Consider the following 95,422-nt stretch of genomic DNA (forward strand, 5'->3'; position numbering starts at 1 on the left):
AGAGAACTGGCCGGTTCTTTCTGACGGAGTAATCATACAAGCCCGGACAGATGCGTAGCATCGCCTCCGGGAAATGTGCCGGGCCTGATGCCTTTGCGTGGCTTCGTCCCGGGGGCGGCGCTTGACGCGCCTTGCCCGGGCTACAGATTCGTGCGTTTTGCAGGTTTAGCAGCCCGGACAGATGCGTAGCATCGCCTCCGGGAAATGTGCCGGGCCTGATGCCTTTGCGTGGCTTCGTCCCGGGGGCGGCGCTTGACGCGCCTTGCCCGGGCTACAGATTCGTGCGTTCTGCAGGTTTGGCAGCCTGGACAGATGCGCAGCATCGCCTCCGGGAAATGCTCCCTGTGGGAAAAATTCCTCACGACATTTTCTGCACAATCGGCTATCTTGTTTAGCATATAAAACACCACGACCGGTTAATACCTTTCTTCAGGCATTATTACGGTCTGAAAGTTAAGCCAGTGAAACGAGACTGCAAGATGAGCGTAATGTTTGACCCGGAAGCGGCGATTTATCCTTTTCCTCCGAAGCCCATGCCGTTAAACCGCGATGAGAAGCACTTTTATCGCGAAAAAATTAAACGCCTGCTGCGCGAGCGCGATGCGGTGATGGTGGCCCATTACTATACCGACCCTGAAATTCAGCAGCTGGCCGAAGAGACCGGCGGCTGTATCTCCGATTCTCTGGAGATGGCGCGCTTCGGCGCCCGACATTCTGCCTCGACGCTGTTGGTTGCCGGCGTGCGCTTTATGGGAGAAACGGCGAAAATCCTCAGCCCGGAAAAAACCATCCTGATGCCCACGCTCCACGCGGAGTGCTCGCTCGATCTGGGCTGCCCGATCGAGGAGTTTAGCGCTTTCTGCGATGCGCATCCGGATCGTACGGTCGTGGTCTACGCCAACACTTCAGCGGCGGTAAAGGCGCGCGCCGACTGGGTTGTGACGTCGAGCATCGCCGTGGAACTCATTGAGCATCTTGATAGCATGGGTGAAAAAATCATCTGGGCGCCGGACCGCCATTTAGGTAGCTATGTGCAGAAACAGACCGGCGCCGACGTACTGTGCTGGCAGGGCGCCTGCATCGTTCATGATGAATTCAAAACTCAAGCGCTGGCGAGAATGCGGGCGCTTTATCCGCAGGCCGCGGTGCTGGTTCACCCGGAATCACCGCAGGCGATTGTCGATATGGCTGACGCGGTGGGGTCAACCAGCCAGTTGATCAATGCCGCTAAAACGCTGCCGCACAAGCAGCTCATCGTCGCCACCGACCGCGGCATTTTCTACAAAATGCAGCAGGCGGTACCGGAAAAAGAGCTGCTGGAAGCGCCTACGGCAGGCGAAGGGGCAACCTGTCGCAGCTGCGCCCACTGTCCGTGGATGGCGATGAACGGCCTGCAGGCGATTGCGGAAGGGCTGGAAAAGGGAGGCGTTGAACATGAAATTCACGTTGATGAACAGCTGCGAACCGGGGCGCTGGTTCCGCTAAACAGAATGCTCGATTTTGCGGCTACACTTCGGGGATAGCTCATTACTGCGTCACAGAACGCTCTGGGGATAAGATGGATTTTTTTAGTACGCAGAACATATTAGTGCATATACCCATTGGCGCCGGAGGATATGACCTGTCGTGGATTGAAGCGGTAGGCACCGTCGCAGGATTGCTGTGCATCTGGCTGGCGAGCCTGGAGAAGATTGCCAACTATGTCTTTGGGCTGATCAACGTCACGCTGTTTGCCATTATCTTCTTTCAGATCCAGCTCTACGCCAGCCTTCTGCTGCAGATCTTTTTCTTCGCGGCCAACGTCTACGGCTGGTACGCCTGGTCACGACAAACCAGCGATAACCAGGCGGAACTGCAAATCCGCTGGCTGCCGCTGCCGAAAGCGTTAGGCTGGCTGGCGGCCTGCGTGGTGGCGATTGGCCTGATGACGGTATTTATCGATCCGGTTTTTGCGTTTCTGACCAGGATTGCCGTCGCGCTGATGCACACCCTGGGCCTGCAGGTTGCTATGCCGGCGCTGCAGCCAGACGCGTTCCCGTTCTGGGACTCCTGCATGATGGTTCTCTCGGTTGCGGCGATGATCCTGATGACGCGCAAATACGTCGAAAACTGGCTGCTGTGGGTGATTATCAACGTCATCAGCGTGGTTATTTTCGCCCTGCAGGGCGTTTATGCGATGTCGCTCGAATATCTGCTGCTGACCTTCATCGCCCTCAACGGCAGCCGTATGTGGATTAACAGCGCGCGTGAGCGCGGCTCTCACGCGTTTTCCCGCTAATGGTGATGATGATGTCCATGCCCGGCGTGCGTCATGTTCAGACGGCACTCCGGGCCGCTGCAGGGCTGATACTCCATCTGAACCGTAATGTGTTCAATTTCATACTTATGCTGTAAGAAGCCCTGGATTCGTTCAAGCAGGCCGTCGTGATCGTGCGGCGGTACCACCTGCACGTGCAGCGTCATCACCGTTTTTTCTCCAACCAGCCACGCATGAACGTGGTGTACGTCGCGAACTTCAGGTATCGAGCGGCGCAAATCGCGCTTTAAGGCGTCGACGTCAAGCGAACGCGGCGCGCCCTCCAGCAGCTCATTAACGCTCTCCTGCAGCAAACGCCATGCGCTGCGCAGAACCAGGCACGATACCAGCACGGACAGAATAGGATCGATAGGCGTCCAGCCGGTGGTGATGATCACGATTGCGGCAATAATGGCCCCAACCGAACCGAGTAGATCCCCCAGCACATGCAGAGCGGCGGCCCGCACGTTGAGGTTACGCTCTTCACTGCCGCGATGGAGGATCCAGAAGGCCAGAATATTGGCCAGCAGGCCGGCAACGGCGATGATCATCATGGTTTTACCGGCTACCGGTTGCGGATGATGAAAACGCTGAATGGCCTCCCAGACGATTAATATCGTAATGACCACTAAGGCGATAGCATTGAGAAAGGCCGCCAGCGTGGTCAGCCGCAGCCAGCCAAAGGTGTGTTGAGCATTAGGCGGGCGACTGGCGAAACGCACGGCCAGAAAGGCGAACAGCAGCGCTGCGGCGTCCGTCAGCATATGCCCGGCATCGGCCAGCAGCGCCAGCGAACCTGAAATGAGTCCGCCTGCAACCTCAACCAACATGAATCCGGCCGTGACGCAGAACGCCAGCAGCAGCCGACGGGCATTATTATCTTCGGTGGATTGCGGAGAATTATGCGAGTGTGATTGCCCCATGGTGCCATCCCTACATTATTATTTTGATGATTACTTTATGACATGATTCACCTCTTGGGGTGAAAAAATGAAAAAAGGAGAGCCTTAGCTCTCCTTCCGGGCGGATACCGCGCAGATTATTGGGTGGTACCGTCGGTTTTCGTCGCCTCGTCCTGGCCGACCTTTTTATCGGTATCCGGGCAGCGGCCATCTTTGCACATTGAGTTCTTGTGGACTTCATCGCTCGACATCCCGTCGTGGTTCATGGTGGAGCCGTTGGGGTGGAGCATGGTGCCGCCGGTATCGGTGGAACCGGCGTTAATTTTACCGTTGTCCACGTTGTTTGGCGCCACGTTTTCACGCGCGTCGGGGGCAACCTGACCCGCGTCGGCTGCCGAATTGGCCTGCCCGTTGTTCGACTGCGCGCCGGTATCGGCGGCCAGCGCCGCGCCGCTGGCCAGGCCCAGGGTTGCTGCGAGGAGAAGACTGGTTAGCTTGTTCATTTTCATTGGATGCTCCTGTTATATCGATTTACCGAATTACCTCTTCCAACAGTGCATTGCCGGAGGTTCTACTCGTTGTGGTTAAAGCTTCGCTGTTAGCGAGCGGCATTAATATATAATGCTGAATGCTAAAGAAAATTAAGTTCTAACAGTTAAAAATTATAGCTTGTGGCCACTATTCCGCGACTTTATGGCGTTTTTTAGCCTATTTCCAGGAATATTCTGCCGCTACTGTAAAATCACGTTTACACTTTTTGAGTGAAGAGATAGATTGGAGGGATTGCATTTAACTAGATAAGTATGGCAACGCTGGAAATAAGATGAATTATCAGAACGACGATTTACGCATTAAAGAGATCAACGAATTATTACCTCCCGTTGCGCTCCTGGAAAAATTCCCCGCTACCGAAAACGCCGCCAACACCGTTGTGCATGCGCGCAAAGCGATCCACCAGATCCTGAAAGGTCATGACGATCGGCTGCTGGTTGTGATCGGTCCATGCTCCATTCACGATCCGGCGGCGGCAAAAGAGTATGCCGAGCGTCTGCTCGCGCTTCGCGAAGAACTTAAAGGCGAGCTGGAAATCGTGATGCGCGTGTATTTTGAAAAACCGCGCACCACCGTGGGCTGGAAAGGGCTGATCAACGATCCGCATATGGATAACAGCTTCCGCATCAACGATGGTCTGCGGATTGCACGCAAGCTGCTGCTTGATATTAACGACAGCGGACTGCCAGCGGCCGGGGAGTTCCTCGATATGATCACCCCGCAGTATCTTGCCGACCTGATGAGCTGGGGCGCGATTGGCGCGCGTACCACCGAGTCACAGGTGCACCGCGAACTCTCTTCCGGCCTCTCCTGCCCGGTAGGCTTTAAAAACGGCACAGATGGCACCATTAAAGTCGCTATCGACGCCATCAATGCCGCCGGCGCGCCGCACTGTTTCCTGTCGGTGACCAAATGGGGACATTCGGCGATTGTGAACACCAGCGGCAATAGCGATTGCCATATTATCCTGCGCGGCGGTAAAGAGCCGAACTACAGCGCGCAGCACGTGGCAGAAGTGAAGGTGGGTCTGGCGAAAGCAGGCCTGCCCGCTCAGATCATGATCGATTTCAGCCATGCCAACTCCAGCAAACAGTTTAAAAAGCAGATGGATGTCGGCACAGACGTATGCCAGCAGGTTGCCGGCGGCGAGCGGGCGATTATGGGAGTGATGATCGAAAGCCATCTGGTGGAAGGCAATCAGAGCCTCGACAGCGGTGAGCCGCTGGCCTACGGTAAAAGCATTACTGATGCCTGTATCGGGTGGGAAGATACCGATACGCTGCTTCGCCAGCTGGCGAATGCGGTAAAAGCGCGCCGCGGTTAGGTTTTACGGCGAGTCTCAAAATAAAAAAGCGTGGAGGGTTCCACGCTTTTTTTACATCCCGCGAAAATTACTTCGCTTTACCCTGGTTCGCTACGGCAGCGGCTTTCGCGGCGATCTCGTCGGCGTTACCCAGATAGTAATGTTTAATAGGCTTGAAGTTCTCGTCGAACTCATACACCAGCGGTACGCCGGTGGGGATGTTCAGTTCGAGGATCTCTGCTTCGCCCATGTTGTCGAGGTATTTCACCAGCGCGCGCAGGGAGTTACCGTGAGCGGCGATAATCACGCGCTCACCGCTTTTCAGACGCGGCAGAATGGTTTCATTCCAGTACGGTACGACGCGGTCGATGGTCAGCGCCAGGCTCTCGGTGGTAGGCAGCTCAGCGTCGGTCAGTTTTGCATAGCGCGGATCGTGACCCGGGTAGCGCTCGTCGTCTTTGGTCAGCTCTGGCGGCGTTACCGCAAAGCCGCGACGCCACTGTTTAACCTGCTCGTCACCGTATTTTTCAGCGGTTTCCGCTTTGTTGAGGCCCTGCAGCGCACCGTAGTGACGCTCGTTCAGTTTCCAGGACTTTTCTACCGGCAGCCAGGCCTGATCCAGTTCGTCCAGCACGTTCCACAGGGTGTGGATGGCACGTTTCAGCACAGAGGTATAAGCAAAGTCGAAGCTGAAGCCTTCTTCTTTCAGCAGCTTACCGGCCGCTTTTGCTTCACCCACGCCTTTTTCAGACAGGTCAACGTCATACCAACCGGTGAAACGGTTTTCGTTGTTCCATTGGCTTTCGCCGTGACGAACGAGTACCAGCTTAGTTACAGCCATACACTTACTCCTCAATACACGTCATCTTTCGCGCCGCCTTGATGCGACCCGAAATCTGTAGTGTGTATATTTATTGATTGATAACTATTCTCATTATATTGCCGCGACTTACCTCACGGCAATGCTTATCCCTAACCATAGCGAAAATAGTCGCTCAGTGTAAGGTGCTTGTAAAACAGAGGTTATATTTTTGTCTGTAAGTGGCGTATTTTTCAGCGAAAGGATAAAAAAGCCCTCCATCAGGAGGGCTGGGTATTATTTCGCAATAAATTGATATTCCGTCAGGCTGACGTACTCTTCGCCGGGGCGCAGTACGCAGTCCGGCTGCGGCCATTCCGGATGGTTCGGTGAATCCGGCAGGAACTCGCTCTCCAGAGCCAGACCTTGCCAGTCAGCGTAAGGCTGCGCCGTGCGCGACGGCGTGCCGGCCAAATAGTTGCCGGAGTAGAACTGCAGCGCCGGAGCGGAGGTATAGACCGTCATCTGCAGCTTTTCGTCCTGCGACCAGACGTGAGCCGCCGGGCTTTTGGCATCGCCCAGCGCCTGGAGCAGAAAGGCGTGGTCGTAACCTTTAACCTTTTGCTGGTCTTCATCGCGCAGGAAATCGTCCGCCAGCATCTTCGGCGTGCGGAAATCGAAGCTGGTCAGGGTGACGTTTTGCAAATCGCCTCCCGGAATACCGTCGCTCTCAACGGGCAGATACGCATCGGCAAAGATTTGCAGCTTATGGCTACGCACGTCGCTCTGCACGCCATCAAGATTGAAATAGACGTGGTTGGTCAGGTTTACCGGGCAGGGCTGATCAACGGTGGCGCGATACTCGATGGCGATACGATTATCGTCGGTCAGGCGGTAGTGCGCCGTAGCCGTCAGATTGCCGGGGAACCCCTGATCGCCATCGTGGGAGGAGAGTGAAAACAGCGCGTGACGATCGTCGGCGCTGACAATCTGCCAGCGGCGCTTATCAAAACCTTCAGGACCGCCGTGCAGCTGATGGCCGGCCTCGTTGGAGGGCGTCAGATTAACGCTACGGCCATCAAGGGAAAAGCGGCTGTTGGCGATACGGTTCGCGTAACGGCCTACGGAAGCGCCGAGATAGGCGGCCTGGCGCGTATAGTCGCCAGGGGTCGCGCAGCCGAGCAGCGCTTCGCGTACGCTGCCGTCGGCCAGCGTCACGCGCGCGGAGAGCAGCGTCGCGCCCCAGTCCATTACGGTGACCGTCATGCCTGCGTCGTTACGCAGGGTGTGGAGATTCCACGGCTGGCCGTCCGGCGCCAGCTCCGTTGTTGGGTTTAGCATTGTCCAGCTCCCTGCGACGGTTTGCAGACGTAAAAGGTCTCTTTGATACCGGTTTTCGCTTCATACTCTTTGGCAACGGCATGCTGTACGGTCTCGACCAGATCTTCCGGCACCAGGGCGACGATACAGCCGCCGAAACCGCCGCCGGTCATGCGAACGCCGCCTTTATCGCCGATGGTCGCCTTGACGATGTCCACCAGGGTATCAATCTGCGGGACGGTGATTTCAAAATCATCGCGCATGGAGGCGTGGGATTCCGCCATCAGCTCGCCCATCCGCAGCAGGTCGCCTTTTTCCAGCGCCGCAGCGGCTTCTACGGTACGGGCGTTTTCAGTCAGCACGTGGCGAACGCGTTTGGCGACCACCGGGTCAAGCTCGTGGGCGACGGCGTTGAACTCTTGCAACGTGACGTCGCGCAGGGCCGGCTGCTGGAAGAAACGCGCGCCGGTTTCACACTGTTCGCGGCGAGTGTTGTATTCGCTGCCGACCAGAGTGCGTTTAAAGTTACTGTTAATAATCACCACCGCGACGCCTTTCGGCATCGAGACCGCTTTGGTCCCCAAGGAGCGGCAGTCGATCAGCAGCGCGTGATCTTTTTTACCGAGCGCGGAGATCAGCTGGTCCATAATGCCGCAGTTGCAGCCGACGAACTGGTTTTCCGCTTCCTGGCCGTTCAGCGCGATTTGCGCGCCGTCGAGCGGCAGATGGTACAGCTGCTGGAACACGGTGCCGACGGCGACTTCCAGCGAAGCCGAAGAGCTTAACCCCGCGCCCTGCGGCACGTTGCCGCTGATGACCAGATCCGCGCCGCCGAAAGCGTTATTCCGCTGCTGGAGATGCTTCACCACGCCGCGGACATAGTTTGACCACTGCTGGGCATCGTGGCTGATAATCGGCGAGTCGAGAGAGAATTCATCGGTCTGATTGTCGTAATCGGCGGCAATCACCCGCACGGTACGATCGTCGCGCGGCGCACAGGCGATGACCGTCTGGTAATCAATGGCGCAGGGCAGCACGAACCCATCGTTATAGTCGGTATGCTCGCCGATCAGGTTAACGCGGCCAGGGGCCTGGATAACATGGCTGGCCGGATAGCCAAATTTCTCAGCAAACAGGGCTTGGGTTTTCTCTTTCAGACTCATGGTTATACTCCGGATTCGCGAAAATGGACGTCGCTCACAGCGCGCAGACGTTCGGCGGCCTGCTCGGCCGTCAGGTCACGCTGGGTTTCAGCCAGCATTTCATAGCCGACCATAAATTTACGCACCGTCGCGGAGCGCAGCAGCGGCGGATAAAAATGCGCGTGCAGCTGCCAGTGATTATTCTCTTCATCGTTAAATGGCGCGCCGTGCCAGCCCATAGAGTAGGGGAATGAGCACTGGAACAGGTTGTCGTAACGGCTGGTCAGCTTTTTCAGCGCCAGCGCGAGGTCGCTGCGCTGGTCATCGGTTAAATCAGTCAGGCGCTGTACGTGCGCTTTCGGCAACAGCAGCGTCTCGAAGGGCCACGCTGCCCAGTAAGGGACCACCGCGAGCCAGTGTTCGGTCTCGACGACGGTGCGGCTACCGTCGGCTAATTCTCGCTGCGCGTAATCCACCAGCATCGGCGCGCCGTGCCCGGTGAAGTACGCTTTTTGCAGACGATCTTCGCGTTCCGCCTCGTTAGGCAGAAAGCTGTTTGCCCACACCTGGCCATGCGGATGTGGGTTGGAGCAGCCCATTGCCGCGCCTTTATTTTCAAAGACCTGCACCCACGGGTAGGTTTTTCCGAGGTCGGCGGTCTGCTCCTGCCACGTTTTAACCACGCCTTCCAGCGCCTCCACGCTCAGTTCCGGCAGCGTTTTGCTGTGGTCTGGCGAGAAGCAGATGACCCGGCTGGTACCGCGGGCGCTCTGACAGCGCATAAGCGGGTCGTCGCTTTCCGGGGCGTCAGGGGTATCGGTCATCAAAGCCGCAAAGTCATTGGTAAAAACAAACGTACCGGTGTAGTTCGGGTTTTTGTCGCCGGTGACGCGGGTATTACCCGGGCACAGGAAACAGTCCGGGTCGTGCGCGGGCAAGGTCTGTTTTGCCGGCGTTTCCTGCGCCCCCTGCCAGGGGCGCTTGGCGCGATGCGGAGAAACCAGAATCCACTGCCCGGTTAACGGGTTATAACGACGATGTGGATGGTCGACGGGGTTAAATACGCTCATGAAGGTTCCTTAGTCGGGATAACCCTGCGGATGACGGGACTGCCAGTGCCAGGTGTCCTGCGCCATTTCGTCAAGGTTGCGCGTCACGCGCCAGTTCAGCTCGCGATCGGCCTTTTCAGCGTCCGCCCAGTAGGCCGGGAGGTCGCCTTCGCGGCGCGGTGCGAAGTGGTAGTTAATCGGTTTGCCGCAGGCTTTGCTAAATGCGTTGACCACGTCGAGCACGCTGCTGCCGACGCCTGCGCCAAGGTTGTAGATATGCACGCCGGCTTTATCGGCCAGTTTTTCCATCGCCGCGACGTGGCCGTCTGCCAGGTCCATCACGTGAATGTAGTCGCGTACGCCGGTGCCATCTTCGGTTGGGTAGTCGTTGCCGAATACCGCCAGCGATTCACGGCGGCCAACCGCGACCTGCGCGATATACGGCATCAGGTTGTTCGGAATACCCTGCGGATCTTCCCCCATATCGCCCGACGGATGCGCGCCGACCGGGTTGAAGTAGCGCAGCAGCGCGATGCTCCAGTCCGGCTGTGCTTTTTGCAGGTCGGTCAGGATCTGCTCAACCATCAGCTTGCTTTTACCGTAAGGGCTCTGAGGTGTACCGGTCGGGAAGCTTTCGACGTAAGGGATTTTGGGCTGGTCGCCGTAGACGGTCGCGGAGGAGCTGAAAATAAAGTTTTTCACGCCCGCGGCGCGCATGGCGGAAACGAGTTTCAGTGTGCCGGTTACGTTGTTGTCGTAGTACTCCAGCGGCTTAGCGACGGATTCTCCGACGGCTTTCAGGCCGGCGAAATGGATCACCGCTTCAATGGCGTGATCGTGGAGAATTTCCGTCATCAGCGCTTCGTTACGAATGTCGCCTTCGACAAAGGTGGCGCTTTTCCCGCCGAGACGTTCAATGATTGGCAATACGCTGCGCTTACTGTTGCAGAGATTGTCGAGAATAATCACTTCGTGTCCCTGCAGTAGCAGTTGAACGCAGGTGTGACTTCCAATGTAACCGCTACCACCTGTAACCAGTACTTTCATGATTCGCTCCAATAGGCTTATCGTGTGAGAAGAAGATAGCATACCAAAGAAGCCAAAAGTGTGACACAGGCCAAATTGGTGGAATCGTTTACACTAAAATTTTTAAACAGCCCATTTGAGTTTTTTTGTTTTAAAAACAGGGTGATGTTATGTCTGGTAGCTATTATTCTGAAAAAAACAGGGATCAGCAGACCCCTGTACAGGCTTAATTTTACAGCGGATCCAGCTGGCAAGTGTAACCGTCTCCACTACTCACAAAGGCCAGTCGGTGGGTGATACAGTCCGGGGCGTCTTCGGCGTGATGAGAGACAAACAGCAGCTGCGTCGCCCCTTCGCCAATCAGCACATCAACGAAGCGGCGCACCAGCTGGCGGTTGAGCGGGTCCAGCCCCTGCAGCGGTTCGTCAAGGATCAGCAGAGTGGGATGTTTGACCAGGGCGCGGACGATCAGCGCCAGCCGCTGCTGCCCCCAGGAGAGGCTATGGAACGGCGCATCGGCGGTGCGTTTGTCGATACCCAGAATATCCAGCCAGTTCTGCACCAGCTTATGCTGCTTGTCAGATACGGCCTGATAGATGCCGATTGAGTCGAAGTAGCCGGAGAGAATCACGTTACGCACGTTGGTGCTGACGCGGTATTCAAGGTGCAGGCTGCTGCTGACGTAGCCAATATGCTTTTTGATATCCCAGATGGTTTCACCGCTGCCGCGGCGGCGGCCAAACAGGGTCAGGTCGTTGCTGTATCCCTGAGGATGGTCGCCGGCGATCAGGCTGAGCAGCGTGGATTTACCGGCGCCGTTGGGGCCGACTATCTGCCAGTGTTCGCCAGGGTTCACCGTCCAGCTCAGGCGGTTAATGATCGGACGATCGTTGTACGAAACCACGCCGTCGTTCAGCACGATGAGCGGCGCTTCGGCGTCCAGCGCAAGACGCGCTGCCGGTGCGTCCGGCTCCGGCAGCGTCATGCCGTCAAGCTTTTCGCTGTGCGCGAGCTGGGCAATAAGCGCCTGCTGCAGCAGGGCCTGCTTTTCGCCGGTTTCGCTCAGCACGCAGTCCGCCAGTACCCCGGCATACTGAACGAACGCCGGGATCTCGTCAAAACGATTGAGGACCAGCACCAGGGTGATACCTTCGCCGTTCAGCGCGGCCAACATCCCGGCGAGCTGCTGGCGCGAGGCGACATCAAGACCGTCGAACGGCTCATCAAGAATAAGCAGGTCGGGATCGCCCATCAGCGCCTGGCACAGCAGGGTCTTGCGCGTTTCGCCGGTAGAGAGATATTTAAAACGGCGTTCGAGCAGGTGGCTAATTGCAAACTGTTCAGCAAGGCGAGCGCAGCGGGAGGGGTCTTTAAACTCATCCTGGATAATTTCCGCCGTCGTGCGGCCGGTGTCTTCTTCTCCCGGGCTGAGCAAATCGGTGTTATTGCGCTGCCACTCATCGCTGACCAGCTTTTGCAGCTGCTCAAAAGAGAGACGGGTGATGCGCGAGAAGGTGCACTCACGCTGCCCGCTTAGCAGGGTCAGCTCGCCGGAGAGCGCCCGCGCAAGCGCCGATTTCCCGCTGCCGTTGCTGCCGACGAAAGCCCAGCTCTCGCCAGCCTGCACGCGGAGGTGTTCAATATTTAACGTTTTTGTATCGCTAAGACGAAACGTGCCTTGCGAAATTTGCAACAATGACATTGTGTATCCCACTTTTTGCAGCGATTTGTTTCAGGGATACGTCTTCGCGAGCGCAATGTCAATGCCGTTAGCACAACGTGGCAAGAATGATGCGATCGGCATTAAAATATGCTATCACCTCCGCCCCTTCCGCCAGATCGCGCGTCTGTTCCACCGGCAGGGTGGCGCAAAGGCTCTGCCCATCCGGGAGCGCCATCAGCACTTCACACTGTTCCGGCCCGCGTTCGATGTGGTTGATACGTCCGGCCAGCTGGTTGTCGGCCCGTTCCGCCTGTGCGGCATCCTGAGTAATGCCAACCCACGGCGCTTTCAGCAGCACCAGTACCTCCTGGCCTTCCTCAAGGCCCAGACGATCGGCGCTTTGGGCGGTAATCGCGACCTTAAAGCGGGTTTGGCCGTCGGCCAGCAGAACGTCAACGTGCTGCTGGACCTGCTGATGGTCGCGGCCGGTAATGGTGCCAAACCACTGGTTGCGCGCGCTGGTCTGCAGAGAGAATCGCGAAATGGCAGCCAGCAGGCTGTCGAGGGGAAGGGCGTCATCATCGCTCAGGACATCGAATGCTTTCTGCTGAATCTGCGCCAGCAGGTCGTAGAGCTGAATCAGCCGCTGCCCGTAGCGGGTGAGGACCGCGCCGCCGCCGCCTTTGCCACCGGTCGCCCGGTCAACCAGGGTCTGCTCGCTGAGCTGATTCATTTCATTAATCGCATCCCAGGCGCTTTTATAGCTAATGCCCGCGTTTTTTGCCCCCTGGCTAATCGAGCCGGTCTGTTCAATCTGTTTCAGCAGGGCGATACGGCGAGGATCGGCGAACAGGCGCTGCTGTAATTTGAGGGTAAGAAGAATTTCAGCCTGCATAATCATATCCTGATGAAAAAGGATATTGTGACCGATAGCGGTCATCTTGCAAGATGCATCTCTCACGGTGGCCTGCGGGGCACCGCACAAATGGGGCGTGTTTTTCCGGCTGAATTGGTTACAATAAACTATTCGTACTTTCTGGAGCCAACCATGTTAGAGCTATTGAAAAGTCTGGTTTTTGCCGTAGTCATGGTCCCTGTGGTGATGGCGGTCATTCTGGGCCTGATTTACGGGCTGGGCGAAGTGTTTAACCTCTTCTCCGGAGCCGGTCATAAAGACAGCAGACCGCAAAATCACTGATTTCCCCCGCGCCCGGTTCTGCCGGGCGTCCTTATTTCTTCCCCCCCTCCATTTTTCGAACGCTGATTACCCCTAATTTTCGCTGGGAAAAACCTGGCGCTATCGTTATATTGTCTATTACATAACGAACCGACGGGAGATTCAGATGACAGGTCAATGGTTACGCTTTTTTGCCGGAGCAACATTAACGCTCTCCGTTGCGGGCCACGCGCTGGCGGAAGAGGGCAAAGTGACGGTTTTTGCCGCGGCATCGCTCACCAACGCCATGCAGGATATCGCCAAAGAGTATAAAAAAGAGAAGGGCGTGGAGGTGGTTTCTTCATTTGCCTCTTCATCGACCCTGGCACGGCAGATTGAAGCGGGGGCGCCGGCGGATCTGTTTATCTCCGCCGATCAAAAATGGATGGATTACGCGGTCGAGAAAAAGAGCATTGATACCGCCTCGCGCGCGACCCTTCTCGGTAACAGCCTGGTTGTCGTGGCGCCAAAAGCCAGCGCGCAGGGCGAGATAAACATCAGTGATAAAACCGACTGGACCAGCCTGCTGAAAGGCGGCCGCCTGGCCGTAGGTGACCCGGAACACGTGCCTGCTGGCATCTATGCGAAAGAGGCGCTGCAAAAGCTGGGAGCCTGGGAAACCCTGTCGCCGAAGCTGGCGCCGGCAGAAGACGTGCGCGGCGCGCTGGCCCTGGTTGAACGCAGCGAAGCGCCGCTGGGGATCGTTTACGGCTCCGATGCGGTCGCCAGCAAGGGGGTAAAAGTTGTCGGTACCTTCCCGGAAGATTCGCATAAGAAAGTGGAATATCCGCTGGCAATCGTCGACGGCCATAAAAATGCCACGGTCAGCGCGTTTTATGACTATTTAAAAGGGCCGGAAGCGTCCGCCATCTTTACACGTTACGGATTTACTACCCACTAATGTTCTTAAGCGATCCTGAATGGCAGGCGGTACTGCTGAGCCTGAAAGTCTCCTCCCTGGCGGTGGTACTGAGCTTGCCTTTTGGCATCTTTTTCTCCTGGCTGCTGGTGCGACGAGATTTTCCCGGTAAAGCGCTGCTCGATAGCATTCTCCACCTGCCGCTGGTATTGCCACCGGTGGTGGTAGGGTATCTCTTGCTGATCGCGATGGGGCGACGCGGTTTTATCGGCAGCTGGCTGTATGACTGGTTTGGTCTGAGCTTTGCGTTTAGCTGGCGCGGCGCGGTACTGGCGGCGGCGGTGATGTCCTTTCCGCTGATGGTGCGGGCTATTCGCCTCGCGCTGGAAGGGGTGGACATCAAGCTCGAGCAGGCGGCGCGTACCCTCGGCGCTGGCCGCTGGCGGGTGTTTTTCACTATTACGTTACCGTTGACGCTACCCGGCATTATCGTTGGCACCGTGCTGGCTTTCGCCCGCTCGCTGGGCGAGTTCGGCGCCACCATCACGTTTGTTTCCAATATTCCCGGCGAAACGCGCACCATCCCTTCGGCCATGTATACCCTGATCCAGACCCCCGGGGGAGAAGGCGCGGCCGCGCGTTTATGCTTGATTTCGATTGCGCTGGCGCTGGTATCGCTGCTGATTTCCGAATGGCTGGCCCGCCTCAGCCGTCAGCGGATGGGGAAATAAACATGCTTGAGCTCGATTTTACCCAGACGCTGGGTACCCACTGTCTGCAAATTTGCGAGACGCTTCCCGCCAGCGGCATTACGGCGGTGTTCGGCGTCTCCGGCGCGGGTAAAACCTCGCTGATTAACGCCATTAGCGGCCTGACGCGCCCGCAGCAGGGGCGCATCGTCCTCAACGGCAGAGTGCTGAACGACGTTGATAAAGGTATCTGCCTGGCGCCGGAAAAGCGCCGCATTGGCTACGTTTTTCAGGACGCGCGCCTGTTTCCGCACTATAAAGTGCGCGGCAATCTGCAATATGGCATGGCGAAGTCTATGGCGGCGCAGTTTGACAAGCTGGTGGCGCTGCTCGGCATTGCGCCGCTGCTTGACCGCCTGCCGGGCGGCCTCTCCGGTGGGGAGAAACAGCGGGTGGCGATTGGCCGGGCGCTGCTTACCGCGCCGGAGCTGCTGCTGCTGGATGAGCCGCTGGCATCGCTGGATATTCCGCGCAAGCGCGAGCTGTTGCCCTATCTGCAGCGTCTGGCGCGCGAAATCAAGATCCCGATGCTGTACGTCAGCCACTCTCTGGATGAAATCCAGCATCTGGCGGATAACGTGCTGGTGCTGGAAGAGGGGAAAGTGAAAGCCTTTGGCTGTCTGGAAGAGGTGTGGAGCAGCAGCGTGATGCACCCCTGGCTTCCCCAGGAGCAGCAAAGCACGATCCTGAACGTGACCGTTGCCGCTCAGCATCCGCAGTATGCCATGACCGCGCTGGCGCTGGGGGATCGGCAGATATGGGTTAACCGTCTTGACAGGCCGCAGGGCGAAAGCGCGCGGATCCGCATTCAGGCCTCGGACGTTTCTCTGGTACTGCAGCCCGCTCAGCAAACCAGCATCCGCAATATTTTACCCGCGCAGGTCATGCAGTGTATTGAAAGTCATGGGCAGGTTGAGGTCAGGCTGGAGATAAGCGGCCGTACCCTGTGGGCGCGCATCAGCCCCTGGGCTCGCGATGAGCTGGGGGTGACCCCGGGCCAGCGGCTGTATGCGCAGATAAAAAGCGTGTCGATAGCCGCCTGATTACAGCAGGTGGCGATAGATGTAGTCGGCGATGCTGGTGGTTTCGTTTTCACCGATCACCACGTTGGCGCGCGCTTTGACCTCTTCCACCGCGTTGCCCATCGCCACGCCGGTACCGGCGGCTTCCAGCATGCTGAGGTCGTTATAGTTGTCGCCGAAGGCGATAACATCCTGCATCGACAGGCCCTGCGACGCGACCCACTGCGCCAGGCGTTTACCTTTGCTGTTGCCTTCCCGGGCAATATCCACCTGATCGTGCCACGACCATTCGCACTCCAGACCCAGCGTCTGGCCAACGTGTTGGGCAAAGCGCTGCAGTTTGGCGGTATCTTCATCGGTCAGGGCGAATTTCCACACGGCGTTAACTTTGCGGGCCGCCTGCGCCAGAGAATCGACCTGAGTGAATACCGGACGCTGCTCGACGGGGAGCGATTGCGCCCAGCTGGCGGTGCGGATAACGTGCCCGGTCGGCTGCTCGTACAGCATGGCGTCATCGACGTACATCAGGCCGTGAATATCATGCTCGTTCAGCATTTCCGTCAGGCTCAGGGCTTTATCTACCGGCATCGGGTCGGATTCAAGCACCTTTTTTGCATGATAATCATACAAATAAGTGCCATTGCAGCAAATTGCAGGTGTATCCAGCGCCAGCGCCTGATAAAAAGGATGGATAGCGACGTGATGTCGGCCGGTGACGACGATGATCTGATATCCCGCGTCTTTGGCGCGAGCCAGCGCATCGAGCGAGGCGGGGAGGATGGTCTTTTTGCCGGTTAAGAGCGTGCCGTCTAAATCGAGGGCAATCACGCGTGAGGTCATGGGTTGTTTCCGGTTAATGATGAAAAGTTAGCAGGCTATGATGGTACACCGCTGTGCCATTCCGGCAAACTTTTCAGCATCTACCGCTAAAGAGCCGATACACTTGATCTTTCAGGCTGCCAGGAGGCAACCTGAAGAGCGTTGTGTATGCATATTGTGTTTTTCAGGGTGTCGTTAGTCTGAAAAATGAAATTTCCACGTGCAGTGAGGAAGGAGTATTCATGAAACAAACCGTTTATACCGCCAGCCCGGAAAGCCAGCAGATTCACGTCTGGGATCTGGATCTTGAGGGGAAACTGACCCTGGTGCAGGTTGTTGATGCCCCGGGCCAGGTGCAGCCGATGGTGGTGAGCCCGAACAAAGAGTTTCTCTACGTCGGCGTGCGTCCGGAGTTTCGCGTACTGGCCTACCGCATTGCGCCCGATAATGGCGCCCTGACTTTCGCCGGCGAAGCCGCGCTGCCGGGTAGCCCAACGCATATTTCTACCGATCGTCAGGGGCGCTTTGTGTTCAGCGCTTCCTATAACGCGGGCTGCGTGAGCGTTACGCCGCTGGTGGACGGCCTGCCGCGAGAAGCGGTGGCGGTGGTTGAAGGTCTGGAAGGCTGCCACTCGGCAAATATCTCTCCCGATAATCGCACCCTGTGGGTACCGGCGCTGAAGCAGGATCGTATCTGCCTGTTTACCCTGAGCGACGACGGTTTCCTCGCAGAGCAGGAGCCGGCTGAAGTGACCACCGTTGAAGGCGCGGGCCCGCGTCACATGGTGTTCCATCCGAATCAGCAATACGGCTACTGCGTCAACGAACTGAACAGCTCCGTTGACGTCTGGGAGCTGAAAGATCCGTACGGAAAAATTGAATGCGTGCAGACGCTGGACATGATGCCGCCTGATTTTGCCGGCGTGCGCTGGGCGGCGGATATCCATCTGACCCCGGATGGCCGTCATCTCTACGCCTGCGATCGTACCGCCAGCATTATCACTATCTTCAGCGTCTCGGAAGACGGCAGCGTGCTGTCCATCGAAGGCTATCAGAATACCGAGACCCAGCCGCGCGGCTTTAACCTCGATCATAGCGGCAAATATCTGATCGCCGCCGGTCAGAAATCGCATCATATCGCGGTGTATGAAATCAAAGGCGAGCAGGGGCTGCTCCAGGAAAAAGGGCGCTATGCCGTAGGCCAGGGCCCGATGTGGGTCGTGGTCAACGCTCGCTAAGTTCTCTGTCAGTGACGAAACCTCGCCGCGGCGAGGTTTTTTTACGCCTGCGCAGGGGCTACTTCACCCGCATACGATACTCAATCATGCCGCTTTTCTCCGCGACCCAGTTATACAGACGCTGGCCCCGAAGGTTGGTCTCATGCGTGTGCCAGTACAGGCTGGCTGCGTGACGTTTGCGCGCCTGCAGCTGAACATACTCAATCAGCTGCTTGCCGATATGCTGACCGCGAACGGCCGGGTCAACGAAGAGGTCCTCCAGATAGCAGTAGTCGCTTTCGGCCCAGGTGGAGCGGTGGAAGAGATAATGTACGAAACCCACTATCCTGCCTTCCTGTTTTGCCACTGCGCAGAACATCGGCTCGGTGGGATGAAAAAAGCGCTTCCAGGTGAGCTGCGTGATGCTTTCCGGGATGTCGACGCGATAAAACGTCTGGTAGCTTTTCCACAGCGGCAGCCACTGGGCAAAGTCGCTTTCAGCCGCGGGGTGGAGGGTTACCTGCGCGAGGTTAACGTCGGTTTTGTTGCTATTCATGGCTGTTCCTTATTTTTATCAACCGGGTGATTTGACCTGGCGCTATGGTAGGTGCTGTTCTGGTTCCTAAAAAGTGACACTTTCTGTATATTTATAGGATCCACTTTTATGCCGTCGATGCCCGCTGCCGCTCATGCCAAAACCCATTGCCCCTCTGTTTCAGGAACTGTTATTAGCCCGCGGCGTGATTAAAGATCAGGTCTACCACGCCCTGCGTCAGGCGATTCTGGATGGCCGATTGTCGGCGGGTTCAAAAATCCCCTCCAGCCGGGCGCTGGCTGAGATGATGGCGATCTCGCGAAACTCGGTTATTGCCGGTTTTGACCGCCTGATGGATGAGGGGTACCTGGTCACGCGCAAGGGGGCTGGCACCTTTGTCTGCGAGCATATCCCGGATAACCTCATAAGCGAGTATGACGCGTCGACGCCGCCCGAAACGGCAATAGCCGCCGCAGGGCCGCTTAATCCTGATGTCGCCGCTCTGGTGTCATCATGGTCAGAAAGAGAGGACAGCGGCGAAATGCGTCAGGTTTTTGCCGTCGGTATCGGCTGTACCGATCTCTTCCCTCATGCTTTATGGGGGCGGCTGCTGGGGCGCGTCTGGCGGCAATCGCGTCGTGAGCTGGGAGCGCACGCCACGCCCTATGGATATCAACCTCTACGCCAGGCGATTAGTCGCTATATTCAGGCGACGCGCGGCGTCAATTGCCACGAAGATCGGGTGATCATTGTCAACGGTATTCAGCAAGCGCTTTCCATCACCGCTCAGGCTTTACTGGAAAAGGGCGATGAAGTCTGGCTCGACGATCCCGGATACAACGGCGCCCGCGGCGCATTCGCCGCCAGGGGAGCGGTGGTCCGGCCCGTTCGGGTTGACGAGGAGGGCATGGATATTCAGGATGGCATTCGCCATTACCCGCAAGCTAAGCTGGTCTATACCGCGCCGTCGCACCAGTTCCCGCTCAGTGGAACGCTTAGCCTGCCCAGAAGGCTCGCCTTACTGGAATGGGCGGAAGCCCATCGGGCGTGGATATTTGAAGACGATTACAATAGCGAATTCCGCTATGCCGCCCGCTCTCTGCAGGCGTTGCAGGGGTTAGATAATCATCAGCGGGTCATCTACGCGGGCACATTTTCTAAGATGATGTATCCGGAGTTCCGGCTGGGCTTTTTAGTGGTCCCCGAGCATTTGCGTGAACAGTTTGCCATGACGAAATATTACACCGATCTCTGTAGTGGGTATCTCGAACAGGCCGTCCTGGCCCGTTTCATCAGCGAGGGGCACTATGCCAGCCACGTCCGTCGTATTCGCAAAGCCTGTTTTGAGCGAAAAAGCGCGCTGGAGGCGGCTATTGCACGCTACTTTGCCGGGCGCATGGTCGTACATCCAACGGATTCGGGTATTCACATAGTCTGCTGGCTATCAGCGGGTTTAAAGGCAGAAGAGGTCGTCGCTAAGGCGCGCCAGCAAGGTTTCGGCGTGCAGACGTTTGAGCGCTATTGTCAGCGGCCGATGTCGCGCGAGGGCGTTTTATTCGGTTTTGCAAACCATACCCCAGCGGTGTTGACCGAGGGAATTCGCCGCCTGGCTGCGATGTTTTAGCTCAGCAATACGGGAAATATTTTGCAGGGGATTAATGGCATTCATTGCCGGATTATATTGCAGACAATGATTATCTTTTTGGAAAACCTGCCCCGTCCTGATTATTCATCTGACAACAGGGGCAGAGTTTTAAAAAGAGAGATACCGCGCCTGGATTTAACGTATATCCACGGCTTCTGTAATAATATAACCATTCGCTTAGCGATATGTGACTTCCCTGTTTAATTACAGCCGGTTAATAAATCAGATATCATCCATGGTGTAGCTGACGACGATTTCCAGGGTTTTGCGGATAACGTCTGCAGTTACGACATCTCTGGTGGTTTCCAGCGCCGTAATTAACCACAAAATAATCGCCTTGTTGCTGAGGTGACCCTCAGACTCAAGGATGCTGCTGATAGCCAGCGACATCACCGCTGATTCATCGATCAGTCTGTCGCCTGCGTTGCGGAAATATTCAGAGAGTGCGGTATCGTTCAGGCCTGCGTAAATATCCGGTTGCTGATGCATAGTCTGTCTCATCATATTCTCTACTTTGTAAGTTAAACATTAGACCAGTAGTGGTCAGTGTATTTTATTCGTACCTGGCTGCTGAGGAGAGCCTAATAACGAATTCGGCTCATCCCAATTATGCTTAGCGCCTGAAGTACCCACGGTATTGTTTTTTCCACGGCGAGCTACCATATTACTGATTTCATCGATAATACGCCCAAGTGCATTCCGCCGTTTTTTATCCTGTTCCCCAGCCTGCATGGCCTGGAGTTTCCCGATCAGTGCTTGTTTACTAATAGGCCCCTTATTTTTGAGTAGAGAGAGGACAGCCTCTCCAATCAATAAATCGGTTAGTGGATCATAATCATTGCGATTCATAACGGTATCTCTGATCATTGTCATCTCCTTGACTGGGAATTTAGTAGCAAGCCGGTAATCCGTGTCAGATACTGGCCCATCCCTTATATTTCCTCATTCAGTAACGACTTAAATCACCAGATAGCTGAAGCCACTTTTATCACTGATGCTCAAACAAGAGACCAATCAACGTTTGATAATGGTTTTCTTCTTCAGGTTCTGAAGCCACTTCAAGGCGACCCAGCAGTTTCGTACACAGGGATTTGCGATTCAGGTTGCGTCCTTCATTCAGGATATCCATTACAATCTGCCCTAACGTCTCCTGCTGCGAAGGTAACGACGCTTTATTGAAGTAGTGGGCAATAGCGTTAGCCGTGTCAGGAATGTAACCGTTCTGCTGCATATGTGCTCCTGTAAGTTCAATTATCAGTGAAGTTGCGATTAAAGTTATACAATGTTTATCAACTTGTACATAGGAAATGGAAAAAATATGTTAATTTTCTTAATGTTTTTTATAACGTATTGATTTATATGGTTTTAAAATTGTACAAATCTTAAGGTAAACATCGAGTGGAGATGTACGAATTGTACAGGTATACAGGAAGGCAAGAACGCCAGCGAAAAGAGGGTGTTAATGTGATTTATTTGTTAATGACTCGGGCGCTTTTACAGGACTTATGCGGGTAGACCTGCTACTGTAATATCTTATTAGCTTTCATCTCTTCTGTCGGAAACTTCATGCTCACTACCATTATTTATCGCAGCCATATCTGCGACAACGTGTCAATTAAATCGCTCGAAAGCATGGTTGCTGAAGCAAATGTCAAAAATAGTCAGGAAAACGTGTCGGGTATTCTGCTTTTTAACGGCACCCACTTTTTTCAGCTATTAGAAGGACCTGAAGAGAAGGTCGAGGAAATTTACCGTCTTATCTGCGCAGACCCGCGGCACCATAACCTCGTGGAGCTGCTCAGGGATCATGGACCGATGCGGCGCTTTGGTAAAATTGGCATGGAACTCTTTGATTTACGAGAGTTTGACCGCGATGAAGTGCTGCAGGCTGTGCTGGATAAAGGGACCACAAAATATCAGCTCACCTATGACGACAGAGCGCTCCATTTTTTCCGTACCTTCGTCGAAGCCACGGAAAAGGAAAACTATTACGAAATTCCTGCGGCTGAAAGCTGGGAGTTTGTGATAGAAGACGCTGCCTGCTACCCTGAAACTCCGCTGCAAGAGGCCGAATGCAGCTTTGCTTTTCAGCCGGTCATCGATCCGTTTGCCAAAGAGGTCGTCTCCTACGAAGCGCTGCTGCGCACGACTTCCGGTGATTCGCCAGCGGTCTATTTTAACGGACTTTCGCGAGAGGAAATCTACTGGACGGATCTCCACAGCAAGCGCATTGCCTTCGCCATGGCGGGACTTTTGCACCTCCGTGGACGCACGTTGTCGATTAATCTGCTGCCCATGACGCTGGTGAATGTTCCCAACGCTGTCGAATTTCTGTTAGCGGAAATTGAAGCCAGCGGTTTGATCCCTGAGCAAATTATTGTGGAATTTACCGAAAGCGAAGCCATTTCCCGTCTTGATGAATTCACCGATTCCGTGCGTAAGCTCAAGTCTGCGGGAATTCGCGTGGCTATCGATCATTTTGGCGCCGGGTTTGCCGGGCTATTGCTGCTGGCTCAGTTTCAGCCGGACCGCATCAAGATTAATCGCCAGCTGGTCAAAGATATTCATAAGCACGGCCCAAAACAGGCAATCGTTCAGGCGATTATTAAATGCTGTCATTCCCTGGAAATCGCCATTTCAGCGGTGGGTATTGAGCAGGCGGAGGAGTGGATGTGGCTGGAGTCAGCGGGGATTACGCATTTCCAGGGAAATTTATTTGCCAGTCCGTGTCTGGGAGGCATTCCGCCGGTAGCATGGCCAGAGAAAAAAGTAGCGTGTGAGCTTCTTTAAATTTTGACCCCGGCTCAGCGCAGCGTGTAGGTTAAAAAGCGGTGTATAACGGTAAAATAAGCCCTGTTTTTTTGCCCAGTATATCGGCGCCCGACCTGTTTATTTTAGCTGTACAAGAAAAGTTAATTGTACAACCAGGCTAAATTCGTTAATTTAGTCGGTAAAGTATTATCAGGTTAGAGGGCGCTAATGGCATATTACAGCATCGGTGAAGTTGCCGAACGTTGCGGAATCAACCCCGTGACTTTGCGTGCATGGCAGCGAAGATATGGTTTGCTAAAGCCGCAGAGAAGCGAGGGAGGACACCGCCAGTTTGACGAGGAGGACGTTCAGCGCATTGAGGAAATCAAACGCTGGATCGATCGCGGGGTCTCCGTTGGCAAGGTTAAGGCGCTTCTGGAAGGCCATCAGCCTGAAACGCAAGACGCTGCCGTCCTGCTCCAGGAAGAGATGATGACGCTTCTGCGAGGTGTCCAGCCCTCAAAATTACGCACCCGCATCATGTCCCTCAGCCATGAATATCCCGTAGATAAACTGATTGACCGGCTCTTTGTCCCCGTCCGCAGTAAGCTCAATCTCGATCCGAACACCTCCATGGCGATTATCAGTATGCTGGACGGTATCCTGATTGATTGCGTAGCGTCCATTCTTGCGGAATCGCGCAAAAAGGTGGGGAAAGAGACGCTGTTGGTGGGGTGGGGTAATGAAGACCGTACCCGTCTGTGGCTGGAAGCGTGGCGTTTATCGCAGCGCGCCTGGCACGTCAACGTGCTGGCGGAGCCGCTGGATTCTCCTCGCCCGGAACTGTTTCCTGGTCAGCACATTTTTGTCTGGACCGGCCGCGCGCTGACCCCCTTGCAGGCAGAATTACTTAGCCACTGGCAAAGCCAGGGCTTCACCATTGAGTTTCACGGAGAGTAAGCGTCTTAGAGGGTTAGCAGCGGAACATTTTTAGAGATGTTATTCCGCCGCTTGTCTTCCTGAAGCATGGCAACATGCGCTGGCAGGTAAATTATCAGAAATTGAGCTGGGTCCAGGCTTTAAACGTTTCGCTGCGGCTAATATTAAAAAAATCTGTCCGACCCGAGCAGCCGAGCTTTTTGATTAAGGTCAGGCGAATTTGATAAATTGTTTTAATATGTAAATTCAGCGACTTCCCTATATTTGCCATCGCTTCACCATCGTTCATCAGGCGAATCACTTCTTTTTCGCGATTGGTAAAAACGATACTTTCAGATTCCCGGTCAGGCTTCTTACCGAACAAGGTGGGGCGGAGAATAAACGATTTTATCTCAGCGGGCGTTGAGCGCGCTGGGATTCTGTACATTGGTATTTCGCTCAGGAAGTTCAAATCATTACCGTCGGTGAGCAGGACAAAACGAACTCTTTTGCGATCGTAATGATGATTAAGCACCGCATAATAGTTATCGCTGGTGAAAAAGACATATTTTCCATGAAAACAGCCTGGTGATAATGAATCGAGTACAAGCTGTAATCCTTGACGAAGAAGGTTATTGTTAATCCAAAGATCGTAATGATTAAAAAAGTGACCTTGCTTGTCGTTATTCATTTGTCCTCCGAGGTAGAAGTGTTAATAATGGCTTAATTTAACAAATCACATATCATGCTTAGTGATGGTTTTTACCACGTAGCACATGCAGCGTTTGGATATATAAATCGGCGAGTATTTCATTTTTCTCGAGATTCAGGCGCCGCTGAACCTCAACGATTAAACGCTCATGGCTAACGGCTTCGCTCTCCGTCTGGGTCTGCACCATGTGTTCGATATTTTTCAGCAAAGCAGAGTTAGAAATAAACTCTGCAGGAATAGTATTTTTAATCTGCATGGTATATCTCGGGTTATGTTAGACAATAAATCAACAAACAAAGATGCGGCATAAAAATCATCTTTGCTCTACGGTTCTTCACCATTTCAAAGGAAATGGTGAGCATTTTTTTAAATCATAAGAATGCTGTAATGCAGAATTTAAAACTTACGTAATAACTATAGTCACGATCTTCAGGATGTACAATTTTTCCGAATTAATTTTGTACATTTAGTTGGTTTTTTTAACATTGACTTATAACATATTGTTTTGTATAGTTATTTTTTGTAAAGATAATGTGAAAAAGTTGTACAGAACGGCGTCTGTACAGGGATAACCTACAGGATGAGGGGATAGCGGTGAAGAAGCGGGAAGGGCACAGCGGGAAGAGAAAGAGACAAAGGGGGAATAGCTTCCCCCTTTTGGCGTAAGCGTTACTGCTTCGGTTCAGCGACGACAAAGCTTCCCACGCCGCGGTTGTTGTATTCCCACATGCGGTTGAAGTTAGCGTCATTCAGGTTACGCTGCGGGTTGCCTTTGGCATCCGCAGTACCGGTGTTGCCGCTAAACGGACGGTTTGAACCGACGGCATCAGCCCACGGTTTGGCAATATTAAAGCCTTCATTAATGACGCTATCGCGAATAACGACCTGGCCATTGGTGTTGCCGTCAACGTCCAGAGAGCGGCCCAGCTGCGCGACGTTATCGCCGGAAGCGGTAAAGCGGCTGTTGATCGCCAGGAAGCCGTAGGTCACGCTCTTCAGGGTCGCTGGCGCAAAGACGTAGCCCTCTTTCTGGGTGCGCGAATTGACCACGCGGAAGTCGGTATTGTCGAACACGACCGCCCCACGACCGGAAACGATATCGACGTCGCCTTCAATATAGCTGTTGCTGACCAGGGTTCGGGTCTGACGGTTATCCTGCAGGCGGTTTTGTACGCCGCTGTTGGTCACGAAAAAGGTGTTCTGGCGACCGAGGATATTCACCTTGTTAATCTGTACCCGATCGCCATCGCTACGCAGCGCCACGGCCTGATGGGTGCCCGCGTCTACGCTGTCGCCGAGGTTGTTGGCGATAGTCAGGTTCTGTAGCTGGAGATCGTTATTCTGCGACCAGAATACCGCTGAGCACATCACGCCAACGGTGGCGGCACGTCTGCTCTGGCAGCTGTCGTACATATACCAGGCCGGTTTGCCCGGCATATATTTGCCGCCCGGATTAACCTGGTGACGCCAGGAGACCGGATCCATTTCTGAATCAATCGCTGCGCTGATTTTTACATCAATCGGCTTCTCACCGGTGCCGTACAGGGTCAGCGCGCCAGGCGCCGCCGGAACGTATACGGTGCCCGCATATTCACCCGGCATGATGGCGATAAACTGACGACGATTGGAGTGGCGGGTAATCGCTGCATCCACCGCGGCCTGAATCGTGGTGTGGGTTACCCCCTGGGTACCCGCAGGACCCACAACAAAATCCGGCTGCGCCGGGAGGCTGATGGCGGACGGGCTCCACGCCGCGGCGTTAGGATCGAGAGACTGGAAATAGCTCGCCGGTAAGAAGTTTTTCGCCTCATCGGCGGTTAAAACTGGACGAGAGGCCGTGCCCGGCGCTGTTTGCGTTGAGGGCTGTTGATCGGCAGGCGTCGAACTACAGGCGGACAACGTCACGCCAAAGGCCAGCGCCAGCGCCAGGCGGGAAACGGAATATGTGTTCATGTTGCTCCGGGCAAGAATAAATTAAGGGTATAGGTCCTTTAAAGCCTGCTGTTTTATACCAACTTAAGCGAAACGGGAAGACGTAGCGCAAAAAAGTTGCTTCTTTACATAATAAGAGCCGGAAACGAGCCGCTTTTGATCACAAATAAGTAACATTTGCCGGGGGCTGAGTTGACATTTCTCGCGGAATCAAAATAAATGTCTATACAACCCATGACAAGTTGACCGCTATGACACACACACCTTCCGAACGCCTAATCTGGCGCAACGTCCGTCTGGCCACGCTCGATCCGCATTTCTCTCAGCCGTATGGACTCGTGGAGCATCATGCGCTGCTGGTGCGCGATGGACGCATTGAAGCCATTGTGCCCGAAAGCGAGGCGCCCGCAGGGCAGAGTATTGACCTCGGCGGTAGGCTGCTCACGCCGGGGCTGATTGATTGCCACACGCACCTGGTCTTCGGCGGCAGCCGGGCGCAGGAGTGGGAGCAGCGCCTCAACGGCGTCTCCTACCAGACCATTAGCGCCAACGGCGGCGGCATTAACGCGACCGTGCGCGCCACCCGGGAAAGCAGCGAGACGGAGCTGCTGGCGCTGGCCCGGCAGCGGCTGGCTCGTCTGCTGCGCGAAGGGGTCACCACCCTGGAGATCAAGTCCGGCTACGGGCTGGATCTCGCAAACGAACGTAAAATGCTGCGGGTTGTACAACAGCTTGCCGCAACGCATAGCGTTGAGATTTCCCCCACGCTACTCTCCGCCCACGCCACGCCGCCGGAATATAAAGGCGACCCGGACGGCTATATCAATCTGGTATGCGAAATCATTCTGCCCACGCTGTGGGAAGAGGGGCTATTTGAAAGCGTCGATGCCTTCTGCGAAAACGTCGGCTTTACCCCCGCGCAGACTGAACGGGTTTACAGTACGGCCCAGGCATTAGGTATCCCGGTAAAAGGTCACGTTGAGCAGCTCTCTTCGCTGGGCGGCGCCGAATTAGTGAGCCGCTATAAAGGCCTGTCCGCCGACCATATTGAATACCTGACCCCAGCGGGCGTGGCGGCGATGAGCCGCAGCGGCACCGTGGCGGTGCTCCTGCCCGGCGCGTTCTATTTCCTTAACGAAACCCGCAGGCCGCCGGTTGAACTGCTGCGCGAATATCAGGTTCCGATGGCGGTGGCGACGGACTACAACCCCGGCACCAGCCCCTTCGCCAGCCTGCATCTGGCGATGAATATGGCCTGCGTGAAATTTGGCTTAACGCCGGAGGAGGCGTGGGCAGGCGTAACCCGTCATGCGGCGCAGGCGCTGGGCCGCCAGGCGAGCCACGGCCGGCTGGCGCCGGGCTTCGTTGCTGATTTTGCTATCTGGGACGCGGAGCATCCGGTTGAGATGGTTTACGAGCCGGGGCGCAGCCCGCTCTGGCAGCGCGTGGTGCGAGGAGAAATCGCGTGAAGCTATGACAACCGACGACCGCCGGGATTTGTCAGGGGCGCGACCACAGCGCGGAGGCGCGGCAAATCGCCCATTGGTGGCAGTAGCGATTCAGTATATTCTGGACGTTTCGCCGCCCATTCGCACAAGGAAGCCCGGCCATGTTCTCATCGCAACCTCGTTCCGCGCCTGCGCCTTTCTATGAAAAGGTGAAACAGGCTATTAGCGAAAAGATCCACAGCGGCGTCTGGCGTCCGCACGATCGCATTCCTTCGGAGGCGGAGCTGGTGGCGCAGTTTGGCTTTAGCCGGATGACCATCAATCGGGCGCTGCGCGAGCTGACCGATGAAGGCCGGCTGGTGCGATTACAGGGGGTGGGGACGTTTGTCGCGGAGCCGAAAGGGCAGTCGGCGCTGTTTGAAGTGCGCAGCATCGCGGAGGAAATTACCTCTCGTCATCATCAGCACCGCTGCGAGGTGGTGCTGCTGGAGGAAACGCAGGCGGATCTGATTCAGGCCGCGGCGCTCAACGTGGCCGCCGGTACGCGGATTTTCCATTCGCTGATGGTGCATTTTGAAAATGAGGTCCCGGTACAGATTGAGGACCGCTGCGTCAACGCCTCCGTGGTGCCGGACTATCTGCGTCAGGACTATACCGCGACCACGCCCCACGACTATCTGTCGCTGATCGCCCCTCTGACCGAAGGGGAGCACATTGTTGAGGCGGTGCAGGCAACGGCGGAGGAGTGCGCGCTGCTGCATATTCACGCGCACGACCCGTGTCTGCTGATCCGCCGCCGCACCTGGTCCACCACCCATATCGTTTCCCACGCGCGCCTGATTTTCCCCGGCAGCCGCTACCGTCTGCAGGGCCATTTTGGTTGCTGATCTTACTGCGCGTCGGCAAAACGTGATTGCTGACGCAATATAACAAAAATGTATCTTTTGTGTTAAATCCTGGCTTGCGCATGCTTGTATAGACAAGTATATGTATCTACGTACACAACGTTAATTGTCAGGAGAAACCCCCGATGTCGCAAAGCAAATACCGCCAGCAGGACGTACGTGCACCGCGTGGCACAACGTTAAATGCGAAGAGCTGGCTGACCGAAGCTCCGCTGCGTATGCTCATGAATAACCTCGACCCGGATGTCGCCGAAAACCCGCATGAGCTGGTGGTGTATGGCGGCATCGGACGCGCGGCGCGCAACTGGGAATGCTATGACGCTATCGTGAAGGCGCTGAAAAACCTGGAGAGCGACGAAACGCTGCTGGTGCAGTCCGGTAAGCCGGTGGGCGTATTCAAAACCCATGAAAACTCGCCGCGGGTGCTGATCGCCAACTCCAACCTGGTACCGCACTGGGCAACCTGGGAACACTTTAACGAGCTGGATGCCAAAGGGCTGGCGATGTACGGCCAGATGACCGCCGGCAGCTGGATCTACATTGGCAGCCAGGGCATCGTGCAGGGCACCTATGAAACCTTCGTTGAGGCAGGCCGCCAGCACTACCAGGGCAGCCTGAAGGGGCGCTGGGTGTTGACCGCCGGTCTGGGCGGCATGGGCGGCGCGCAGCCGCTGGCCGCGACCTTAGCGGGCGCCTGCTCGTTGAATATCGAATGCCAGCAGAGCCGCATCGATTTCCGCCTGCGTACCCGCTACGTTGACGAACAGGCGACGTCGCTGGATGACGCGCTGGCGCGCATCAAAAAATACACCGCCGAGGGCCGGGCGATCTCTATCGCACTGTGCGGCAACGCGGCAGAGATCGTGCCGGAAATGGTCAAACGCGGCGTGCGCCCGGATATGGTGACCGATCAGACCAGCGCCCACGACCCGCTGCACGGCTATCTGCCGAAAGGCTGGAACTGGGAAGAGTACCAGGCTAAGGCCGAGTCGGACCCGCAGGGCACTATCCTGGCGGCGAAACGCGCAATGGCCGACCACGTGCAGGCGATGCTGGCATTCCACGAAATGGGCGTGCCGACGTTTGACTACGGCAACAACATTCGCCAGATGGCCCAGGAGATGGGCGTTGGCAACGCGTTTGCTTTCCCAGGCTTCGTTCCCGCCTATATCCGCCCGCTATTCTGCCGCGGCATCGGCCCGTTCCGCTGGGTTGCCCTGTCCGGCGACCCGCAGGACATCTATAAAACCGACGCGAAAGTGAAAGAGATCGTTAAAGACGATAAGCACCTGCATCACTGGCTGGATATGGCCCGCGAGCATATCAGTTTCCAGGGGCTACCGGCGCGTATCTGCTGGGTAGGCCTCGAATGGCGGCAGAAGCTGGGGCTGGCGTTTAACGAAATGGTCCGCAGCGGCGAAGTCTCCGCGCCGATCGTCATTGGCCGCGACCATCTGGACTCCGGCTCCGTCGCCAGCCCGAACCGCGAGACGGAAGCGATGCGCGATGGTTCCGACGCCGTCTCCGACTGGCCGCTGCTCAACGCCTTACTGAATACCGCCAGCGGGGCGACCTGGGTGTCGCTGCATCACGGCGGCGGCGTCGGGATGGGCTTTTCGCAGCACTCCGGCATGGTTATCGTCTGCGACGGTACCGATGAAGCGGCGGCGCGCATTGCCCGCGTCCTGCACAACGACCCGGCGACCGGCGTGATGCGTCATGCCGACGCGGGCTACGATATCGCGATTGAGTGCGCGACAGAACAAGGTTTGAATCTTCCGATGGTGGCAGCAACGCAGGGGCACGCTAAATGAACGCTTTAACACTGATTCCGGGTCAACTCAGCCTGTCGCAGCTGCGCGACGTCTACAGCCAGCCGCTGAACATTACGCTAGACGAAAGCGCGTTCGCGGCGATTGATGACAGCGTTGCCTGCGTCAACGCGATTCTGGCGGAAGGCCGCACCGCCTACGGTATCAACACCGGTTTTGGCCTGCTGGCGCAGACGCGCATCTCAACCGAAGATCTGGAAAACCTTCAGCGATCGCTGGTGCTGTCGCACGCGGCGGGGATTGGCGAACCGCTGGATGATGACCTCGCGCGTCTGATTATGGTGCTGAAAATTAACAGCCTGTCGCGCGGCTTTTCCGGCATTCGCCTGAGCGTGATTCAGGCGCTGATTGGCCTGGTCAACGCGGGCGTGACGCCGTGGATCCCGGCGAAGGGATCGGTCGGCGCCTCCGGCGACCTCGCGCCGCTGGCGCATATGTCTTTAACCCTGCTTGGCGAAGGGAAAGCGCGCGTGCGCGGCGGGGAGTGGCTGCCGGCGACGGAAGCGCTGCGTCAGGCGGGGCTTGAGCCGATTACTCTGGCGGCGAAAGAGGGGCTGGCGCTGCTCAACGGCACGCAGGCGTCGACGGCGTTTGCCCTGCGCGGCCTGTTCGAAGCCGAAGACCTGTTCGCTTCCGCGGTGGTTTGCGGGTCGTTAACCACCGAAGCGGCGCTCGGTTCGCGTCGTCCGTTTGATCCGCGCATTCACGAAGCGCGCGGTCAGCGCGGGCAGATTGACGCCGCGGCGCTCTATCGCCATCTGCTGACCGACGACAGCGCGATTTCCCAGTCGCACCATAACTGCACCAAGGTGCAGGACCCGTACTCTCTGCGCTGCCAGCCGCAGGTGATGGGTGCCTGCCTGACCCAGCTTCGCCAGGCGGCGGAAGTGCTGCTGGTTGAAGCCAACGCGGTATCCGATAACCCGCTGGTGTTCGCCAGCGAGAACGACGTGATTTCCGGCGGTAACTTCCACGCCGAACCGGTGGCGATGGCGGCGGATAATATCGCGCTGGCGATTGCCGAAATCGGTTCGCTGTCGGAGCGCCGTATCGCGCTGATGATGGACAGCCATATGTCGCAGCTGCCCCCTTTCCTGGTCAAAAACGGCGGCGTTAACTCCGGCTTTATGATTGCCCAGGTGACGGCGGCGGCGCTGGCTAGCGAGAACAAAGCGCTATCGCACCCGCACAGCGTGGACAGTCTGCCGACCTCCGCTAACCAGGAAGACCACGTCTCGATGGCCCCGGCCGCTGGCCGCCGCCTGTGGGCGATGGCGGAAAATACCCGCGGCGTACTGGCCGTGGAGTGGCTGGCCGCCGTGCAGGGTCTGGATATGCGCGAAGGCCTGAGCAGCAGCCCGCTGCTGGAAGAGGCGCGCCACCTGCTGCGCGAACGGGTGACCCATTACACCGAGGACCGCTTCTTCGCTCCGGACATCGAAAACGCCATTGCGCTCCTGGCGGCGCGTCATCTGACGCGGCTGCTGCCTGCCGTGCTCTGAGACCAACGCTAAACCATCGCTGTTCGCTGTACCTGCGCCGGGAGGATCTCTTCCTCCCGGCCACCCTACACGCATATTTGTCGTCGTATAAAAACTATCAGGACACTTGCATATGCAACAACAAAACAAGCCACACCTGCTGCGCGGGCTGAATGCCCGGCACATTCGTTTTATCGCCCTCGGCTCCGCCATCGGTACCGGGCTGTTCTACGGCTCGGCATCGGCGATCAAGGCCGCGGGCCCGGCGGTACTGCTGGCCTATCTGATCGGCGGCGCGGCGGTGTTTATCGTGATGCGGGCGCTGGGGGAAATGGCGGTACGCAACCCCGTTTCCGGCTCCTTCAGCAGCTACGCGCGCCAGTATCTTGGCCCGCTGGCGGGTTTTATTACCGGGTGGACCTACACCTTTGAGATGGTGATCGTCGCCCTCGCGGACGTTACCGCGTTCGGCATCTATATGGGGCTGTGGTACCCCGATGTTCCCCGCTGGATCTGGGTGTTGAGCATTATCTTTTTTATCGGCGCCATGAACCTGTGCAGCGTGCGCGTTTTCGGCGAGATGGAGTTCTGGCTGTCGCTGATCAAAGTGGTGGCGATTATTGCCATGATTGTGGCGGGCGGCAGCATCATTTTCTTTGGATTCGGTAACGCCTTTCCGGCAACCGGGCTGGAGAATTTGTGGAGCCACGGCGGCTTTGCCCCTAACGGCTGGGAGGGGATTATAGCCTCGCTCGGTATCGTGATGTTTGCCTTTGGCGGCGTCGAGATTATCGGCGTGACCGCGGCGGAAGCGAAGAATCCGCAGAAGGTGATCCCGCAGGCGATCAATACTATCCCGCTGCGAATCGTGCTGTTCTATGTCTGCACCCTGGCGATTCTGATGGCGATTTTCCCGTGGAACAGCTTCGGCGAGCGGGGCAGTCCGTTCGTGCTGATTTTTGATGGTCTGGGGATTCCGGCGGCGGCCACCATCCTGAATATCATCGTGATCAGCGCCAGTATTTCGGCGATTAACAGCGATATTTTTGGCGCGGGGCGCATGATGTACGGCATGGCGAAAGAGGGGCTGGCGCCGAAGAGCTTCCAGCGCATCGCCAGCAACGGGGTACCGTGGATGACGGTGGTGGTGATGGGCGTAGCGCTGCTGGCGGCGGTGGTGCTGAACTACCTGATGCCGGAGCAGGTGTTTGTGCTGATTGCCTCGCTGGCGGCCTTCGCGACGGTGTGGGTCTGGCTGATGATCCTGCTGGCCCACTTTGCGATGCGTCGCGGCCTGTCCGCTGAAGAGCGCGGCAATATCACGTTCCCGGTACCGTTCTGGCCGGTGGCGCCGCTGCTGACGCTGCTGTTTATGGGACTGGTCATCGCGGTGCTGGGGATGGTGGAGGAGACGCGGATTGCGCTTATCGCCGGTCTGGTATGGCTCGGGCTGCTGACGGCGGTGTGGTTTGCGCGGGTGCGCAAAAACGCCGTGCAGGCGGTGACGGAGTCGTGATTGTTTTGGTTTACCCGGGTTGCGGCTGACGCCTTACCCGGGCTACCCAATCGCACTCACCTGTAGCCCGGATAAGGCGTTTACGCCGCCATCCGGGGATTAGCTAAACAGGGCGGTAATCGACGCGCTGCCGAGGCTGTGGAAATGGACGTTAAAGCCGACCATCGCGCCGCTTGCGCCCTCATCGACCGCAATTTTTTCGACGTCCAGCGCGTGGACGGTAAAGATATAGCGATGGGTCTCGCCTTTTGGCGGCGCCGCGCCGCCGTATCCGGCCTGGCCAAAATCGGTACGGGTCTGAATCGCCTCTTCGGGCAGTTCCGCCTGTCCGGAGCCGGCTCCCTGCGGTAACACGCGGGTATCGGCCGGAAGATTGGCCACCAGCCAGTGCCACCAGCCGGAGCCGGTTGGCGCATCGGGATCGAAGCAGGTCACCACAAAGCTTTTGGTTCCGGCCGGCACATCGTCCCACGCCAGATGCGGCGAGATATTATCGCCATCGTAGCCCATGCCGTTAAAGACATGACGATTGGGCAGCTTCTCACCATCCTGTAAATCATGACTGATTAATTTCATCGTCTCTCCTCGTAGTCATCCGCTGATTAGCCAGAAAGTGTAGCGCGAGAGAGGCGCCATTACCGTCGCTTATTCGCTAAAAAATGTTTCTTCCTGAACCGCAGCGTTTACCGCCCGCGTCAGGCGGCTCAGCTGATCCGGCGTAATGATGTACGGCGGCATCAGGTAAATCAGGCGACCGAACGGGCGGATCCACACGCCTTGTTCGACGAAAAAGCGCTGCAGGGCGGCCATATTCACCGGCCGATGCGTCTCGATAACGCCAATCGCTCCCAGCACCCGCACATCGGCAACCTGCGCGGATTCGCGCGCCGGCGCCAGCTCGGCGCTGAGCTGCGCTTCAATGGCTGCCACCTGCTGCTGCCATTCGCCGCTTTCCAGCAGGCGCAGGCTCTCGGTCGCCGCCGCGCAGGCCAGCGGGTTGCCCATAAAGGTCGGGCCGTGCATAAAGCAGCCGGCTTCCCCGTCGCTGATAGTTTCTGCCACCTGACGGGTGGTGAGGGTGGCGGAGAGGGTCATGGTGCCGCCGGTCAGCGCTTTGCCGAGACACAGAATATCCGCCGCAATCCCTGCGTGCTCGCAGGCGAACAGCTTACCGGTTCGACCAAAGCCGGTGGCGATCTCATCGGCGATCAGCAGGATGCCCTCGCGATCGCACATCCTGCGGATCCGCCTGAGCCACTCGGGGTGGTACATCCGCATTCCGCCCGCGCCCTGAACAATCGGCTCGAGGATCACCGCGGCGATTTCATGGCGGTGGGCGGCCATCAGACGGGCGAACGGTACCATATCCCGCTCATCCCAGTCGCCGTCGAAGCGGCTCTGCGGCGCCGGGGCGAAGAGGTTATCCGGCAGATAGCCCTGCCACAGGCTGTGCATTGAGTTCGTCGGATCGCAGACCGACATCGCGCCGAAGGTATCGCCGTGATAGCCGTTGCGGAAGGTGAGAAAGCGCTGGCGCGGGTCGCCTTTCGCCTGCCAGTACTGCAGCGCCATTTTCATCGCCACTTCGACGGCGACGGAGCCGGAATCGGCGAGGAACACGCATTCGAGGCTTTCCGGGGTCATCGCCACCAGTTGGCGGCACAGGGCGACCGCGGAAGGGTGGGTAATCCCACCGAACATGACGTGCGACATCTGGTCAATTTGCGCTTTCATCGCCGCGTTCAGGCGCGGGTGATTGTAGCCATGAATGGCCGCCCACCAGGACGACATGCCGTCAACCAGCTGCCCGCCGTCGGCGAGGGTCAGCTCACAGCCGTGGGCGGCCACGACCGGATAGACCGGCAGCGGCGAAGTCATTGAAGTGTAAGGGTGCCAGATGTGGCGCCGATCGAAAGCGAGATCGTCCGTTGTCATAATCGACTTGTAAACCATTTTGAAAACATTTAGGTTTACGAGTATAAACCGAACCAACAATTAACAAAACCCTTTGGAGAGGCTAATGGCTCACCACCCCCGCTGGACAATGTCGCAAGTTACTGAGTTATTTAATAAACCCTTTCTGGATCTGCTGTTTGAAGCGCAACAGATCCATCGCCAGCACTTCGACCCGCGCCAGGTTCAGGTCAGCACGCTGCTGTCGATTAAGACCGGCGCCTGCCCGGAAGACTGCAAATACTGCCCGCAAAGCGCGCGCTATAAAACCGGTCTGGAATCCGAACGCCTGATGGAGGTTGAACAGGTGCTTGAGTCGGCGCGACAGGCGAAACAAGCCGGTTCAACCCGCTTCTGTATGGGGGCGGCGTGGAAGAATCCGAACGATCGCGATATGCCGTATCTTGAGCAGATGGTGAAAGGGGTAAAAGCGCTGGGGCTGGAAGCGTGCATGACCCTTGGCACGCTCAACGATAGCCAGGCCCAGCGTCTGGCCGGCGCCGGTCTGGATTACTACAACCACAACCTCGATACCTCGCCGGAATTCTACGGCAATATCATCACCACCCGCACCTATCAGGAGCGCCTCGATACCCTCGATAAAGTGCGCGATGCCGGAATTAAAGTGTGCTCCGGCGGTATTGTCGGGCTGGGGGAAACGGTCAAAGACCGCGCCGGGCTGCTGCTACAGCTGGCCAATCTGCCGACGCCGCCGGAAAGCGTGCCGATTAACATGCTGGTGAAGGTCAAAGGCACGCCGCTGGCGGATAACGACGACGTGGACGCCTTTGATTTTATTCGTACTATCGCCATCGCGCGCATCATGATGCCGACCTCGCACGTGCGCCTCTCCGCCGGTCGTGAACAGATGAACGAACAGACCCAGGCAATGTGCTTTATGGCCGGGGCGAACTCGATTTTCTACGGCTGCAAGCTGCTGACCACGCCAAACCCGGAAGAGGACAAAGACCTGCAGCTGTTCCGCAAGCTGGGGATTAATCCGCAGCAGACCGAGGTACTGGAAGGCGATAACGCCCAGCAGCAGCGGCTGGAGCAGGCGTTGATGAACCCGGATACCGAGGAATATTACAACGCGGCGGCGCTATGAGCTGGCAGCACCGCATCGAGCTGGCGCTGGCGGAACGGCAGGCGGCGGATGCCTTGCGCAGTCGCCTGCCGGTGACGCTGGGCGCAGGACGCTGGCTCAGCCGCGAAGGGCGGCGCTGGCTCAATTTTTCCAGCAACGATTATCTTGGCCTCAGCCAGCATCCGGCTATCGTCAAGGCCTGGCAGCAGGGCGCGGATCGCTATGGCGTCGGCAGCGGCGGCTCCGGCCACGTCAGCGGCTATAGCGAGGCGCACCGCGCGCTGGAGGAGCAGCTGGCCGACTGGCTGGGCTATCCGCGCGCGCTGCTGTTTATTTCCGGCTTTGCCGCGAATCAGGCGGTGATTGCCGCGCTGGCGGGCAAAGAGGATCGGATTGTCGCCGACCGTCTCAGCCACGCTTCGCTGCTGGAAGCCGCCAGCCTGAGCCCGGCGCAGCTGCGGCGTTTTCAGCACAACGACAGCCGCCATCTTGACGATTTGCTGGCGAAACCGCTATCCGGCCAGCAGCTGGTGGTGACCGAAGGCATTTTTAGCATGGACGGCGATAGCGCGCCGCTGGCTGAGGTTTCTCAGGCGGCGCGGGCGGCCGGCGCGCTTCTGCTGGTTGACGACGCGCACGGTATCGGCGCGCTCGGCGAAGAGGGGCGCGGCAGCTGCTACGCGCAGCAGGTACGCCCGGATCTGCTTATCGTCACCTTCGGTAAAGCGTTTGGCGTCAGCGGCGCGGCGGTGCTGTGCAGCGAGGCGCTGGCGGATTATCTGCTGCAGTTTGCCCGCCATCTGATTTACAGCACCGCCATGCCGCCGGCGCAGGCGGTGGCGCTGAGCGCCGCGCTGGCCGTGATTCGCAGCGACGAGGGTCAGCAGCGGCGGGAAACGCTGGCCGGCCATATCGCCGACTTTCGCCGGGGAATGTCCCACTATCCCGGGGAGCTCACTGATTCCGGCAGCGCGATCCAACCGCTGATCGTCGGCGACAACGCCCGCGCGCTGCGGCTGGCGGCGCGTCTGCGTGAGGAAGGCTGCTGGGCGACGGCCATTCGCCCGCCGACGGTCCCCGTCGGCAGCGCGCGGCTGCGCCTGACGCTGACCGCCGCGCACGAGTCTGCCGATATCGCCCGCCTGCTGGAGGTGCTGCATGACGGCGGTGAATAAGCGCGCCGTCGCGGCGGCGTTTGGCCGCGCGGCGGGACATTACGCTCAGCACGACGAATTACAGCGCCTTAGCGCCTCGCTGCTGCTGGAACAGCTCGATATCAAGACCTTTCCTGAGGTGCTGGACGCGGGCTGCGGCCCCGGCAGCATAAGCCGCTTCTGGCGCGATGCAGGGAGCCGGGTGACGGCGCTGGATCTTTCCGTCGACATGCTGGCGGAGGCCCGCCGCGGAAACTGCGCGCACCGCTACGTCGAGGGCGACATCGAAGCGCTGCCGCTGGCGGACGGCTGCGTTGATCTGGCGTGGAGCAACCTTGCGGTTCAGTGGTGCGACAATCTCGCGACCGCCATTGATGAGCTGTCCCGGGTCGTGCGGCCCGGCGGCCGCGTGGCGTTTAGTACGCTGCTGTCAGGTTCGTTACCTGAGCTCAATCAGGCCTGGCGAGCCATCGATGAGCGGCCGCACGCCAACCGTTTTCTCAGCGAGCAGGCGGTGCGTCAGGCGCTGGCCGGTCGCCGCGCCAGCGGCCACGTCCACGCCATCACGCTGCCGTTTCCCGACGCGCTTGGCGCGATGCGGTCGCTTAAAGGCATTGGCGCGACCCATCTGCACCACGGACGCAGCCCTGCGCCGCTCAGCCGCGGCAAGCTGCGGCAGCTCCAGCTCGCCTGGCCGCAGCAGCAGGGCCAGTGCCCGCTGACGTATCATCTTTTTACAGGAGTTATCGAACGTGACTAAACGTTTCTTCGTTACCGGCACCGACACCGAGGTGGGGAAAACCGTCGCCAGCTGCGCGCTGCTGCAGGCGGCCAATCGCGAGGGATTTAAGAGCGCGGGCTACAAACCGGTGGCTTCCGGCAGCGACTATACGGCCCAGGGATTACGTAATGAGGATGCGCTGGCTTTACAGCGCAATAGCCGCGTGGCGCTGCGCTACGAGCAGGTCAATCCGTTCACCTTTGCTGAACCGACGTCACCGCATATTATCAGCGCTGATGAAGGGAGACCGATTGACGCCGCCGCGATTTCTGCTGGCCTGCGCGAGCTGGAAGCGCTGTCCGACTGGCTACTGGTGGAAGGGGCGGGGGGCTGGTTTACGCCGCTGTCAGAAACGCTGACCTTTGCCGATTGGGTACAGGAAGAGCGGCTGCCGGTGATTTTAGTGGTCGGCGTTAAGCTGGGGTGCATCAACCATGCCATGCTGACCGCTCAGGCGGTGCTACAGGCCGGACTGCCGCTGGCGGGCTGGATAGCCAACGATATCCAGCCGCCCGCCAGGCGCCACCCTGAATATCTGGCAACGCTGAAACGCGTGCTGCCCGCGCCGTTTCTTGGCGAGATCCCGTGGCTGGCGGAGGCGGCTCAGCGCGAGGATCTCGGTCAGTATCTCGACCTCAGCGCGCTGGATCGGGCGTCATCCACTTCGCCAGCAGCGGGGCATCCAGCTGGATAACGTCTCCCTGGGCTACGCTGCGTCCACAGTGCAGCAGACAGAAACGATCCGCCACCCGACGAATAAACGGCAGGTGCTGTTCGGCGATCAGCACCGTCAGGCCAATATCGCGGTTCAGGCGCATCAGTAAATCCCCGAGCTTGTGCAGGAAGCGCTGGCCGCCGCCGCGCGAAGGTTCGTCGAGGATCAGCAGGCGCGGACGGGTTATCAGCGCCCTGGCCAGCGCCAGCTGGTACTGATCGTCGGCGCTCAGGGTAATCCCTTTACTTTGGCGCAGAGCGTACAGCTCGGGGAACAGATCGTAAATCTCTCCGGCGACCGCTGACGCCGGTTCGCCGCCCGCCGCAAGGGCAATGTGCAAATTTTCCTCCACGCTCAGCTGCGAAAAAATCCGTTTATCCTGCGGTACATAGCCAATGCCGATGGCGCTGCGCGACTGCGCGGAGAGCGGCATCAGGTCATAGGGCGCCGATCCTCCGTCCTGCCAGGTGATAGTGCCGCTGGCCACCGGCAGATGACCGGTAATACAGTTGACGAGCGTGGTTTTCCCCATTCCCTGGCGCCCCATGACGCAAGTGCATTTACCGGGTTTGAGCTCAAGGTCAACATTCCACAGCGTGTGCTGGCTTCCGTAATAGTGGTTCACGGCGCGTAGACTCAACATAGACGTTTTCTCCTTTCCTGGGATAGCAGGCGACGAGAAGATTCTGCAAATCTCTTGCCAGGAAAAAGAACTCTCGGTATTTGCTGGTCAATACAGGTGCGACCGGGCACAAGCGGACCGACCTTGCACTTTCCCGGTGCCCGCGCGCTGAAATGTGGTGCAAAAAATAACAAAAAATCTAGCCACTCTTCGCCAATAAACAGCAAAAAAAATTCAATTAATTTTTTTCGCGGCGGGTTTGGCCGGGGCGACGGGTTTTGTTCGGGTGGCTCAGGTCATGGGCTGCAGACAGTTATCCACTATTCCTGTGGATAACCTTGTGTATTAGAGTTAGAAAACTTGCGGTAAGCTAGAGAGTACGCGGCCTGCGGCCGAATTGGCGCGAAACCCGTCTTTTATTAAATTCTATTAAATATCAATTATTTAAATAAAATCAATGCCTGTAAGAAAAGTGTCACCGACTGCCATAAAACATTCATCCCCTCGCTTGACAAATGTTAAATGGTCATACTTTTTGGGGATAACCCTGAGGCGTGGTCGATTATCCCGTAAAGCGGTTTTTATTCGTCCATGTTGGCGGTAAAAAGCGCTAATTAGTCCGACTACGATAATACGGCACTGTTTTTATATCCAGTATTTTTTATTGGCAAAAGCTGAGCCGGCGAGTAGAATTAAACACCTGCCGTTCAACCCTTCTTCAGGTTCTGATTGATGAGTAAACCGTTCAAGCTGCATTCTGCTTTCCGTCCCTCCGGCGATCAGCCGGAAGCCATTCGTCGCCTGGAAGAGGGGCTGGAAGATGGCCTGGCGCATCAAACCCTGCTCGGGGTCACCGGCTCAGGTAAAACGTTTACCATCGCCAACGTCATTGCTGACCTGCAGCGTCCGACGATGGTGCTGGCGCCAAACAAAACCCTGGCGGCGCAGCTATACGGCGAAATGAAAGAGTTCTTCCCGGAGAACGCGGTGGAGTATTTCGTCTCGTACTACGACTACTACCAGCCGGAAGCCTACGTGCCAAGCTCGGACACCTTCATCGAGAAAGATGCGTCGGTGAACGAACATATTGAACAGATGCGTCTGTCGGCGACCAAAGCGCTGCTGGAGCGTCGCGACGTGGTGGTGGTGGCCTCGGTCTCCGCTATCTACGGTCTGGGCGATCCGGATCTGTATCTGAAAATGATGCTGCATCTGACGGTCGGCATGATTATCGACCAGCGCGCTATTTTGCGCCGCCTGGCCGAGCTGCAGTATACCCGCAACGATCAGGCCTTCCAGCGCGGTACCTTCCGCGTGCGCGGCGAGGTGATTGATATCTTCCCGGCGGAGTCTGACGATATCGCGCTGCGCGTTGAGCTGTTCGATGAGGAAGTTGAGCGCCTGTCGCTGTTCGATCCGCTGACCGGTCATATTGAGTCGACGATCCCGCGCTTCACCGTTTATCCCAAAACCCACTACGTCACCCCGCGCGAGCGCATCGTCCAGGCGATGGAAGAGATTAAAGTTGAACTGTCGGAGCGGCGTAAGGGACTGCTGGAGAACAACAAGCTGCTGGAAGAGCAGCGTCTGAGCCAGCGTACGCAGTTCGACCTCGAAATGATGAACGAGCTGGGCTACTGCTCGGGGATTGAAAACTACTCGCGCTATCTGTCGGGCCGTGGGCCGGGCGAACCGCCGCCGACGCTGTTTGACTACCTGCCGGCCGATGGTCTGCTGGTCATCGATGAGTCCCACGTCACGATCCCGCAGATCGGCGGTATGTACCGCGGGGACCGGGCGCGCAAAGAGACGCTGGTGGAGTACGGTTTCCGCCTGCCGTCGGCGCTCGATAACCGTCCGCTCAAGTTTGAAGAGTTTGAGGCCCTGGCGCCGCAAACCATCTATGTTTCGGCGACGCCGGGAGCCTATGAGCTGGATAAATCCGGCGACGAGGTGGTGGACCAGGTCGTCCGTCCTACGGGGCTGCTGGATCCGGTCATCGAAGTGCGTCCGGTAGGCACCCAGGTCGACGATCTGCTCTCGGAGATTCGCATCCGCACCGCGATCAACGAGCGCGTGCTGGTCACGACGCTGACCAAACGCATGGCGGAAGATTTAACCGAATATCTGGAAGAGCACGGCGAACGGGTGCGCTACCTGCACTCGGACATCGACACCGTGGAGCGCATGGAGATTATCCGCGATCTGCGCCTCGGCGAGTTTGACGTGCTGGTGGGGATCAACCTGCTGCGTGAAGGTTTGGATATGCCGGAAGTGTCGCTGGTGGCGATCCTGGATGCCGATAAAGAAGGCTTCCTGCGCTCTGAACGCTCGCTGATTCAGACCATTGGCCGCGCGGCGCGAAATATCAACGGCAAAGCGATTCTCTACGGCGATAAAATCACCCCGTCGATGGCGAAAGCGATCGGGGAAACCGAGCGCCGCCGCGAGAAGCAGCAGGCGTACAACGAAGAGCACGGTATCGTTCCGCAGGGTCTGAATAAGAAAGTGGTCGACATTCTGGCCCTCGGTCAGAATATCGCGAAAACCAAAACCAAGGGGCGCGGCAAGTCTCGCTCACCGGTTGAGGCGGATGCCGTCGCGCTAACGCCGAAGGCGCTCCAGCAGAAGATTCACGAACTGGAAGGGCAGATGATGCAGCACGCGCAGAACCTGGAGTTTGAAGAGGCGGCGCAAATTCGCGACCAGCTTCACCAGCTGCGCGAGCTGTTTATCGCCGCTTCGTAGCGGCGTTGCCAGATAAATATCGCCCGGGCCTTACCGGGTCTTCGGGGCGATGGACGGAATGTGTTTTTCGTGGGTCGGGTAAGGCGCCAGCCGCCACCCGACAGAAAAGCGGGCACATGAGCCAAAACGAGGTGGCCAGAACGCTTTGGTTATTTGTTGCCCCTCTGTCGCGATTTTCCGTGATGCTTAATGTTGGCTTAATCTTGTTTGGCGAAACTATCCTCACTTTACTGAGGATAGCGCCATGCAAAAATTAACCTTCCGCGAATACCTGGCAGTCACCTGCGCGTTTGTTATCGTCGTTGCCTTTTTCCATCAGTGGGTGCTGACGTTCTGACGCGAAGCTTTAGGGAAGAGTACCCAGGCGCGAACGCCGGGCCCGGGCTGTCGGTTATGTAAAAAGAACTGCGCGTCGTGCAGCTGGGCGATGCGGGTGACGATGCTTAACCCGAGACCAATACCGCCATAGCGGCTGTCCATGCGGACGAACGCTTTGCTTAGCTCACCGCTTTTAGCCTCATCAATTCCCGGTCCTTCATCCTCAACGGCCAGAATGGGCGTTGGGCCAGGCGCTATCGACACTTTAATCGTCGACCCCGTCGGGCTATAACGATGCGCGTTTTCGACCAGGTTACGTAAAATAACCTGCACCAGCGTGGCGTCGCCCGACACGATTGCCTCTCCATCCTTGACGTTGATCGCCAGCGTCTGCTGGCGCTGCTGCAGCATTGTCTCAAGTTCGCTCTGCAGCGGTTCAATCACATCCTCTTTCAGCGCAACCTGCTGATAGCTTCCGGCGGAGAATGACTGGCCAACGCACGCCAGCTGAAGCAGCTGGGTAATGCTATTGGTCATTTGATCGAGACGCTGAATTAGCGGGTCCACGCTAACGCCATGCACTTTCGCCAGAAGCTCCAGGTGCAGACGCAGCCCGGCCAGCGGCGTGCGCAGCTCATGGGCGACGTCGGCGGTAAACAGACGCTCGCGATCGAGGGTTAAATTCAGGCGGGACACCAGCTGATTAATCGCGGTGGTCACCGCGGTGACTTCAGGAACCGATTCCTTCAGCGTGATAGGCTGCAGGTTGTCCGGGGTGCGGCTTTCCAGCTCGAGCTGCAGTCTGGAAAGCGGCTTTGTGATTTTTTTCACCGCCAGCAGGGAGATATACAGCGCCAGGCCGATAATCAGCAGGCTTGGGATCAGCAGGCTGGCTACCGCTTCGCGAACCTCATGCTCTATATGCTTCTGATTGTTATGCCCTTCAATGGCGCTGGCGACCAGCAGCTGAATCTGCTCCTGACTTTCATGCCACAGCCAGAACACGCTGATGAGCTGACAAACGGCCAGAATAGCGCCAATTGTCAGCAGCAGCCGATGACGCATAGTCCAGTTTTCACTGACAAAAAAAGCCATAGCGTTATTCGGTCTCCGCGTTATCAACCAGCATATAGCCAAAGCCACGGACGGTGCGGATGCGTGATTTGCCGACTTTATCGCGCAGATTATGGATATGCACCTCCAGCGTATTGGTGGCCGGTTCGTTGTCCCAGCTGTAAATGTCGTTGTAGAGAATTTCGCGATGCACCGGGCTGCCCGCTTTCATCATCAGGCGTGAAAGCAGAGCGTACTCTTTGGGCGTTAAATCCAGGGACTGCTCGCCGAGCCAGACCAGCCGCCGGGTGACGTTCAGGCGCAGATTGCCGACGGACAGTTCGTTATCGCCCTGATTATTGTGACGACGCAGCAGGGCGCGAATGCGCGCGTTCAGCTCTTCCAGCGCAAACGGCTTTACCAGGTAGTCATCCGCGCCGGTATCCAGGCCGCTGATGCGGTCATCCACGGTATCGCGGGCGGTGAGGATCAGCACCGGCTGGCTGAACTTCTCCCGTCGCATACGCGCCAGGAAGTGCAGACCGTCTTCATCCGGCAGGCCGAGGTCGAGAACCACCAGGCTGTAGTGGTTGCTGGCCAGAGAGAGGGCGGCTTCGTGGGCGGTTGATACGCCGTCGCAAACGTAGCCCTCGCTTTGCATCGCCAGAATTAACCCTTGTAACAGGAGCGCATCGTCTTCAATGACTAAAATTTTCATCGGCCTGCCTCTCTACATGGCGTTAAAATATCGTCTGTTGCCTGGTACTCGCGGGTGCTGACCCCGAGCAGACCGAGCAGGGTGGAGAAAAGATTATCCTGCGAATACGCTTGCGTTTTCGCTTTTTGCTGCAAACACTGGCTGGACACGCCATAGCGCTGTTGATAATCCGCTGACAGCCACAGCAGCATCGGGACGTGTTTTTGCGTCTCCGGGGCGATGGACCACGGTAGCCCGTGTAAATACACCCCATCCTCGCCAAGCGACTCGCCGTGATCCGAGAGATACACCAGGCTGGTGGTAAATTTATCCTGCTTTGACTGCAGTAATTTTATCGCTTTGTCGACCACATAATCGACATACAAAATCGTATTATCGTAGGTATTGGTGAGCTGCTGCTGGGTGCAGCTCTGAATCTCGTTGGTGTCGCAGGTGGGCGTAAACTGTTTAAACTGCGCCGGATAACGATTGTAGTAGGTTGGGCCGTGGCTGCCGATAGTGTGCAGAACGATAATCCCGTCCTGCTGCAGATTATCGATATAGTTCTCCAGGTTATGGAACAGCACCTCATCGTAGCACTCGCCGTCGATGCACTGGCCGCTAAGCTTGAGATCGGTGACGTTCTGGTGCGGTACCCGGTCGCAGGCTCCTTTACAGCCGCCGTCGTTATCATTCCACTGAACCTGAATTCCCGCGCGCTGCAGGATATCCAGCACGCCTTCCTGATGGTGCGCCAGCTCTTCATCATAGTGGGCGCGCGGCATATTAGAGAACATGCACGGTACAGAAACCGCGGTCGCGGTGCCGCAGGACGTGGTGTCGGGGAAATAGATAACATTATCCTGTTTCAGGCGCGGGTTGGTCTCGCGGGCGTAGCCGTTCAGGGAAAAGTTTGCCGCCCTTGAGGTTTCGCCTAACACCACGATAGTCAGATTTTTCCGCGGTCCGCTGCGCATCTCCGGCTTCTGAACCGCGTCTTCGCCAATTTTGACCAGCGGAAGATTATCCATCCTGTTATGCGCATACCAGGAGTTCACGGCCACAATGCTGTTTGACGGGCTCAGGGACTTAACCAGCTCTTTATTATTGCGAAACAGCGAGGCGTAATCTTTATAGAAAAATGCCGCGACCAGAATAATCAGTAGCGCTGAAACCACGATGCTCAACAGCCTTACCGCCACGCTGCGCCACAGGGTTGCCGGTTTGCGGATTTTAACCCACCAGGCCACGACCACCGCCAGAATGCCGGAGAGTCCCAGGATCAGGACCATTTTTCCGGAGAGTAGCGCAAAGCTTTCGGCGGGAGTGGTATCGAGAATATTGGTGATCATCGCCCGATCGATAACCACGCCAAAGGTCCAGATAAAATACTGGGCCGAGGCGCTAAGCAGAATAAACAGGCTGATAACGAGGCGGTCAAGCTTAAGAAATGACGCTAGCGTGGTGATGATATTCATCACGCTGATAGCCACTATCGGCATACTGAGGAACACCAGCCAGTTATGCAGGCCGTTGACCGGCAGCAGGGTAAACGCCTGGCGATAGAAAGCGATGTTCAGCGCCAGGCCAATATAGCAGGCGAACAGAATCAAATAGACCGTACGGTTAAGCATTGGCCGACGTAAAGAAAATAACGACATAGCGAAGTCCATATAAAGAGATGTTCGCTATGCTGCCCGTTTTTTTTTAAGACAACCTTAAGATTTTAAGCCTGCCTGTTTTTGTCGCGAGGATAAGGCCACGTTGAGGATTAGCCTAAGGCCTGAATCGCTTTATCCAGCGCGCGGCGCAACAGCTGGCGATCGTGACGATAGGGCACATCGCTGGCGTCCAGCGGCGTCTGAATGACGACCCGATCCTTAATCCCTGCGATATCGGCTTTCGGGCCGACAACCAGCGCGTCAACCACCCGTTTACCAATCTGCTGCTCCATAATGGCGACCCTGTCCGCCAGCGTCAGGCTGGCTGCCGGGCTATGCTCTTTGCCAAGGTTATCGATAAACACCATTGGCGCGGGCGTGCGGCGCAGCGCCTTCGCCATCTCATCAAGCAGCAGAATCGGCATCAGGCTGGTATAGAAGCTGCCGGGGCCAATCAGGATTAAATCGGCTTCGGCGATGGCTTCTATCGCTTCACGGGTGGTGGGCACCGGCGGGGAGAGCATAAGCTCGCGCGGCACGCTGGCAAGCTGATCGATATTCACTTCACCGTAAACTTCGTGCCCTTCATGGTCGATGGCCATAAGATCGACCGGTTGTTCCGACATCGGGATCAGAAACGCGTCGACCTTAAGAAGATTCCTGATCAAATTGATCGCTTCAAGCGGGCGCACGCTCAGGTGATCCAGCGCCTTAAGCATCAAATTGCCGAGGTTATGCCCGGAAAGCTCGCCGTTGCCGCTAAAACGGTACTCAAACATCGCCGAGGCCACGCTGGGTTCGGCGATGAGCTGATTAATACAGTTGCGCATATCGCCCCAGGCGATGCCGCCTTCCGCGCGACGAATGCGCCCCGTAGAGCCGCCGTTATCGGTCGTGGTGACGATGCCGGTGAGGCGTGAACCGAGCGAAGAGAGGGATGACATTACCCGGCCCAGCCCGTGCCCGCCGCCGAGTGCCACCACGCGATCCAGATCGGCGAAAGTGCGATTGCGCATAAAAATCCCTTATAACCATTTATCGGGCTCACAGTAACCGATCTACCCCTAAAAGACGATGGGCTGAATCTGACAAACTGACCGACATCAATGCAAAAGCGTGGTTTTTAGCTATTCTGTAGCGAAAATACGCGATCGTATCGATATATACATTATTATATAACGAAACTGGAAATGGCATAACCGTTATTAAAGCGCTACTATTCGGCGTAACCCACTAACACTCTAGCCTCTGTGCCTGTGTCGAAAGATATGGTGCTTTGGCCGTGACAACCTCGGTTGCCACCAGGGCGCGAAAAGAAATGACCGCGTCTCCCGTATTTGGAAAGGTGTCTATGGCTTCACAGCTTACCGATGCATTTGCGCGGAAGTTTTACTATCTGCGTTTATCAATTACCGACGTATGCAACTTTCGTTGCACCTACTGTCTCCCCGATGGCTATAAGCCCGGCGCCGTCACCAATAAAGGCTTTCTCAGCGTTGATGAAGTTCGCCGCGTGACGCGCGCGTTCTCCGCCCTGGGGACGGAAAAGGTGCGCCTGACCGGCGGCGAACCCTCGCTGCGTCGCGATTTTACCGACATCATCGCCGCGGTGCGGGAAAACCCTTCTATTCGCCAGATTGCGGTCACCACCAACGGCTACCGGCTGGCGCGCGACGTTGAAAGCTGGCGCGATGCCGGGCTGACGGCGATTAACGTCAGCGTGGATAGCCTCGATGCGCGTCAGTTTCACGCCATCACCGGCCAGGACAAGTTTCATCAGGTGATGGACGGCATCGATGCCGCATTTGCCGCTGGCTTCGAAAAAGTGAAGGTCAATACCGTGCTGATGCGCGACGTTAACCATCACCAGCTCGACACTTTTCTGGCGTGGATCCAGCCGCGCCGCATTCAGCTGCGTTTTATTGAATTGATGGAAACCGGCGAAGGCAGCGATCTGTTCCGCCGCCATCATATCTCGGGCATGGTGCTGCGCGATGAGCTGCTGCGTCGCGGCTGGATCCATCAGATCCGCCAGCGTAGCGACGGCCCGGCGCAGGTGTTTTGCCATCCGGATTATGCCGGGGAAATCGGTCTGATTATGCCTTATGAAAAAGACTTCTGCGCTACCTGTAACCGTCTGCGCGTCTCTTCCGTGGGTAAATTGCACCTGTGCCTGTTCGGCGAAGGCGGCGTCGATCTGCGCGATCTGCTCGCCGATGAGCAGCAGCAGCCGGCGCTGGAGGCGCGCATATCCGAGGCGTTAACGCACAAAAAACAGACCCACTTCCTGCATCAGGGCAACACCGGTATTACCCAGAACCTGTCCTATATTGGCGGATAATTCATTTTAAGGAGCGATCAGATGAGCCAGGCCAGCGCTGAGTTTATCCCGACCCGTATTGCTATTCTCACCGTCTCCAGCCGACGTGGCGAAGAGGACGACACCTCCGGACACTGGCTGCGCGACGCGGCTGAGGAGGCGGGGCACGTCATCGTCGATAAGGCGATTGTGAAAGAGAACCGCTACGCCATTCGCGCCCAGGTGTCGGCGTGGATTGCCGGCGATGAGGTGCAGGTGGTGCTGATTACCGGCGGCACCGGTTTTACCGACGGCGACCAGGCGCCGGAAGCGCTGCTGCCGCTGTTTGACCGCGAAGTGGAAGGTTTCGGCGAGGTGTTCCGCATGCTCTCCTTCGAAGAGATCGGCACCTCGACCCTGCAGTCCCGCGCCGTTGCCGGGGTGGCGAACCGCACGCTGATTTTTGCGATGCCCGGCTCAACCAAAGCCTGTCGTACCGCATGGGACAATATTATTGCGCCGCAGCTCGATGCGCGCACGCGCCCGTGCAACTTTATCTCTCATCTTAAGAAGTAATTTATGACGCAGCTGACCCATATTAACGCCGCCGGCGAAGCGCACATGGTCGATGTCTCAGGGAAAGCGGAGACGGTTCGCGAAGCGCGCGCCGAGGCCTATGTTGAAATGCAGGCCACGACGCTGGCGATGATTATCGACGGTAGCCATCACAAAGGCGATGTCTTTGCCACCGCGCGCATTGCCGGGATCCAGGCGGCAAAACGCACCTGGGAGCTGATTCCGCTTTGCCATCCGCTGATGCTGAGCAAAGTCGAAGTCAATCTGCAGGCGCAGCCCGAGCATAACCGGGTGCGTATCGAATCCCTGTGCCGTCTGACCGGGAAAACCGGCGTTGAGATGGAAGCCCTGACCGCCGCTTCCGTCGCCGCGCTGACGATTTACGATATGTGCAAAGCGGTGCAGAAAGATATGGTGATAGGTCCGGTGCGCCTGCTGGCGAAAAGCGGCGGCAAGTCCGGCGATTTCAGAGTGGAAGATAGCCATGATTAAGGTTCTTTTTTTTGCCCAGGTGCGCGAACTGCTCGGCACCGACTCCCTGACGCTCGATCCGCAAGGCCTGACCACGGTTGAAGCCGTTCGCCAGCAGCTGATCGCCCGCGGCGACCGCTGGGCGCTGGCGCTGGAGGAGGGCAAGCTGCTAGCGGCGGTAAACCAGACGCTGACGACGTTTGATCACCCGCTGGCGGCCGGTGATGAAGTGGCGTTTTTCCCGCCGGTTACCGGGGGATAACATGACGCAGACGCGTATTATCGTCAGCCATGACCGCTTTAAGGTCGGCGACGAATACCCCTGGCTGGCCGAGCGCGATGAAGACGGCGCGGTAGTGACGTTTACCGGCAAGGTCCGCAACCACAACCTTGGCGACAGCGTCAAAGCGCTGACCCTCGAACACTATCCGGGGATGACGGAAAAGTCGCTGGCGGAGATTGTGGAACAGGCGCGCGAGCGCTGGCCGCTGGGCCGGGTGACGGTGATTCACCGTATCGGCGAGATGTGGCCCGGGGAGGAGATTGTCTTTGTCGGCGTCACCAGCGCCCACCGCGGTAGCGCGTTTGCGGCGGGGGAGTTTATTATGGATTACCTGAAGACCCGCGCGCCGTTCTGGAAGCGGGAGGCGACGCCGGAAGGCGAGCGCTGGGTCGATGCGCGAGATAGCGACCGTGAAGCGGCAGAACGCTGGTAGTGTGGTACGCTTAGAAGATAAATTTCGTTAATCAGGAGACAGTCATGGATAGATATCCTCGTTCCGGGTCGATCGTACAGGGTCGCAGCGGACTTCAAACTTATATGGCGCAGGTGTACGGCTGGATGACGGTCGGGCTGCTGCTCACGGCGTTTATCGCGTGGTTTGCGGCCAACACCCCTGCGGTGATGATGTTTGTCTTTTCCAGCAAAATAACCTTTTTCGGCCTGATCATCGCCCAGCTGGGGCTGGTATTTGTGCTCTCCGGCATGGTGCAGCGGCTGAGCGCGGGAATGGCGACCACTCTGTTTATGCTCTATTCGGCGCTAACCGGGCTCACCTTATCCAGTATATTCCTCGTCTATACCTACTCATCGATCGCCAGTACCTTCGTGGTGGCAGGCGGGATGTTTGGCGTGATGAGCCTTTACGGCTATACCACTAAACGCGACCTGAGCGGCTTCGGCAATATGCTGTTTATGGCGCTTATCGGTATCCTGCTGGCGTCGCTGGTTAACTTCTGGCTGAAGAGCGAAGCGCTGATGTGGGCGGTGACCTACATCGGGGTGATCGTCTTCGTCGGCCTGACCGCCTATGACACCCAGAAGCTGAAAAACATCGGCGAGCAGATTGACGTTCGCGATGCGTCAACGCTGCGCAAATACTCGATTCTTGGGGCGCTGACGCTGTATCTGGACTTTATCAACCTGTTCCTGATGCTGCTGCGCATTTTCGGCAACCGTCGTTAACTCGTTCCCGGATGGCGGCGCGATGCGCCTTATCCGGGCTACCAGACCGCAGAAAACGATGAACCTGTAGCCCCGGTCAGCATCCGCGACCGGGGCTTTTTTGACTACTCGCCCGCCAGCTTGCGCTGGTTTTTCTCCCGCAGATGCTTCGCCCGGCTCTCCAGAATCAGGTAGCCGATGGTCGCCAGCAGCAGCGGCAGGAAGTAGTACAGGGCGCGATAGGCAAGCAGGGCGGCGATAATCGCGCCGCGCGAAATCTCTTCCCCGGAAAGCATGGCGATAAATACCGCCTCAAGCACGCCAATGCCTGCCGGAATATGCACGATAACCCCCGCAATGCTGCTGACCAGCAGCACGCCGAGCACGAGAAAATAGTCCACCTGCGGGCCCAGCAGCAGCCAGATAATCGCCCCCATCGCCATCCAGTTCAGGCTGGAAACCGCCATCTGCAATAACGCGAAGCGCCAGGACGGCAGAACCAGCCGCTGGCCTTTTATCGTCAGATGGCGCTTTTTAGCAAAGGCGCAGGCCCACAGGTAAAACGCGGAAATCAGCAGTAAAACGACGCCCAGAATTTGCAGCGACGACTGGCTGATATACCAGCGCTCGGGCACCTTCACCATGCCGGAGCTAAAAATAATGCCGCCGAGCAGAATATAGCCCAGCCAGTTGGTGGTAATGCTCAGGGAGAAGATACGGGTAATGGTTGCGCCGCTCAGGCCGAGGCGCGAGTAGAGCCGATAGCGCATACCAATCCCACCCACCCAGGTGCTGAGCGTCAGGTTAAAGGCGTAGCAGATAAACGACACCAGCATCACCTGGCGTTTAGCCAGCTTGTGGCCGCAGTAAGCGCGCCCCAGCAGGTCGTAGCAGCCATAGATCAGGTAGCTGGCGATAACCAACCCGATGGCGCTGAGCAGCGCCGTACGGTTGTAATCGCGAATGACCTTCCACACGTCCTGCCAGTCGATTTTTTGCGCGTAGACCACCAGCAGAACGACGACGGCGATAAAAAAGAGCACCGTCAGGATTTTTTTCGCCATCCGCCAGCGAGGGTGAGATTTCGCCATCAGGATTTCACCTCCTGGTTTTCCGGGTCCACGCGGTCCTGGGTTTCTATTTCTGGCTGTACCGGGGGCTGAACCCGCGACAGCAGCGGCGTATGGGCCGGTAGCCATCCGACCCAGGCAGGGAAGTGGCGCAGGAAGTGGAACGCCAGCACGCTAATGCCGAGCCGCCACCAGGTTCGTTTCGACAAAATGCGCTTATCGACCTCGCGGCAGTCGTTAAGGATTAAGCCATTGAGATTATCGCGCAGCGTCTGGTTAAACTCGCGGTCGTGAATCACCAGGTTGGCTTCCAGATTCAGCGACAGGCTCAGGGGGTCGAGGTTGCTGGAGCCCACAGTGGCCCAGTGATCGTCCGCCAGCGCCACTTTGCCGTGTAGCGGACGGCGGCGATATTCGAAAATCTGCACGCCGCCTTTTACCAGATAGTGGTAGAGCAGGCGCGCGCCGAATTTGACAATCGGAATATCCGGCTCACCCTGAACGATGAGCTTAACGCGCACGCCGCGGCGGGCAGCGTTGCGCATAGCGTGCAGCAGCCGATAGCCGGGGAAAAAGTAGGCGTTAGCGATAATCACTTCCCGGCGGGCGCTGGTCAGCATCTTCAGATAGTGACGCTCAATATCATCGCGATGATCCTGATTATCCCGCCAGATAAACAGCGCCTGCGCTTCGCCGGGGTTGCGGTTGATTTCAGGCTTATGCCGACGCCGCTGCCACCAGCGTCGGGTCGCTTCGCTGGTGGGGAGGTTTTCGAGTTCAAATTGCAGAATATCGAGCACCACCGGCCCTTCGACTTGTACGGCGTAATCCTGTTTGGCCTCCGGACCGTAATCGGTCATGTGCTCGGCGGAGTAGTTAATGCCGCCGACAAAGGCGGTAACGTCGTCGATCACCACGATTTTGCGATGCATACGGCGAAATAAATTAGTGCGCATGCCGAGCAGGCGCGGGCGCGGATCGTAATAGCGAAAAATCACGCCAGCCGACGTCAGCTCGCCCACAAAGCTTTCGCTTAAATCCGGCGAGCCGTAGCCGTCCAGTAAGACCTCGACGCGCACGCCGCGCTGGGCCGCTTTTAACAGAACGGCATGGAGCTGTTTGCCGACGTCATCTTCAAACCAGATAAAAGACTCAAGGATCACCCGCTGCTGCGCGCGGCCGATGGCGGCAAACAGGGCCGGATAATAGTTATCGCCATTTTCTAATAGCCGAATGCGGTTTCCTTCCTGCCAGCTGCATTTCACAGATGTATCTCCACGCTAAGCGGTGCATGATCGGACAGATGACGCCACTGTTTTAACGCCAGCGCTCTGGGCTGGCTGGCGTGGGCGTTTTTTACGTAGATGCGGTCAAGTCGCAGCAGCGGAAAGCTGACCGGGAAAGTGCGCGCCGGGCGCCCTCTGGCGCGGGTAAAAATCTCCTCCAGCCCGGCCTGGGCTTTAAGCTGGCGGTTCGCCTGCTGCCGCCAGTCGTTAAAATCACCGGCTACCACCACCGGTTCGCCCGCGGGTAAACCGTTCACCCAGTCTGCCAGCATCGTCAGCTGGGCCTGACGTTGATGAGCGCGCAGTCCCAGGTGCACGCAGAATAAATGGATAGCGATGCCGCTTTCCGGCGGGACGATGCGGCAGTAGAGCAGGCCGCGCTTTTCGCTGTTGCCGACCGACACATCAAGATTTTGATAATGTTCGATGGGGAAGCGGGAGAGGACCGCGTTGCCGTGATGCCCTTCCGGGTAAACGGCGTTGCGGCCGTAGGCGTAATCGCTCCACATGGTATCGGCCAGAAACTCATAGTGGGTGGTATCCGGCCAGTTTTCGATATGCAGCGGATGAATTTCGTGCGCCCCCATCACCTCCTGCAGGCAAACAATGTCGGCGCTGACGCTGCGCACCGCTTCGCGTAATTCGGGCAAAATAAAGCGGCGATTGAACGCAGTAAACCCTTTATGGGTGTTAATTGTCAGCACGTTTAACGAAAATCGCGGCATTTGTTTGTCCTTATTTCTCTGGGCAATGTCACTTTCCTGTAGGAAATAGTGTAGTAGAGGTCACAAAAAGATGCGGTGATACGGAATTTTCCGTAAAGTGCGGTACTCTGAGTAGCAGAGAAAAATCCTTCAGGAGAGAAGCCATGAAGTGGCAACAACGTGTACGCGTCGCAACGGGTCTTAGTTGCTGGCAGATTATGTTGCATCTACTGGTCGTGGCAGTACTGGTGATGGGTTGGATGAGCGGCGCGCTGGTGCGCGTCGGATTAGGTTTGTGCGTGCTGTACGGCGTCACGTTAGTGTCGATGCTGTTTTTGCAGCGCCATCACGATGAGCGCTGGCGCGACGTCGGTGATTTCCTTGAGGAACTCACCACCACCTGGTACTTCGGTACCGCGGTGATCGTGCTGTGGCTGCTGTCGCGCGTGCTGCACAATAACCTGCTGCTGGCCCTCGCCGGGCTGGCAATACTGGCCGGTCCGGCGGTGGTTTCACTGCTGGCGAAAGATAAAAACAGATACGCTAAATCGTTCGGGCTACAACAAGGCGGCAACGCAGCGAATCCCCAGAAGCATAGATAACTATGTGACTGGGGGGAGCAAGGCGAGCCAGCACAGTTGCGGCTTGAACGATGACGAGTATTACGCGATCTTTCTTCGGAACATCGCATACGCCGCCGAGCCGGTGGTGGCCGCTATGACCAGTAGCGGCCACAAACTTCCCCACACGATTTCCAGACTCGCATCCTTCAAATAGATCTGCTTGGTGATATCGGTGAAATGACGAATCGGGTTCACCCACGTCAGGTTTTGTAGCCATACCGGCATATTTTCCACCGGCGAAACGTAGCCGGAGAGTAAAATCGCCGGCATCATAAAGACGAATACGCCGATAAACGCCTGCTGCTGCGTGGAGCACAGCGACGAAATCAGCAGTCCGAATCCTACCAGCGACAGACCGTAAACGATCATCGTGAAGTAAAACAGCAGCAGTGAGCCAGCGAAGGGAATCTGATAGGCCCAGATACCGATCCCCAGCACGATGGTCGCCTGCAGGGTGGCGACAATCAGCGCCGGGACCGCTTTACCGATAAAGATCTGCCAGGTTGCCAGCGGCGAGACCAGCAGCTGGTCGAGCGTCCCCTGTTCGCGCTCGCGGGCAACGGAGAGCGAGGTGACGATCATTACGCCGATGGTGGTGATCATGGCGATCAGCGACGGCACCACGAACCATTTGTAATCGAGATTCGGGTTATACCAGTTGCGTACCACCAGCTCGCTATTGTTCGGTTTGGCTTTGCCTTCCAGCAGGTCCTGCTGATAGCTTTTGACGATCTGCTGGAGGTAGTTGGCGGCAATTTGCGCGCTGTTGGAGTTGCGCCCGTCCAGCAGCAGCTGGAGCGGGGCGGTCTGGTTGGTGTCGAGGTTGCGCGAAAAATCCGCCGGGAAACGCACGACCAATAGCGCTTTTTGTTCATCGATGGTCGGTCTTATTTCCTGAGGACTTTTCAGTAACAGCACGTGGGTGAAGGCTTTGGCGCGGGCAAAGCGCTGGGTCAGCTCCACGGCGTGCTTGCCGTTGTCTTCGTTATAGATGGCGATGGTGGCGTTCGTTACCTCCAGCGTGGCGGCAAAGGGGAACAGCAGCACCTGAATGAGCACCGGCATAATCAAAATCGCCCGCGTCTGCGGTTCACGCAACAGCGACTGTAGCTCTTTGCGGATTAACGTCCATAAGCGATGAAACATCTTATATTCTCTCTTTATACTGCTTTGTATTCCCGGACTGCGCTTATCCTGGCTACCCAATCTGGCAGAAACGGTAGCCCGGGTAAGACGTTAGCCGCAACCCGGGGGGCACGCAGGCAAATTAATCCAGACGCCGTTTGGTTTTCAGCCACGTCAGGCCGATAAACATCACCGCCGAGGCGATTAAAAACATCACGTTCACCAGCAGCACCACCGGGATGTTGCCCGCCAGAAACAGGCTTTGCAGGGTGCTGACAAAATAGCGCGCCGGGATCACGTAGGTCACCGCGCGGATTATCGCCGGCATGCTGTCTATCTGAAAAATAAACCCGGACAGCATAATTGAAGGCAGGAATGCGGCATTCAGCGCCACCTGCGCGGCGTTAAACTGGTTGCGGGTAATGGTGGAAATCAGCAGCCCCATTCCCAGGGTGCTCAGCAAAAACAGGCTGGTGATAAAAAACAGAATCACCAGCGAACCGCGAAAGGGCACGCCGAGAATAAATACCGCCACCAGCATACACAGCAGCATCGCCAGCATGCCGAGGAAATAGTAGGGGATCAGCTTGCACAGCAGCAGCTCGGCGCGGGTAATCTCGGTCGACAGCAGCGCCTCCATGGTGCCGCGCTCCCACTCGCGGGCCACCACCAGCGAGGTCAGGATCGCGCCGACTACCGTCATAATGATGGTAATCGCGCCGGGGATAATAAAATGCTGGCTGATCGCGGCCGGGTTAAACCAGTAGCGCGTCTGCACGTCGATTAGCGGCTCGAAGGTTTCGCCGCGATCTTCCGCCCGCTGCTGCTGCCAGATTTGCCAGATGCCTTCGACGTAGCCCTGGGCGAAGTTAGCGGTATTCGGTTCGCTGCCGTCGGTGATGAGCTGGATCGGCGCATCGTCGCCGGGGCGGGCCATCTTCTGGTCGAAGTCCACCGGCAGGGTGACCAGGGCGCGAATGCGTCCCGCCTGCATCATCTGCACCAGTTCCTGGCGGTTATCGCTGATGGTGGCGTCGATATAAGGGGAGCCGGTCATGGTATGGACAAAATCCAGCGCCTCTTCGCTCTGCTGCTCCAGCAGCACGCCCACCCGCAGCTTGCTGGAGTCGAGGTTAATCCCGTAGCCAAAGATAAACAGCAGCAGCAGGGGGATGACCACCGCAATCAGCCAGCTGCTGGGGTCGCGGACAATCTGCCGCGTCTCTTTCACGCACAGGGCGCGTACGCGCCGCCACGATAGCAGTTTAGCGCTCACCGGCGTTCTCCTTATCCCAGTCGTGAATGAGGGTGATAAACGCCTGCTCCATCGTCGGGTCAGGCTGTTCATCATCCGCCGCCAGCGCCTTCAGATCGTCCGGCGTGCCGCTGGCGATCAGTTTGCCGCGATAGACCAGGCCGATACGATCGCAATACTCCGCTTCATCCATAAAGTGGGTGGTGACCATCACCGTCACGCCTTTATCCACCATGCTGTTGATATGCAGCCAGAATTCGCGGCGGGTGAGGGGATCGACCCCGGAAGTGGGTTCATCAAGAAACAGGATATCCGGCTCGTGCATCAGCGAGCAGGCCAGCGCCAGGCGCTGTTTATAGCCGAGCGGCAGATCGTCGGCGGCCTGCCGGGCGATGCTTTTCAGGCCAAACGCCTCGCTCATGCTGGCGATTTTGTCGTTCTGCGCCCGTCCGCGCAGGCCGTAGACGCCGGAGAAGAAGCGCAGGTTCTGCTCAACGGAAAGGTTGCCGTAGAGCGAGAACTTCTGCGCCATATAGCCCAGATGCTGACGCGCCTTGCCGGAGCTGACTTTCAGGTCCATGCCCAGCACCAGCGCTTTCCCGGAGGTGGGGACCAGCAGGCCGCACATCATCTTAAACGTCGTGGACTTTCCCGCGCCGTTAGGCCCGAGGAGGCCGAAAATCTCCCCGCGTTTGACCTGAAAATCAACGTGGTCGGTGGCAGCAAAATCGCCGAATTTCTTGGTCAGGGTCTGCGCCTCAATCACCGTGTCCTCATGGGAGCCTTCCACGGTGTGGATAATGTTGCCCAGCGGCGATTCGGCAGTACCGGCGCCTCCCAGCAGGTCGATAAAGGCATCCTCGAAGCGCGGCGCGGTTTCGGCGACCTCCAGCGGCGGCATATCGCCAGCCTTCTGTACATCGCTGATGCTGGCCTCTTTTTTAAGGATCAGGCGTACCGATTTACCCTGAATCACGCCATCGCTGACCTGCGGTAGCTTCAGCGTACGCTGGAGGAGGCGGCGGTTATTCTCCCGGGCGCTGGAAACCAAAAAGCTGCGTCCGGCCATGGTCTGCGTCAGCTCTTTTGGCGCCCCCTGGTAGAGCAGCTGGCCCTCGTTCATCAACAGAACGTCCCGGCACTGCTCGGCCTCATCAAGATAAGAGGTGCTCCAGAGGATCAGCATTCCGTCGCCCGCCAGTTCGTGCACCATCTGCCACAGTTCGCGGCGGGAGATAGGGTCGACGCCGACGCCGGGTTCGTCCAGCAGCAGGACTCTCGGTTCGCCGACGAGGGTGCAGGCCAGGCCAAGTTTCTGCTTCATGCCGCCGGAAAGCTTGCCCGCCAGCCGGCCGGTAAAGGGGCCGAGGGAGGTAAACTCCAGCAGCCTGGCGAAGGTTTTTTCCCGCGCCTCGCCGGTCACGCTGCGCAGATCGGCGTAGAGCGTCAGGTTTTCCATCACCGTCAGATCTTCATACAGGCCGAATTTCTGCGGCATATAGCCGAGCACCGCATGCAGGGCGCTATCGTCGGCAATCGGGTCGAAGCCGATCACTTTTGCGCTACCTGCGTCGGGCTTCAGCAGCCCGGCGAGCATGCGCATCAGGGTGGTTTTTCCGGCGCCATCCGGGCCCACCAGACCGGTCACATAGCCGGAGTGAATGGTGCAGTCCAGCGGCGCGACGGCCGGGCGATCCATGCCGGCAAAGCGCCGGGTCAGGCCGCTCAGCGTAATCACGTCCTCGCTCATTGGCCGTTTCCGTGACTGAAGGTGACGGTGACCGGCATCCCCTGGCGCAGCGCGTCGTCGGCATCAGTGACCACAATACGCAGGCGATAAACCAGATCGGTGCGCAGGTCCGGCGTTTCCACGGTTTTCGGCGTGAATTCAGCGGTAGGGGAGACGAAGCCGATTTTGCCGCGGTAGGGTTTATCCGGGCGACTATCGGTGTAAAGCAGCACTTCGCGACCCGGCTGGGCCTGACCGAGGTTTTTTTCATCGATATAGGCGCGTACCCACACCGGATGGGTTAACGATAACGTCATCACCGTGCCGCCAGCGCTGAGCATGCTGCCCGGCTCGACGGCGCGGGTCATCAGCGTCCCGTCGGACGGCGAGGCCAGCGTGGTATCGTGCAGATCCAGCTTCGCCTGCGCCAGCGCGGCCTGCGCCTGTTCAAGGCTGGCTTTGGCCTGGGCGATTTCCTGCGGACGATTACCGGCGCGGTACTGGCGCAGCTTATCCTGCGCGGACTTCAGCGTCGCCTGGGCCTGATCGCGCGATGAGCGGGCGTTTTCCAGGTCGTTAGCGGAGATGGCGCTGCTTTTGCGCAGCCCCAGCTGGCGCTGGTAAAAATTCTGCGCATAGTCGTAAGCGGCCTGCGCCTGGTTGACCGCGGCGGCGGCCTGAGCGATCTCTTCCGAGCGATACCCCGCCATCATCAGGTCGTACTGCGCCTGGGCGGTGGAAACGTTGGCCTGAGCCTGCTGCAGGGCATTCTCGTAGGGCGCTCGGTCCAGCTCGCCCAGGGTCTGCCCGGCTTTAATCGCATCGCCCTCGTCGACGCTGAGCGACGCCAGCCGCCCGCCCACGCGGAAGCTGAGGTTGACGGTACGAATATCCACGTTGCCATACAGCGTGAGCGCTTTCTGCTGGCTGCTCTGGTACCACCACCAGCCTCCGCCAATGACAGCGGCCAGCAGGAGAAGCAGCACAACGACGATGAGCGGTTTTTTCATGACTCCAGACTCCTTTGCGATAATCCTTCCAGAACGAAATCAATATGGCAGGTGATAACCTCAATAATTTGCGCGGTTTTGTCCCGATCGAATTCAGCCCAGCCCGCGCGGCGCAGCACCGTTTCCCGACCAAGGCGAAAAGCGAGAACTTCGCCCAGCAGCGCGTGGGTGTGGAGGACCATTTCCGTGCTGTCAGCGTTAAGGCCGGTATAGGCGGCGATTAAGCGGGTCAGGTAGCAGTGTAGCGGAGCAATCACCTGATCGTGGATGAGCCGGTAGGCCGGCGTTGGCGACAGCTGCTCGCGGGAGATAAATTTGCTCAAATTGACGGTGTCGTCCTGGGTCAGCAGCAAAATCATATTCTGGCAGGCGCCCAGTATCAGGGTGCGCATGGCGGCTTTATCCGGAACAGGCTCAGCGCACAGCGCTTCCGCCGCCTGCGCGTGGGGGCGGAAATTGTGCTCGATAAAATCGGCAATCCACTGGGCGCAGGCGAGATAGAGATCGTCCTTGGAACCAAAATAGTAGGTAATGGCGGCGATATTCTGCCCGGCCTGGGCGGCAATATCGCGGGTTGTGGCGTGCAGGCCGTATTCGCCAAACTGGGCGATTGCGGCGGCGATAAGCAGGCTTTTCGCCTGCTCGCCCTTACTGGTCGTGGGAGTGGTTGTCATCGCGCGAGAAAAGTTAATCAATCGATTGATTAACTCTAGGCGCAGGTTGGCGGTTTGTCCACCGTTTGCTGCTAGATATGAAATCCTTCGCGACTCAGCTCTTCGGCAACCCAGGCAAAGAAGATCTTCACTTTCTCTTTTTGTTCATTCGGGTGCGGTAGAACGAAGTGATGCGCGTTAACCGGAATGCTGACGTCGCGGGTAAAGACGGGTTCCAGGTGGCGTTGGCTCACGCTCTGCCCGGCCAGCAAATTACTCTCAAGAATAATCCCCATTCCCATCCGGGCAGCCTCAATACTCATATAGGAGCGGTCAAAATTAAAAATAAAGTTTTTATTCCAGCCGCGAACCTTATGCCACGACAGCCAGTTGCTCCAGCCTATCAGCGTGCTATCGGAATGAATAAGGTCGCAGGCCAGCAGGTCTTCAATGGACTGAACGTCGCGGCCGGCTAAATAAGTCGATGAGCTAAAGGGGAGCACGCGTTCATTTTTTATGGTCTTGACCACCAGGGTTGGCCACTGTGAGAGCCCGTGGCGAATATCGATATCAATATTATCGCGGGAGAACTGGATGCTTTCATAAGAGCAGGTCAGGCTAATTTTAAGCTCCGGCCAGGCCTGGCGAAATTTATTCAGACGGGGCATCAGCCACAATAATCCAAAGCTCGGTGCGGAATGAATCCGTAAATAATCCTGGTGGATATCATTAATCACCTGGTTAGTGGCCTGACCAATAATATTTAACGCCCCGGAAACCTCTTTAAGGTATTTTTCGCCAATTGTGGTTAATACCATCCCTTTACTGCTACGGGAAAATATTTTTTTTCCCAGATACTGTTCCAGGCTGGCTATCTGATGACTTACCGCGGAGGCCGTAATATTAAGATTCTCTGCCGCCAGGTTCAGGCTGCCGGTATCAGCCACTTCAATAAAGGCCTGAATATTACGTAAGGATGGCATCGGCAAGCTTTTATTCTGCAGCGGCTGGTTCATGATTTCCTCCGGCGGGGGGAATAACGCAAGGCGGTTTTTTTACTCAGAAAGAAGGACGTCCAGCCGTTATCCCAGAAAATGATGGTCAGCATAGCACAGCCGGAAAATAAGTGATGGCGCAATCCGTGATGAAGTTAACAGTTTTTAAATGCACAACTCTCGAAAAAAATAATTGACAGGAATTTGAGTGCAGTCACGAAGCAAATTTTTCTCACGCGCAATTGAGCTTTTTTGAATACCCTTTCTTTTTGGGATTGTTATATTGCAACTACAGGCCTGATAACAGGGCGCGATGCGGTAAGGGTCGCGACAAAAAACATAAAAAAATAAAGAGGATACCCTATGTCACGTATAGATACTGTTGTCTGTACTGACGCCAGAAAAACAAAATATCGTTTCGTGGTTTTGACGATGATTTTCCTGGTGTATGCCATAAATTACGCCGACAGAACGAATATCGGTGCGGTACTGCCGTTCATTATTGACGAGTTTCATATCAACAACTTTGAGGCCGGGGCCATCGCCAGCATGTTTTTCCTCGGCTATGCGGTAAGCCAGATCCCGGCCGGTTTTTTTATTGCCAGACGCGGCACCCGGGGACTGGTCTCGCTGTCTATTTTCGGCTTTTCCGCTTTTACCTGGCTGATGGGCACCGTGAGCTCGGTGTTTGGCCTGAAGATGGTGCGACTGGGGCTGGGGCTTAGCGAAGGGCCGTGCCCGGTGGGGCTGGCTTCAACCATTAATAACTGGTTCCCGCCGAAAGAGAAAGCCACGGCAACGGGCGTCTACATCGCCGCCACCATGTTTGCGCCGATAATCGTACCGCCGTTGGCGGTGTGGATCGCGGTTACCTGGGGCTGGCGGTGGGTCTTTTTCTCCTTTGCGATACCGGGGATTGTGGCGGCGGTCGCGTGGTACCTGTTGGTTAAGTCAACGCCCGCGGAAAGCGGATTTGTTTCGCAACGCGAACTGGAAGAGATTAATGCCGGGCGTGAAACCGATAAAAACGCCGTCCGCGAAAATATATTAATTGCCGACCGCTTCACCTGGCTGGATAAAATTATTCGGGTGAAAAAGATGGCGCCTATCGATACGGCGAAAGGATTATTTACCTCGAAAAATATTCTTGGCGACTGTCTGGCCTATTTTATGATGGTCAGCGTGTTGTACGGGTTATTAACGTGGATCCCGCTGTATTTAGTGAAAGAGCGCGGTTTTGACGTGATGAGTATGGGCTTCGTGGCGAGTATGCCGTGCATCGGCGGCTTTATTGGCGCGATTGGTGGAGGCTGGATCTCGGATAAAGTGTTAGGCCGCCGGCGTAAACCCACCATGATGTTCACCGCGATTTCAACCGTGGTCATGATGCTCATTATGCTGAACATTCCAGCAAGCACCTTGGCGGTATGTATTGGATTATTCTTTGTCGGTTTTTGTTTGAATATTGGCTGGCCGGCTTTTACCGCCTACGGAATGGCCGTTTCGGACAGTAAAACCTATCCGATTGCCTCTTCTATTATTAATAGCGGCGGCAACCTTGGCGGCTTTGTCGCCCCGATGGCCGCCGGTTTTTTACTTGATCAGACCGGCAGCTTTAATTCTGTATTCACCTATTTTGGTATCTGCGCCGCAATAGGTCTGGTGGTGATTCTTTTCCTCGATGAGCCACAATAACGGCAATATTTCTGTTAATTAATATGACGTCATGTCATGGAGTGAAAATATGTTATTAAAAGATAAAGTCGCCATTATTACTGGCGCGGCCTCCGCACGCGGTTTGGGTTTTGCCACCGCCAAATTATTTGCCGAGAACGGCGCCAGCGTGGTCATTATCGACCTCAATGGCGAAGCCAGCAAAGCCGCAGCGGCGGCCCTGGGCGAAGGCCATCTTGGTCTGGCAGCGAACGTCGCCGATGAAGTTCAGGTGCAGGCCGCAATCGAACAGATTCTGGCGAAATATGGCCGGGTCGATGTGCTGGTGAATAACGCCGGCATTACCCAGCCGCTGAAGCTGATGGAAATTAAGCGCGCCAACTATGACGCTGTGCTGGACGTCAGCCTGCGCGGCACGCTGCTGATGTCGCAGGCGGTTATTCCGGCGATGCGGGCGCAAAAATCGGGCAGCATTGTCTGTATCTCTTCGGTTTCCGCCCAGCGCGGCGGCGGTATCTTCGGCGGCCCGCACTACAGCGCGGCAAAAGCCGGTGTGCTCGGCCTGGCGCGGGCGATGGCGCGCGAGCTTGGCCCGGATAACGTCCGCGTAAACTGCATCACGCCCGGGCTGATTCAGACCGATATTACCGCCGGCAAGCTGACCGACGACATGACGGCCAATATCCTCGCCGGGATCCCGATGAACCGTCTGGGCGATGCGGTGGATATCGCGCGCGCCGCCCTGTTCCTCGGCAGCGATCTCTCTTCCTACTCGACCGGTATCACCCTGGACGTGAACGGCGGCATGTTAATCCACTAAGCGAGGCAAGCAGATGAAGATGACAGAAACACAACAAGTTGCCGCGGCGGCGTGGCGTATTCGTCGCTATGCCCTGCAAATGGGCGAAGTCCAGGGGCAGGGCTATATCGGCCAGGCATTAGGCTATGCGGATGTGCTGGCCACCGCCTTCAGCCACGCGATGCGCTACCGTCCGGAAGATCCGCAGTGGGAAGGGCGTGACCGTTTTCTGCTCTCTCACGGTCATTACGCCATCGCCTATTATGCGGCGCTGCTGGAAGCGGGAATTATCCCGGAAGAGGAGCTGGAGACCTACGGTTCCGACGACAGCCGCCTGCCGATGTCGGGCATGGCGACCTATACGCCTGGAATGGAGATGTCCGGCGGCTCGCTGGGGCAGGGGCTCTCCATCGCCGTCGGGATGGCGCTCGGTCTGAAGAAGAAGGGCAGCGCATCCTGGGTTTTTAACTCTATGTCGGATGGGGAGCTGGACGAAGGTTCAACCTGGGAAGCGGCGATGTCGGCGGCCCACTACGGCCTGACTAACCTGATTAACCTCGTTGACGTGAACAAACAGCAGGCGGACGGCGATTCGCGCAAAATTCTCGGCTTTGAGCCGCTGCATGAAAAATGGGCCGCCTTCGGCTGGTACGTGCAGCGCGTGGACGGTAACGATCTGGCGGCGGTGGTGGCCGCCTTTGATAACGCGAAAAATCATGCGGGCAACCAGCCGCGGGTCATTTTATGCGACACGCTGATGGGCAAAGGGGTGCCGTTCCTTGAAACCCGCGATAAGAACCATTTTATCCGCGTCGATGCCGACGAATGGCAAAAAGCGATTGCGGTGCTGGACGCCAACAAACCGGAAGGAGTGCTGTAATGAGCCAGAGTAAACCACGCTTAAAAACGTCGGCGATGATCGCCTCCATTGCTGATGAAGGTCAGGCGACCGTTTCCGCGCCGTTTGGCGTCGCGCTCTCGAAGCTGGCGGGTCAGCGCCCGGAAATCGTCGGTATGACCGCGGACCTGTCAAAGTATACCGATCTGCATATTTTCGCCCAGGCCTTTCCGGATCGCTTCTTCCAGATGGGAATGGCGGAGCAGCTGCTGATGGGGGCCGCCGGGGGAATGGCGAAGGAGGGATTTATTCCCTTCGCCACCACCTATGCCGCTTTTGCCACCCGTCGCGCCTATGATTTTATCCATCAGGTGATTGCCGAAGAGCATCTGAACGTGAAGATCTGCGCGGCGCTGCCGGGCCTGACCACCGGCTACGGGCCGAGCCATCAGGCAACCGAAGATCTGGCGATTATGCGCGGCATTCCCGGCATGGTCATCGTCGATCCCTGCGATGCGCTGGAGATAGAGCAGGCGGTACCGGCGATTGCCGACCACGACGGTCCGGTGTATATGCGTCTATTGCGCGGTAAGGTGCCGCTGGTGCTCGATAAATATGATTATCAGTTTGAGCTGGGCAAGGCGAAGCTGCTGGAGGACGGTAACGATGTACTGATTATCTCTTCCGGGCTGATGACCATGCGCGCCCTCGAGGCGGTTGAAAAACTGCGGGCCGATAATATCAGCGCGGCGGTGCTGCATGTCCCCACCATCAAACCGCTTGATGAAAAAACGATCGTTGCGCAGGCTTCGAAACCCGGCCGTCTGGTGGTGACCGCGGAAAACCACACGTCGGTCGGCGGGCTGGGGGAGGCGGTTGCCGCGCTGCTGATGCGTAAAGGCGTACGCTGTGAGCTGGATACCGTCGGTTTGCCTGACGAATTCCTGCTGGCCGGCGCGCTTCCGACGCTGCACGACCGCTACGGCATCTCCACCGCGAAGATGGTCGAAAAAATTAAGTATCGCCTGCGTTAATCGCTTTCGCCGCCGCGTTCTGTGGCGGCGTTTTTCTGCTTTTGTTCGCGGTTTCCCCGTCGAGGCATTAAACGGGCTATTTCGGGGACGCCTGGCGCGAAGCGCCATCGCCGCTTCTCATCGACAGGACGGGGAGCAGTGGTTTGTTAGCCGGAGGATTCTTTTCGGCAGATTTTATGCGGTTCGTCACAAAATCTGCTAGACTGCGCAGCTTCATGGCATTGTGGTTTTTGCCATCTCTTTCGCAATAATCTCCCTGAAAACTACGCCTGTGACGGGCCGGGGCGGTTCGGAGTTGTTATGTCTTTTGATTCCCTTGGCCTGAATCCTGAAATCCTGCGCGCCGTCGCTGAGCAGGGCTACGTTGAGCCAACCCCAATTCAGCAGCAGGCTATCCCGGCAGTATTACAGGGTCGCGATCTGATGGCCAGCGCTCAGACCGGTACCGGCAAAACGGCGGGATTTACGCTGCCGCTGCTTCAGCATCTGATCCAACAGGAGCCGCATGCTAAAGGGCGTCGCCCGGTGCGTGCGCTGATCCTGACCCCAACGCGCGAGCTGGCGGCGCAAATTGGCGAGAACGTCCGGGATTACAGCAAATACCTCAACGTTCGCTCGCTGGTGGTGTTCGGCGGCGTGAGCATTAATCCGCAGATGATGAAGCTGCGCAGCGGCGTCGATATCCTGGTGGCAACGCCGGGTCGTCTGCTGGATCTTGAACATCAGAACGCCGTGAGCCTCGACAAAGTCGAAGTGCTGGTGCTGGACGAAGCCGACCGTATGCTGGATATGGGCTTTATTCACGATATTCGCCGGGTGCTGGCGAAGCTGCCGGCCAGACGTCAGAACCTGCTGTTCTCCGCAACCTTCTCCGATGACATTAAATCGCTGGCGGAAAAGCTGCTGCATAACCCGCTGGAGATCGAAGTCGCCCGCCGCAACACCGCCTCTGAGCAGGTGAGCCAACTGGTGCATTTTGTCGATAAAAAGCGCAAACGCGAGCTGCTGTCGCAGATGATCGGTGAAGGTAACTGGCAGCAGGTGCTGGTCTTTACCCGCACCAAGCACGGCGCAAACCATCTGGCGGAACAGCTCAATAAAGACGGCATCCGCAGCGCCGCTATTCACGGCAACAAGAGCCAGGGCGCGCGTACCCGCGCATTGGCTGACTTTAAATCCGGCGGCATTCGCGTACTGGTGGCCACCGATATCGCCGCGCGCGGTCTGGATATTGAAGAGCTGCCGCACGTGGTGAACTACGAGCTGCCAAACGTACCGGAAGACTATGTGCACCGTATCGGTCGTACCGGGCGCGCCGCGGCAACGGGTGAAGCGCTGTCGCTGGTTTGCGTTGATGAACATAAACTGCTGCATGATATCGAACGCTTGCTGAAAAAAGAGATCCCGCGTATTGCCCTGGCGGGCTACGAGCCGGATCCATCGATTAAAGCCGAGCCGATTCAGAACGGTCGTCAGCAGCAGCGCGGCGGCGGTCGCGGTGGCCAGGGTCAGGGCCGCGGTGGCCAGGGGCAAGGTCGCGGTCAGCAGTCCGCTCCGCGTCGTACCGATGGCGAAGCGCCGAAAGCGCGAACTCAGGACGGTAAGCCTCCTCGCCGTCGTCGCCCGCGCAAACCCGCCGCGGCGGAGTAACGCTATCCCGTCACTCCTGTGGCGAGTGTCGCAATCGCGCGGCTAAGCCACTGATGGGTTGTCCGGGTAAGACTCCTTACCCGGACGCGCTTCGCTCAGCATAACCTCGAGCGTGATTCCAGTTTGCTCAGAAAGACGTTCCTTCCGACGGCTAAAAAATGGCACAATAGTGGCTGTTTATACAGTATTCAGGTTTTCTCATGGCTTTGACCGCAGCGCTGAAAGCGCAAATCGCCGCCTGGTATAAGGCGCTTCAGGAACAAATCCCTGACTTTATTCCCCGTCCTCCGCAGCGGCAGATGATTGCCGATGTGGCGAAGACGCTCGCCGGGGAAGAGGGGCGACATCTGGCGATAGAAGCCCCGACCGGCGTCGGCAAAACCTTGTCATACCTGATTCCCGGCATCGCCATTGCCCGTGAAGAACAAAAAACGCTGGTGGTCAGTACCGCCAACGTTGCTCTGCAGGACCAAATCTACAGTAAAGACCTGCCGCTGCTGCGCAAAATCATTCCCGACCTGCGATTTACCGCCGCCTTTGGCCGCGGGCGCTACGTCTGCCCGCGTAACCTGGCCGCGCTTGCCAGCACCGAGCCAACGCAGCAGGATTTACTGGCCTTTCTTGATGACGAACTCACGCCTAACAACCAGGCGGAACAGAAGCTGTGCGCGACGCTGAAAGCGGACCTTGATAGCTACAAATGGGACGGCCTGCGCGATCATACCGATAAAAATGTGGATGATTCATTATGGAGCCGCCTGAGCACCGATAAAGCCAGCTGCCTGAACCGCAACTGCCACTATTATCGCGAATGTCCGTTTTTTGTCGCCCGCCGGGAAATCCAGGAAGCGGAAGTGGTGGTGGCGAACCACGCGCTGGTGATGGCGGCGATGGAAAGCGAAGCGGTGCTGCCAGAACCGAAGCATCTGCTGCTGGTGCTGGATGAAGGCCACCATCTTCCGGAGGTGGCCCGCGATGCGCTGGAAATGAGCGCGGAAATCACCGCCCCCTGGTACCGCCTGCAGCTGGATCTTTTTACGAAACTGGTCGCGACCTGCATGGAGCAGTTTCGCCCTAAAACCACGCCGCCGCTGGCGAATCCCGAGCGTCTGAATGGGCATTGCGAGGAGCTCTATGAGCTCATCTCCTCCCTGAATAATATCCTCAATCTGTACATGCCGGCCGGGCAGGAGGCGGAGCACCGCTTCCCGATGGGGGAGCTGCCGCAGGAAGTGATGGAGATTTGCCAGCGGCTGGCGAAGCTCACCGAAACGCTGCGTGGTCTGGCGGAGCTGTTCCTTAACGATCTGGGCGAAAAAACCGGCAGTCACGACGTGGTGCGTTTGCATCGGGTTCTGCTGCAGATGAACCGCGCGCTGGGGATGTTTGAAAGCCAAAGTAAACTGTGGCGGCTGGCATCGCTGGCGCAGTCCTCCGGCGCGCCAGTGACCAAATGGGTCACCCGCGACCTGCGGGATGGCCAGATGCATATCTGGTTCCACTGCGTGGGGATCCGCGTCAGCGATCAGCTGGAGAGGCTGCTGTGGCGCAGCGTCGCGCATATTGTCGTTACCTCTGCGACGCTACGCTCGCTTAATAGCTTTTCGCGTCTGCAGGAGATGAGCGGGCTGAAAGAGAAAGCGGGAGACCGCTTTGTGGCGCTGGATTCGCCCTTTAATCACGTCGAACAGGGTAAAATCGTCATTCCGCAGATGCATTACGAACCGCTTATCGATAACGAAGAGCAGCATATTGCCGAGATGGCCGCCTATTTCCGGGAACAGGTCGAGAGCAAAAAGCATCTCGGCATGCTGGTACTCTTCGCCAGCGGAAGAGCGATGCAGCGGTTTCTCGAACACGTTACCGATCTGCGCCTGCTGCTGCTGGTTCAGGGGGATAAGCCTCGCTACCGGCTGGTCGAGCTGCATCGTAAACGCGTTGAAGGCGGCGAGCGCAGCGTACTGGTTGGGCTGCAATCCTTTGCGGAAGGCCTGGATTTAAAAGGCGAACTGTTAAGCCAGGTGCATATCCACAAGATCGCTTTCCCGCCGATTGACAGCCCGGTGGTGATCACCGAAGGCGAATGGCTCAAAAGCCTCAACCGCTATCCGTTCGAAGTTCAGAGCCTGCCCAGCGCGTCATTCAACCTGATTCAACAGGTTGGCCGCCTGATCCGTAGCCATAGCTGCTGGGGAGAGGTGGTAATTTATGATAAACGCCTGTTGACCAAAAACTACGGTAAGCGTTTATTGAATGCATTACCCATATTTCCGATAGAGCAGCCAGCCGTCCCTGAGGTTATAGTAAAAACTAAAATAAAACAGACGCGTCGCAAACGGCGTTAGCGGTGCAATGTCGACGCGGTGAGAAGCTCAGAGGAGCCTGCAATGGACTACAGCAAGATCGTTAAAGAAGTCGGGCGCGGAAAAAACCACGCTCGCGACCTGGATGTGGAAACGGCGCGCGCGCTTTACTCGCGGATGCTTAACGGCGAGGTGCCTGACCTTGAGCTCGGCGGCATTCTTATTGCCCTGCGCATCAAGGGCGAAGGTGAAGCGGAGATGAAGGGCTTCTATGAAGCGATGCAGGAGCACACCATTAAGCTGACGCCGCCGGTCGGCAAACCGATGCCGATTGTGATCCCCAGCTATAACGGCGCGCGTAAACAGGCTAACCTGACGCCGCTGCTGGCCGTCCTGCTGCATAAGCTCGGCTTCCCGGTCATCGTTCACGGCGTGAGCCACGATCCCACCCGCGTGCTGACGGAAACCATTTTTGACCTGATGGGGATCCCGGCGACGCTTCACGCGGGCCAGGCACAGGCGCGGTTAGATAGTCACCAGCCGGTTTACGTTCCGGTCGGCGTATTTTGTCCGCCGCTGGAAAAACAGCTGGCGATGCGCTGGCGCATGGGCGTGCGTAACAGCGCCCACACCCTGGCCAAGCTGGCGACGCCGTTTGCCGAAGATGCGGCGCTGCGCCTGTCGAGCGTTTCGCACCCTGAGTACGTCGGTCGGGTCGCGAAATTTTTTGCCGGGATCGGCGGCCGGGCGCTGCTGATGCACGGTACTGAAGGCGAAGTTTACGCTAACCCGCAGCGCTGCCCGCAGATTAGCCTGATTGATGAGACCGGTACGCGGGTGGTTAACGAGCGTCAGGATGGCGCCGCTGCGCAGGCAGTCGCTCTGCCGGAGTCAAAAGATCCCGAAGTGACCGCGCGCTGGATCGAGCGCTGTATGGTCGGGAGCGAACCGCTGCCGTCATCGTTGAAAATTCAGCTGGCCTGCTGTCTTCTGGCCACCGGCGTGGTCTTGTCTCTGGAGCAGGGGCTGGCGAAGGTGGCTGAGAGCTGGTAACTCTATCGCAGGATCGCAGGCAAAAAAAAGCCCGTCCAGTGGCATGGACGGGCAAGGCAAGGGTATTAAAGGATCTTACAGGGTTAAAACAGTGGCATTACAGGGTGTTGCTGTTGCTACAGGGATAACTGACGATTATTTATAGATAACCGCAGTACCGCTCAGTTTGTTGTTGCTGTTAGCGGAGGTAATGCTATAGCCGGTTGCGCCAGCGGCCTCGGCTTTTTCAGCCAGTTTAGCTTCCAGTCCATCCAGCGTCGTCGCGCCTTCAGCGGAAACCACACCAATTTTGTTCATGCTCTCTGCCTGAGCCGATGTCACCGGCTGAGCGGCGAACGCGCCGAAAGACAGAGCGGAAAGGGCGATAGCGGCGGCAGCATATTTGATGTTTTTCATAGTTAATCTCTCGCAGGTTGTTCTGTATAGGGGACGATGTTCCGTCGATGTGATAAGTATCACGGTTTTTAGCGGGAGATAAAATCGAAGGAAATTAACAGTCTCAATCTAATTTTTTGAATGATTATTAATTTATTGAATATTAATAAATTATTTTAGCCGGCGGCGGCGAAACAGGTCGGGGCGACGAACGGGGGGCTGGAAGGGCACATTTTGCCACGCCGTTTGCCAAAAAACGTGCGCGAAAAGATAACGCGATGTGCGTAATGAACGGTAAATATTGGTCAGCGAAGCTGGCTATCCTTGGAGCCTCTGCGATTATATCCTGAAAATGTATTGTTATGTAAATCTTTCTCCTGTTGGCATTTTACGCAGTATTTCACCCCCGCCACCGCCCGTCGGCGCGCCTCAGGAATCGGCTCCCCACATTCTTCACAAAATTTGTTGCTTTCCCCCGATGACAGTTCGTTTCGCGCCCGAGCTATCGCGTCGTTGATGGTGCTGTCGATCTGTTCCTGCACCGCGTCATCATTCGCCCAGCCTGATGCCATAGTTCACCTCGCTATCTCGCCTCTCTTTAGTATAGAGAATATGGGGGTAAAAAATGACCAGACAAGGCTCAGATCTCTGACCATTCGCGCAGCAGGTTATGGTACAGATTAAGCAGAGACAGGACTTCGTCACTTTCGCCGTGGCGGCTTTTTAATTTCTGAATATTGCCATCCAGTTCAAACAGCATACTGCGGCGTTTATCGTCGCGGATCATTGACTGAACCCACAAGAACGAGGCGACGCGAACGCCTGAGGTCACCGGGGTGACGCAGTGCAGGCTGCTTGAAGGATAGAGCACCAGGTCCCCGGCAGGGAGCTTAACCGAATGCTGTCCGTAGGTATCGTTCACGACCAGCTCACCGCCTTCGTAGCTCTCCGGGGGGCTTAAAAAGAGCGTGGCGGAAAGATCGGTGCGCATCCAGCCTCCCTGCGCCTGGCTGCGCACCGCGCCGTCGACGTGGAAACCATAAGTTTCGCTCTGCTGATAACGATTAAATAGCGGGCTGGAAATCGCTTTCGGCAGCGCGGCGGCAAAAAACAGCGAGCTGCGATTCAGCGCCGCCAGTACGTTGCCCTGAAGTTCGCCGTAACGATTGCTGTGGGTATCAACCTGCTGGTTATTTTTGACCTGGGCGCCCAGATCGCCGGTCGTCACGCGCCCGTCGACCCATTCCGCCTGCTGCAGCTGAGCGATAAAATCGTCCACTTCCTGAGAGCTGAGAACGGCGGGAATATGATACATCATCGTTTTATCTCCGGAGAAAACGGGGCGCAGCCGCCCCGGTGTGGATCAGAAGTGCATATTGGCGGTGAGCACGAAGGTTCGCGGTTCGCCCGGGTGATAACGGTAGCCGCTCTTGTTAATCGAGGCGACATAGTCGGTATCAAACAGGTTGTAGACGTTCAGCTGCAGGTCGAGATTACGGTTAATGCGATAGCCGACTTTGGCATCAGCCACCCAGTAGCCTTCGGTATAGGAAGGCGTGCCGACCGCACCGTCGCTGCCGCGATGCATGCTGCCGACGTATCGCGCGCCGGCGCCGACGGCGATCGCATCGGTGGCCTGATACTGGCTCCAGAGGGTAAACGCGTGCTCTGGCGTATACGGCAGCGCGCTGGTGCCATCCTGGGCGGTATTCGCGCCTTCACGAACGCTGGCGTGCTGTTGGGTATAGCCGCCAATCACCTGCCAGTCGGGCGTGATATTACCGGCCAGAGAGATCTCATAGCCTTCAACGCGCTTCTTACCGTACTGCGAATAGCTGCCGTCGTCGTTCTGCTCGACTTCGTTTTCAATATCGGTGCGGAAGAGGGCTGCGGTCAGCAGCAGGCGCTTATCCATCAGCTCCCACTTGGTGCCGACTTCGCTGGTTTTGGCCTTCTGCGGTTTAAAGTCGGTTCGGTTGGCGCTGCTGCCGGTGCCGCTTTGCGCGAGGGTGAAGTTGCTCCCTCCCGGCGGCTGCTGGGAGACGGCGTAGTTGACGTAGAGGTTGCCGTTATCGGTCAGGTGGTACAGCGCGCCGGCCTTCCAGTTAACCAGGTTACCGCTGGTTGAGGTATCGACGGTGGTGACGGGGGTATTTTTCGCGACCCCGGTCGGGCAGGCGATGGCGCCGCGTCCGGTACCGCCGCACAGGCTGGCGCTATCGTATTTGGTCTGGTAGTTATCCAGACGGATCCCGCCGTTAAGTTCGACGTCCTGGGTTATCTGCAGCGTATCGAAAGCATAGACGCCGACGGTATCCGTCTGTCCGTTAGCGTTGGCGCCGCTGCGGTTCAGGCCGCCGATGGAGATATCGCTGTTCGGATGATAAATATTCACCGCCGGAGGCGTGAGCGGATATACCCCGTAGTTGGTCTGGGTTTCGCGGGTAAATTCCACACCGGTGCTGACGTCATGACCGATGGCCCCGGTATAGAACGTCGACGTCAGGTTAGTCTGGTTGGTCAGGATCTTGTTGCTGGTATCTTTAGTGTTCGCCAGGCGCGACCAGGTCCAGGTGCCGACATCGTTGGGGTTTGGCTGAGTGATGTTTGACGCGCCGCCCATCACCGCAGTCATCAGGTAATCCTGCTTCACGCGAGACCAGCGGGTGGTGTTGCGAATCGTCGTCGTGTCGCTCAGGTCGTGCTCGAAGCGCATCGTCACGGTATCGGTTGTGGAATCATCGTAGTCGGAGTCGGTGCCGTAGAAGTTGCTGGTGGCGACCTTGCCGGAGTGATTCAGCGCCGAGGTGCCGGCGTTGGGAGCGGAATAGCCCGGCAGACCGATGGTGGGAATGCCGCCGTCGGGCGTGTTGTGCTGGGTTACGTGCAGATAGTTAAGATACAGGCGGTTGTCGGTGCCGAGGCCAAATGCGGCCGATGGCGCGACGCCGTAACGCTCGTTTTTCACCTTGTCCCGGCCCGCATCGTGGGTTTTCTCGCCCATCAGATTCAGACGCACCGCGCTGGTTTCGCCAATGGCCTCGTTAATATCCAGGGTGCCGCGTCGGAACCAGGCGCTGCCCGCGCTGGCGGAGGCGTCGATGCCGGAATCGAGGCGCGGCTGTTTGCTGATCATATTGATTGAACCGGTCGGCGCGCTGCGCCCGTAGTCGGAGCCTGAAGGTCCCTTGATGACTTCGATCTGCTCGGTATTAAAAGTATCGCGGCTGACGCTGCCGATATCGCGGATGCCGTCGACGTAAATGCTGTTGGAAGTGTCCGCCCCGCGCATGTAAATCGCGTCGCCGGTCGTCGAGTTGCCGTTTTCGCCGGCAAAGAAAGCGCCGACGCCGGGAACGTTTTTCAGCGCGTCGGTGAGGTTAGTGACGCCCTGGTCCTTCATCACCTGCTCAGAGACCACGCTAACCGTCCGCGTCGTGTCGGCGATCGGGCGTGAAAATTTAGGATCGGCGGAGCGGGTCGGCGCGTACAGCGATGGCGTCTGCGCTTCGACCACCAGCGTTTCGCCGCTATTTTTTTCAGTGCTATCCGCGGCAAGCAGCTGGCCGGTCGGAGAAAGACTCAGGCATAAGCCGGTGAAGAGAGTGAGCGAGTGAAAACTGCTGAACGGCAAATTGTTATTTTTTTCCATATCAATAAGTGACTTATAATTTTAATTAGGCCATAACGACCGCAGACGAAGCGTTGCTTCGCCCCGACCACTGCAGGTGATTTTTTACAAAAGCAATGAGTTTGATAATGATTGTGATAATCATTATCAAACAACAGGCGAATTTCTATCACTCATTTATAAAAAAATAAATACATTTATTTACATTGGCTGCATTTTTTCTACATAAAGGCGCGCCGGGCAGGCGAGGTTGTCGCGGGAAATGGCATTCAGCTACCCGGCCTGGAAAACGGCGCTAGTACAGGCCGGGTGGGAGGGTTAGCGGGCGTCCGGACGAACGAGGTCAAAGCGCAGGCTTTCATCAATGCCATAATAGGCGCTGGGGCCTCCGGCGCGCAGAATCGGCTGGGCCCTGGCGGTCTGGTAAATTCCGTCTTCCAGCAGCGATTCATCGATATGCACCGCCACCACTTCGCCCAGCACCAGCCAGGTGTCAACCGCTCGTCCTTCTGCGGTTGTTAACTGGATGCATTGTGAAAGGCGACACTCGAAGTTTACCGGGCTTTCGGCGACCCGCGGCGCGCTGACGATGCGGCTGGGAGCGGCAGTCAGCCCGGCGCGGATGAATTCATCTTCATTATGGGGAAGGGTGGCGGAGGTTTCGTTCATCGCGACCGCCAGAGGCCGGGTGGCCAGATTCCAGACGAACTCTTTAGTCTCAGCGATATTCTGTACGCTATCTTTCCAGCCGCTGCTGGCAAAACCAATAATCGGCGGCCGATAGTTAAAGCAGTTGAAAAAACTGTACGGCGCGAGGTTACGCTGGCCGCTGTTATCAAGGGAGGCTATCCAGCCGATGGGGCGCGGCCCGATAATGGCGTTAAGCGGGTCGTGCGGCAGCCCGTGTCCGTGCGAAGGTTGGTAGAAATACATACGACACCCGTGACCAAAAAAGAGATAACCAGACTCACTTATTTACCGCGCCGCCGTCAACGGGTATCTTACGCGGCTGTTCAAAGGAGATTGCCATGAAAGCCCAGAAACCGGGGTTACACCCGCGTAACCGTCACCAACAACGCTACGACCTGCCCGCGCTGTGCCAGGCCCACCCTGAGCTCCAGGGCTTTATCACCCTTAACCCGGTGGGTGAGCAGACCATCGACTTTGCCAATCCGCTGGCGGTGAAGGCGCTGAATAAAGCGCTGCTGGCGCACTTCTACGCGGTGAAATACTGGGATATTCCCGACGGCTTTCTCTGCCCGCCGGTGCCGGGCAGGGCTGACTACATCCATCATCTCGCCGATCTGCTGGCGCTGGATAGCGGGACGATCCCGGCCAACGCCAGCATTCTCGATATTGGCGTTGGCGCAAACTGCATCTATCCGCTCATTGGCGTGCACGAGTACGGCTGGCGTTTTACCGGCAGCGAAGTGAACGCCGACGCGTTCGCCAGCGCCCAGGCTATCGTCAACGGCAATCCCGGCCTGACTCGCCAGATCCGCCTGCGTCGTCAAAAAGACGCTAAAGCGATTCTGACCGGCATTATTCATAAAAATGAGACCTACGACGCGACCCTGTGTAACCCGCCTTTCCATGATTCCGCCGCCAGCGCGCAGGCGGGCGGTGAACGTAAACGTCGCAACCTGGGACTGGGCGAGGAGAGCGTGCTGAACTTTGGCGGCCAGCAGCAGGAGCTGTGGTGCGAAGGGGGCGAGGTTGCGTTTATTACGCAGATGATTGCGGAGAGCCAGCAGTTTGGCCGTCAGGTGAAGTGGTTTACCTCCCTGGTTTCTCGCGGCGACAATTTGCCGCCGCTCTACCGTGCGCTGACCGACGTCGGCGCGGTGAAAGTAGTGAAAAAAGAGATGGCCCAGGGAAATAAGCAGAGCCGCTTTATCGCCTGGACCTTTATGGACGAAGCCAAACGTCGCCGCGCTTTATAACGTGGGCTCGGCGGGTGCCGGCGGTCCCGCCGGTGCCGGCATCGGCAGAACCTGGTAAGTTTGTACCGGCGCCCGCACGCCCGCGAGGTCAAAATGCCTTTTCACCTGAGTGTCGAGGGCGAACCTTACCGTCCACTGCTTCAACGGCAGGGTGGTAAAGGTGACGCGCAGGGTGAAGGCGGTATTGCTTAAGCCCACCAATCCTGCGAAAGAGGGCTCGCCAATGATCAGCCCGCGAATCTCTTCCTGCGCCATCACTTCCGCGACCGCGTCTTTCAGCGCCTGGTTGGCCTTATCCAGATCTTCTTGCCGGTCAACATCATAGTTGGCCACCACCGAGCCGATACCGCGCACGAAGTTGGCGAAGGTGGTTATCGAAGACCACGGAATAATATGATAGGCGCCGGTATCCTGGCGTACGCCGACGGAGCGAATCGACATGCGCTCCACCGTTCCGGTTAACGGCCCAATCGTCACGAGGTCGCCGGTGTTCATGCCGTTCTCAAACTGGATAAAAATCCCGGTAATAATGTCTTTGACCAGGGTTTGCGCGCCGAACGAAATCGCCAGGCCCAGCGCGCCTGCGCCGGCCAGCAGCGGGGCGATATTCACGCCCACTTCCGAAAGCAGGATCATGATAGTAATGGTGCTAATGACCACCGCCAGCGCGTTGCGAAACAGCGTCAGCAGCGTTCGGGCGCGGGCGCTGGGCAGCGGGCGGCCGTGAATATCCGATGCCAGCCGGTTCTCAATCAGGCTGGCGAGCAGCGTCCAGCCAATTGCCGAGAAGAAGAGGATCAGTGCGATACGAATCAGCACATCGACCGCTTTTTGCCCGCTGCCGTTATGCATCCACTGCCAAAAATCGAACAGCCCCCACGCGCTGAGCAGCAGCATGATCGCCACGCAGACCGTCAGGATACGCGCGGCTTTCAGCGACGCGGAGATCCAGCCGTTCAGCCGTTTTTGCAGTTCGGGGTAGTTGCGCTGGGTTTCCGGCGACAGGGTGATGGTTTTCGCAATCCAGCGCGACAGAATACCGGAGACTAGCGCGGCGGCGCCGATGATGGCCAGGCTGCGCAGCGTCGCGCCCATCATAAATTTCAGGCTGTTGCCGGGATCGAACAGGGAGAAGAAAAACAGCACGATAAAATAGGCGCAGGCCAGCCAGTGCCAGATCAGCGCAAAGGCGCGGATAAACAGGCTAAAGAAGGCCAGCGAGCGGTCGGCGAGATGGATAAGCCCTTGGGTAATCAATTTCTTATTGTGAAATATCAGGTACAGCGCCCAGAGCGTAATGCACAGCATAATCACCACGTTGGCCAGCGCTCCGAACTGTACGTTGACCTGGTTGGAGATAATCGGCACCGCGACGATGAGCCCGTAGCCAATCAGGCTGCTCAGCGCGCTGAGACGCAGGTTCCAGTATTTCGCCGCTTCATCGCTGAGGTTGAACGGGCGTAGCTCCGGGATGCGGGGGCAAAAAATAAGCCGCAGAATGGCCTTGAAAAATTCAATCAGCGCGAAGGCGTTGAGAAACAGGCTTTGTTGAAAGGCGATGGTGGGGTTGTTACCGTTCAGGCGGTCGCTTAAAAGCTGGCCCACGAAGAGCGTGAGCGCCAGCAGAAGCAGGTCAAAAATAAACGCGCCGGCGATCGTTGCAGGTAGCTGAAGCCAGTTGCTGCGGTCGCGGTTTTTATGCCGTCCCCAGTGGCCCATTTTGCGATACAGCGGCAGGGCCGCCAGGCGTACCAGCCACCAGAACGCAAAGACCAGGCCCGCCAGCAGCAGGAAATGCCAGGCGGCGTTGGTGAAAGTCTGAGAATTAAACGCTTTGTGCGGAGAACCGGTGATGTTGCGCCACAGCTGGGAGAAGCGCGAAGAGAGCTGCTCTCCGTATTCGCGGCTGATGTGAGTGACGTTCTCCAGCACCGTGGTCTCGTCTTTTATTTCCGGCGGCGTCAGCTTCGGCGTACTGTCCGGCGGCGGCGTGGCGGCGGCTTTCCGCAGCTGCTCGATAAGCTCCTGACGGGCGTCGGCGTTTTCAAGCACGTCGGCCAGCGCGCCGTAGGCCGCTTTCTTCTGCGCTACATCGGGTTCACTGCTGCTGGACGGGTCCGCTGTGGTTGCCGGAACGCCGGGCAGCGTCGCGGCCCATAGCGGAGCGGTGAAGAGTAGGGCAAGCAGTAACAAAATCCGCGGCACAGGCACCTCCATTGCATCTCAAACCAATAAGTATAGAAGATGAGATCCGCAGAGCGAGGTTGGGATGATTCTGGAAAGCGGCTCTCCCGCGAAGGGAGAGCCGGGGAGCATCAGGCTACGTGCTGCAAAAACTCGCGCAGGCGCGGGCTGGGCGGGTTATTCACCAGCATCTGCGGATCGCCATCTTCCGCAATGCGCCCTTTATCGATAAAGATCAGGCGCGACGCCACTTTTTCGGCGAAGCCGATTTCGTGGGTAACGATAACCATGGTCATGCCTTCTTCGGCCAGATCCTGCATCACTTTCAGCACTTCATGACGCAGTTCAGGGTCAAGCGCGGAAGTCGGCTCATCAAACAGCATCATTTTGGGTTTAACCGCCAGCGCCCGGGCAATGGCCACGCGCTGCTGCTGTCCGCCTGAAAGCTCAGAAGGGTAGTGGTGCGCACGTTCCGCGAGGCCCACTTTCTCCAGCAGGTCTTTCGCCAGTTTTTCCGCCGCCGCTTTATTGGCGCCGCGAACGCGCAGCGGGCCGAACATCACGTTTTCCAGCGCCGTCAGGTGCGGGAACAGATAAAACTGCTGGAACACCATCCCGGCTTCCTGACGAATCAGCCGCTCGTCAACCTTCGGGTCGTTGACCTTCAGACCGTCGACGATCAAATCGCCGCTGGTAATCTCTTCAAGTTTGTTAATACAGCGCAGCAGGGTCGATTTACCGGAACCGGACGGCCCGATAATCACCACGACTTCGCCCTGGTTGATCTTCAGATCGATATCATGCAGCACCTTGGTTGGGCCAAAATGCTTGGAAACGTTTTTAAATTCAATCACAGGATTTTCATCCTTCTTTCAAGACGACGCAGAACAAAGCTCAGCACCAGGGTGATGATCAGGTAGATAACCGCAACGGCGCTCCAGATCTCCAGCGCGCGGAAGTTACCGGCAATAATTTCCTGGCCCTGACGGGTCAGTTCGGCCACGCCGATGACGATAAACAGCGAGGTATCTTTGATGCTGATAATCCACTGGTTGCCCAGCGGCGGCAGCATACGGCGCAGCGCCAGCGGCAGGATCACGTAGCGGATAGTTTCCCGACGAGAAAGGCCCAGCGCGAGGCCGGCTTCCCGGAAGCCTTTATGGATCGACAGCACCGCGCCGCGGGTGATTTCCGCAATATAGGCGCCGGAGTTGATCATAATGGTTACCACCGCCGCCGAGAACGGGTCGATGCGTAAATCGCTAAACGCCATCGGCAGGGCGAAGTAGATGAACATGACCTGCACCACAATTGGGGTGCCGCGGATGATTTCGATAAAGACCAGCGCGATGTGGTTGGCAATCCAGCCGCCGAAACAGCGGGCGAAACCGGCCACCAGACCGATTATCAGACCGCCGACCAGGCCGAGGACCGAAATCCACAGCGTCATTTTGGCGCCTTCCAGTAAAATTGGGATGGCGGGCCAGATGGCACTCCAGTCAAACTGCATAATGTGTTCCTGTTACCGTGTCGAAAACAGAGGAAAACCCCCTGAGAAAACTATTCAGGCCTGCTGACGGGTAGCCCGGAGAGCTCCAGGTCTACCAGACCACAGCAGGCCTGGAAGAGAGTATCGCTAATTATTATTTGGGTTCAGTACCGAACCATTTTTTATAAATTTCGTTGTAAGTGCCGTTCTCACGCAGCGTTTTCAGCGCGCCGTTCACTTTTTCACGCAGCTCGTCGCTGCCTTTCGGGAAGGCGATACCGTAGTTTTGCGCTTCCAGCGAGTCGCCTACCGCTTTGAACTTGCCGTTACCCGCAGTTTTGATGAAGTAAAGGATGTTTGGCGTATCGTGCAGAACCGCATCAGCGCGACCGGTACCCAGTTCCATATAGGCGTTATCGATGTTCGGGAACTGGCGCAGATCTTTGGTTTTGATATTGGCTTTCGCGTAATCAACGGAGCCGGTGCCGCCCTTCACGGCAACCACTTTACCGTTCAGATCTTTGACATCTTTAATATCGTTATTATTCGCGTTAACCATGACCAGCAGGCCGCTTTTGTAGTAGCCGTCAGAGAAGTCGATCGCTTTTTTACGTTCGTCGGTGATGGTGATCCCCGCCAGCGCGAGATCGATGTTTTTGGTCTGCAGTGCCGGAATGATACCGCTGAAGTCCATTGGCTTCAGGGTGTAGTCAAGCTTCAGCTCTTTCGCAATGGCAGCCCACAGGTCAACGTCGAAACCGACATACTTATCGCCCTGTTTAAATTCGAACGGTACAAACGCCGTGTCGGTCGCGACAACCAGTGTTTTATCAGCGGCGTGAGAAGAAACCGCAAAAGCCAGGGTCAGTGCAGCCAGTGAAACTTTAAATACAGACTTCATAGCATTTCCTTTTATATCCACGGGACGATCCCCTGCGAGAACGAGTTGCCTTATGAAAAAATCATGCCACTTTTACAACCTGTTGTTTTATAACAAGCAGGAAGGCGCCTGTTGCACAATTTTGATAACGGATAACTTTAAATGCACCGATATAGGGCGCCGTTTTGGTGCGTCATAAAGGCATCGCATAACAAGAGCATTTTTAACGCAAACCCTGATGTTAAAACAATCTCGGCGTAACGATTGTGTGAGGTGATTATTACAATTGATTTACTTTTGCGCGTATTTTGTACATTCTCATGCACTGAAGTGGTGCGCGGCGGGGAAGTGGAAAGAAAAAAAGCCGCCAGCGTGGCTGACGGCAGTTGGCCTTACTCGATATTGGCTTCGATGAACCACAGGAATTTATCCAGGTCGCGTGAAGCGGCGGTAAAGATATCAGCGGTATCTTCATCTTTGGCTTCATCAATGGCTTTACGCACATCGTTGGCGACGATCGCATAGCGGTCGGCCAGCTCTTTCAGATGGTCCTGGACGCTATGGATATCCAGCGGGTAGCTTTTCAGCGGGCTTTTGCTGTTAATGACCTGAGTCGTACCCAGCGCTACGCCACCAAGCTGTACGGCACGTTCTGCCATCGTATCAAGGTGGTCGACGAGCGCAGTGCGGAAGCCGTCCAGCATCTCATGAACGGCAATAAAGTTTGCACCGCGCATATTCCAGTGAGCCTGTTTGGTAATCAAAGACAGGTCAATGAACTGGATCACCTGGCGATTCAGCAGCTCAACGGTCGCTTTCTTCGCGCTATCAGCGACGTCGTTACGGGTATAGAGCAGATTCGTTGCTTTAGTTTTAACCAGTTTTGCGGTACTCATAGTGTCATATCCTCTTGATATTTGTACTCGTCATACTTCAAATTCGAATTATTCGGAGCGTCTCATCCCAATAACTTGCGGAATTAAGTATAGCAACGGATTTGAGCTTTGCAGCGGCGGTAGTCTCTATCGGTCTGATAGCGCAGGGCTGTTAGTCAGGAAAAATAGTTTATAAATTAAGGAGATGATTGAGTTTCTCGTCAATCAGCTCCTTTTCGCTAGCTGATGTCGACCTTCTGTATCTTCGTTTCCCGACGCATCGTCAGCGTGGAGCCCATCGAGGCAAGAATAATCGCCCCCAGCGCCAGCGTTTGGGTCGCGGTTAGCGTTTCCCCAAGAAACACCATTCCGGAAAGCGCGGCGAGAGCCGGCTCCATGCTCATCAGGGTGCCAAAGGTCTTGCTGGGCATGCGGGTCAAGGCAACCATTTCCAGAGAGTAGGGCAGCGCGGTCGATAAAATGGCGATCCCCAGTCCCGGCAGCAGCAGCCCCCACTGAAAGAGCGTATCGCTGGCCTGGATCATCCCCATCGGGACGAAGACCACCGCAGCGATCAGCGACCCCATAGCGACCGTTGCGGGGCCATGCTCTTCGCCGGCGCGCTGGCCGGTCAGAATGTAGACCGCCCAGCAGGCGCCAGCGCCGAGGGCCAGCAGCGCGCCAATGGGATCGATCTGCGCCACGCTTTGCCCCAGCGGCAGCAGAAACCAGAGCCCGAGCACCGCCAGCGCCACCCAGACGAAATCGAGGGGGCGACGGGAGCCAAAGAGCGCCACCGCCAGGGGGCCGGTAAATTCCAGCGCGACGGCGACGCCTAGCGGAATGCGCTGAATCGATAAATAGAACAGGTAGTTCATCGCACCGAGCGACAGGCCGTAGAAGAGCAGCGGCAGGCGCTGCTCCGGGGCAAAGCGCAGGCGCCAGGGTTTGAAGATAACCACCAGGATGAAGGTGCCGAGCGCGAGGCGCAGGGCGGTAACGCCTGGCGCACCCACCAGCGGGAAGAGTGACTTGGCCAGCGAGGCGCCACTCTGGATCGAAATCATGGCAATTAAAATAACCAGTATCGGCAACCATGCCGGTACTTTGCGGGACGAGCCGGGCATCCTTTCTCCTGTCAATTTTGTCAAATGCGGTAAAGGTTCCAGTGTAAATGAATTACCCCGCGCCGGTTGAGCTAATGTTGAAAAAAAGGGGTGTAAAAGCAGTACAATAGCGCGGGGTTGAAGATAATTTCACCAGAAGATTAGGAATAATCTGGATACACGTCTGGCGCTTTATGAGCCTTAATAGGAGTATATTTGTAAAAAAGGTTTGTTTTCCAGTTTGTTATAGAAACGTAGAAACCTTTAGTTACATGAAAAAGTACGTTAGACAATGTAAAGTGAAAAGAGTTTCCCAAAAGTTTTTGTTATATTTAAGGCTTAGGACTTATTAGAAACACATTTGAGGTGGTTATGAATAAAATTGCACGTTTTTCAGCACTGGCCGTTGTTCTGGCTGCATCCGTAGGTACCACTGCTTTCGCCGCGACTTCTACCGTTACCGGTGGCTACGCGCAGAGCGACATGCAGGGTGAAGCGAACAAAGCAGGCGGTTTCAACCTGAAGTACCGCTACGAGCAAGACAACAACCCGCTGGGTGTTATCGGTTCTTTCACCTACACCGAAAAAGATCGTTCTGAGTCTGGCGTTTACAAAAAAGGCCAGTACTACGGCATCACCGCAGGTCCGGCTTACCGTCTGAATGACTGGGCGAGCATCTACGGCGTAGTGGGTGTTGGTTACGGTAAATTCCAGGACAACAGCTACCCGAACAAATCTGACATGAGCGACTACGGTTTCTCTTACGGTGCTGGTCTGCAGTTCAACCCGATCGAAAACGTTGCTCTGGACTTCTCCTACGAGCAGTCTCGCATTCGTAACGTTGACGTTGGCACCTGGATTGCTGGCGTAGGTTACCGCTTCTAATCACTCCGGTGATATAAAAAATCCGCCTCAAGGGGCGGATTTTTTTTGCCTGCGGTTTACGCAACCGTGTTAATTGACGGTAAACGCGTCGGTACCCAGATGGGTATAGTCCACTTTCTTCAGCTGGAAGTTAGTGATGTAGATGGGGCCGGCCTTCTGTTCCGAGATAAAACGATAGCGCGGGGCAATCTCCTGAGCGCTGATGCCGGTCCACTGCGAAAAGAAGCTGAGGAAGTCGTTGGCGGACCGCCGCGCTTTAATGACCTTATGCGCTTTATCATCGCTGGAGATCACCATAAAGGGGACCTGGAAATTCTGCTGGTACTTATCATCGTGCGCCAGATACTGCACCTCTTTCCCGCGCTCCTTAAAAGCCAGACCGTGATCGGAAAAATAGGTCATCGAGAAGGTTTCGCCCGAGTTTTGTAGCTGAGTATAAAGATCGCTCAGCAGCGTATCGGTTTGCGTCATGGTGTAGAGATAGCAGGAGGTCTCTTTCGACTGAACAAAAACCGCGTATTTCCCTTTAGTGCGGTCGCAGGCCTGCGGATGCGAACCCATCAAATGCAGGACAATCAGCTGCGGCTGGGTGCGGCGGGTGGCAAGCACCTGCGCGGTCAGCTTTAATAGCTGCTCATCCTGAGTGTTTTTATTGGCCTCGAAATCGCCGTTCTTGAGGAACTGAACTTCATCCGCGCGTTTGGCGATGCTGGCAATCGCCGTATCGTATTCGCCAATTTGCCCCTGATTCGAGAACCACCAGGTCTGAAAACCGGCGCGGTTGGCGAGGGTGACAAAGTTATCCTGAAACTGCGGTTTATCATCGACCACCCGGTTGAGGGTTAAACCGAGCGATTTCTGCGTTGAACCGCTGGCGGCAACGTAGTCATTGAACAGATAGCCTTTTACCGAGCTGGCGAACGGGGTGTTGTCCCAGTGGCCGCCAAAGGCGCCGAGCGCATCGCGACGCGCGCTCTCGCCGATCACCACCACATACAGATGATATTTGGGCTTTACCGCCAGCACGTGCCAGCTGTCTTTCATATTCGCCAGCTGCGCCATTCGCGCCTGCTCATCCAGCACTTCATTATTATTCACCACCACATCTTTAACGAAGCGTACGGCGGGGTAGCCGGTGTCGATAACCTTAAAGACGCCGCCCCAGGCGAGGTTTTGCACCGGCTGGAGAAAGAAAATAGCGGTGCAGAACAGCAGCCCCAGCGTCTCCATTTTCCCCCATCGCGCCGACGCGTCCGGCTTGCGCCGTACGGCAATCACGCCGAGCGCAAAGATAAACACGGCCAGCAGATAGTTGTACCACGGGAAAATGGTCAGGATCTCGGTGGACTCTTCGATGTTTGTGGCATGCAGCGCCAGCAGCGTGTTGAAATTGGGCGCGCCGTAGGCCTGGCCGAAAGGATAGTACATGGCAGCCAGCAGCGAATAGGCGCCGATCGCCACTTTTTGCGCGCGCGGAAAGCTGCGCCACAGCAGATGCAGCACGCAGGTAAAAGCAACGGTATAGAGCAGGCTAAAGTCGTAGCCCAGCGCCAGGTTAATAAACAGCGATTGTAAAAAGTAGAATCCTGTCCATGGGTTCAGTACCAGTCCGCGGGCGACCAGCGTTTCTTTCAGCGTGACATTCATAGTAAACAATCAAAAAAAGAGCCATGTGCGTCCCCTGGCATCAAGGGGTAAAACCTGCTGGACAGTGCGTGAAGAGGGTCTCTGCGAGCCGCAGTAGTGGCAGGGCTGACAAAAGATAGGGCTTGCAAATGTTAAGGTCAACTATCCATAACGGATTGTTTTGGGAGAAAGCTTACAAAACTTGAAAAAAGTTGCTGAAGCGCTGAGTAATCAGCCAGTGTGGCAGGGAAATATGACAAAAAAATGAAGCGGCGTACCGCGACGCCGCATTAGTTGTTGGATTTATCCTGCTGGGGCTTGCCGTTGAGCAGATCGCACAGCATACCGACAAGCATTAACCGTACTTTAAAAGGAGAATGGGTAAACACGTTTAAACACCTCTTGAATTCATTCATCTCGACCTCCTGTAACTTCGTCCTTCACTCCTTGAAGGATGTGTGTATTACATACAGATATAGCACAGGCTATATTTTATAGCTATGGCTAAAACGTTAATTTTTTGTTCTCTGTGCGCGATCCATTACAATAGGGATCCTTTTATATGATGCTTGATGCGTCACAGGAATGAGGAAGCACAATGAACCGTCGCGCAGGTAAGCCAATAACAAAAAAAGTGACGCAGCTAGTGAATGTCGAAGAACACGTTGAGGGGTTTCGTCAGGTGCGCGAGGCGCATCGTCGGGAGCTGATTGATGACTACGTGGAGCTGATCTCCGATCTGATTATGGAGGTGGGGGAAGCCCGTCAGGTGGACATGGCCGCGCGTCTTGGGGTGTCGCAGCCAACGGTTGCGAAAATGTTAAAACGACTGGCCAGCGTCGGGCTGATCGAACAGATCCCATGGCGGGGGATCTTTTTAACCCCGGAAGGTGAGAAGCTGGCGCATGAAAGCCGCGAACGCCACCAGATCGTCGAGAACTTTTTACTGGTGATCGGCGTTAGCCCGGAAATTGCGCGTCGCGACGCCGAAGGCATGGAGCACCACGTCAGCGAAGAGACGCTGGCGATGTTTAAACAGTTTACCCTCAAGCAGGGGTCACCGGGAGAATGAACCTCGTCTTTGTTCAGTCGCTAATCCGCGACCGTTTTTTGCATCTGCTGCTGATCGTCGGCGTTGTTTTAAGCTTTTTTGTTCCGTTTGTCCCTGCAGGCTGGCTACACGCCATTGACTGGCATACGATTATCACCCTTAGCGGGCTGATGCTACTGACCAAAGGTATTGAACTGAGCGGCTATTTTGACGTAATAGGTCGCAAAATGGCGCGCCGCTTTGTGACCGAGCGCCAGCTGGCCATCTTTATGGTGCTGGCGGCCGCGCTGCTATCCACCTTCTTAACCAACGACGTGGCGCTGTTCATCGTCGTGCCGCTCACGCTGACTCTAAAAAAATGGTGCGCCATCCCGACAAGCCGTCTCATCATTTTTGAAGCGCTGGCGGTGAACGCCGGGTCGTTGTTAACGCCCATCGGTAACCCGCAAAACATTCTTCTCTGGGGGCGCTCGGGCCTCTCCTTTCCGGCCTTTATCGGCCAGATGCTGCCGCTGGCGGCAGCGATGATGCTCACCCTGCTGGCGCTGTGCTGGTTCTGTTTCCCCGCGAAGCGTCTCGACTATCAGAGTAGCGACAGGGCGCCCTCCTGGCGGCCAAAGCTGGTCTGGAGCTGCCTGGCGTTTTATGGGGTCTTTTTAGCCGCCTTAGAGCTGAAGCAGGAGCTGTGGGGACTGGCGCTGATCGCGCTGGGTTTTTTGCTGCTGGCGCGGGCGGTCATTATCCACGTCGACTGGACGCTGCTGCTGGTCTTCATGGCGATGTTTATTGACGTTCACCTGTTGACCCAGCTACCGGCTCTCCAGCATGCGCTTAACGGCGTCGGCCAGCTCTCGGCAGGCGGATTGTGGCTGACGTCGATTGGCCTGTCGCAGTTTATCAGCAACGTCCCGGCGACCATTTTGCTGCTCAATTACGTTCCACCATCGGTGCTGCTGGCCTGGGCGGTAAACGTCGGCGGGTTCGGCCTGCTGCCGGGCTCTCTGGCAAACCTGATTGCGCTGCGCATGGCTGGCGATCGCCGTATCTGGTGGCGTTTCCATATCTACTCTCTGCCCATGCTGCTGTGGGCCGCGCTGGTAGGGTACGGATTGCTGCAGCTCTGATTTTCAGAGAATTGGGCAAGAAACGGACAGAAACGCCACATTCGCGCTCTCCTTTTCCGGGGTATAACTTTATTCACGATGGTGAATCACCCTGATTGAAGGAGAGTCCTATGCGTTATCAAAAACTGGGCCATACCGGCCTTTTTGTCTCTGAGCTGTGCCTCGGCACCATGACCTTCGGCGGCGAAGGCGGCCTGTGGGGGAAAGTGGGGCAGCTGCGCCAGGCGGAGGCAGAGCAGCTGGTGGGCAGCGCGCTGGATGCGGGCATCAACTTCATCGACACCGCTGACGTCTATTCAGAAGGGCGCTCGGAAGAGATTACCGGCCAGGCGCTGAAGAATCTGAAAGTGCCGCGTGAAAACGTCGTCGTGGCGACCAAAGTGTTTGGCGAAACCGGCACCGCAGGCGTGAACTCGCGCGGCAGTTCGCGCTATCACATCATCGGCAGCGTGAAGGAGAGCCTGCGTCGCCTGCAGCTCGATCATATCGATCTCTATCAACTCCATGGCTTCGATCCGGCGACCCCGATCGAAGAGACGCTGTATGCGCTGGATAACCTGGTGCAGCACGGCCACGTCCGCTATATCGGCGTGTCGAACTGGGCGGCATGGCAGATAGTCAAAGCGCTGGGCATTTCCGAACGTCTGGGGCTGGCGCGTTTTGCCTCGTTACAGGCTTACTACACTCTTGCCGGCCGGGATCTGGAGCGCGAGCTGGTGCCGATGATGCAGAGCGAAGGCCTGGGCCTGATGGTCTGGAGCCCGCTGGCGGGAGGGCTGCTCAGCGGTAAGTACGATCGCGATGGGCACTCGGCGAGCGGCGGCCGCCGTCAGGAGTTTGATTTCCCGCCGGTGAATAAAGCGCGGGCTTTTGACTGCATTGATGTGATGCGCGAGATTGCCGATGCGAAGGGTGTTTCGGTGGCGCAAATCGCGCTGGCCTGGCTGCTGCATCAGCCGGCGGTAAGCAGCGTGATTATTGGCGCGAAGCGCGCTGAGCAGCTCGCCGATAACCTCGCGGCGACCAGCATTGCCCTGAATGATGATGAACTGGCGCGGCTTGACGCGGTCAGCGCGCTGCCGCGAGAGTATCCGGGCTGGATGCTGGAGCGCCAGGGCGAATACCGCCGCGACCAGCTCGCCCAGCAGTAACTTCCTCTCTTGCACGCCGGATCGTCTGTTTCGCGATCCGGTTTTTTTATCCGTTGCGCTCACAAAACGCGATCCTGGACTTTGCCTGACGGGAGAATTTCGTTTATATGACTAGTCATGAAATTAATATGACTAGTCATAGGTGCGAGCGATGAACAGAACACTACCGGCAGATTTTTTATGGGGTAACTCGGTTTCCAGTATGCAAACCGAAGGGGCGTGGAATGAGGGCGGGAAGGGGATGTCGGTTTACGATATCCGCCAGCCGGCGGAATTTGCGTCCGACTGGAAGGTGGCAACCGACTCGTACCACCGCTACCGGGAAGACTTCGACCTGATGCAGGATTTGGGCATGAACTGCTACCGCTTCCAGATTGCCTGGAGCCGCGTTTGCCCGGAAGGCGACGGTGAGTTCAATGAAGAAGGTATCGCCTTTTATCACCAGTTTATCGATGAACTGCTTGCCCGCGGCATTGAGCCGATGATCTGCCTCTATCACTTCGATATGCCGCTGTCGCTGGCTGAACGCTACAACGGTTTTACCGACCGTCGGGTGATGGAAGCCTTTATTCGTTACGGGCAGAAGATGATCGACTGCTTTGGCGACAAGGTGAAGTGGTGGCTGACCTTTAATGAACAGAACCTCTACCACATGCTGGACGCGTTTCTGATTTCAGGCTATATGCGCGGCGAGAAGACCCTGCGCGAGCTGTATCAGATCCAGCACCACGTGATGATGGCCCACGTGCACCTGACGCAGTATCTGCACCAGGCGAAGCCGCAGTGCCTGATGGGCGGCATGCTGGCCCACGCGCTGGTCTATCCGGCGACCTGCAAACCGCGCGATATCCTTTGCGCCCAGCAGCTCGATGAGTTTTTAAACCAGAACCTGCTGCGCGCCTTCGCCGGAGAGGGCTACAGCCCGGAGGTCATGCACGTTGTCGCCCGCGAAGGCTTTGCGGATATCTACCGCGCAGAGGATCTGGCGCTGATGGCGCAGGTTAAAATCGACTATCTGGCCTTTAGCTACTACGCCAGCAAGGCGCTGGATAGCGACCCGATCCCGCCGGGCACGCCGGTGAACCACTACATGCGGTTTGGCGATAAAAAGAATGACTTTCTGCAGGCCACCGAGTGGGGCTGGCAGATTGACCCGCTGGGCTTTCGCACCATCATTACCCGCTACTACAACGACTGGCGTCTGCCGGTATTCCCGATTGAAAACGGCATCGGGGTGATTGAGTCCTGGGACGGCGAAAATCCTGTCGCTGACGATTACCGCATCGCCTATCATCGCGACCATATCAACGCCATGAAAGAGGCGATGTTTGAGGACGGCGCGCGGGTGATTGGCTATCTGGGCTGGGGGTTAATCGATATTCTCAGTTCGCAGGGCGATATGCGCAAGCGCTACGGGGTTGTCTACGTGAACCGTGAAAACCACGACCTTAAGGACCTTAAGCGCGTCCCGAAGAAAAGCTATGCCTGGCTGAAGCGGGCCATCCGCAGTCACGGCGAAGAGATGTAGCGGCGCCTCGCGCGGGCAGATGGTATATTCTGCCCGCCAGCCACTATCAGACACGTAAAAGGATCCGGGAATGACGGCCAAATATCTGAGTATCGCGCGGGAAATCAAAAAACGTATTATCAGCCGGCAGTATCCCGCCAGCGCGCCGTTACCCGACCAGTTCGCCTTAGCGGCGGAGTTCAGCACCAGCAGGATGACCATCCAGCAGGCGATGCGCCAGCTGATTGTCGAAGGCCTTATCTACACCCGTAAGGGGCAGGGAACCTTCGTGCGCAAAAACTTCCTCCAGCTTTCGCAGTGGGAGCTGCCCGGCAGCGACTATTTTGGCGCCACCAAAACCTGGGAGCATGTAGGGGAAGTGACCAGCCGGGTGATTCGCTTCGAGCTGCGTTTTCCGTCGGAAAAAGAGCAAAGCTCGTTGCTGATTGACGCCGATGCCCCGGTCTATGATTTCGTCCGCCTGCGGCTGCTCAACGAGGAACCCGTGTCGCTGGACCTCACCGTGATGCCCGTTGCGCTGGTGCCTGGCCTGAATAAAACGCATCTCGAAAGCTCGGTATTTCGCTACGTGCAGGAGACGCTGGGGCTGAAGATGATGGGATCGTATCGGGTGGTGCGGGCGATGAAACCGCAGGCGCTGGACAGGGAGCATCTCAACTGCGAAGCGAGCGACCCGGTGCTGGAGGTGGAGCAGGTGATCTATCTGGAGGACGGTACCCCGCTGGAGTATGCCCATTGCCACTATCGCTACGACCACGGCGGAATTATTCTGGTCAATAACGGATAAAAAAATGGCGGGCACCGGGCCCGCCACTCTGCGCGATGCGTTTTAGTTCAGACGCACCGGCATACCGGAACGGTTCTGGATCGCCTGATCGACCACGCTCTGGTCTACGTCAGTCTGGCTGGTAATCGCCTGTACTGATTTGGTCAGGTTAATCGGCACGATTTCGCCGCCCTGGAACTGCTCTTCCGTGGTGGACAGCGGGTTGTGAACTTCAATGAAGCGGCTGCCGTCAGGCTCGGTAGTGGCTTTTACCGGCTCATCGATAAACTCAACGCGGGTGCCGACCGGCACGTTTTCAAACAGGAACTTGATATCGTCGTTACGCAGACGCACGCAGCCGTGGCTGACGCGCAGGCCGATGCCGAAGTTAGCGTTGGTACCGTGAATAGCGTACAGGCGGCCGATATACAGCGCGTACAGGCCCATCGGGTTATCAGGGCCGGCAGGAACAACGGCCGGCAGCGGTTCACCGGCTGCGGCATATTCAGCGTGCATTTTGGCGGTAGGCGTCCAGGTCGGACCGGCTTTTTTACGCTCAACTTTCGTCACCCAGTTGATCGGCGTGTCTTTGCCTAACTGGCCGATGCCGATCGGCAGCACGATGACGGTGTTGGTGCCTTTCGGATAGTAGTAGAGGCGCATTTCCGCGCTGTTGATGACGATACCTTCATGCACGGTGTCCGGCAGGATCAGCTGCTGCGGGATATTCAGCACGGTGCCGCCTTTCGGCAGGAAGGTGTCCACGCCCGGGTTGGCTTCCAGCATGTTGGATAAACCCATCTGGTATTCAGCGGCGAAATATTCCAGCGGCTGCTTGTTGCCTTCCGGAATGGTGATCACCTGGTTCTGACCAATCAGACGGCTGCCGTCGGTGGGCAGAGGGTAGGTTACAGCAGAAGCTGTGTTGCAAAAGCCCACGATGGCGAAGGCTGCCGCGAAGAGTGTTGATAATTTCATAATCTTTATGTCGTGGGCGATGTTAATGCCGCACAGGCCTTTGTCAGTTTAAACAGGAAGTCGATGGGAGCGCATTATATGTGCTTTCCGGCAAACAGGTAAATGAGATGTGTACGAAATCACATTTTTTTCCTGTGACCCTGAGTGTAGCCCGTCAACGCGGGCTCTGCAGCCTGAAAACGGGAGGGGATTACCCCTCCAGAAGCCGCGACTGGAGCGCTTCTCGCGCCTGCGGCGTGAGCTGATACTCTTTCTCCAGCCAGGCATCGACGCTGGCGTAGCGTTCGTCGATTTGCGAAAGTGCGGCGGCAAGGTAGGACTCATGCACCGTCATCATTTCCGCCAGGTTCTGCCGGCCGCGGGGGGTCAGCGCATTACCGAGGGACTGGAGCATGTAATCTTCGACCTGCGTCAGCATGCCCTGGGTGAGCAGATATTCCTCCATGACCGTATGACGATCGCAGCCGAGGGCGAACAGCGTCAACGCGCAGCCAACGCCGGTGCGGTCTTTTCCCACCGCGCAGTGCTGCAGCAGCGCGCCGTCGAAAGGCTCCATCAGCCAACCGGCCAGCTGGCGATAAGCGGCGTTATTGAACGGCAGCTGGCGGTAGAGCGCCAGCATAAACTGCTCGCCGTTAAGGGCGTTCAGGGTGGCGGCGTTGAGCTCGGTGACTTTGGCGTTGACGTCGCGAACGTGCGGATTCGCCGGGGCGTTGAGGTAGTGAGCCGCTTCGTTCAGCTTATCGGGGCTGCGATTCACTTCGCCCGGATCGCGATAATCAATCACTCGGCTAAGCGGGATCGCGTCCAGATGGGTGAGGTCATCTGCCGTCATCATATGCAGCGAGCCGGAGCGGAATAATTTCCCGGTACGCACGCGACGGCCGTCGGCGGTACGCTGGCCGCCCAGGTCACGAAAGTTGATACCGCCCTGCAGCGATAAGAAAGCCGGATGGCGGGAGAGTGTGGTCATAGGTTCCTTCCAGATTAAGGTAAAAAATTACGCATTAAGCAGTGTAACCGCGCAATATGACATGACCCTAACACAGGCGTCATTGATGATTTTATAACGCCCCGTGAAAAGTGAAGCATTTGCTGGCATAATGTCTGGTTCATCACACTTCTCATTCTCTATTTTCAGGATAACCCCGTGCTAGTATCCAGCAACGTCACCATGCAGTTCGGCAGTAAGCCGCTGTTCGAAAATATTTCCGTCAAATTTGGCGGCGGCAACCGTTACGGCCTGATTGGCGCCAACGGTAGCGGCAAATCCACCTTTATGAAGATCCTCGGCGGCGATCTTGAGCCGACGCTGGGCAACGTCTCCCTCGATCCGAACGAGCGTATCGGTAAGCTGCGTCAGGATCAGTTTGCGTTTGAAGAGTTCAGCGTGCTGGATACGGTCATTATGGGCCACGGCGAGCTGTGGGAAGTGAAGCAGGAGCGCGATCGTATCTACTCCCTGGCGGAGATGAGCGAAGAAGATGGCTACAAAGTGGCTGACCTGGAAGTGCTGTACGGCGAGATGGACGGCTACTCCGCTGAAGCGCGCGCCGGCGAACTGCTGCTCGGCGTCGGCATCCCGGTTGAACAGCATTACGGCCCGATGAGCGAAGTCGCTCCCGGCTGGAAGCTGCGCGTGCTGCTGGCGCAGGCGCTGTTCTCTAACCCGGACATTCTGCTGCTTGATGAACCGACGAACAACCTGGACATCGACACCATCCGCTGGCTGGAGCAGACCCTCAACGATCGCGACAGCACCATGATCATCATTTCGCACGACCGTCACTTCCTGAATATGGTCTGTACCCACATGGCGGATCTGGATTACGGCGAGCTGCGCGTTTACCCGGGCAACTACGATGAGTACATGACCGCGGCGACCCAGGCGCGCGAACGTCTGCTGGCGGACAACGCCAAGAAAAAAGCGCAGATTGCCGATCTGCAATCATTCGTCAGCCGCTTTAGCGCCAACGCCTCTAAATCTCGCCAGGCGACCTCGCGCGCCCGTCAGATTGACAAAATTAAGCTGGACGAAGTGAAAGCGTCCAGCCGTCAGAACCCGTTCATTCGCTTTGAGCAGGATAAGAAGCTGTTCCGTAACGCCCTGGAAGTGGAAGCGCTGGCGAAAGGCTTTGATAACGGCCCGCTGTTTAAAAACGTCAATCTGCTGCTGGAAGTGGGTGAGAAGCTTGCCATTCTGGGCGCCAACGGCGTGGGTAAATCCACGATGCTGAAAACCCTGGTCGGCGATCTGACGCCCGATAACGGTACCGTTAAATGGTCTGAGAACGCGCAGATTGGCTACTACGCGCAGGATCATGAATATGAGTTTGAAAACGATCTGACGGTATTCGAGTGGATGAGCCAGTGGAAGCAGGAAAGCGATGATGAGCAGGCGGTGCGCAGCATCCTGGGTCGTCTGCTGTTCAGTCAGGACGATATCAAGAAGCCGGCGAAAGTGCTCTCCGGTGGCGAAAAAGGCCGCATGCTTTTCGGTAAGCTGATGATGCAAAAACCGAATATCCTGGTGATGGATGAACCAACTAACCACCTGGATATGGAATCGATCGAATCGCTGAACATGGCGCTGGAGATGTATCAGGGCACCCTGATCTTTGTTTCCCACGACCGTGAGTTTGTTAGCTCGCTGGCGACCCGAGTGATTGAAATTACGCCGGAGCGCGTTGTGGACTTCACCGGTAACTACGAAGATTATCTGCGCAGCAAAGGTATCGAATAATATTGCTGTTGTCTGTCCCGGATTGCGGCGCTGCTGCGCCTTATCCGGGCTACCGGCCCACAGACGGCGGTGAACCTGTAGCCCGGGCAAGGCGCGTC

At 56.9% G+C, this 95,422-nt stretch carries 91 protein-coding genes, 1 pseudogene and 1 riboswitch; of the genes and pseudogenes, 43 read left to right on the forward strand and 49 right to left on the reverse strand.

What is annotated here, in order from left to right:
• Positions 1-305: 305 nt before the first annotated feature.
• Positions 306-398, reverse strand: a pseudogene (locus ABLU88_RS19440) (hypothetical protein); the annotation flags it as partial.
• A gap of 81 nt (positions 399-479) precedes the next feature.
• Here ABLU88_RS19440 and nadA point away from each other — a divergent pair.
• Positions 480-1,523: a quinolinate synthase NadA gene (gene nadA, locus ABLU88_RS19445; RefSeq protein WP_004848967.1), complete on the forward strand. Its 1,044-nt coding sequence runs from the start codon at positions 480-482 to the stop codon at positions 1,521-1,523.
• Positions 1,524-1,558: 35 nt separating this feature from the next.
• On the forward strand, positions 1,559-2,278 hold the full coding sequence (gene pnuC, locus ABLU88_RS19450; RefSeq protein WP_049082690.1) for a nicotinamide riboside transporter PnuC: 720 nt from the start codon (positions 1,559-1,561) through the stop codon (positions 2,276-2,278).
• Here the strand turns inward: pnuC and zitB are convergent.
• Entirely contained in the window at positions 2,275-3,219 is a 945-nt protein-coding gene (gene zitB, locus ABLU88_RS19455) for a CDF family zinc transporter ZitB (protein ID WP_014228460.1), read from the reverse strand. The genes pnuC and zitB overlap by 4 nt on opposite strands.
• Before the next feature lie 116 nt (positions 3,220-3,335).
• On the reverse strand, positions 3,336-3,707 hold the full coding sequence (locus tag ABLU88_RS19460; protein WP_025108131.1) for a YbgS-like family protein: 372 nt from the start codon (positions 3,705-3,707) through the stop codon (positions 3,336-3,338).
• Positions 3,708-4,021: 314 nt separating this feature from the next.
• On the opposite strand from ABLU88_RS19460, the gene aroG reads away from it, so the two are divergent.
• Positions 4,022-5,074, forward strand: a complete 1,053-nt coding sequence (aroG, locus tag ABLU88_RS19465; RefSeq protein ID WP_348837652.1) for a 3-deoxy-7-phosphoheptulonate synthase AroG — start codon at positions 4,022-4,024, stop codon at positions 5,072-5,074.
• A 67-nt stretch (positions 5,075-5,141) separates the two neighbouring features.
• Here the strand turns inward: aroG and gpmA are convergent, their stop codons facing one another.
• The 7 genes from gpmA to modE all read right to left on the reverse strand — a co-directional run bounded on the left by gpmA (position 5,142) and on the right by modE (position 12,947).
• On the reverse strand, positions 5,142-5,894 hold the full coding sequence (gpmA, locus tag ABLU88_RS19470) for a 2,3-diphosphoglycerate-dependent phosphoglycerate mutase (protein WP_004100351.1): 753 nt from the start codon (positions 5,892-5,894) through the stop codon (positions 5,142-5,144).
• A 255-nt stretch (positions 5,895-6,149) separates the two neighbouring features.
• Positions 6,150-7,193, reverse strand: coding sequence for a galactose-1-epimerase (gene galM / locus ABLU88_RS19475; RefSeq protein WP_103814146.1), 1,044 nt, complete (start codon positions 7,191-7,193; stop codon positions 6,150-6,152).
• Positions 7,187-8,335, reverse strand: coding sequence for a galactokinase (galK, locus tag ABLU88_RS19480; protein ID WP_201162099.1), 1,149 nt, complete (start codon positions 8,333-8,335; stop codon positions 7,187-7,189). Before galK ends, galM begins: the two co-directional genes overlap by 7 nt.
• A gap of 2 nt (positions 8,336-8,337) precedes the next feature.
• Positions 8,338-9,384: a galactose-1-phosphate uridylyltransferase gene (gene galT, locus ABLU88_RS19485; RefSeq protein ID WP_049079124.1), complete on the reverse strand. Its 1,047-nt coding sequence runs from the start codon at positions 9,382-9,384 to the stop codon at positions 8,338-8,340.
• 9 nt (positions 9,385-9,393) lie between these two features.
• Positions 9,394-10,410 (reverse strand): UDP-glucose 4-epimerase GalE, encoded by a 1,017-nt coding sequence (galE, locus tag ABLU88_RS19490; RefSeq protein WP_004130603.1) that lies wholly within the window; start codon positions 10,408-10,410, stop codon positions 9,394-9,396.
• Positions 10,411-10,621: 211 nt separating this feature from the next.
• Positions 10,622-12,091: a molybdate ABC transporter ATP-binding protein ModF gene (modF, locus tag ABLU88_RS19495; protein ID WP_348837657.1), complete on the reverse strand. Its 1,470-nt coding sequence runs from the start codon at positions 12,089-12,091 to the stop codon at positions 10,622-10,624.
• Between the two features lie 67 nt (positions 12,092-12,158).
• Positions 12,159-12,947, reverse strand: a complete 789-nt coding sequence (gene modE / locus ABLU88_RS19500) for a molybdenum-dependent transcriptional regulator (protein WP_004848991.1) — start codon at positions 12,945-12,947, stop codon at positions 12,159-12,161.
• A 153-nt stretch (positions 12,948-13,100) separates the two neighbouring features.
• Here modE and ABLU88_RS19505 point away from each other — a divergent pair, with 153 nt between their 5' ends.
• From ABLU88_RS19505 to modC, 4 genes are all read left to right on the forward strand, one after another.
• Positions 13,101-13,250 carry an AcrZ family multidrug efflux pump-associated protein gene (locus ABLU88_RS19505; RefSeq protein ID WP_004848993.1) on the forward strand — a complete coding sequence of 50 codons (150 nt, stop codon included), beginning with the start codon at positions 13,101-13,103 and terminating at the stop codon, positions 13,248-13,250.
• Between the two features lie 145 nt (positions 13,251-13,395).
• Positions 13,396-14,169, forward strand: coding sequence for a molybdate ABC transporter substrate-binding protein (modA, locus tag ABLU88_RS19510; RefSeq protein ID WP_025108128.1), 774 nt, complete (start codon positions 13,396-13,398; stop codon positions 14,167-14,169).
• Positions 14,169-14,858, forward strand: a complete 690-nt coding sequence (gene modB / locus ABLU88_RS19515; protein ID WP_004848997.1) for a molybdate ABC transporter permease subunit — start codon at positions 14,169-14,171, stop codon at positions 14,856-14,858. The genes modA and modB overlap by 1 nt, the downstream gene beginning before the upstream one ends.
• Positions 14,859-14,860: 2 nt before the next feature.
• Positions 14,861-15,919, forward strand: a complete 1,059-nt coding sequence (gene modC / locus ABLU88_RS19520; RefSeq protein ID WP_014228468.1) for a molybdenum ABC transporter ATP-binding protein ModC — start codon at positions 14,861-14,863, stop codon at positions 15,917-15,919.
• On the opposite strand, the gene ABLU88_RS19525 is transcribed toward modC, so the two are convergent.
• Positions 15,920-16,738: a pyridoxal phosphatase gene (locus ABLU88_RS19525; RefSeq protein WP_025108127.1), complete on the reverse strand. Its 819-nt coding sequence runs from the start codon at positions 16,736-16,738 to the stop codon at positions 15,920-15,922.
• A 221-nt stretch (positions 16,739-16,959) separates the two neighbouring features.
• On the opposite strand from ABLU88_RS19525, the gene pgl reads away from it, so the two are divergent.
• The gene (gene pgl, locus ABLU88_RS19530) at positions 16,960-17,955 is read left to right on the forward strand and encodes a 6-phosphogluconolactonase (RefSeq protein ID WP_014228470.1); all 996 of its coding nucleotides are present in this window, start codon (positions 16,960-16,962) and stop codon (positions 17,953-17,955) included.
• A 58-nt stretch (positions 17,956-18,013) separates the two neighbouring features.
• Here pgl and ABLU88_RS19535 read toward each other — a convergent pair whose 3' ends face one another.
• Entirely contained in the window at positions 18,014-18,490 is a 477-nt protein-coding gene (locus ABLU88_RS19535; protein WP_038424232.1) for a GNAT family N-acetyltransferase, read from the reverse strand.
• 133 nt (positions 18,491-18,623) lie between these two features.
• On the opposite strand from ABLU88_RS19535, the gene ABLU88_RS19540 reads away from it, so the two are divergent.
• A complete protein-coding gene (locus tag ABLU88_RS19540; RefSeq protein WP_049069251.1) occupies positions 18,624-20,093 on the forward strand; it encodes a PLP-dependent aminotransferase family protein in 1,470 nt (489 codons plus the stop codon).
• 243 nt (positions 20,094-20,336) lie between these two features.
• Here ABLU88_RS19540 and ABLU88_RS19545 read toward each other — a convergent pair whose 3' ends face one another.
• The 3 genes from ABLU88_RS19545 to ycgZ all read right to left on the reverse strand — a co-directional run bounded on the left by ABLU88_RS19545 (position 20,337) and on the right by ycgZ (position 21,345).
• Positions 20,337-20,603, reverse strand: a complete 267-nt coding sequence (locus ABLU88_RS19545) for a biofilm development regulator YmgB/AriR family protein (RefSeq protein WP_348837663.1) — start codon at positions 20,601-20,603, stop codon at positions 20,337-20,339.
• 54 nt (positions 20,604-20,657) lie between these two features.
• Positions 20,658-20,981, reverse strand: a complete 324-nt coding sequence (locus ABLU88_RS19550; protein ID WP_025108124.1) for a hypothetical protein — start codon at positions 20,979-20,981, stop codon at positions 20,658-20,660.
• Positions 20,982-21,102: 121 nt separating this feature from the next.
• On the reverse strand, positions 21,103-21,345 hold the full coding sequence (gene ycgZ / locus ABLU88_RS19555; RefSeq protein WP_004849015.1) for a regulatory protein YcgZ: 243 nt from the start codon (positions 21,343-21,345) through the stop codon (positions 21,103-21,105).
• Between the two features lie 335 nt (positions 21,346-21,680).
• Here ycgZ and ABLU88_RS19560 point away from each other — a divergent pair, with 335 nt between their 5' ends.
• A complete protein-coding gene (locus tag ABLU88_RS19560) occupies positions 21,681-22,904 on the forward strand; it encodes a diguanylate phosphodiesterase (protein WP_348837666.1) in 1,224 nt (407 codons plus the stop codon).
• Between the two features lie 189 nt (positions 22,905-23,093).
• On the forward strand, positions 23,094-23,825 hold the full coding sequence (locus ABLU88_RS19565; protein WP_014228475.1) for a MerR family transcriptional regulator: 732 nt from the start codon (positions 23,094-23,096) through the stop codon (positions 23,823-23,825).
• 94 nt (positions 23,826-23,919) lie between these two features.
• On the opposite strand, the gene ABLU88_RS19570 is transcribed toward ABLU88_RS19565, so the two are convergent.
• The 3 genes from ABLU88_RS19570 to ABLU88_RS19580 form a co-directional block, all read right to left on the reverse strand.
• A complete protein-coding gene (locus ABLU88_RS19570; protein ID WP_004849021.1) occupies positions 23,920-24,474 on the reverse strand; it encodes a LuxR C-terminal-related transcriptional regulator in 555 nt (184 codons plus the stop codon).
• A 58-nt stretch (positions 24,475-24,532) separates the two neighbouring features.
• Positions 24,533-24,751 (reverse strand): hypothetical protein, encoded by a 219-nt coding sequence (locus ABLU88_RS19575; protein WP_014228477.1) that lies wholly within the window; start codon positions 24,749-24,751, stop codon positions 24,533-24,535.
• Between the two features lie 413 nt (positions 24,752-25,164).
• On the reverse strand, positions 25,165-26,448 hold the full coding sequence (locus tag ABLU88_RS19580) for a putative acyl-CoA thioester hydrolase (RefSeq protein ID WP_014228478.1): 1,284 nt from the start codon (positions 26,446-26,448) through the stop codon (positions 25,165-25,167).
• A 176-nt stretch (positions 26,449-26,624) separates the two neighbouring features.
• Between ABLU88_RS19580 and hutI the strand changes: the two genes are divergently transcribed.
• From hutI to ABLU88_RS19605, 5 genes are all read left to right on the forward strand, one after another.
• On the forward strand, positions 26,625-27,896 hold the full coding sequence (gene hutI, locus ABLU88_RS19585) for an imidazolonepropionase (RefSeq protein ID WP_348837704.1): 1,272 nt from the start codon (positions 26,625-26,627) through the stop codon (positions 27,894-27,896).
• 140 nt (positions 27,897-28,036) lie between these two features.
• Positions 28,037-28,762: a histidine utilization repressor gene (locus tag ABLU88_RS19590; protein ID WP_325933482.1), complete on the forward strand. Its 726-nt coding sequence runs from the start codon at positions 28,037-28,039 to the stop codon at positions 28,760-28,762.
• Between the two features lie 143 nt (positions 28,763-28,905).
• Entirely contained in the window at positions 28,906-30,594 is a 1,689-nt protein-coding gene (hutU, locus tag ABLU88_RS19595; RefSeq protein ID WP_325933480.1) for a urocanate hydratase, read from the forward strand.
• Entirely contained in the window at positions 30,591-32,114 is a 1,524-nt protein-coding gene (hutH, locus tag ABLU88_RS19600) for a histidine ammonia-lyase (protein WP_025108118.1), read from the forward strand. Before hutU ends, hutH begins: the two co-directional genes overlap by 4 nt.
• Positions 32,115-32,226: 112 nt before the next feature.
• Positions 32,227-33,609, forward strand: a complete 1,383-nt coding sequence (locus ABLU88_RS19605; RefSeq protein WP_134899311.1) for an amino acid permease — start codon at positions 32,227-32,229, stop codon at positions 33,607-33,609.
• Positions 33,610-33,708: 99 nt separating this feature from the next.
• Here the strand turns inward: ABLU88_RS19605 and ABLU88_RS19610 are convergent, their stop codons facing one another.
• Both ABLU88_RS19610 and bioA read right to left on the reverse strand, forming a co-directional pair.
• Entirely contained in the window at positions 33,709-34,185 is a 477-nt protein-coding gene (locus tag ABLU88_RS19610) for a kinase inhibitor (RefSeq protein ID WP_009653774.1), read from the reverse strand.
• A gap of 69 nt (positions 34,186-34,254) precedes the next feature.
• Complete coding sequence (gene bioA / locus ABLU88_RS19615) at positions 34,255-35,544, reverse strand: adenosylmethionine--8-amino-7-oxononanoate transaminase (RefSeq protein WP_064375012.1); 1,290 nt, start codon at positions 35,542-35,544, stop codon at positions 34,255-34,257.
• An 85-nt stretch (positions 35,545-35,629) separates the two neighbouring features.
• Here bioA and bioB point away from each other — a divergent pair, with 85 nt between their 5' ends.
• Genes bioB through bioD form a run of 4 tightly spaced genes read left to right on the forward strand, consistent with a single transcriptional unit; the run spans position 35,630 to position 39,278 of the window.
• Positions 35,630-36,670 (forward strand): biotin synthase BioB, encoded by a 1,041-nt coding sequence (gene bioB / locus ABLU88_RS19620; protein WP_014228484.1) that lies wholly within the window; start codon positions 35,630-35,632, stop codon positions 36,668-36,670.
• The gene (gene bioF / locus ABLU88_RS19625; protein WP_025108115.1) at positions 36,667-37,824 is read left to right on the forward strand and encodes an 8-amino-7-oxononanoate synthase; all 1,158 of its coding nucleotides are present in this window, start codon (positions 36,667-36,669) and stop codon (positions 37,822-37,824) included. Before bioB ends, bioF begins: the two co-directional genes overlap by 4 nt.
• Positions 37,808-38,563: a malonyl-ACP O-methyltransferase BioC gene (gene bioC / locus ABLU88_RS19630; protein ID WP_049083907.1), complete on the forward strand. Its 756-nt coding sequence runs from the start codon at positions 37,808-37,810 to the stop codon at positions 38,561-38,563. The genes bioF and bioC overlap by 17 nt, the downstream gene beginning before the upstream one ends.
• Complete coding sequence (gene bioD, locus ABLU88_RS19635) at positions 38,556-39,278, forward strand: dethiobiotin synthase (RefSeq protein ID WP_025108113.1); 723 nt, start codon at positions 38,556-38,558, stop codon at positions 39,276-39,278. The genes bioC and bioD overlap by 8 nt, the downstream gene beginning before the upstream one ends.
• Here the strand turns inward: bioD and ABLU88_RS19640 are convergent.
• Positions 39,220-39,942, reverse strand: a complete 723-nt coding sequence (locus ABLU88_RS19640) for an ATP-binding cassette domain-containing protein (RefSeq protein ID WP_014228488.1) — start codon at positions 39,940-39,942, stop codon at positions 39,220-39,222. The genes bioD and ABLU88_RS19640 overlap by 59 nt on opposite strands.
• Before the next feature lie 711 nt (positions 39,943-40,653).
• Here ABLU88_RS19640 and uvrB point away from each other — a divergent pair.
• Complete coding sequence (gene uvrB / locus ABLU88_RS19645; RefSeq protein WP_046876457.1) at positions 40,654-42,669, forward strand: excinuclease ABC subunit UvrB; 2,016 nt, start codon at positions 40,654-40,656, stop codon at positions 42,667-42,669.
• 315 nt (positions 42,670-42,984) lie between these two features.
• Here uvrB and pmrB read toward each other — a convergent pair whose 3' ends face one another.
• The 4 genes from pmrB to yvcK form a co-directional block, all read right to left on the reverse strand.
• On the reverse strand, positions 42,985-44,082 hold the full coding sequence (gene pmrB / locus ABLU88_RS19650) for a two-component system sensor histidine kinase PmrB (RefSeq protein ID WP_348837674.1): 1,098 nt from the start codon (positions 44,080-44,082) through the stop codon (positions 42,985-42,987).
• A 4-nt stretch (positions 44,083-44,086) separates the two neighbouring features.
• Positions 44,087-44,758: a two-component system response regulator PmrA gene (gene pmrA, locus ABLU88_RS19655; RefSeq protein WP_004849045.1), complete on the reverse strand. Its 672-nt coding sequence runs from the start codon at positions 44,756-44,758 to the stop codon at positions 44,087-44,089.
• Positions 44,755-46,398 carry a phosphoethanolamine transferase EptA gene (eptA, locus tag ABLU88_RS19660; protein WP_025108112.1) on the reverse strand — a complete coding sequence of 548 codons (1,644 nt, stop codon included), beginning with the start codon at positions 46,396-46,398 and terminating at the stop codon, positions 44,755-44,757. Before eptA ends, pmrA begins: the two co-directional genes overlap by 4 nt.
• 110 nt (positions 46,399-46,508) lie before the next feature.
• Entirely contained in the window at positions 46,509-47,414 is a 906-nt protein-coding gene (yvcK, locus tag ABLU88_RS19665) for a uridine diphosphate-N-acetylglucosamine-binding protein YvcK (protein WP_348837677.1), read from the reverse strand.
• Between the two features lie 209 nt (positions 47,415-47,623).
• Positions 47,624-47,762, forward strand: a riboswitch (molybdenum cofactor riboswitch).
• On the opposite strand from yvcK, the gene moaA reads away from it, so the two are divergent.
• From moaA to ABLU88_RS19695, 6 genes are all read left to right on the forward strand, one after another.
• Positions 47,750-48,739, forward strand: coding sequence for a GTP 3',8-cyclase MoaA (gene moaA, locus ABLU88_RS19670; RefSeq protein ID WP_014837864.1), 990 nt, complete (start codon positions 47,750-47,752; stop codon positions 48,737-48,739). (Overlaps the previous riboswitch by 13 nt.)
• A gap of 21 nt (positions 48,740-48,760) precedes the next feature.
• Complete coding sequence (gene moaB / locus ABLU88_RS19675) at positions 48,761-49,273, forward strand: molybdenum cofactor biosynthesis protein B (protein ID WP_009653795.1); 513 nt, start codon at positions 48,761-48,763, stop codon at positions 49,271-49,273.
• 3 nt (positions 49,274-49,276) lie between these two features.
• A complete protein-coding gene (gene moaC, locus ABLU88_RS19680) occupies positions 49,277-49,765 on the forward strand; it encodes a cyclic pyranopterin monophosphate synthase MoaC (protein ID WP_014228494.1) in 489 nt (162 codons plus the stop codon).
• A complete protein-coding gene (gene moaD, locus ABLU88_RS19685) occupies positions 49,758-50,006 on the forward strand; it encodes a molybdopterin synthase sulfur carrier subunit (RefSeq protein ID WP_004849056.1) in 249 nt (82 codons plus the stop codon). Before moaC ends, moaD begins: the two co-directional genes overlap by 8 nt.
• 1 nt (position 50,007) lies before the next feature.
• Positions 50,008-50,460, forward strand: a complete 453-nt coding sequence (gene moaE / locus ABLU88_RS19690; RefSeq protein WP_004849058.1) for a molybdopterin synthase catalytic subunit MoaE — start codon at positions 50,008-50,010, stop codon at positions 50,458-50,460.
• Positions 50,461-50,504: 44 nt separating this feature from the next.
• Positions 50,505-51,209 carry a Bax inhibitor-1/YccA family protein gene (locus tag ABLU88_RS19695; RefSeq protein ID WP_025108111.1) on the forward strand — a complete coding sequence of 235 codons (705 nt, stop codon included), beginning with the start codon at positions 50,505-50,507 and terminating at the stop codon, positions 51,207-51,209.
• 104 nt (positions 51,210-51,313) lie between these two features.
• On the opposite strand, the gene ABLU88_RS19700 is transcribed toward ABLU88_RS19695, so the two are convergent.
• From ABLU88_RS19700 to ABLU88_RS19710, 3 genes are read right to left on the reverse strand one after another with little or no spacing between them, the layout of a single operon-like run.
• The gene (locus ABLU88_RS19700; protein ID WP_025108110.1) at positions 51,314-52,279 is read right to left on the reverse strand and encodes a YbhN family protein; all 966 of its coding nucleotides are present in this window, start codon (positions 52,277-52,279) and stop codon (positions 51,314-51,316) included.
• A complete protein-coding gene (clsB, locus tag ABLU88_RS19705) occupies positions 52,279-53,523 on the reverse strand; it encodes a cardiolipin synthase ClsB (protein WP_014837867.1) in 1,245 nt (414 codons plus the stop codon). The genes ABLU88_RS19700 and clsB overlap by 1 nt, the downstream gene beginning before the upstream one ends.
• Positions 53,520-54,269, reverse strand: a complete 750-nt coding sequence (locus ABLU88_RS19710; RefSeq protein WP_014228498.1) for an endonuclease/exonuclease/phosphatase family protein — start codon at positions 54,267-54,269, stop codon at positions 53,520-53,522. The genes clsB and ABLU88_RS19710 overlap by 4 nt, the downstream gene beginning before the upstream one ends.
• A 143-nt stretch (positions 54,270-54,412) precedes the next feature.
• Here ABLU88_RS19710 and ABLU88_RS19715 point away from each other — a divergent pair, with 143 nt between their 5' ends.
• The gene (locus ABLU88_RS19715; protein WP_004130686.1) at positions 54,413-54,850 is read left to right on the forward strand and encodes a YbhQ family protein; all 438 of its coding nucleotides are present in this window, start codon (positions 54,413-54,415) and stop codon (positions 54,848-54,850) included.
• A gap of 60 nt (positions 54,851-54,910) precedes the next feature.
• On the opposite strand, the gene ABLU88_RS19720 is transcribed toward ABLU88_RS19715, so the two are convergent.
• The 6 genes from ABLU88_RS19720 to ABLU88_RS19745 all read right to left on the reverse strand — a co-directional run bounded on the left by ABLU88_RS19720 (position 54,911) and on the right by ABLU88_RS19745 (position 61,659).
• Positions 54,911-56,017, reverse strand: coding sequence for an ABC transporter permease (locus ABLU88_RS19720; RefSeq protein WP_004849064.1), 1,107 nt, complete (start codon positions 56,015-56,017; stop codon positions 54,911-54,913).
• 121 nt (positions 56,018-56,138) lie between these two features.
• Complete coding sequence (locus ABLU88_RS19725) at positions 56,139-57,272, reverse strand: ABC transporter permease (protein ID WP_038424238.1); 1,134 nt, start codon at positions 57,270-57,272, stop codon at positions 56,139-56,141.
• Entirely contained in the window at positions 57,262-59,001 is a 1,740-nt protein-coding gene (locus ABLU88_RS19730; RefSeq protein ID WP_049101310.1) for an ATP-binding cassette domain-containing protein, read from the reverse strand. The genes ABLU88_RS19725 and ABLU88_RS19730 overlap by 11 nt, the downstream gene beginning before the upstream one ends.
• Positions 58,998-59,990: a secretion protein HlyD gene (gene hlyD, locus ABLU88_RS19735; RefSeq protein WP_014228502.1), complete on the reverse strand. Its 993-nt coding sequence runs from the start codon at positions 59,988-59,990 to the stop codon at positions 58,998-59,000. Before hlyD ends, ABLU88_RS19730 begins: the two co-directional genes overlap by 4 nt.
• Positions 59,987-60,664, reverse strand: a complete 678-nt coding sequence (cecR, locus tag ABLU88_RS19740) for a transcriptional regulator CecR (RefSeq protein ID WP_038424240.1) — start codon at positions 60,662-60,664, stop codon at positions 59,987-59,989. Before cecR ends, hlyD begins: the two co-directional genes overlap by 4 nt.
• Before the next feature lie 71 nt (positions 60,665-60,735).
• On the reverse strand, positions 60,736-61,659 hold the full coding sequence (locus tag ABLU88_RS19745; protein ID WP_348837685.1) for a LysR substrate-binding domain-containing protein: 924 nt from the start codon (positions 61,657-61,659) through the stop codon (positions 60,736-60,738).
• Between the two features lie 342 nt (positions 61,660-62,001).
• Between ABLU88_RS19745 and ABLU88_RS19750 the strand changes: the two genes are divergently transcribed.
• The 7 genes from ABLU88_RS19750 (at position 62,002) to ybiB (ending at position 70,989) form a co-directional block, all read left to right on the forward strand.
• On the forward strand, positions 62,002-63,333 hold the full coding sequence (locus ABLU88_RS19750; protein ID WP_032748828.1) for an MFS transporter: 1,332 nt from the start codon (positions 62,002-62,004) through the stop codon (positions 63,331-63,333).
• A 49-nt stretch (positions 63,334-63,382) separates the two neighbouring features.
• On the forward strand, positions 63,383-64,132 hold the full coding sequence (locus ABLU88_RS19755) for a glucose 1-dehydrogenase (protein WP_014228506.1): 750 nt from the start codon (positions 63,383-63,385) through the stop codon (positions 64,130-64,132).
• 13 nt (positions 64,133-64,145) lie between these two features.
• Positions 64,146-64,991 (forward strand): transketolase, encoded by an 846-nt coding sequence (locus ABLU88_RS19760; protein WP_014228507.1) that lies wholly within the window; start codon positions 64,146-64,148, stop codon positions 64,989-64,991.
• Entirely contained in the window at positions 64,991-65,983 is a 993-nt protein-coding gene (locus tag ABLU88_RS19765) for a transketolase family protein (RefSeq protein WP_274578899.1), read from the forward strand. The genes ABLU88_RS19760 and ABLU88_RS19765 overlap by 1 nt, the downstream gene beginning before the upstream one ends.
• A gap of 300 nt (positions 65,984-66,283) precedes the next feature.
• A complete protein-coding gene (rhlE, locus tag ABLU88_RS19770; RefSeq protein ID WP_025108102.1) occupies positions 66,284-67,633 on the forward strand; it encodes an ATP-dependent RNA helicase RhlE in 1,350 nt (449 codons plus the stop codon).
• Positions 67,634-67,833: 200 nt separating this feature from the next.
• Entirely contained in the window at positions 67,834-69,978 is a 2,145-nt protein-coding gene (gene dinG, locus ABLU88_RS19775; RefSeq protein WP_348837689.1) for an ATP-dependent DNA helicase DinG, read from the forward strand.
• 42 nt (positions 69,979-70,020) lie between these two features.
• Positions 70,021-70,989: a DNA-binding protein YbiB gene (gene ybiB / locus ABLU88_RS19780; protein ID WP_014228510.1), complete on the forward strand. Its 969-nt coding sequence runs from the start codon at positions 70,021-70,023 to the stop codon at positions 70,987-70,989.
• A gap of 135 nt (positions 70,990-71,124) precedes the next feature.
• Here the strand turns inward: ybiB and ybiJ are convergent, their stop codons facing one another.
• The 5 genes from ybiJ to ABLU88_RS19805 form a co-directional block, all read right to left on the reverse strand.
• A complete protein-coding gene (gene ybiJ / locus ABLU88_RS19785) occupies positions 71,125-71,385 on the reverse strand; it encodes a DUF1471 family protein YbiJ (protein ID WP_004130722.1) in 261 nt (86 codons plus the stop codon).
• 284 nt (positions 71,386-71,669) lie between these two features.
• Entirely contained in the window at positions 71,670-71,936 is a 267-nt protein-coding gene (locus tag ABLU88_RS19790; RefSeq protein WP_004130731.1) for a DksA/TraR family C4-type zinc finger protein, read from the reverse strand.
• A 68-nt stretch (positions 71,937-72,004) separates the two neighbouring features.
• On the reverse strand, positions 72,005-72,682 hold the full coding sequence (gene ybiX, locus ABLU88_RS19795) for a PKHD-type hydroxylase YbiX (RefSeq protein WP_025108099.1): 678 nt from the start codon (positions 72,680-72,682) through the stop codon (positions 72,005-72,007).
• Between the two features lie 45 nt (positions 72,683-72,727).
• Positions 72,728-75,016, reverse strand: a complete 2,289-nt coding sequence (locus ABLU88_RS19800; protein WP_348837693.1) for a catecholate siderophore receptor Fiu — start codon at positions 75,014-75,016, stop codon at positions 72,728-72,730.
• A gap of 297 nt (positions 75,017-75,313) precedes the next feature.
• Positions 75,314-75,928 (reverse strand): flavin reductase family protein, encoded by a 615-nt coding sequence (locus tag ABLU88_RS19805; RefSeq protein WP_025108097.1) that lies wholly within the window; start codon positions 75,926-75,928, stop codon positions 75,314-75,316.
• Between the two features lie 95 nt (positions 75,929-76,023).
• On the opposite strand from ABLU88_RS19805, the gene rlmF reads away from it, so the two are divergent.
• Positions 76,024-76,938 (forward strand): 23S rRNA (adenine(1618)-N(6))-methyltransferase RlmF, encoded by a 915-nt coding sequence (gene rlmF, locus ABLU88_RS19810; RefSeq protein WP_047724220.1) that lies wholly within the window; start codon positions 76,024-76,026, stop codon positions 76,936-76,938.
• Here rlmF and ybiO read toward each other — a convergent pair.
• From ybiO to rhtA, 6 genes are all read right to left on the reverse strand, one after another.
• On the reverse strand, positions 76,933-79,143 hold the full coding sequence (gene ybiO, locus ABLU88_RS19815) for a mechanosensitive channel protein (protein WP_032694518.1): 2,211 nt from the start codon (positions 79,141-79,143) through the stop codon (positions 76,933-76,935). The genes rlmF and ybiO overlap by 6 nt on opposite strands.
• A 110-nt stretch (positions 79,144-79,253) precedes the next feature.
• Positions 79,254-79,976: a glutamine ABC transporter ATP-binding protein GlnQ gene (glnQ, locus tag ABLU88_RS19820; RefSeq protein ID WP_004849106.1), complete on the reverse strand. Its 723-nt coding sequence runs from the start codon at positions 79,974-79,976 to the stop codon at positions 79,254-79,256.
• Complete coding sequence (glnP, locus tag ABLU88_RS19825) at positions 79,973-80,632, reverse strand: glutamine ABC transporter permease GlnP (protein WP_004100490.1); 660 nt, start codon at positions 80,630-80,632, stop codon at positions 79,973-79,975. The genes glnQ and glnP overlap by 4 nt, the downstream gene beginning before the upstream one ends.
• 133 nt (positions 80,633-80,765) lie before the next feature.
• Positions 80,766-81,512, reverse strand: coding sequence for a glutamine ABC transporter substrate-binding protein GlnH (gene glnH / locus ABLU88_RS19830; RefSeq protein WP_004849110.1), 747 nt, complete (start codon positions 81,510-81,512; stop codon positions 80,766-80,768).
• A 371-nt stretch (positions 81,513-81,883) separates the two neighbouring features.
• A complete protein-coding gene (gene dps / locus ABLU88_RS19835; RefSeq protein WP_004130751.1) occupies positions 81,884-82,387 on the reverse strand; it encodes a DNA starvation/stationary phase protection protein Dps in 504 nt (167 codons plus the stop codon).
• A gap of 218 nt (positions 82,388-82,605) precedes the next feature.
• The gene (gene rhtA, locus ABLU88_RS19840; RefSeq protein ID WP_004100495.1) at positions 82,606-83,493 is read right to left on the reverse strand and encodes a threonine/homoserine exporter RhtA; all 888 of its coding nucleotides are present in this window, start codon (positions 83,491-83,493) and stop codon (positions 82,606-82,608) included.
• A 351-nt stretch (positions 83,494-83,844) separates the two neighbouring features.
• Between rhtA and ompX the strand changes: the two genes are divergently transcribed.
• Positions 83,845-84,357, forward strand: coding sequence for an outer membrane protein OmpX (gene ompX, locus ABLU88_RS19845; RefSeq protein WP_004130755.1), 513 nt, complete (start codon positions 83,845-83,847; stop codon positions 84,355-84,357).
• A 69-nt stretch (positions 84,358-84,426) separates the two neighbouring features.
• Here ompX and ABLU88_RS19850 read toward each other — a convergent pair whose 3' ends face one another.
• On the reverse strand, positions 84,427-86,004 hold the full coding sequence (locus ABLU88_RS19850; protein WP_025108094.1) for a phosphoethanolamine transferase: 1,578 nt from the start codon (positions 86,002-86,004) through the stop codon (positions 84,427-84,429).
• Positions 86,005-86,273: 269 nt separating this feature from the next.
• A complete protein-coding gene (gene mntS, locus ABLU88_RS19855) occupies positions 86,274-86,399 on the reverse strand; it encodes a manganase accumulation protein MntS (protein WP_348837699.1) in 126 nt (41 codons plus the stop codon).
• Between the two features lie 182 nt (positions 86,400-86,581).
• On the opposite strand from mntS, the gene mntR reads away from it, so the two are divergent.
• The 5 genes from mntR (at position 86,582) to ABLU88_RS19880 (ending at position 91,624) form a co-directional block, all read left to right on the forward strand.
• Positions 86,582-87,055 (forward strand): manganese-binding transcriptional regulator MntR, encoded by a 474-nt coding sequence (gene mntR / locus ABLU88_RS19860; RefSeq protein WP_014228517.1) that lies wholly within the window; start codon positions 86,582-86,584, stop codon positions 87,053-87,055.
• On the forward strand, positions 87,052-88,158 hold the full coding sequence (locus tag ABLU88_RS19865; RefSeq protein WP_048261128.1) for an anion transporter: 1,107 nt from the start codon (positions 87,052-87,054) through the stop codon (positions 88,156-88,158). The genes mntR and ABLU88_RS19865 overlap by 4 nt, the downstream gene beginning before the upstream one ends.
• A gap of 110 nt (positions 88,159-88,268) precedes the next feature.
• The gene (locus tag ABLU88_RS19870) at positions 88,269-89,309 is read left to right on the forward strand and encodes an aldo/keto reductase (RefSeq protein WP_025108092.1); all 1,041 of its coding nucleotides are present in this window, start codon (positions 88,269-88,271) and stop codon (positions 89,307-89,309) included.
• 151 nt (positions 89,310-89,460) lie between these two features.
• Positions 89,461-90,837 carry a glycoside hydrolase family 1 protein gene (locus tag ABLU88_RS19875; RefSeq protein ID WP_103814164.1) on the forward strand — a complete coding sequence of 459 codons (1,377 nt, stop codon included), beginning with the start codon at positions 89,461-89,463 and terminating at the stop codon, positions 90,835-90,837.
• A 70-nt stretch (positions 90,838-90,907) separates the two neighbouring features.
• Positions 90,908-91,624 carry a GntR family transcriptional regulator gene (locus ABLU88_RS19880; RefSeq protein ID WP_014228521.1) on the forward strand — a complete coding sequence of 239 codons (717 nt, stop codon included), beginning with the start codon at positions 90,908-90,910 and terminating at the stop codon, positions 91,622-91,624.
• Positions 91,625-91,666: 42 nt separating this feature from the next.
• Here ABLU88_RS19880 and ldtB read toward each other — a convergent pair whose 3' ends face one another.
• Together ldtB and ABLU88_RS19890 are read right to left on the reverse strand one after the other, a co-directional pair.
• Positions 91,667-92,581: a L,D-transpeptidase gene (gene ldtB / locus ABLU88_RS19885; protein ID WP_004130773.1), complete on the reverse strand. Its 915-nt coding sequence runs from the start codon at positions 92,579-92,581 to the stop codon at positions 91,667-91,669.
• A gap of 190 nt (positions 92,582-92,771) precedes the next feature.
• Complete coding sequence (locus ABLU88_RS19890) at positions 92,772-93,554, reverse strand: tyrosine-protein phosphatase (protein ID WP_048261123.1); 783 nt, start codon at positions 93,552-93,554, stop codon at positions 92,772-92,774.
• 177 nt (positions 93,555-93,731) lie between these two features.
• On the opposite strand from ABLU88_RS19890, the gene ABLU88_RS19895 reads away from it, so the two are divergent.
• The gene (locus tag ABLU88_RS19895) at positions 93,732-95,324 is read left to right on the forward strand and encodes an ABC-F family ATPase (protein ID WP_004849135.1); all 1,593 of its coding nucleotides are present in this window, start codon (positions 93,732-93,734) and stop codon (positions 95,322-95,324) included.
• Positions 95,325-95,422 lie beyond the last annotated feature (98 nt).

It is taken from the genome of Klebsiella sp. GW_Kp182 (genome assembly GCF_040062275.1).
Classification (GTDB): Bacteria; Pseudomonadota; Gammaproteobacteria; order Enterobacterales; family Enterobacteriaceae; genus Klebsiella; species Klebsiella michiganensis.

Bases quoted from the DNA above. Each gene is read 5' to 3' on its own strand.
- nadA (WP_004848967.1), top strand. From the start codon at position 480: ATGAGCGTAATGTTTGACCCGGAAGCGGCGATTTATCCTTTTCCTCCG.
- pnuC (WP_049082690.1), top strand. From the start codon at position 1,559: ATGGATTTTTTTAGTACGCAGAACATATTAGTGCATATACCCATTGGC.
- zitB (WP_014228460.1), bottom strand. From the start codon at position 3,219: ATGGGGCAATCACACTCGCATAATTCTCCGCAATCCACCGAAGATAAT.
- ABLU88_RS19460 (WP_025108131.1), bottom strand. From the start codon at position 3,707: ATGAAAATGAACAAGCTAACCAGTCTTCTCCTCGCAGCAACCCTGGGC.
- aroG (WP_348837652.1), top strand. From the start codon at position 4,022: ATGAATTATCAGAACGACGATTTACGCATTAAAGAGATCAACGAATTA.
- gpmA (WP_004100351.1), bottom strand. From the start codon at position 5,894: ATGGCTGTAACTAAGCTGGTACTCGTTCGTCACGGCGAAAGCCAATGG.
- galM (WP_103814146.1), bottom strand. From the start codon at position 7,193: ATGCTAAACCCAACAACGGAGCTGGCGCCGGACGGCCAGCCGTGGAAT.
- galK (WP_201162099.1), bottom strand. From the start codon at position 8,335: ATGAGTCTGAAAGAGAAAACCCAAGCCCTGTTTGCTGAGAAATTTGGC.
- galT (WP_049079124.1), bottom strand. From the start codon at position 9,384: ATGAGCGTATTTAACCCCGTCGACCATCCACATCGTCGTTATAACCCG.
- galE (WP_004130603.1), bottom strand. From the start codon at position 10,410: ATGAAAGTACTGGTTACAGGTGGTAGCGGTTACATTGGAAGTCACACC.
- modF (WP_348837657.1), bottom strand. From the start codon at position 12,091: ATGTCATTGTTGCAAATTTCGCAAGGCACGTTTCGTCTTAGCGATACA.
- modE (WP_004848991.1), bottom strand. From the start codon at position 12,947: ATGCAGGCTGAAATTCTTCTTACCCTCAAATTACAGCAGCGCCTGTTC.
- ABLU88_RS19505 (WP_004848993.1), top strand. From the start codon at position 13,101: ATGTTAGAGCTATTGAAAAGTCTGGTTTTTGCCGTAGTCATGGTCCCT.
- modA (WP_025108128.1), top strand. From the start codon at position 13,396: ATGACAGGTCAATGGTTACGCTTTTTTGCCGGAGCAACATTAACGCTC.
- modB (WP_004848997.1), top strand. From the start codon at position 14,169: ATGTTCTTAAGCGATCCTGAATGGCAGGCGGTACTGCTGAGCCTGAAA.
- modC (WP_014228468.1), top strand. From the start codon at position 14,861: ATGCTTGAGCTCGATTTTACCCAGACGCTGGGTACCCACTGTCTGCAA.
- ABLU88_RS19525 (WP_025108127.1), bottom strand. From the start codon at position 16,738: ATGACCTCACGCGTGATTGCCCTCGATTTAGACGGCACGCTCTTAACC.
- pgl (WP_014228470.1), top strand. From the start codon at position 16,960: ATGAAACAAACCGTTTATACCGCCAGCCCGGAAAGCCAGCAGATTCAC.
- ABLU88_RS19535 (WP_038424232.1), bottom strand. From the start codon at position 18,490: ATGAATAGCAACAAAACCGACGTTAACCTCGCGCAGGTAACCCTCCAC.
- ABLU88_RS19540 (WP_049069251.1), top strand. From the start codon at position 18,624: ATGCCAAAACCCATTGCCCCTCTGTTTCAGGAACTGTTATTAGCCCGC.
- ABLU88_RS19545 (WP_348837663.1), bottom strand. From the start codon at position 20,603: ATGCATCAGCAACCGGATATTTACGCAGGCCTGAACGATACCGCACTC.
- ABLU88_RS19550 (WP_025108124.1), bottom strand. From the start codon at position 20,981: ATGATCAGAGATACCGTTATGAATCGCAATGATTATGATCCACTAACC.
- ycgZ (WP_004849015.1), bottom strand. From the start codon at position 21,345: ATGCAGCAGAACGGTTACATTCCTGACACGGCTAACGCTATTGCCCAC.
- ABLU88_RS19560 (WP_348837666.1), top strand. From the start codon at position 21,681: ATGCTCACTACCATTATTTATCGCAGCCATATCTGCGACAACGTGTCA.
- ABLU88_RS19565 (WP_014228475.1), top strand. From the start codon at position 23,094: ATGGCATATTACAGCATCGGTGAAGTTGCCGAACGTTGCGGAATCAAC.
- ABLU88_RS19570 (WP_004849021.1), bottom strand. From the start codon at position 24,474: ATGAATAACGACAAGCAAGGTCACTTTTTTAATCATTACGATCTTTGG.
- ABLU88_RS19575 (WP_014228477.1), bottom strand. From the start codon at position 24,751: ATGCAGATTAAAAATACTATTCCTGCAGAGTTTATTTCTAACTCTGCT.
- ABLU88_RS19580 (WP_014228478.1), bottom strand. From the start codon at position 26,448: ATGAACACATATTCCGTTTCCCGCCTGGCGCTGGCGCTGGCCTTTGGC.
- ABLU88_RS19590 (WP_325933482.1), top strand. From the start codon at position 28,037: ATGTTCTCATCGCAACCTCGTTCCGCGCCTGCGCCTTTCTATGAAAAG.
- hutU (WP_325933480.1), top strand. From the start codon at position 28,906: ATGTCGCAAAGCAAATACCGCCAGCAGGACGTACGTGCACCGCGTGGC.
- hutH (WP_025108118.1), top strand. From the start codon at position 30,591: ATGAACGCTTTAACACTGATTCCGGGTCAACTCAGCCTGTCGCAGCTG.
- ABLU88_RS19605 (WP_134899311.1), top strand. From the start codon at position 32,227: ATGCAACAACAAAACAAGCCACACCTGCTGCGCGGGCTGAATGCCCGG.
- ABLU88_RS19610 (WP_009653774.1), bottom strand. From the start codon at position 34,185: ATGAAATTAATCAGTCATGATTTACAGGATGGTGAGAAGCTGCCCAAT.
- bioA (WP_064375012.1), bottom strand. From the start codon at position 35,544: ATGACAACGGACGATCTCGCTTTCGATCGGCGCCACATCTGGCACCCT.
- bioB (WP_014228484.1), top strand. From the start codon at position 35,630: ATGGCTCACCACCCCCGCTGGACAATGTCGCAAGTTACTGAGTTATTT.
- bioF (WP_025108115.1), top strand. From the start codon at position 36,667: ATGAGCTGGCAGCACCGCATCGAGCTGGCGCTGGCGGAACGGCAGGCG.
- bioC (WP_049083907.1), top strand. From the start codon at position 37,808: ATGACGGCGGTGAATAAGCGCGCCGTCGCGGCGGCGTTTGGCCGCGCG.
- ABLU88_RS19640 (WP_014228488.1), bottom strand. From the start codon at position 39,942: ATGTTGAGTCTACGCGCCGTGAACCACTATTACGGAAGCCAGCACACG.
- uvrB (WP_046876457.1), top strand. From the start codon at position 40,654: ATGAGTAAACCGTTCAAGCTGCATTCTGCTTTCCGTCCCTCCGGCGAT.
- pmrB (WP_348837674.1), bottom strand. From the start codon at position 44,082: ATGGCTTTTTTTGTCAGTGAAAACTGGACTATGCGTCATCGGCTGCTG.
- pmrA (WP_004849045.1), bottom strand. From the start codon at position 44,758: ATGAAAATTTTAGTCATTGAAGACGATGCGCTCCTGTTACAAGGGTTA.
- eptA (WP_025108112.1), bottom strand. From the start codon at position 46,398: ATGTCGTTATTTTCTTTACGTCGGCCAATGCTTAACCGTACGGTCTAT.
- yvcK (WP_348837677.1), bottom strand. From the start codon at position 47,414: ATGCGCAATCGCACTTTCGCCGATCTGGATCGCGTGGTGGCACTCGGC.
- moaA (WP_014837864.1), top strand. From the start codon at position 47,750: ATGGCTTCACAGCTTACCGATGCATTTGCGCGGAAGTTTTACTATCTG.
- moaB (WP_009653795.1), top strand. From the start codon at position 48,761: ATGAGCCAGGCCAGCGCTGAGTTTATCCCGACCCGTATTGCTATTCTC.
- moaC (WP_014228494.1), top strand. From the start codon at position 49,277: ATGACGCAGCTGACCCATATTAACGCCGCCGGCGAAGCGCACATGGTC.
- moaD (WP_004849056.1), top strand. From the start codon at position 49,758: ATGATTAAGGTTCTTTTTTTTGCCCAGGTGCGCGAACTGCTCGGCACC.
- moaE (WP_004849058.1), top strand. From the start codon at position 50,008: ATGACGCAGACGCGTATTATCGTCAGCCATGACCGCTTTAAGGTCGGC.
- ABLU88_RS19695 (WP_025108111.1), top strand. From the start codon at position 50,505: ATGGATAGATATCCTCGTTCCGGGTCGATCGTACAGGGTCGCAGCGGA.
- ABLU88_RS19700 (WP_025108110.1), bottom strand. From the start codon at position 52,279: ATGGCGAAATCTCACCCTCGCTGGCGGATGGCGAAAAAAATCCTGACG.
- ABLU88_RS19710 (WP_014228498.1), bottom strand. From the start codon at position 54,269: ATGCCGCGATTTTCGTTAAACGTGCTGACAATTAACACCCATAAAGGG.
- ABLU88_RS19715 (WP_004130686.1), top strand. From the start codon at position 54,413: ATGAAGTGGCAACAACGTGTACGCGTCGCAACGGGTCTTAGTTGCTGG.
- ABLU88_RS19720 (WP_004849064.1), bottom strand. From the start codon at position 56,017: ATGTTTCATCGCTTATGGACGTTAATCCGCAAAGAGCTACAGTCGCTG.
- ABLU88_RS19730 (WP_049101310.1), bottom strand. From the start codon at position 59,001: ATGAGCGAGGACGTGATTACGCTGAGCGGCCTGACCCGGCGCTTTGCC.
- hlyD (WP_014228502.1), bottom strand. From the start codon at position 59,990: ATGAAAAAACCGCTCATCGTCGTTGTGCTGCTTCTCCTGCTGGCCGCT.
- cecR (WP_038424240.1), bottom strand. From the start codon at position 60,664: ATGACAACCACTCCCACGACCAGTAAGGGCGAGCAGGCGAAAAGCCTG.
- ABLU88_RS19745 (WP_348837685.1), bottom strand. From the start codon at position 61,659: ATGAACCAGCCGCTGCAGAATAAAAGCTTGCCGATGCCATCCTTACGT.
- ABLU88_RS19750 (WP_032748828.1), top strand. From the start codon at position 62,002: ATGTCACGTATAGATACTGTTGTCTGTACTGACGCCAGAAAAACAAAA.
- ABLU88_RS19755 (WP_014228506.1), top strand. From the start codon at position 63,383: ATGTTATTAAAAGATAAAGTCGCCATTATTACTGGCGCGGCCTCCGCA.
- ABLU88_RS19760 (WP_014228507.1), top strand. From the start codon at position 64,146: ATGAAGATGACAGAAACACAACAAGTTGCCGCGGCGGCGTGGCGTATT.
- ABLU88_RS19765 (WP_274578899.1), top strand. From the start codon at position 64,991: ATGAGCCAGAGTAAACCACGCTTAAAAACGTCGGCGATGATCGCCTCC.
- rhlE (WP_025108102.1), top strand. From the start codon at position 66,284: ATGTCTTTTGATTCCCTTGGCCTGAATCCTGAAATCCTGCGCGCCGTC.
- dinG (WP_348837689.1), top strand. From the start codon at position 67,834: ATGGCTTTGACCGCAGCGCTGAAAGCGCAAATCGCCGCCTGGTATAAG.
- ybiB (WP_014228510.1), top strand. From the start codon at position 70,021: ATGGACTACAGCAAGATCGTTAAAGAAGTCGGGCGCGGAAAAAACCAC.
- ybiJ (WP_004130722.1), bottom strand. From the start codon at position 71,385: ATGAAAAACATCAAATATGCTGCCGCCGCTATCGCCCTTTCCGCTCTG.
- ABLU88_RS19790 (WP_004130731.1), bottom strand. From the start codon at position 71,936: ATGGCATCAGGCTGGGCGAATGATGACGCGGTGCAGGAACAGATCGAC.
- ybiX (WP_025108099.1), bottom strand. From the start codon at position 72,682: ATGATGTATCATATTCCCGCCGTTCTCAGCTCTCAGGAAGTGGACGAT.
- ABLU88_RS19800 (WP_348837693.1), bottom strand. From the start codon at position 75,016: ATGGAAAAAAATAACAATTTGCCGTTCAGCAGTTTTCACTCGCTCACT.
- ABLU88_RS19805 (WP_025108097.1), bottom strand. From the start codon at position 75,928: ATGTATTTCTACCAACCTTCGCACGGACACGGGCTGCCGCACGACCCG.
- rlmF (WP_047724220.1), top strand. From the start codon at position 76,024: ATGAAAGCCCAGAAACCGGGGTTACACCCGCGTAACCGTCACCAACAA.
- glnP (WP_004100490.1), bottom strand. From the start codon at position 80,632: ATGCAGTTTGACTGGAGTGCCATCTGGCCCGCCATCCCAATTTTACTG.
- glnH (WP_004849110.1), bottom strand. From the start codon at position 81,512: ATGAAGTCTGTATTTAAAGTTTCACTGGCTGCACTGACCCTGGCTTTT.
- dps (WP_004130751.1), bottom strand. From the start codon at position 82,387: ATGAGTACCGCAAAACTGGTTAAAACTAAAGCAACGAATCTGCTCTAT.
- rhtA (WP_004100495.1), bottom strand. From the start codon at position 83,493: ATGCCCGGCTCGTCCCGCAAAGTACCGGCATGGTTGCCGATACTGGTT.
- ompX (WP_004130755.1), top strand. From the start codon at position 83,845: ATGAATAAAATTGCACGTTTTTCAGCACTGGCCGTTGTTCTGGCTGCA.
- ABLU88_RS19850 (WP_025108094.1), bottom strand. From the start codon at position 86,004: ATGAATGTCACGCTGAAAGAAACGCTGGTCGCCCGCGGACTGGTACTG.
- mntS (WP_348837699.1), bottom strand. From the start codon at position 86,399: ATGAATGAATTCAAGAGGTGTTTAAACGTGTTTACCCATTCTCCTTTT.
- mntR (WP_014228517.1), top strand. From the start codon at position 86,582: ATGAACCGTCGCGCAGGTAAGCCAATAACAAAAAAAGTGACGCAGCTA.
- ABLU88_RS19865 (WP_048261128.1), top strand. From the start codon at position 87,052: ATGAACCTCGTCTTTGTTCAGTCGCTAATCCGCGACCGTTTTTTGCAT.
- ABLU88_RS19870 (WP_025108092.1), top strand. From the start codon at position 88,269: ATGCGTTATCAAAAACTGGGCCATACCGGCCTTTTTGTCTCTGAGCTG.
- ABLU88_RS19875 (WP_103814164.1), top strand. From the start codon at position 89,461: ATGAACAGAACACTACCGGCAGATTTTTTATGGGGTAACTCGGTTTCC.
- ABLU88_RS19880 (WP_014228521.1), top strand. From the start codon at position 90,908: ATGACGGCCAAATATCTGAGTATCGCGCGGGAAATCAAAAAACGTATT.
- ldtB (WP_004130773.1), bottom strand. From the start codon at position 92,581: ATGAAATTATCAACACTCTTCGCGGCAGCCTTCGCCATCGTGGGCTTT.
- ABLU88_RS19890 (WP_048261123.1), bottom strand. From the start codon at position 93,554: ATGACCACACTCTCCCGCCATCCGGCTTTCTTATCGCTGCAGGGCGGT.